The following is a 115,343-nucleotide window of genomic DNA, read 5'->3' as shown; positions in this document are numbered from 1 at the left end:
TTGGGGTGGTTACTTTGTTGTAGGTTACAACTTCTAAATTGAGGTTGATTGTCGCCGGATGGCGCTATGCTTATCCGGCCCAGGTATACAAGAGCCAGCTTAATTGCTGGTTTTTTTTGTCTAAAGAAAGCCCATAGACAATTTGTAGGCTTTCTTCAGGCAAAAAAAATCCCGACCTTGCGATCGGGATTCTAATGTAACGCCCTGCGTCGGTTAAGGCAGAATAGACGGCTGATCCGCCCCTTCTTTCTCAACTTTCTGCTGCAGCATGTGCTCACGCTTCATACCCAGCTTCAGCGCCAGCGCCGATGCCACGTAGATAGACGACGCGGTACCGATGGACACACCGATAAGCATAGTCAGCGAGAAGCCTTCCAGTACCGGACCACCAAAGAGGTACAGCATCAGAATAACCACTAACGTTGTACCGGAGGTAATCAACGTACGGTGCAGCGTTTGGGTCAACGACACGTTAAAGATTTCATAAGGCGTCCCGCGACGGATTTTGCGGAAGTTCTCACGAATACGGTCAGAAACCACGATGCTGTCGTTCAGCGAGTAACCGATAACCGACATCAACGATGCGACGATAGTCAGGTCAATCTCGATATGGAACAACGACAGGATCCCAAGCGTGATGATCACGTCGTGCGCCAGCGAGATAACCACGCCCGCCGCCAGTCGCCACTCAAAGCGGAAACCGACGTACACGAGGATGGAGATCAGCGCCACGATCAGCGCCATCGCACCGTTTTGTGCCAGATCGGCACCGACGCTAGGCCCGACGAATTCGATACGCTTCACCGCTGCATGCTGGTTGGTGGCTTCGTTAATGACGCTCAGCACCTTGCTACCCAGCACTTGCCCACCGTTTTCACCTTCGGTTGGCGGCATACGTACCATAATGTCGTGGCTGCTACCGAAGTTCTGCAGCAGCGGCTCGACGAAGCCCGCTTTCTCCAGCGCATCGCGCATCACGTCCATTTCCGCCGGTTTTTCCAGCGTGATTTCAATTACCGTACCACCGGTGAAATCGAGCCCCCAGTTAAAGCCACGTACGCCCATCACCACGATGGCCGCAATCAGCAGGAAACCAGAGATGCCGAAAGCCCAGTAGTCCCAGCGCATAAAGTCGATGACTTTACGGCCGTGGTTCAATTGTTCAACAGTATATTCCTGTGCCACTTCGCACTCCTCAGATTGACAGCTTTTTGACGCGCTTGCCGCCATACAACAGGTTTACGATGGCACGTGTCCCGACGATCGCGGTAAACATCGACGTCGCCACACCAATACCGGTAGTAATCGCGAACCCTTTAATTGCCCCGGTACCGACTGCATACAGGATCAGAACTTTAATCAGCGTCGTGATGTTCGCATCGAAGATGGAACTGAATGCGCCAGCATAACCTTCGTTGATCGCCTGCTGAATCGAACGTCCGTTACTCAACTCTTCTTTGATACGTTCGTTGATCAGTACGTTCGCATCGACCGCTACGGCAAGGGTTAAGACGATCCCCGCGATACCCGGCATACTTAGCGTAGCGCCCGGCAGCAGCGACATGATACCGACAATCAGTACCAGGTTCGCAATCAGCGCGCTGGTCGCAATCAAACCAAACTTCTTGTAGAAGAAGATCATAAACAGAATAGAAACAGCCAGACCAGCCAGACACGCTTCCAGACCCTGCTTGATGTTCTGCATACCCAGAGTCGGGCCGATGGTGCGTTCTTCAACAATCTGAATCGGCGCAATCAACGCACCGGCACGTAGCAGCAGTGAAAGCTGACGCGCTTCATTCGGGTTGTTGATACCGGTGATACGGAAGCTGTTGCCCAAGCGAGACTGGATGTTGGCGATGTTAATCACCTCTTCCTGTTTCACCAGCACTGAACGGCCATTCGCATCTTTTTTACCGCTGTCTTTGTACTCCACGAACAGGGTCGCCATCGGCTTACCGATGTTATCCTTGGTGAAGTTAGACATGATGTTACCACCCGCGCTATCCAGCGAGATGTTAACCTGCGGCTGATTGTATTCGTCCTGGCTGGAAGTGGAATCGGTGATATGGTCACCGGTCAGGATCACGCGTTTATACAGCACAACCGGCTGTCCTTCACGAGACTGTTTCACTTCCGAGTCACCCGGTACGCGCCCGGATGCCGCCGCAGACTGGTCCACGTTGGTGTTTACCAGACGGAACTCCAGCGTCGCCGTTGCGCCCAGAATCTCTTTCGCACGCGCGGTGTCCTGAATACCCGGCAGTTCGACCACGATGCGGTCGGCGCCCTGGCGTTGAACAACCGGCTCAGCGACACCCAGTTGGTTAACACGATTACGCAGAATATTGATGTTCTGCTGTACCGCGTACTCACGGGCTTCACTCAGACGTGCATCGGTCATCACTGCACGCAGCGCATTGCTGCCCTGGCTGGAAATAACCAGATCCTGATGACGCTTGCTCAGATAAGAGATCGCGTCGTCACGCGCCTTGCCATCACGGAAGGTGATGCTCAGACCGTAGTTATCTTCTTTACGAACGGTAGTATAAGGAATGCCTTTTTCACGCAGATCGCTGCGCAGGCTATCGATATTTTGTTCCTGCAGTTTACCCAGCGCGGTGTCCATATCCACTTCCATCAGGAAGTGAACGCCACCACGCAGATCAAGACCGAGTTTCATCGGTTCCGCGTGAATAGCAGCCAGCCAGCGAGGGGTTGCCGGAGCAAGGTTAAGCGCCACGACGTATTGATCACCCAGCACGCCCAGCAGCACTTCACGTGCGCGCAATTGGGTATCGGTGGAGTCGAAGCGCGCAAGAATAGCGCCCTCTTCCAGAGCCACAGACTTAGGTGTGATTTTTTCTTCTTGTAACGTTTTCTGGACCTGGATCAGCGTTTGCTCACTGGCGGCGGCACCGCGCACGCCAGTGATTTGAACAGCCGGATCCTCACCATACAGGTTGGGAAGTGCGTAAAGCAGGCCGACGATAATCACGACGACCAGCATGATGTACTTCCACAAAGGATAACGGTTTAACACGGCAGTTCCCTTTGGGAAAACGGAATATTACAGCGCCTTCATGGTGCCTTTCGGCAGAACGGCAGCTACGAAGTCACGTTTGATAACCACTTCAGTGGTGTCGTTCAGTGCGATAGAGATGTAGCCAGTTTCCGCTACTTTGGTCACACGACCGACCAGGCCACCGTTCGTCAGGACTTCATCACCTTTGGCAATGGAGCTCATCAGATTTTTATGCTCTTTGGTACGCTTTTGCTGTGGACGCAGGATCATGAAGTAGAAAATCAGACCAAACACCACCAGCATCAGAATCAGAGACATCGGGCTGCCCTGCGCCGGAGCACCTGTTGCCGCTACCGCATCAGAAATAAAAAAGCTCATTCAAATTCCCTCATTATTAAAATTAATCAACGTTCACAGGTGGAACAGGTCGACCCTGACGTTGGTAAAAATCGGTTACGAAGCTCTCTAATTTACCCTCTTCAATAGCCTTGCGTAAACCCGCCATCAAGCGCTGGTAGTAGCGAAGGTTATGAATGGTATTGAGTCGCGCGCCCAATATTTCGTTGCAACGGTCAAGATGATGCAAGTAAGCGCGTGAATAATTGCGACAGGTGTAACAATCGCACTCAGCGTCGAGTGGACTGGTGTCGCTTTTATGTTTCGCGTTACGAATTTTTACCACGCCGTCAGTCACAAACAAATGGCCATTACGGGCATTTCGCGTTGGCATCACACAGTCAAACATATCGATACCACGACGCACGCCTTCAACCAGATCTTCTGGTTTGCCGACGCCCATCAGGTAACGAGGTTTATCTGCCGGAATTTGTGGGCAAACATGTTCCAGAATAAGGTGCATGTCTTCTTTCGGTTCACCCACAGCCAAACCGCCGACAGCGTAGCCATCAAAGCCTATATCTACCAGACCTTTAACAGAGATATCACGTAAATCTTCGTAAACGCTGCCCTGAATGATGCCAAAAAGCGCATTTTTGTTGCCGAGGCTATCAAAACGGTCACGGCTGCGCTGCGCCCAACGCAATGACATCTCCATCGAGCGTTTAGCATAGTCCCAGTCAGCCGGGTACGGTGTACATTCGTCGAAAATCATCACGATATCGGAACCGAGATCGTATTGAATCTCCATCGATTTCTCAGGATCGAGGAAAATCGGATCGCCGTTGATCGGGTTGCGGAAATGTACACCCTGCTCGGTAATCTTACGGATATCGCCCAGGCTGAATACCTGGAAACCGCCGGAATCGGTAAGGATCGGTCCTTTCCACTGCATGAAGTCATGCAAATCGCCATGCAGCTTCATGATTTCCTGTCCTGGGCGCAGCCACAGGTGGAACGTGTTGCCGAGAATAATTTGTGCGCCGGTCGCTTCAACTTCTTCCGGCGTCATACCTTTCACCGTACCGTAGGTACCGACAGGCATAAAAGCAGGCGTTTCCACTACGCCACGATCAAAAACAAGGCGTCCGCGGCGAGCGCGACCGTCTGTGGTATCCAGTTCAAATTTCATCTTAACTCCTGCGTCAGAAAAACAGTCCGACGTAAAATACTCATGCCGGGAACTTACTCCCCGACACGCTCAGAAATAGCCTGCGGATTGTACGTGATAAACATCGCATCACCGTAACTAAAAAAGCGATATTCCGCTTTAACCGCTTCATGATAGGCGTTCATGGTGTTTTTATAACCTGCAAACGCCGAAACCAACATAATCAATGTCGATTCAGGGAGATGGAAGTTGGTTACCAGCGCATCGATGACGTTGTACTGATAGCCCGGGTAGATAAAGATTTGCGTATCCCCGAAGAACGGTTCAATCAGATCATTTTTCGCCGCCTGAGCCGCGCTTTCCAGCGAACGAACTGAGGTCGTCCCTACCGCGATCACGCGATTACCGCGCGCTTTCGCCGCCAGTACCGCGTCGACCACGTCCTGCGGAACTTCCGCATATTCGGAATGCATGATGTGATCTTCAATGGTGTCTACGCGCACCGGCTGGAACGTCCCCGCCCCAACGTGCAGCGTCACAAACGCCATCTCAATGCCCTTTTCACGCAGTTTTGCCAGTAACGGATCGTCAAAGTGCAGACCCGCTGTCGGTGCCGCCACGGCGCCAGGTTTTTCGCTGTATACGGTCTGGTACAGTTCACGGTCGGCGTCTTCATCCGGGCGGTCGATATACGGCGGCAGCGGCATATGGCCGATGGCGTTGAGGATATCCAGTACGCTGCGTTCGTCGTCAAACGCCACTTCAAACAGCGCATCATGGCGCGCAACCATCGTCGCTTTAATGCTTTCATCATCGCCCAGCAACAGCTCAGCACCCGGCTTCGGCGCTTTGGATGCGCGAATATGAGCCAGAATACGTTTGTCATCGAGCATGCGCTCAACCAGCACTTCAATCTTGCCGCCGCTGGCTTTACGCCCAAACAGGCGGGCCGGGATCACGCGGGTATTGTTAAAGACCAGAAGATCTCCGGGGTTGAGCTTGTCGAGCAAATCGGTGAAAGTACCGTGCGTCAGCGCGCCCGTTGGCCCATCCAGCGACAGCAAACGGCAGCTACTGCGCTCTGCTTGCGGATAGTGGGCAATCAGGGATTCAGGAAGTTCAAAGGTGAAATCGGTAACGCGCATGACACTGACTCAGACTAAAATAAGAGGCGGGTAGTCTAGTGCCGGGGCGCTTTCCCTGCAACCTTTACCCCGCTTTTGGACAGATAATCGATAATGAATTTTCTTGCACATTTACATCTGGCGCATTTAGCCGACAGTTCACTCTCCGGCAACCTGCTGGCGGATTTTGTTCGCGGAAACCCGGCATCCAGTTTTGCGCCTGAGGTGGTGGACGGCATTTTCATGCATCGTCGAATCGACGTCATGACCGACAACCTGCCGGAAGTCCGTGAAGCTAAAGAGTGGTTTCGCAGCGAAACGCGCCGCGTCGCGCCGATTACGCTCGACGTGATGTGGGATCACTTTTTATCGCGCCACTGGGCAGAAATCTCGCCCGACTTCCCATTAGCAGCCTTTGTCCGCTACGCCCATACTCAGGTTGCCACAATCTTGCCTGAATCGCCGCCGCGCTTTGTCAATCTGAACAATTACATGTGGTCAGAGAAATGGCTGGAGCGCTATCAGGATATGGATTTTATCCAGGATGTGCTCAATGGCATGGCCAGCCGCCGCCCGCGTCTCGATGCCCTGCGCGACTCGTGGTATGACCTGGACAGACATTACGACGCGCTGGAAGAACGCTTCTGGCGTTTTTATCCGCAGATGATGGAACAGGCCCGCCGTAAAGCACTTTGATCACCCGACAGCACTGGGCCGAATAAGGTGACGCCACCATCCGGCAAAACATTGATAGCCAAAACCTGTCTCATTGATTGTCAGCGCCTCTTTGTCTTATTCCCGAACACTCTCTATACTGGCCCGCGTTGCGTTCCAAAAAACCCTTAACTTTGCAGGAGAATTATATGGTACTGGTAACTCGTCAGGCTCCGGATTTCACAGCAGCTGCGGTACTGGGTAGCGGTGAGATTGTTGATAACTTCAACTTCAAACAGCATACCAACGGTAAAACCACCGTTCTGTTCTTCTGGCCGATGGACTTCACCTTCGTTTGCCCGTCTGAACTGATCGCGTTCGACAAACGTTACGAAGAATTCCAGAAGCGCGGCGTTGAAGTGGTTGGCGTTTCTTTTGACTCTGAATTTGTCCATAACGCATGGCGTAACACCCCTGTCGACAAAGGCGGCATCGGTGCAGTGAAATACGCAATGGTTGCTGACATCAAGCGCGAAATCCAGAAAGCTTACGGCATCGAGCACCCGGAAGCGGGCGTTGCTCTGCGCGGTTCTTTCCTGATCGACGCGAACGGCGTTGTTCGCCACCAGGTGGTTAACGATCTGCCGCTGGGTCGTAACATCGACGAAATGCTGCGTATGGTTGACGCGCTGCAGTTCCACGAAGAGCACGGTGACGTTTGCCCTGCACAGTGGGAAAAAGGTAAAGAAGGTATGAACGCGTCTCCGGACGGCGTGGCAAAATACCTGACCGAAAACGTCTCCAGCCTGTAATTGGCATGAATTGAACAAGGCCCGCAAATGCGGGCCTTTTTTTATCTCAATGACCCGACCACACCGACGCTGAGATTGCAGGCAACGTCAGTACATCACCCATGACCTGGCCTTTGCCCTCTTCATGTCGCCACTGCGCGACATTGAGCAACGGCGACGACGGCAGCACCACTTCACAGGCGTGTCCCCGGTTAATCGCCACCAGTACGCGCTGCTGGTTAAGTACCCGGACAAATACCACCACGTTATCTTCGGCGTAAATTACCTGACAGCCGCCGTGGCGTAGCGCCTTGCTACGATGACGTAATTTCGCCAACCGCTGGTACAGCGCCAACAGTTCGCCGTCCTGTTGATCCTTCTGCCACGGGAACGGTTTACGACAGAACGGATCGTTATTTCCATCCAGCCCCACTTCATCACCGTAGTAAATACACGGCACGCCAGGCCACGTAAACAGCCACACCACCGCCAGTGGCAGGCGCGCAACATCTTTACCCAGTAAAGATTTAAAACGAGCGGTATCGTGGCTGTCGAGCTGGTTGAACATACGCAACTGCTGCTCATGCGACAATCCCGCACGGTAGTTATCCATCCACGCCATGCACGTTTGAGCATCAATAGATTGCGGATCGTAAGAGATGTCGGTGTTGGCGAGAAATCCCCAGAGCGGGAAGGTAAAACCACGGTAGTTCATGGCGGCATCTTCGGCATCGGCCTGTAACCACTGGCGCGCATCGCCAAAGTGTTCACCGACCACATAGGCTTCTGGCTGCGTTTCTTTCGCCGCCTGGGTGATCCCGGCCACATGCTGCAGATTGTTGCGCGATCCACCGGCTTCTCCCAACATGTGCACAACATCAAGCCGCCAGCCGTCCATGCTCCACGGCGCTTTTAACCAGTGACGGACAATGCTGTCCTCGCCGCGATAAATTTCGTTCACCAGGCTTTCCGAGGCAAAATCCAGCTTCGGCAGGCTGGCGTAACCCAGCCAGTCCAATGCGACGCCGTCGTCAGAGAAATGGTACCAGTCGCGCCAGGGCGAGTCCGGGTTATGGCACGCCCCGTCTGTTCCCTGATGATGCCTGTCGAACCAGGCGTGCGAATCGCCACTGTGATTGAATACGCCGTCCAACACCAGGCGCATTCCCTGTTGCTGCGTGTTATGCCGCAGGCGTAATAGCGCCCTGTCGCCACCAAAGCGGGGGTCAACATGGCGATAATCTTCGGTATCGTATTTATGCACGCTCGGTGCGGTAAACACCGGGTTCAGATACAGTGCTGTTACCCCTAAGCTTTTCAGGTACGGCAGCTTCTCGCTGATCCCGTCCAAATCACCACCATAGAACGTCGAGCCTCCGGCCTGTGCGTTCAGCGGTTCATCCCAGTCGCGCTGCACAATATCGTGCCCGGCCGCGTGGTGGTAATAGACGTTATCCTGTTCTGTATCGCGCGACTGACTGCGGGCAAAGCGGTCCGGGAAAATCTGATAGAAAACCTGGTCGGCCACCCATTGCGGACCATTGTCTGGCACATCCACAGCAAACTGTTCCAGCCGCGCGGGCGGAAATCGGCTGAACCCTTGCGGGGTAAACCACAGCTGGCGATCGAGCCACAGCAGCTTAAAGCTATAGCGTCGACGAGGCTGGCCGCAGGAGAGATCGATTGCCGCGCGCCACGCGGTCACGCCAGGCTGCGGCTGGCTGCGCTGCTTATGCATGCCGAGCGAGATCTCTTCGTTATCATTTTCTGCGCGTAACGTGACCCGCTGGGGTTGATTGTCCCCTGCCAGCCAGAGCGTAATCGTCAGTTTATCGTTTTTTTGCTTAACAAATGGGGCAACCGGAAGGTGCCAGGCGTTCAACATCACGTATCCCCTTTGATGAAAATGAAGTCACCTTGCCATAGGAAAGTTAAGGATCACTCATCATCTTAACGTTTATTGGGGGAGGAGTTCGGGGGAGGAGAAAATGCCGGGAGGCGCAAGCCTTACCCGGCAAAAAAATTACTGTGCTTCAGCCGGTTGACGCTCGCGGAGGCGTTTGAACACCCACCCCACCAGCAGCAGGGCAATCCACGCAAAACCAACGTACAGTGAAATACGGGTATCCGGATGGTAGCCAATAAGCCCGATGATAAAGACCAGGAAAATCAGGCCAATCACCGTCGTGACCACACCTCCCGGTACTTTAAACGTCAGTGCTTTGACCTCTTCCGGCGGCAGACGACGGCGGAAGGCAATCTGCGACAGCAGGATCATGATCCATACCCACACCGTGGCAAACGTCGCCAACGAGGCGATCACCAGGAAGATGTTCTCCGGCATGATGTAGTTGAGATACACCGCAAACAGCAGGGCAATGGTCATCACCATCACCGTCACCCACGGCACGCCGCGACGCGAGGTTTTGGCGAACATTTTCGGTGCACTTCCCTGCTCCGCCATACCGTGCAGCATACGGCCCACGCCAAAGACATCAGAGTTGATCGCCGACAGCGAGGCGGTCAGCACCACAAAGTTAAGGATACCTGCCGCAAAGGTAATGCCCATATGCTGGAACGTCAGAACAAAAGGACTCCCGTCGGTGCCCACCTGATTCCATGGGTAAATAGACATAATGACGAACAGCGTGCCCACGTAAAACACGAGGATTCGCATCGGCACGGAGTTAATTGCACGCGGGATCGACTCCTGCGGGTTCTTCGCTTCACCGGCAGTAATGCCGATGATTTCAATGCCACCATAGGCAAACATCACCATTTGCAGCGACATAATCATGCCCAGCCAGCCGTTACTGAAGAACCCACCGTTGCTCCACAGGTTATGGATGCCGGTTGGTTGCCCACCGTTGCCGATCCCCCAAATGATGATGCCAAAACCGGCGACAATCATAATGATGATGGTGGCGACCTTAAAGAATGAGAACCAGAACTCCAGTTCGCCAAACACCTTCACACTCATCAGGTTGATGGCGCAGATAATCAGCACTACGCTCAGAACCCAAATCCAGTGCGGCACCGCCGGGAACCAGACGCCCATATAAATACCGAAGGCGGTCACGTCGGCAATAGCGACAATCAGGATTTCAAAACAGTAGGTCCAGCCGGTAATGTAGCCTGCCAACGGTCCGAGGTTTTCCTGCGCATAGCGCGAAAACGAGCTGGCTGCCGGGTTATGAACGGACATTTCGCCCAGCGCGCGCATGATAATGTACGCCGCCGCGCCGCCGATAATATAGGCCAACAACACGCTCGGCCCTGCCATTTTGATGGCATCGGCTGAGCCATAGAACAGCCCGGTACCAATTGCCGAACCTAATGCCATAAAGCGGATGTGCCGGGTGCTCAGCCCACGCTTTAGCTTGTTATTACTTTCCATCGATTCCTAACCTGTTAACACAATAAAAAAACCACGGGGCCATATTAATAGCCCCGTGGTTAAAACTTATTGTCAGTGATATTAGTGTGCGCTGGAGGTCACTTGTCGACCTGCTGCGCGGTCCCAAATTACGGCCAGGACCACCATCACGACTGTTGGCATCAACCACGCCAGACCTTGCTCTGCCAGCGGTAAACGCTGGGTCCAGGCCGGTAACACGTCGCCAATTGCAGAAGCTTTAATGCCATCAAGGATACCAAAAATCAGGCTGATAAACATCGCAGGTGCAATGACGCGGGAAGAATTATGCCACCATGAGCGGGTAAAGCTTAATACAACCAGTGCGATACAGGGCGGATAGATAGCCGTCAGGACCGGAATCGAGATCTGAATCAGGTGGCTCAGGCCGAGGTTTGACACCACCATCGAGAAGCCGCCAAGGATAAACACCAGCGTACGGTAAGACAGTGGAATGTACTGCGCAAAGAACTCAGCACACGCACAGGTCAGGCCAACCGCCGTCACCAGGCAAGCGATGAAAATCAACGCGGCCAGCAGCAGGCTACCTGCACCGCCGAAGGTGTGCTGAACATACGCATGCAGAATTGCCGCGCCGTTAGCAGACTGATCGACCAGAATCGCGCTGTCTGAACCCAGACGGAACAAGGCGAGGTACAGCAGCGTTAAGCCGACACCGGCCATCAAACCTGCCCAGACGGTATAACGTGTCAGTAGACGTGCTTCAGTAACGCCACGCGAACGCGCGGCGTTCACGATAACAATACCAAAGACCATCGCCCCCAGCGTATCCATCGTCAGATAGCCGTTCACGAAGCCATTGGAAAACGCCGCAGTTTGATAGGCTTCTATGGCATTGCTGATCGGACCGGCAGGCCAGATAATCGCAGCAACAGACAGCACAACCAGCGCCAGAATTTTCAGCGGCGCGAGGAAATTCCCCACGGTATCCAGCAGTTTGCCCGGATAGAGCGACACCAGGATGACAATCGCGAAATAGACCACGCTGTAGATAAATAGCGGCAGCGCGGAGTCACCGGTCAGCGGGGCAATCCCCACTTCAAAGGAGACCGTTGCGGTACGCGGCGTTGCAAATAACGGCCCAACGGCCAGATAACAGACGGTAGCCAGTACTAAACCGGCCACTTTGCCGATCGGAGTGCTGAGGCTGTCTACACCACCGCCGACTTTCGCCAGCGCCACAACGGTGAGCACCGGCAGGCCAACAGCGGTAATCAGAAAGCCAAAAGCCGCAGTCCAGACGTGTTCGCCGGCCTGCAAACCAACCATTGGGGGGAAAATAATGTTACCTGCACCTACAAACAGTGCAAATGTCATAAATCCCAGTGCGATGATATCGCGCGATTTTAACTGATGGGTCATAAAGTCTTACAGCCTGTGGATGTGAATGTGGTGTTGTAAAGGTTAAATTTTTGCCCTTCCCTTTTGGGACGATACAGCGGCATTTTTAATCAATTCCAGCGGGAAATTCTCCCAGCCTGGCGCGGCGAAGAATAGTTTTTCGATTTACCGCGTAAATGCAGTCGGTATGACAGCACATGGTGCGCAATTTAAACGCTTATAACGTTTTAAAGCAAGGTGGGATCTAAAAACCAGAACAATATAGCGATATGAAAAATCCAGTTAGAACAAAACACCATTTCCGGGAAAAAGGTATGGGTAATAATGCGAACAAAAAACAATCAGACGTCGTAAAATTCAGGATGACTGTATTGACCCGCGTAAAAAAGCCAGCTTTCGCTGGCTTTTGGAAAGATAATCTTACGGATACGCCTCAATCGTTGCTTTTGGCAAGTAAACGTTCCGCCAGCACAAAGCTAAACCGCGTCCCTTTGCCCGGCGTACTCTCGATATTCAATCGGCTGTCGTGATGATTTAAAGCATGCTTCACAATAGCCAGCCCCAGCCCGCTACCGCCCGTTTGCCGCGATCGCGCTTTATCCACGCGGTAGAAACGCTCGGTCAAACGAGGAATGTGCTCAGGCGCAATCCCAGGCCCATTATCTTCGACGCTGAACTCGGCTCCCGCCGTCGCCCGCTGCCAGCGCACGGTGATGTGTGTTCCCGCCGGCGTGTGGTTCACCGCGTTATAGATAAGATTCGAGATTGCGCTACGCAGTTGCTCCTCGTTACCCATCACGCTCAGGCGATTATCCACGTCGAAGGTAAACGTGTGTTTATTCTGGCTCAGCGTTTGTGCTTCGTGCTCAGCCACGCGCAGTATCATCGGCACATCCACTTTTTCATTCTGCGGCAGTGTCGGTGCGGCTTCTATTTTCGATAGCGTCAGCAGCTGCTTCACCAGCCCTTCCATACGCTGCGTTTGCTCACGCATGGTATCCAGCGCTTTCTCTCGCGTTGCCCCTTCCAGGGGATGCTCCTGCATCATCTCCAGATAACCTTGCAGCACCGTCAGCGGTGTACGCAACTCGTGGCTGGCGTTGGCAAAGAAATTACGCCGCGCACCTTCCAGTTGGTGCATCTGCGTGACATCGCGCGCCACCATCAGCAACTGCTTGTCGGTATACGGCATCACCCTAATTTCCAGATGCCGCCCGGTATTAAGTACCAAATTAATTGGCCGACTAAAGTCGCGCGTTTTCAGGTATGAGGTAAATTCCGGGTAGCGAAGCAGGTTAAGAATATTTTGCCCACTATCGTCCGGCCAACGTAGTCCCAGAACCTGCTGTGCCAGGCCGTTACACCAGAAAATCCCACCCTCTTCGGTGGTCAGTACCACCGCATCAGGCAGCGATTCAGCCCCGCTACGAAAACGTTTAATCAGATTACCCAGTTCGCGGCGGCGTTTTTTGTTACGCAGTTGCATTTGATGCAGGCCGTAAAGCAGCGGTTCCCAACTGCCCCGCCCCGGCGGAGGCGTCATACTCCTGTCGACCCACAGCCACCAGGACAAACGCAGTAAATTCCAGAAATGCCAGATAAGCAGACCCGTTACCGATGCCAGTAAAAACCACGGCAGATAACCGAAAAAAGCACTAAGGATAAAAGCCGGAATGCAGCAAAGTATCAGCTCCAGTACCAGCCTTTTCCATGACAATCGTTCCAGCAAACGTCGCACTCCCTATACAACTTGATCTAATGGGCTATTTTCCGTGCCGGTCAGAAGCGGGTGGAAAAACGGTATCCCGTTCCGCGTACCGTCTGCACCATGCGATCGTGGCCGCTGTGCTCCAGCGCCTTACGCAAGCGGCGGATATGCACGTCAACCGTCCGGTCTTCTACGTACACGTTGGTGCCCCAGACATGATTAAGTAGTTGTTCGCGGCTGTAGACGCGCTCAGGATGAGTCATAAAGAAATGCAGCAGTTTGAACTCAGTTGGCCCCATATCCAGCGGTTCTTCGCCGGTCATTACACGATGCGAGGTGGGATCAAGGCTCAGCCCCTGCATCTCAATAACTTCTTCAACCGCCATTGGTGAAATACGACGCAGTACGGCTTTAATGCGCGCCACCAGCTCCTTCGGCGAAAACGGCTTGGTGATATAGTCATCCGCACCGGTTTCCAGCCCACGTACGCGATCTTCTTCATCACCTCTTGCTGTCAGCATCATCACCGGGATGTCCCGCGTCATCGCTTCACGTTTGAGGTGTTTAATGAACTGTAACCCCGAGCCACCGGGAAGCATCCAGTCAAGCAGGATAAGATCCGGCCAGGGTTCATTGAGTTGATTCACCGCACTGTCATAGTCTTCGGCTTCTACAGGTTGGAACCCGTTTTGCTCGAGCACGAAGCAGACCATTTCACGAATTGGAGCTTCATCTTCTACGACCAGAATACGTCTCGCCATGATTTGCCCTGTTTTAATTTAATCGTTCATACCCTCTATACGCCGCCATTATGCGTCAGATTTATGACAGATTTATGAAAAAGATAGTCCAGGCTTAACCAATGTTGTTGAATTATGACAGCCCGGAAACAAGATATTCACGCCGTTGCAAGGGTATAATCCCCCTCATTGCTTTTTCGTCATGGAACTCGTATGCGCATCCTTCATACCTCAGACTGGCATCTGGGCCAAAACTTCTACAGCAAGAGCCGCGCCGCCGAGCATCAGGCCTTTCTTGACTGGCTGCTGGAGACCGCACAATCCCATCAGGTGGATGCCATTATTGTGGCAGGCGATATTTTTGATACCGGCTCACCGCCGAGCTATGCCCGCGAGATTTACAACCGCTTTGTCGTCAATTTGCAGCAAACAGGCTGCCACCTGGTGGTGCTGGCAGGCAACCATGACTCGATCGCCACGCTTAATGAATCACGCGATATTTTGGCGTTTCTGAACACCACGGTGGTCGCCAGCGCAGGCCATGGACCGCAAATACTGAAACGCCGCGACGGCACGCCAGGCGCCGTGCTGTGCCCGATTCCCTTTTTACGCCCACGCGACATCATCACCAGCCAGGCGGGACTCACCGGCAGCGAAAAACAACAGCATTTGCTGGGGGCAATTACCGACTATTACCAGCAGCAGTACCAGGACGCCTGTGAACTGCGCGGTGAACGCAACCTGCCGATCATTGCAACCGGGCACCTGACGACCGTCGGTGCCAGCAAAAGTGACGCGGTACGTGACATTTATATTGGCACACTGGATGCCTTTCCGGCGCAGAATTTCCCGCCAGCAGATTACATCGCGTTGGGACATATTCACCGGGCGCAGGTCATCGGCGGAACAGAACATATTCGCTACTGCGGCTCGCCGATTGCCCTCAGTTTTGACGAATGTGGCAAAAACAAAGGCGTGCATCTGGTGAGCTTCAAAGACGGCAAGCTACATACCGTCGACAATCTCACCGTACCGGTCACGCAGCCGCTGGCAGTATTGAAAGGCGATTTAGCCGCCATTACCGCCCAGCTTGAGCAATGGCGCGACGTAGAACTGCAAACACCCGTCTGGTTAGATATTGAAATCACCACCGACGATTACCTGCACGACATGCAGCGCAAAATTCAGGCGTTGACGGAAGACCTGCCGGTAGAGGTTCTGCTGGTGCGCCGCAGTCGGGAGCAGCGCGAGCGTATTATGGCCAATGAGCGGCGTGAAACGCTGAGCGAACTGAGCGTGACGGAAGTCTTTGACCGCCGTCTGGCGCTGGAGGAACTGGAAGCGCCGAGGCGGGAACGTCTTAATCAGCTGTTTAATGACACGTTACAGACACTTGCCGGGGAGGCTGACGCATGAAAATTCTTAGCCTGCGCCTGAAAAACCTCAACTCCCTGAAAGGGGAATGGAAAGTCGACTTCACGGCAGAGCCTTTTGCCAGCAACGGTCTGTTTGCCATCACCGGGCCTACAGGGGCCGGAAAAACCACCCTGCTTGATGCGATTTGTCTCGCGCTGTACCACGAGACACCGCGCCTGAATACCGTATCACAGTCGCAAAACGACCTGATGACCCGCGACACCGCCGAGTGTCTGGCAGAGGTCGAGTTCGAAGTTAAAGGCGAAGCCTACCGCGCGTTCTGGAGCCAGAATCGGGCGCGCAATCAGCCTGACGGCAATCTGCAGGTCCCGCGCGTGGAACTTGCCCGCTGCGCCGACGGAAAAATCCTCGCCGATAAAATCAAAGATAAACTGGACATGACCGCCACGCTCACCGGGCTGGATTACGGACGGTTTACGCGTTCGATGCTGCTGTCGCAGGGGCAATTTGCCGCCTTCCTTAACGCCAAACCCAAGGAGCGCGCCGAGTTGCTGGAAGAGCTGACCGGCACCGAAATCTACGGACAAATTTCGGCAATGGTGTTTGAAAAACACAAAGCGGCACGCAATACGCTCGAAATATGCGAAGCGCAGGCGGCGGGTGTCGTACTGTTAAGCGAAGAGCAGCAACAGCAGTTGCAGCAAAGTTTGCAGGTACTTACTGACGAAGAAAAAATTTTGCTGGCGCAGCAGCAACATCAGCAGAAAGATTTTCAATGGGTTACGCGCAGCGACGAACTGGTTAGTGAACAGCAGCGCGTGGCTAGCTTAGCGCAGCAGGCCCAACAGGCGCTTGCGGACGCCGCGCCTGAGCTGGCAAGACTCCAGCTCGCTCAGCCTGCCAACCAGCTTCGTCCACTGTGGGATCGCCAGCAGGAGCAGACTGCTCGCCTGGCGCAAACAAAGCAGCGGATCATTGAAGTAAATACTCGCTTACACACTAAAACCTCGCTGCGCGCGCGCATCCGCAACGGTGCACTGCGCAGCCACGAGCAACTTCAGACCGAACTTACCGCACTGGCGCAGTGGTTGGCGGAGCATGATCGATTCCGCTTATGGGGCCAGGAGATTGCGGGCTGGCGCGCACTTTTTTCTCAGCGTAGTCGCGATAAGCATCAGCTTACGGCACTCGCTGCCCGTATCGCTGAGTTACGCCAGAAACTGGCGGCGTTGCCGGAAAATGCCCTGACGCTCACCGCGGATGAGGTTGCGGTCGCGATGGAACAGCAAGCGCAATCACGGGCTTTCCGTCAGCGTCTGACCTCACTTCATGCTCGCTATCAGCCGTTGCAAAAACGTCTGCGTCAGAACGGTGAAAGCGTGCAAAAAGCGCAGGCGCAGCAGGCCGCGCTCAATGAAACGCTCGCGCTACGCCGACAGCAATATAAAGAAAAAAATCAGCACTACCTGGACGTTGAAACGCTCTGCAAACAGGAAGAAAAAATCAAAAGTCTGGAGGCAGAGCGCGCGCTTTTGCAGGCCGGACAGCCCTGCCCGTTATGCGGCTCTACTGCACATCCTGCGGTCTCGGAGTATCAGGCGCTGGAACTGAGTGCAAACCAGCAACGTCGCGACCAGTTAGCCAAAGAAGTCGCAGCACTGAAAGAGGAAGGTCTGCTGGTTCTGGGGCAGGTCAATGCCCTGACACAGCAAATCCAGCGTGAGACAGAAGAGATACAGACGCTCTCTCAGGAAGAGCAAGCACTCACTAAAGAGTGGCAGGACGTTTGCACCGCTCTGAATATTACGCTGAATATTCAGGAGGATATTACCGGCTGGATGGGCGAACAGGAGCACTACGAGCGCCAGCTTTATCTGCTCAGCCAGCGCCTGACGCTGGAAAACCAGTTACACGATCAGCAACAACAGGAACGCCAGTATCAACAACAGCTGGCGACGACGCATCAGGGGCTGGAAAGCGCCTTGTCCGCGCTGTCACTGACTGCACCGGAAGACGGCACAGAGGCAGCCTGGTTAAGCGCCCGCGAAACCGAATTCGCGCAGTGGCAGGAGAAACAGACGCAGCATGGCGTGATTCAGGAACGCATTCACGCCCTGAAGCCGCTGCTCGACACGCTTCCGGCAACGGACACCGCAGAAGCCGAAACGGTTATCCCTGAAAACTGGCGCGAAATTCACGACGACTGCGTGTCGCTGCAAAGCCAGCTTGCCGCACAGCAACAGCAGGAAACGCTGGAAAGCGAACGCTTGCAACAGTCGCAGGCGCAATTTACCGCCGCCCTGGCGGCCAGTTGCTTTGCCGATCAAGAGGCGTTCCTTGCCGCGCTGCTGGACGACGACACCGTCCGCCGCCTTGAGCAGTTAAAACAGACGCTGGAAAATCAATCGCAGCAGGCAACGGCGCTGTCCGGGCAAGCCAGCCAACAACTGCAGACGCATCAGGCGCTGCGCCCGGAGGGGCTGGACGCCGACGCACAAACCCTGCAAGCCCGGCTGCAACAACTGGCGCAACAACTGCGAGAGAACACCACCCAACAGGGGGAGTTACGCCAGCAGCTTAAGCAGGACAGCGATAACCGCCAGCGTCAGCAGGCATTAATGCAGCAGATTAAAGAGGCGGCCAGCCAGGTCGAAGACTGGGGCTATCTGAATGCGCTAATTGGCTCGAAAGAAGGGGATAAATTCCGCAAGTTTGCCCAAGGCCTGACGCTGGATAACCTGGTGTGGTTGGCTAACAATCAACTGACCCGCCTGCACGGTCGCTATCTGCTACAGCGAAAAGCCAGCGAAGCGCTGGAGCTGGAAGTGGTTGATACCTGGCAAGCCGACGCCGTTCGCGATACCCGCACGCTGTCCGGCGGTGAAAGCTTCCTGGTAAGTCTGGCCCTGGCCCTGGCACTGTCCGATCTGGTCAGCCACAAAACGCGCATTGACTCCCTGTTCCTTGATGAAGGTTTTGGCACGCTGGACAGCGAAACGCTGGATACCGCGTTGGACGCGCTGGATGCGCTAAATGCCACCGGCAAAACCATTGGCGTTATAAGCCACGTCGAGGCCATGAAAGAACGCATTCCGGTGCAAATCAAGGTGAAGAAAATCAACGGGCTGGGTTATAGCAAACTCGACAAGATGTTTGCGGTGGAGTAGTCGACAGACGGGTGCAGCTTCACAGGCCGGATAAGCGTTAGCGCCATCCGGCACAATATGTAGCATAATATTGCATACTCAGAGACGGATATGAAATGGCATTTCATTTCACTTATCCGCAAGCTATGCTCTTATTGGCGGCGAACGTTCGCCGCTGTGGCGCACATCTGCGCTGATATTGCTGGCAGGTCGTATGAAAAAAGTGATTTTCTCTTTAGCCCTCGGGACGTTTGGGCTGGGCATGGCCGAGTTTGGCATCATGGGTGTGTTAACCGAGCTGGCGCGAGATGTAGGAATATCCATTCCTGCGGCGGGCCACATGATTTCGTTTTACGCCTTCGGCGTGGTGCTGGGTGCGCCGATTATTGCGATCTTTTCCAACCGCTTTTCGCTGAAACATATTCTGCTGTTTCTGGTCACGTTGTGTGTAATAGGTAACGCCATCTTCACCCTCTCCTCATCCTATTTTATGCTGGCGGTCGGCAGGCTGGTTTCCGGTTTTCCGCACGGTGCATTCTTTGGCGTCGGGGCCATTATTCTGACTAAACTCGCACGCCCGGGGAAAGTCACCGCCGCCGTCGCTGGCATGGTCAGTGGGATGACCGTCGCCAACCTGATTGGCATTCCCGTCGGTACCTGGCTGAGTCAGGCATTTAGCTGGCGCTACACCTTTTTGCTGATCGCCGTGTTTAACATTGCAGTCATTGCGTCGATTGCCTTCTGGGTGCCCAACATCAGTGACGAAGCAAAAGGCAAACTGCGAGAGCAATTTCACTTTCTGAAAAGCCCGGCACCGTGGCTTATTTTCTCCGCTACGATGTTTGGCAACGCCGGCGTGTTCGCCTGGTTTAGCTATGTGAAGCCATACATGATGTATATCTCCGGTTTTTCTGAAGCGCTGATGACCTTCATCATGATGCTGGCTGGATTAGGCATGGTGCTGGGCAATCTGCTGAGTGGGCGGATTTCGGGCCGCTATACGCCGCTGCGCATTGCGGTGGTGACCGACTTTGTGATTGTGCTGGCCCTGGTGATGCTGTTTTTCGTCGGCGATATGAAAGCCGCGTCGCTGACCTTCGCCTTTATTTGCTGCGCGGGTCTGTTTGCGCTGTCGGCCCCGCTACAAATTTTGCTGCTGCAAAATGCGAAAGGCGGCGAACTGCTGGGTGCCGCCGGTGGGCAAATGGCCTTTAACCTTGGTAGCGCGGTTGGCGCATACTGCGGCGGCATGATGCTGACGCTGGGTTTTTCCTACAACTACGTAACCCTCCCAGCGGCCCTGCTGTCGTTTTCCGCCATGTCATCGCTTCTGCTGTATGGGCGTCTGAACCGCCCTACGGGCATTAATTGTATGCCGGATAAGCGCCATCCGGCATAGCAAAATTACCCCTGCGGCCACAGCCAGGCCGCACCGCGAACCCCACTGGAATCACCGTGCAACGCCTTGCGTAAAGGCGTTGCACACTCACCGCCAAAGACGAACTGTTTAATCAATGACGGAACGGTCTGATACAACCTGTCGACATTACTCATCCCGCCCCCCAGCACGATGACGTCCGGGTCAAGGATGTTCACCACATGAGCCAACGATTTTGCCAGGCGCAATTCATAGCGGCGTAACGCCTGCTCCGCCAGCGCATCACCTTCACTCACCAGCCGAATAATATCGCTACCTTTCAGTTTATTACCGCTCAAGCGATGATAATCCGTGGCGAACCCGGTCCCGGAGATGAAGGTTTCAATACAACCTTGCTTCCCGCAGTAACACTGTACTTCCTGCCGATAGCGCAGTTCATCTTCGTCCATCCACGGCAGCGGATTATGCCCCCACTCACCCGCAGTACCGTTGCCGCCGATATGCGCCCGACCATTGAACGCCACCCCGGAGCCGCAGCCGGTACCGATAATCACCGCGAACACCGTTTGCGCGCCCGCCGCAGCGCCGTCTACCGCTTCAGAGACCGCCAGGCAGTTAGCATCGTTAGCCAGACGGACCTCCCGGTTCAGACGCACACTTAAGTCTTTGTCAAAAGGCTGCCCATTGAGCCAGGTTGAGTTGGCATTCTTCACCACCCCCGTGTAAGGGGAAATCGATCCGGGGATCCCCATACCAACGGTTCCGGTCTGTCCGGTGGCTTTTTCCGCCATATCCACCAGTGCGGCAATAGTTTCTATGGTTTGCCGGTAGTCATCACGCGGCGTGGGCAGGCGATGGCGGAAAAGTTGCTCCCCCGCATCACTCAGCGCGATAACTTCTGTTTTGGTACCACCTAAATCGATTCCTATACGCACACGCTGGTCCTCATTTTTTGGGAATATCAACAGAGTAGAGGCGAGCATGGTGTTAGGCAATGCACGCCCGCCGACAATTCGTTATTATGCCCGCTGAATTTAACGACAAGGCCGTGGAAATTATCATGCTGTGGTTCAAAAATTTAATGGTTTACCGTCTTAGCCGCGATGTTTCTTTGCGCGCCGAAGAGATGGAAAAACAGCTTACCTCAATGACGTTTACCCCTTGTGGTAGCCAGGATATGGCAAAAATGGGCTGGGTTCCGCCGATGGGATCGCACAGCGACGCATTGACGCATTCCAACAATGGCCAAATTATTATCTGCGCCCGCAAAGAAGAAAAAATTCTGCCGTCGCCGGTGATCAAGCAGGCGCTGGAAGCCAAAATCTTCAAGCTGGAAGCTGAGCAGGGTCGCAAACTCAAGAAGACCGAGAAAGACTCGCTGAAAGATGAAGTGTTGCACTCCTTGCTGCCGCGTGCCTTTAGCCGCTTTAGCCAGACCATGATGTGGATAGACACCGTTAATGATTTGATCATCGTCGACTGTGCGAGCGCCAAGAAAGCGGAAGATACGCTGGCACTGCTGCGTAAAAGCCTGGGCTCATTGCCGGTAGTCCCGCTGACCCTGGAAAACCCGATAGAGCTCACGCTCACTGAATGGGTCCGTTCCGGGACGACTGCGCAGGGATTCCAGTTGCTTGATGAAGCCGAACTGAAAGCCATGCTGGAAGACGGTGGTGTGATCCGGGCGAAGAAACAGGACCTGGTGAGTGATGAGATCGCCGTGCACATTGAAGCCGGAAAAGTCGTCACCAAGCTGGCTCTCGACTGGCAGCAGCGCATTCAGTTTTTGATGTGTGACGATGGCTCGATTAAGCGTCTGAAGTTCTGCGATGAGCTGCGCGACCAGAACGAAGATATCGACAGAGAAGATTACGGTCAGCGTTTTGATGCCGATTTCATCCTGATGACCGGTGAACTGGCAGCGTTGATTAAAAGCCTGGTGGAAGGATTAGGCGGCGAAGCGCAGCGCTAAGCGCACCCGTCTTGCCGGATAACGCCACAAGCGGCTTATCCGGCATATTACGCTTACAGGTAACGGCAAAGATAGGACGTCGGCTCTGCGACCTGCAGATGAAATTCACTGTGCCCAGGCACGTTAAACGTCTCCCCGGCAGCATACACTTTCCACTCAGTTTCGCCCGGCAGCAATACATTCAATGCCCCGCTCACCACCGTCATCTCTTCAGGTGCCGCCGTGCCAAAGGTGTACTCGCCTTCCACCATCACACCCACGCTCGCGCGGCCAGTACTGCTGCTGGTAAAACCAATCGATTTTACTTTGCCGGAAAAGTATTCATTACTTTGAAGCATACCACTGGCCCTATCTCGTTATTAAGTTAACAACCAATATAGGGGCCTGACGTTCCCTCTGTCACGCAAAATTACGCCAGAAGTTCCGAAGCCAGACGGGCTATCAGCACATTCGACAACAGTACCGGAACGTCGAGTGATTTTTGCAGTACATCACGATGACGCTGATTAAACCCCAGGCAGTCGAGCATAATCACGTCGGCACCTTGTTCAAGAAGTTGCTTTCCAGCATCAATCAGTTGTTGTTCAGTGCCATCAATGGGATTGGCCACGGCATAGACTGGCGGCGTTTGTAGCACCTGCCATTTCTGCGTCTGGGCGGCGAGTAATTCAGTGACGGGTACAATCACACCAACCTGATGCCCGTCGACAATCGACGCCACCAGAGGGGGAATAATACGTAAGGGCTCCAGCAGGATGCCGTTTCGGATCGTCAGACGAGTAATGACCGCAGTGCTCATCAATAAAATGACGTCAAAGCCCTGATTATCCAGCACCTCAACGATACCTTGCAGCGCGCGTTCCACTTTCTGGCGCGAAACGTGCGCCAACTGTTGGTCACTGAGCAGCGTTAATAACACATCGTCGCCCGGCGAGATGGCGTACTCGGCCATCACCTCTTCCCGCCGCATCTGCCCTAGCAAACTATGGTGGGTAATGTGTTGCTCATCGATATATTCCGTCAGGAGCGGTAATACCTCACACATCGGCACAACGCCAATCGTGAGGATAGCCAACGACGTACTCATGTGTTGCTCCACCGTCTTCTTACTTTGCTGTGAATTCCCGGATAAATACCGGGCACTGACCTGCGCTACAAATGTTCAAAAGCGTAGCAGCGGATAAGCAATACATTGTGTAAAGATTCCAAATCATTCTAATAATTTATTGTTATCGTTTACTTTTCATTTTTCGCACTCTCCAGAGACGTGCGAAAAATGTGACACAGACAGCGTCCGACCTCAGGTTTTCTGCGGATCCTCATAGCGTTTTTTGCCATCCATTGCTTCCTGCGCGGACGGATGTTCGCTAATCAACGAATTCGGCTTCGGGTGGTCAGCGCGGAGTTGATACCAGGTGACTGTCTGGCCTGGCGTACCTTTTTCAACAGTAACAATCGTCGCTTTACGTGGATAAGGGGGGTTTGTCGGCATAGCGCTTCCTTTTGAATGGATAAGCGTTAAGTATAGACCCCACCCTGCAACCGCGGCGCAGCCTGGGGCATCATCGCCAGGATATCAGCCACAACCTGAGAGGGTTCGTGCGTTGCATCAACAATAAAGTGCGCCGCTTGACGATACAGCTCGTCGCGTTGCTCAAGCACTTCCTGCACCTCTTCGGTCAGCGGTTTACCGGTTAAGGTTGGGCGCAATCCTTCTTCAGGCGCGGCTTCCAGGCGACTCACCAGTACCGAGACCGGCGCGCTTAAATAAATGACCATGCCGTTATTTCGCATGTAGTGACGGTTATATTCGGTAAGAATAATGCCGCCACCGGTCGCAATAACCGTTGAGGGGCCGGTCACGGCCTGCAAAGCGGTCGTCTCCTGAGCGCGAAATCCTTCCCACCCCTCTCTTTCAACGATTTCGGCAACGGTCATTTGCACATGTGATTGCAACCAGCGATCGGTATCAACAAACTGGAAGTCGATAGCTTTCGCCAGCGCCATACCGGTTGTCGTCTTACCACAGCCCCGCGGGCCAACAAGAAAAAGAGGTTGCGTCATCGAAGAAATTCCCCAGAGAGCCGCCCACAAGCGGGATCTGATGCTGTTAAAGTTATAATCATACCATCAAACTAGTACATCACCAAAACGTAAAGAATAAGTTCCACCACAGACTAAAAAGCCCATTAATTCTCACTATAACAAGATTTCACAATGATGAAAGTGTAAAAAATAAATTACAGTCGTTATTTTCTACGCTGAACTTCCAGCCACCACTTATCCAGTTCAGCAGCAAAATGCTGTCGGTCGCGCGGTGAAAGCGTGTCCGGGCCTCCGGTCTGGATCCCACTGGCACGGAGTGTATCCATAAAATCACGCATCATCAGACGTTCGCGGATGGTGGCTTCGGTATAGCGTTCGCCACGAGGATTCAGCGCCGCGGCCCCTTTTTCAATCACTTCAGAAGCCAGCGGTATATCCGCCGTTACCACCAAATCGCCTGCGCTACACTGACGCACAATCTCGTTATCGGCAACATCAAACCCGGCAGGAACACGTAATGTACGGATAAAACGCGAAGGCGGCACGCGCAAACTCTGGTTGGCGACCAAAATCAGCGGCATCTGCATACGCTCTGAAGCTCGGTACAAAATATCTTTAATCACATTCGGACACGCATCCGCATCCACCCATATTGTCATAACACCTCCTGGTTCCTGTGTAATCGCACATTGTCTCGTGCTTTTACTTTCCGGCAAAGTGCTGTTTCTCCTTCAGAACATATCCATTCCGCGCTAAGCTTAACTTTCCCAGGTATACCCTAAGTAATTCAAAAGTATGACGGGTATAAAACAATGAATATCACGCATAGGGAGTGACAAGATGGACAAGAAAATTGGTTTTATCGGCTGCGGCAATATGGGCAAAGCCATTCTTGGAGGCATGATCGCCAGTGGTCAGGTTCTCCCCGGACAAATCTGGGTCTATACCCCCTCTCCTGATAAAGTCGCCGCATTACACGACCAGTACGGCATCAACGCCGCGCAGTCGGCGCAGGAAGTCGCCCAAATTGCCGATATTGTCTTTGGTGCTGTGAAACCCGGCATCATGGTTAAAGTGCTGAGCGAAATCACCTCCAGCCTGAACAAAGATTCACTGGTCGTCTCTATTGCCGCTGGCGTCACGCTCGATCAGCTTGCCCGCGCGCTGGGTCATGACCGTAAAATTATCCGCGCGATGCCCAACACACCGTCGCTGGTTAATGCGGGCATGACCTCCGTAACGCCAAACGCGCTGGTGACGCCGGAAGATACGGCTGACGTATTAAATATTTTCCGCTGCTTTGGCGAAGCTGAAGTGATTGCGGAATCGATGATTCACCCGGTCGTCGGCGTCAGCGGTTCTGCGCCGGCCTACGTGTTTATGTTTATTGAAGCGATGGCTGATGCGGCCGTCCAGGGCGGCATGCCCCGTGCGCAGGCGTATAAATTCGCCGCACAGGCGGTGATGGGGTCAGCAAAAATGGTTCTCGAAACAGGAAAACATCCTGGAGAACTGAAGGATATGGTGTGCTCACCAGGTGGAACAACCATTGAGGCCGTGCGCGTTCTGGAGGCCCGTGGTTTCCGTTCTTCAGTCATTGAAGCGATGGTTAAGTGCATGGAACAGTCGGAAAAACTAAGCAAATCCTGAGTGGGCAACCGGACGTCAGGCCGCCGCTTCAGTGCGGTTACGTCCGGAATTCTTTGCTTTATAAAGCGCCATATCCGCCGATTTCAGCCATTCTCGATAGTGTTCCGTTTCTGAAGTCAGCGGTGCGACGCCGACGCTGATACGCAGAGCAACCTGCGGAGCACAGGACAATCGCAATAGGCTGAGTCGTTCGTGGACACGAGACATGGCGGCGATGGCGCTGCTCGCCGGGGTACCGCACATAATCACAGCAAATTCATCGCCACCAAAACGCCCTATGACATCGCTGCCGCGCAGCGTCATCTGCAACTGACGCGTTAGCGCGACAATAGCCTCATCGCCAACGTCATGGCCCCAGGTATCGTTAATACTTTTGAAGTGGTCGATATCGATAATCAGTAACGTGGCGTCGCGCTGATAACGGCGGCAGTTATCAAATTCATTGCGCAGCAAAAGCTCCCAATGACGTCGGTTATACACACCGGTCATACCATCTCGCGTGCTCATCACCTGCAACCGACGCTTGTGCTCAGCCAGTTTGATGACCGTCTTATAGCTCACCCACGCAAACAGCAGCGGATACAACACCAACACCGGCAGCGACAACATCACACTCAGTTGCGTACTGCTAAACACCACGGGGATGTCCGTCAGTTGCAGGGTGACCAGACATGAGACAATCGTCAACACCAGACCGGCGATGAATAACCGTATTCCCCCTGCGCCCATCAGGTTAATACAGATAATCATCAGTAGGGCCGTCGACGGTAGCAGGTTTACCCCCATCAGCCCTATCCACATTCCGGTCAGAATCGCATCGGCTTTTAAGTTGGTGAATTCGCTATGCATCGGGTCATCTGCTTTGCCCGCCAACTGCCATGCCAGATGCGGCCAGACAAAAGCCCATCCTACCAATAAAAGCCACCAGCCTCCGGTGATCGGCTGAGACACCAGGACCGACGCGATAGGGAAAAACATCCCGCCCAATCCCACCGCGCGCGGCAGCCTGATCCGTCGGGCAAATCGCAGTCCGGAGCGCTGATGGTCATTTTGATGAAGCGATAAAACCGCTTCATTTGGGACGACCTTTTTTTGATAGAAACTTTCATCATTCATCGTATTTAGGAACATTCTGAAACAAATTTCCCAAATTATAGAAAGGAGGACGTGCGCGGGAGTATGATATTTCGGGTGAGCGAATTTCGCTGCTCACCCTTATGTACTACGCAATTACGCTGCTTTTTTCAGGCAGGCACTCATAAATTTATTGCGATCATCACTTTTCAGCGACTGTTCCGTTGCCTGAACATTACATTCACGCATCTTCTGTTGCTGTGGCGTCAGGCTTTTTTCCTCGGGGGCCGATTTACTGTTTTTCAGGCAATCACTCATATAGCTCTTACGCGCATCCCCTTTTAAGGTCTGCGCAGTGGCCTGCTGGTTACAGGTGGTCATTCGTTGTTGTTGCGGGGTTAGCGTTTTCTCGGCGGCGCCAACAGTCGCTAAAAAAAGCAGACCAAAAAGCAACGTCATAACTAATGATATTTTCATAGCACCTTCCTTTTCTGAACGACGAGACACAGATAAGTCTGGCTGCTAACGATAAAAAAACCACCCGACAGCAAAAGTAATGCCGCCGGGCGTGTACTTATTTCAGCCCTAAGGCCGATTTCATGGTGTAGAACAAATCGGTCTGGTCGGTCAGGCCAACCACATTCGCCGCATGCGGCCCATAGGCAGCAATACGCAGTTGGCTGCCCGTATGCTCCTGAGATTCTTCTTCAGAGTTGCCGTAGCTGATGACCATCACCGCGCCATCTTTGGTGTTCAGCGCCTGAGTCAGACCCGGCGCTTTGGTATCTGGCGCCACTATCTGGCTGGCATGCGCGTGATCGGCGGTTACCACCACCAGCGTATTACCGTCTTTCTTCGCAAAGGCCAGCGCGCGCTGTACGGCTTCGTCCAGATCGACCGTTTCGCCAATCTGCCCGCACGGGTTAGCAGCATGATCCTGTTTATCGATTGACGCGCCTTCCACCTGCAGGAAGAAGCCTTTTTCATTTTTGCTTAACAGCTCAATCGCTTTATCCGTCATCTGTGCCAGCGTCGGCACCGTGTCGTTGCGTTTGGCATTTGGCGTACAGGTCACAGCCGGCTTATCAATGTTGCCATGATACGAGGCTTTCGGTCCTTCCCAACGCACCGGCATATTACCTTCAGAGAACAACCCCAGCAGCGGTTTATCCTGACTGGCGTCAGTGATTGCCGCAAGCGATGCGGCGTCGCTCACCAACTGATAGCCGCGCATCTGCGCCTGCTCACGCAGCGTCTTGCCCTGCCATTCACCCGCAGCAGCGGTTTCAGCAAACGTTTTTGCCCCGCCCCCCAGCGTGACGTCGGCACGAGCATTCAACAATTGTTCAGTGATTGACCCTTTACCGCCGTTTTCCAGCGCATTAGTCGGGCATTTTTCACGGGTCACGCTCGGACCGTAGCATTTACGTGACGTCACATGCGCAACCAGCGCAGCCGGAGTGGCATCCTGTAATTCAGCTGTAGAAACGTTGCCGGTAGCCAGACCTGCGGCTTTTGCCATTTCCAGAATCGTGGCGTGATCTTTTTCATGGATATCAACGCCCAGCGCACCATTATAGGATTTCACCCCGGTGGTCCACGCCGTTGCCGAAGCCGCTGAATCTGTCACGTAATCGGGTTTACCCGTTTTCTTATCCAGCGAATAGTGGGTGTATTGTCCAGTCAGGGGTAGCGCATCAATCCCTTTAAAAAAGCCGCCCGCGCCTTCGGCATAATTTCGCGCTGCAGTAATTTCTGAGTCACCCATACCATCGCCGATCAGCAAAATAATATTTTTAGCCGGTTTATTAATCAGTGAATCACGCAGAGCGGCCGTTTGATCGCCGGCTAATCGGCGAGCGCCACCCGGCATGGTGATATCCCCCTGAGCGGCGCGATTATCCATAACCGGCACAGCAGATGATTCTGCATAAATAACCGGGGTAAACAGCAAAGGTAACAGGGCAATAGCGAGTGCGCTTTGTTTCACTTTATTTTCTCCATGTATAAATACGGTAAAATTAAAACAAAGCGACTATAAGTATTTGATGTGACACTTTTATGATGATTCAACGTCGTGAGGCGCTACGCAAACCTCAATACGCTTTGGGTACCCTCTCGCCGACGTCATGCAAGGTTGTTAAACAGGCTGGCATGCGGCTTACGCCTGCCAGTGTACCCTCAATATGACGAATCAGTGTTTGCTGCTCATGCGTCGCCATCGTATGCAGCATTTCCATGATAACGCGCTCTAAGGTTTCTACCTGAGCGGCGAGGTCCTGTGACTCTTCTTCTTTTTGGGCGAGCTTAAGTAACAACTCAGTGACGAGATTTTTCATTTGTGTATTCCCTTAACAAAATATGGGTCACGGTAGCATTATGGCTCCCAACTGCCTAGGGGATGAAAGTTGTATTTTTAGCAGAAATAAAACGTTTTGCGAAAACAATCACACCGCAAAATAAGATGAATTGGGAATTACGACAGAATTATTCAATATAAAAGGGTGAGAAGCTTAATAATCACCCAATAATATAATACAAACTTATGGATAAACCCCGCTGACAGCCAACGGGGTTTATTCGCCATTCAGCGCGTGCGACGCCGACGTCGTAACGCGACAGCCAGTTGCCAAATGTTGATCAGCACAATGCTCGCGGTCGCGATAAACACCCAGCGAAAACCCGCCATGGCCGACACGGTGGCTCCCATTAACGGTCCGGCGACGTTGCCCAGATACATAAACGACTGGTTATAGCCAAAAATACGCCCAGTTACCTGGTCGCTGGAGTATTTCACCAGTAGCGTTTGCACGGCAGGAAGCATTGCGCCATCGGCAAAGCCTAGCAGGAAACGCAATACCCCCAACTGCAACGGCGTTGTGACCCAGGACATGGCGAAAAACAGCACCACGGCAAAGATAAGCGTCGCCATGAGGATCCGTTCAGTTCCCACCCGATCGCCTAATTTGCCCAGCCGGGGGGCTGAAATCAGCGCCGATATACCAGGCACCGAGGCAATCAGCCCGCTGAGAAAGGCAATATTGCCGCTGTCTGGCACCATCGATTTAATAAACAGTGCCAGAATGGGACCGATTGATCCGTTGCACAACTGGATAACCAGGGTAGTAAAAAACAGGCTGATCACCAGCGCCGGATAAGGCAACGAGGCGAACACAGCCTTGCCGCTTAAGCGTTCACTTTTTTTAATCGTTGGGCGCACACCCTCTTTAATGAAGAATAACGTGACCATGAAACTGACCACCAGCAGCCCGGCGGTAATACAAAATACCGCGCGCAAGCCCACGTGGTCGGCAATAAAACCGCCCATCAGCGGCCCACCAATCACCCCGCTAATCTGTGCCGTAGAGAGCGTACTTAGCGCCCAACCGCTGCGTTCACGCGGAACCTGCGACGCCACTAACGCCATCGCATTAGGGATGTATCCCGACGTTAATCCCATCACACCACGCAGCAGGAAAAGCTGCCAGACATTAGTGGCAAAGGCCTGCAATAAAATCGCAATCGCCATCCCCAACGAGGCGCGCAGCAGCATCAGCTTACGCCCTTTACGATCGGCTAAACTGCCCCACATCGGCGAAACAATGGCGGAAATCAGAAAGGTGACGCTAAACGTTAACCCGGACCACATCGATAGCGCTTCATGCGAGGTCACCCCGAGCTGGGAAACATAGAGCGGTAAAAAAGGCAGGATTTGGCTGATCGCCAGTCCGGTAAAAAAGCACCCGAACCAAACGGAAATAAGGTTAACTCTCCAGGATTCCATAGGGACTCATAACGATAAGTAGCTGAAAACTGCGAGCAGCTTAACAAATTACGTGTCCGGACAAGGGCCCAGAGGTGCGATACCTCACAGTTTAGTATTTTATCTCCCCGCTCATCATATTTGTGATATTCATCACACATAACCCCTATTTATTGCAGGGGAATATGCTTTGAGGCTCCAGCGCAGATTTGTGAGTTTCCTTTCCCTGGCGACGCACGAAAACATTCTGCCAGAAGCCGAGGAATCCTGCGTTTTGTCGTGGTAATGTATGTGCTTTGCATTCATGGAATGGGTTTTTAAGATGGCAAAGTTGCGGGTAGGAATCGTATTTGGTGGTAAATCAGCAGAACATGAAGTGTCATTGCAATCGGCAAAAAATATTGTCGATGCCATCGACAAGACTCGCTTTGATGTTGTGCTGTTAGGTATTGATAAAGAAGGGCAATGGCACGTCAGCGATGCCAGCAACTATCTACTTAATGCCAACGACCCGGCGCGTATTGCGCTGCGTCCTTCGGCAACCAGCCTGGCGCAGGTACCGGGAAAGCAAGAACACCAGTTGATTGATGCGCACAACGGTCAGCCGCTGCAAACCGTCGATGTTATTTTCCCGATTGTGCACGGTACGTTGGGCGAAGATGGTTCCCTGCAAGGTATGCTGCGCGTGGCAAATCTCCCGTTCGTCGGTTCCGACGTGCTGGGCTCAGCGGCATGCATGGATAAAGACGTGACTAAACGTCTGCTGCGCGACGCCGGATTAAACATTGCCCCCTTTATTACGCTCACCCGCGCTAATCGTAATAGCATCAGCTTCGCAGAGGTTGAATCGCGCCTGGGCCTGCCGCTGTTCGTCAAGCCGGCTAATCAGGGCTCGTCCGTTGGGGTCAGTAAAGTCACCAACGAAGCTCAATATAACCAGGCCGTGGCGCTGGCATTTGAGTTCGACCATAAAGTGGTGGTGGAACAAGGGGTCGTTGGTCGTGAGATCGAATGCGCGGTGCTGGGGAACGATCATCCGCAGGCCAGCACCTGTGGCGAGATCGTTCTGAACAGCGATTTTTACGCCTATGACACCAAGTACATTGACGATAACGGTGCCAAAGTCGTGGTCCCGGCGGCCATTGCGCCGGAGATTAACGACAAGATCCGCGAGATAGCGATCCAGGCTTACCAGACGCTGGGTTGCGCTGGCATGGCACGCGTAGATGTGTTCTTAACCGCGGAAAATGACGTGGTGATCAACGAGATCAACACGCTACCGGGCTTCACCAATATCAGTATGTATCCAAAACTGTGGCAGGCGAGCGGCTTAGGTTATACCGATTTGATCACCCGTCTGATCGAACTGGCGCTGGAGCGTCATGCGGCAAACAGCGCGCTGAAAACCAGTATGTAAACCCCCGCCAGGGTGCCCGATAGCTATTGGGCATCCTGCGTTTCGTCATCTTCCGCGCGGCGGCGGATAATCAATCCGGCAAGCCAAAAGCTAATCACCCAGGTAACCAGCCCCACCGCATAGGTTTGCCACCCCTTCGCTTCAAATCCCAGTAATCCCACCACCCCGTTGAGAATAAAGATAAGCCCAATAGCAAACGCGTAGTAGTGCCAGTCGCGGCGAAGTTTTACAGGCAGGTTCATAACAGCTCCGGGGATCACAACGTTATAAAGACGCATCCTCGCACATTTCTCTCTGGCGGTCTGTGGCGTAGGCAGAATTTCTTAGATGTAATCTAATTTCACTTAAGGTTACATATTTGTGACGACAGGCAAAAAAACGAAATCCAGGAATAATCCCTGGCTGAAATTACCATCATTCTGATATTGACAATCCCGATCACCTGTCAGACTCACTGTCAGTTACTGGCATTACGTCAAGAAAAGCAGGTTGTTGCTGGAGGTCTTTATGGCTGATTTTACGCTCTCAAAATTCCCGTTTAAGGGCAAGCATCGGGATCCCTCCTCGCTGACCGGCAACATTGTCTATGCCGTCTTTGTGCTGTTTTGCTTTTGGGTCGGGGCGCAGGTATTAACCCTACTGGCTCACGCACCCGGTATTTATGAACAGCTAATGCAACTGCAAATGCAGGAGAGCGGACGCCCGCACATCGAGATCGGGTTGGGCGTAGGAACAATTTTTGGTTTGATTCCCTTCCTGGTCGGCGGTCTGATTCTTGGCACCATCGCAGCCGTGTTGCACTGGCGCCAACGCCATCACAAAGATGACTGACCCATACATTTTGCCCGTCGCTCATCCACCCGTTTCGCAAACCACGCGGTGGTCAGATTACGGGTAATCTTTGGACTTTCGAGCTGAATACCCGGCAGCATTTCGCGGGGTAAGGTTTTGCCCGTTTTCGCTTCCGCTAGCTTATACACGTTCTTGTACAACGCGGTCTCTTCAAACGCGAGGCTGTCACCTTTTTGCAACTGCCGATGGATATCACTCTCGCTCATGTCCAGCTTCCCGGCCAGCTTACGTACCGCCAGCTCTGTTTTGCCCGGATCGTTGCTGTCGTAGCGAATCAAATCACCGTCCAACGCCAGTTTCACGCCGCTGGCCTTAGTCACCGCGTTCTGGAAAGCCGCATTACGACTGGCGTACCAGCCCGCATTAAAATCAGCGAAACGGAAGATAGGCGCGCTATAGTTCGCCGGGTAATTCAGCAAATGATAGGTCCCGAACCACAGCCCACCACGACGGGTGAAGACTTCCTGACGTACCGTCCCCGCCATTTTCCACGGATAGCCTGAAGCGTGTTGTTCAGCAAACGCGATGCTGACCTGCATCGGACCGCCTGTATGCACCGGATTAAGCGAACCGAATAGCGTCTGCCCCATCGGCACCATATTGATAAAATCATCAAAAATAGCGCTAAGCTGCTTTTCCGTTTTTACCGAATCCAGACGCTCGCTGTAGGTTTTGCCGGTCGGCGAGTTAATCTTCAGCGCGGTGTGCACCACAAACAGCGGAATATGCATGCGCTCAGCGCGGCGGTCGATCTCTTTCCAGGCTATTTTATTTAAGCCCGGTACCGCCGGGTCCGCCTGATAGTTAGACTCCTGCTGCGCTACCGCCAGCACCGAACAGACATTCTCAACCGTCGGTGCCAGCTTCTGGCTTTCAAACGTCCTGGCCAGATCCTGCGCCCAGGCGTCTCTGTCCTTCACGCTGGCCGGCATCTTCTGACGGACCACGCTCGCCACATCGACGGCTTTCTCCCCTTTTTTTAACGGCTGCGAAGACTGGCTACTGCATCCCACCAGCACCAACGCCGCCAGACAAGACCAGGGGTAAAGACGGGAAACCGTCGACATAACATCTCCTTTTGTTAGCTAAGCGTATGGGTTACGGCCTGAATATCCTGGCCATCCAGCTCACGTTCGAAGCTGCGCAGACGCTTATAGATAGACATTAATTCCACTAACGTCGTCCAGGAGTTAATCAGATACTGGAACGATCCGCGCACCTGACCAAACACGTTGGTGATTTGCGTCATCAGACCGAGCGTAATCGTACCGGCAACAATTGACGGAAACAGCAGGAACAAACCGAAAACGTTATCCACCTGCAGGTAAAGAATACGGGCGATATTAAAGTACATATAGTGAAAATAGAGGCGGAAATAGTTCTGACGCACCGCGTGAAACAGCTCGCGCACGGTCGGCGGCGTTGCGCGATTAGCATCATCTTCGCCGTAGACCAGTTCTTTACGGTAAGCAGCTTCCACGCGCTGGTTTTTAAACTCCAGACCCGGGAGTTTGATCCCCACCACCGCCAGCAAGCCGGTGCCCATCAACGACCAGACAATGGCAGCAATCACCAGACCATAGGGAACATGGCCAACAATCGGCAGATCAGGGACATGCGCAGACAGCGTGACCAGCACCGGTAAGAAGGCAATCAGCGTCATAATCGCATTGATAAAACTGACGCCCATATCTTCCAGCGTAGAGGCGAAGCGCATGGTGTCTTCCTGCACACGCTGCGCGGCGCCTTCGATATGACGCAGATGCTGCCAGTGCGCCATATAATGTTCGTTCATCGCGGTACGCCAGCGGAACACGTAATGGCTGACGAAGAAATTGTTCATCACCCCAATTACCACGGCAATCAGCGCGATGCCAAGGAAGATCCCCACTTCATGATAGAACTGTTCAATCTTCACCTTATGAGGAGCGCTCAGTGCGGTTTGAATCAGGTCATAGAACGGCGCATACCAGGCGTTGACGGCAACCCCGACTTCAACCAGAAACCAGGTCACAAAGATAATCAGCGACGTGCCCAATATGGACCAATACTGCCAACGGTGTGGACAGTAGATAAACCAGAACGCGGCGAACAGGCCGACGCAGAGAAGGTAATATGCATAAAAAATCAGATAATCCAGCGACCAGAACCGGGCGGCGCTTATAGGCACATCACCCGATGCGCCGGTGATATGTGCAACCCAGGCTCCCCCACCTGCCTGCCAGAATACAACGGCGACCAGTGCCCAAATAAATGCCGAAATAAAGAACGGTCCCGGCTTTGGGAAAAAAGACGTAAACATAGTGCTCTCCTGCTAACTTCTTATCGTTATGACGACTGCTGTGCATTTGCCAGCGTGCAAACGATGGCAAGACGGCTAACGCCCAATAAACACATGCTGAAACCGACAATTGTGACCAGAACCGACGCGCTTAGTTCGCTACCGGCCCTGAAGAATTGTTTCTATGGTTTTCATACCTGACAGCGTTCCGGCATATTCAGATTATCGCAGCGTGAGATCACAAAAGCGAACATCCACTCCGGGGGAAAACGTAACGTTTACTCATCGTTACGTTTTTCACACTATGATTGGCGTAATAGCACTTTGCAATATGCCGATGAGTAGTATAAATACGCATACGCACGTCATCCTTTTTTACTACCCCTAACCCATGGACACCACCGTTGAAACGTAGTCTGCTTTTTTCTGCCGCGCTGTGTGCGGCGTCATTGACATCTGTCCAGGCGGCACAGCCTATCACCGATCCGGTCTTCGCCTCTGATATCGTCGATCGTTACGCCGATCATATCTTCTACGGCAGCGGGGCGACGGGAATGGCGCTCGTGGTCATTGACGGTAATCAGCGCGTATTTCGCAGTTTTGGCGAAACACGCCCTGGCAATAATGTTCATCCGCAGCTGGATTCGGTGATCCGCATCGCCTCAATTACCAAATTGATGACCAGTGAAATGCTGGTCAAATTACTCGATCAGGGCACGGTAAAACTGAACGATCCATTGAGTAAATATGCACCGCCCGGTGCACGAGTCCCGACCTGGCAGGGAACGCCGATCACGCTGGTGAATCTGGCGACTCATACCAGCGCCCTACCCCGCGAGCAGCCAGGCGGTGCGGCAAAACGCCCGGTATTTGTCTGGCCAACGCGCGAACAGCGCTGGAGTTACCTCTCTACCGCCACGCTGAAAGCTGCTCCCGGATCGCAGGCCTCCTACTCGAATCTGGCGTTCGATCTACTGGCCGATGCGCTGGCAGCCGCGTCCGGTAAGCCTTATCAACAGCTGTTTGAAGAGAAAATCACCCGACCGCTCGGGATGAAAGACACCACGTTTACGCCTTCACCCGATCAGTGCAAGCGCCTGATGGTCGCCGAAAAAGGGGCCAGCCCGTGTAACAATACGCTGGCGGCTATGGGCAGCGGCGGCGTCTATTCGACGCCTGGCGATATGATGCGCTGGATGCAGCAGTATCTCTCTTCAGACTTTTATCAGCGAAGCCAGCAGGCTGACCGGATGCAGACGCTGATTTATCAGCGTACACAGTTAACCAAAGTAATTGGCATGGACGTGCCAGGCAAAGCCGATGCGCTGGGCCTGGGCTGGGTGTATATGGCACCGAAAAATGGCCGCCCGGGGATTATTCAAAAAACCGGTGGGGGTGGTGGATTCATTACCTATATGGCGATGATCCCGCAGAAAAACGTAGGGGCCTTTATTGTGGTCACCCGTTCTCCGCTGACCCGATTTACCAATATGAGCGATGGTATCAACGATCTGGTGAGTGAGTTGAGCGGAAACAAACCCCAGGTTATCCCCGCATCCTGATTTAGTACTCAAAAGGCAAACGGTTAATATTCACCAGTTTGCCTTTATTCATTTCAATGTAGCCGCCTTTACGCAGTGCTGCGAGAACCTCTGTGACGACAGAGCGTGAAATACGTGTACGTTGGTGGATATAGTTCATAACGCCAATACGAGAACGCAGTAACTCATCCCATTTCATCATGGATATCAGCGTGGCGCGGATTTGCTCATAGGAGTTATTGCCAATTAATTGCAGGTCGCGTAATTCAAGCATGCAGTGCTGCCATGCTAACCAGCTAAAGGCCTCGCGCCATAGCTGACACTGTTCAATAATATTAATGGTTTGGGACGCGGGTAGATAATAACCCGTACAGTAACCTTCTGTTATTAATCTATATTGAATATCTGTTTTCATCACACCATCAGCAAGTCCCATAATAAACGGTGCCTGTGTAATGCCAACCAGTATGGTTTCTCCTCGCCTCAGCGAGACAACCCCCTTTAAAATAACAAAAGTGTCGTTTTTATTTACATCACTGGAATATATTATTTGTTTTTCATTTTCATATTCAAAACGCTCGCCATATTTCGACAAACATTTATCCAGCTTACCAAATTCCAGAAAAGGCTTATCTACAGATAACATTTACGCATTCCTTGCATAAAAGCCCGTCAAATCCTTGACGGGCTTATTGGGATTAAAATACCGAATCCTCTAAGAGGAATTCTTACCAGGTATATTTAACGCCTGCATTCGCAGACCAGTCTTGATCTACATCACCACCGCCGAGGTAGCTGGCATCGGTATATGCGCTGAAGTTTTTGGTAAAGCTGAACTGAGTACCCAGTCCAACACGTACCGCAGAACCTTCAGTACCATTGTCGATGGAATCACCGTTGACGTTAGCATCGTTACCCGCATCGTCATAAACGTACGCCAGTTTGAAGTACGGAGTCAGTGCCTGGTCATCGCTGTAAGCGAAGGTATAACCGGCATCAACACCCAGTTCATAACGCATGCTGTCATAAGACTGACCGTCAACTTTCATGTCGTTGCTCAGCTTATAGTCATCACCAGACTGGAACAGACCGGATACGCTACCGTAAGGCGTCACGTAACCTGCATCACCCAGTTTCAGGTCATAACCCAGCTTCAGACCGAAGCCCCACGCATCAGAAGCACTGCTACCGTCAACGTACTGACCGTTGCTCATGTTAGCAGACAGATCGTTGTTGAAATGAGAGTAGTTCAAAGAACCATCAATAAAGAGGTTGTTTGCAAAGCGAGCAGAAGAGTAGATATAGGCAGTCTGGCTATCCTGATCCACCTGTCCGGTGTTATCGCTTACGTCACCTTTCGCAAAGCCCGCTGCAGCACCGACAATCCACTGTGCGTTGTTACCATCAACTTTGGTATCAAGGCCGACCATGATGCCGTTAACGTCCTGATCGTAGTTAATGGTGCCATTGTCGCCATTGAAGCTGCCGCCGAAGTAGCTCACCCACGCGCCACCGTTATCCGCCAGACCGTGACGTGCATTGGTCAGACGTGTACCGACAGTATCCTGCTGCAGGTTCCAGATATTGGTGTTAGCAGACGGGATGCTCAACGCCATGTTCGCGTAGTCTGTCAGTTCCATCTGCTGCAGAACAACGGTGTTACCCTGCTGCTGCGCCTGATAAGTGTAAGCACCCAGGTCAGCTTTGTTAGCCGCAGAGAAGGTCGCGTTGCTGTTGGTGTCGTTAACGTAGATCAGCTCGTTACCTTTGTAATCAGCAACAGAGCCTGCACCAGTGGCGTTATCGATGCGAACTTTATAGTTACCGGTTGCCGCTGCGACGTGGTCACCGTCGTTATCAACTTCAGACTGATCGCCTGAAGTGTCAGAATCGCCATTACCGTTGATAGTCAGATGACCATCAGAGTTCATCGCGATCACGCCGTAACCGTAGTTAGACTGGGTCGTATCGTTGGTGCGATCGTTGGTCAGATCAGCATTCAGCACATAGTTGGTGCTGTTGATATCGAAAACACCGGCATTGACATTGTTGTAAGCGTCGGTGTAACTGGTCAGGTTCAGTGTATCAACTTGCAGTGCATCGCCCGTGCTGTTGCCGACATCCAGAACACCGTTGTTGGTAACGTTAATGGTATTGGCATACAGCGCAGCACTACCTACACTCCAGCCAGCAGCAACATCATCAGCAATCGTTACAGTACTGTTGTCGATAGACAACGTATCCGTCGCAACATGACCATCTTCATTGATGTTCAGTGCAGAAGCACCGGTCAGGGAGATGGTGTCGGAAATCAGAGTTGAATCGCCAACATTAACCACGGAACCGCTGTTGATACTTAAGGTATCAATCAGAGACGTTTTAGTGGTATCCCACTGTGAGGCACCGTTCAGCGTCACATTGAACAGACCGCTCTGATAAACAGAATTGCCCACCACATGACCATCTTCACCATAAGCACTGTTATCACTGTCAATACCATAGGTCGAATCAGGCCACAGGCTATTAGCAGCGATGTCGATCAGCGTTGCAGTGGCTTCAGTGCCAGCAGCATAGCTGTCGTAAACGCCGTCCGGAGATGTTGCATCCAGAATGCCGTCACCGTTTGTATCTACAGTATTTTCGAAAACACCATCGTTATTAGCATCTGTACCAATATCAACCTGATGTACAGACATTGCCGCACCAACCCACTTACTGCCGTTGTTCAGGGTCAGATCCAGACGATCTGTACCATCCCAACCATTGGTATCCAGGTCGGCATCAGTATCGCGGTAGGTATCAGCACCGTTCGGGAAGAAGTTCTCATCGAAGTTGCTGGAGAAAAGCACATCCCCCATGAGCGTGGAATTATTAAACGTTGCGGTGGTCTGCATCGCGTTATCTGCATCTGGATGGGCAATAACGGCCAGTGCAATATCATCAGCAGTATAAGAACCGCTGTAATCGCTGGCATTGCTAGTATTACCAAACCAGCCAGTGGTACCTTCATCAGACCATGAACCTGAGGTTACAGTAGAATCAGTCACAGTGATCGTATTGTTAAACACTTCGCTGCTGTTTACGCCAGTGCTGACGGTGTTATCGTCAGTATCTTCCCACTCATAACCCTGAGTCAGAGTAATACCTGCGACATGAGAGTTATTGGAGATAGACAGATCAACTTCTTGATCCAGGGTGATAGCCGTACCCAGGTTGTAAACATCTACAACGTGTGAATCAACTGCGTCATTATAGCTACCGTTGTAGGTATAATGTTCGTAATTGTCATCGATAGTTGTGTTGATAACGCTCATCGCCAGACGATCGTAGTAATAGTCGGTACCACTACGGTTAGTACAATCCGTCGTCTTTATACATTCGGACGTTACCATACCGTGAATAGTGCTGTTTTTAATCGTCAGACTATTGGTATTACTGTTAGTCGAAAGACCATCATCCAGATAGTAAGTCGAAATGACACCATTAACGGTGGAGTTATTAATTACTGGGTAAATATCACCGTTATAAATACTATCCGTGTCGTAGTTATTCCAGCCAACATATCCATCATAGTAAACACCATCGCTGTAGGAGGCATCATTGTAATGATTGAACGTGGTATAGGTAGTTCCAGAGATATCAGTTGAAGCATTCGCCTGAGAAGTGATTGCCAATGTGCAGGCTAATGCTAATTGTGAGACTACGAGTTTCTTTTTCCAAGTGTGCATTTGTCATCCCTCCTCAGGGACGTAATATAGTTGATCCATCAATTATTAATGCATAGTAAACATATTATGTTTCGCGGAAACGATTATGCGGCGTCACAGATGAAAGGTTCAATTATTCTTTACCTTAAGTCCGAAAGCAGACCACAAATAAGACAATTAAGAAAACTCTATAAGAAAATGAAAAACATATTTAGATTCAGCGCATTAAAATCATAAAAACATCAAACCTATACACTTACTCTATCATTTGAAAAGAAAACAAAAATGCAGATAATAAATACCATTAAAACCTTCACAGCTTAATTAACCATTAAACAAAACTGAACCAGGATTAAAACCAATCGATATCTAAAATAATAAACATCACAAAAATATAAATTACATATATTTAAGAGGGATAAATCAGCGCAGAACCTCACTCGCATAAGGCCAACTTTCGTAAAACACCCACACACAGGTTGAGGTATACTACGGCCTTCGATTCCACAAACATCAGGCATACCATGACAGACCTAATCCAACGCCCTCGCCGCCTGCGCAAATCCCCTGCGCTGCGCGCCATGTTTGAAGAGACAACACTCAGCTTAAATGACCTGGTGTTGCCGATCTTTGTTGAAGAAGAACTCGACGATTACAAAGCCATCGAGGCCATGCCCGGCGTGATGCGCATTCCAGAGAAACATCTGGCACGCGAAATCGAACGCATTGCCAACGCCGGTATCCGCTCGGTGATGACCTTTGGTATTTCCCACCATACCGATGACACCGGCAGCGATGCCTGGAAAGAAGACGGACTGGTGGCGCGCATGTCACGCATTTGCAAGCAAACCGTGCCGGAGATGATCGTCATGTCCGACACCTGCTTCTGCGAATATACTTCGCACGGTCACTGCGGCGTATTGTGTGACCACGGCGTAGATAACGATTTAACCCTCGCGAACCTCGGTAAACAGGCAGTGGTTGCCGCCGCGGCGGGTGCCGACTTTATCGCACCGTCCGCCGCCATGGACGGTCAGGTGCAGGCTATTCGCCAGGCGCTGGACGCCGCGGGCTTCACTGATACCGCGATCATGTCCTACTCCACCAAGTTCGCCTCCTCCTTCTACGGCCCATTCCGCGAAGCCGCGGGCACCGCGCTGAAAGGCGATCGTAAAACCTACCAGATGAACCCGATGAACCGTCGTGAAGCCATTCGCGAATCACTTTTGGACGAAGCCCAGGGTGCAGACTGCCTGATGGTGAAACCGGCCGGTGCATACCTGGATATTCTGCGTGATATTCGCGAACGCACCGAACTGCCGATTGGCGCCTACCAGGTCAGCGGCGAATACGCGATGATCAAATTCGCGGCCCTGGCAGGGGCAATAGATGAAGAGAAAGTCGTGCTGGAAAGTTTAGGCTCGATCAAACGCGCAGGCGCGGATCTGATCTTCAGTTACTTTGCCCTGGATCTGGCTGAGAAAAAAATTCTGCGTTAATGACGCAGTGTTGCCGGATGGCGGCTTCGCCCTGTCCGGCCTGCACGCCGGGGCCCGGTGGGCAAAGCGCCATCGGGCACGTTAGCTCGCACGATAGTAAGGCTTGTCTCCGAGAATCGTCGCCCGGTGCATAATGCGCCGCTGCGGCAGGTAGTCTGCATTGGCATAATGCTGCGTCACGCGGTTATCCCAAATCGCCACATCGTCAGGCTGCCAGCGCCAGCGTACCTGAAACTCCGGTTTGGTGATGTGGGCAAACAGAAATCCGAGCAGCGCCTCACTCTCTTTTTTCGTCACATCGACAATTCGTGTCGTGAACCCTTCATTCACAAACAGCGCCTGTTTGCCGCTCACCGGATGCGTTCGCACTACCGGATGCAGCAACGGTGGGTGCTTTGCCACCGCCTCCAGCCAACGCTGATGCTCTTCTTCGGTATTACGGTATTTGAACTCCTGAAACGATTTACGGAAATCATGTTCGGCCCGCAGGCCGCTCAGCAATTGGCGAAAAGGTTCTGAAAGCGCTTCAAAAGCGGCAATGCCGCTGGTCCACAGCGTATCGCCACCTGTTGATGGCAGCTCTTTTGCCGCCAGAATCGCCCCGGCAGGTGGCGTCTCAATAAAGGTTACATCGGTGTGCCAGTTGTCGTTATCCGGCGGATTGTCGTTGTGAGTATCAAGGACGATGATCTCCTCAACGCCCTGCGCATGCGGGTAAACCGGATGGATATGCAAGTCGCCAAAACGCAACGCCAGCGCCCGCTGCTGCTGTGGTGTGATCGCCTGCTCGCGCAGGAACACCACCTGATGACGAAGTACCGCGTGGTACAACTGTTCAAACTGGTTATCGCTCAGCGGTCGCGTCAAATCTGCCCCGGTGACCTGCGCACCTATATAGGGCCCCAGCGGGATAATGCTCAGACGTTCACTCATTGTACTTCTCCATGCCAGGGCGTCAGACGGCGCTGAAGCGCACGCAAACCCAATTCTAAAATAAAGGCGATCACGGCAATCACCATAATTCCCGCCAGCACCACATCCGTTGCCAAAAACTCACCCGCTGACTGCACCATAAACCCCAGACCTCGCGTCGCGGCAATCAGCTCCGCCGCCACTAATGTCGACCACCCCACGCCCAGTCCAATCCGCAGCCCGGTAAGAATTTCCGGCAAAGCACCCGGTAAAATTACAAACCACAATACCTGCGCGCGGCTGGCCCCCAGCGACTGGGCGGCCCGCACCCGCACCTGCTGCACACTTTTGACGCCCGCCAGCGCAGACATCGCCACAGGGGCAAAAATCGCCAGATAGATCAGCAGGATCTTCGAGGTTTCGCCGATGCCAAACCAAATAACCATCAGTGGCAAATAGGCCAGCGGCGGTACCGGACGATACAGTTCGATGATCGGATCGACGATCCCGCGCACCGTCGGACTCAGCCCCATCGCGATCCCCACCGGCACGCCGAGCAGAACCGCGGCCAGCAGAGCAATGACGATACGCGTCAGGCTGGCGGCCAGATGCTGCCACAGCGTGGCATCCATAAAGCCCTGAGGTCCGGCAATGACGATAAGTTTTTGCAGTACCTGCCCCGGCGGCGGTAAAAACAGCGGGCTGATGAATTGCAGTGCCGCCACTGCCCACCACACCACCAGAAGCACGCCCAATGTGCCAACACTTAACGTCATCTGACGTGAAAGCGGCCAGCGCCAGCGCAACGCACGCGGACGGGGTTTGTCGTTAATCACCACGCTCATGAGAACGCCTCCCGTTGCGCGAAAACGCGGCCTAGCACGTATTCACGCATGGCAATAAACTGCGGATCGGATTTAATGCTGCGACTCGGCTCCCCGGCCACAAAGCGGCGGGCGAAATTTAGCGGTAAGCGTTCCAGCACCCGGCCCGGTCCCGGAGACAACAGCACCAGTTCGGTCGCCATAAACACCGCCTCTTCGATATCGTGGGTAATCAGCAGCACCTGTTTGCCGGTCTCCTGCCACAGCGTCAACAGCAGGGTTTGCATCTGCTCGCGGGTAAAAGCATCCAGCGCGCCAAAAGGTTCATCCAACAGCAACAGTTGCGGATTTGCCGCCAGCGCCCGGGCAATGCCGACGCGCTGACGCTGACCACCGGAAAGCTGCCAGATAAAGCGCTTTTCCGCGCCTTCCAGCCCAACCTTCTTCAGCATGTCCTGCGCAATGCGTTGACGCTGTAACTTCTCTACACCGGCCAGTTGCAGGCCTAATCCGACGTTATCCTGCACGTTACGCCACGGCAGCAAGCCTTCGTTCTGGAACACCACGCCGCGCTCGGCCCCCGGGCCTGTCACTTTTTTACCCGCCAGCACGATGCTGCCGTGCTGATACGGCACAAACCCGGCAATCAGATTCAGCAGCGTGGTTTTGCCGCAGCCGGAAGGCCCGAGCACCACCAGCAGTTCACCGCCGTCGAGCGTCAGGTTGATGTCGTCCAGCACCGGCTTTCCGTCATAGCGGGCGGCAAGATGAGAGATTTGCAGCATCAGCGCCCCCTTATTGCACGAAGCGATCGGTAACGTACTGACTGTAATCCGTCGCCACAGCGGGCACTTTGCCCTGCTCTTTGAGGAACTGCGCGGTGTCGATAATCGCTTTATTCACCGGTCCGGTCAGCTCGGCGGTTTGCTGCTGCGGTGTCAGGTAGGTGTTACCTTTTACCAGTCCCGGAATATCCGCTTCCGGCACGCCGCTTAAGCGCGACAGCTTGCTGATGTTGTCCGGCTGCTTTAGCCATTCATCGGGATCAGTAATATAGGGCTGTTGGGCATCAATCGCGCTTTTGGCAAAGGCCTTCACCACCTCAGGATGCTGCTCGGCAAAATCTTTGCGCACGACCCACACGTCCAGCGTCGGCGCGCCCCACTCACCTACTTTTTCCGAGTCGGTTAACACCTTGCCGTCTTTTTCCAGCGCGTTCACCGCCGGTGCCCAGACGTAGGCGCCGTCAATATCCCCGCGCTGCCAGGCGGCAATAATCGCTGGCGGCTGCAGGTTCACAATCTCCACCTGACCGGGCTTGATGCCCCAGTGTTTTAACGCGGCCAGCAGGCTGTAATGGGTGGTGGAGATAAACGGCACGGCAATACGTTTACCGATCAAATCCTCAGGTTTGTTGATGCTTTTCTTCACCACCAGCGCCTCGGAGTTACCGAGTTTGGACGCCAGCAGTAACACCTCAATCGGTACCTGTTGGCTGGCCGCAACTGCCAACGGGCTGGAGCCAAGATTGCCAATTTGTACGTCGCCAGACGCCAGCGCCCGGACGATGCTCGCCCCGCTGTCGAACTTACGCCAGTCAACGGTGGCCCCGCTCTCTTTAGCAAATGTGTTGTCCGCCTGCGCCACTTTGGCCGGTTCAGCGGAGGTCTGATACGCGACGGTGACGTTCACCGCCTGCGCCTGAAATGCAACCACTGCCAGTACGGCAAGGAGTGTATTACGCGATGATATAGCCATGATTGTCTGCTCCCCTGTCTTGTTATGTGGGGCAGTATTTCGTTACGGCACACTTTGATAAAGGAATTAAAAATTCTGGCTAAGAACAAAGCGTTTTTAGAAAAAAAGCGGCAATAGTTAGCTATTTCGCTCATGACAGATGGAATTCGTAGGCCTGATAAGCGCAGCGCCATCAGGCACTGTTGCCGGATGGCGGCGCAAGCGCCTTATCCGGCCTACAACACCTGCAAATTATTGCGATTTTGTTACATTCGTTACATAACAGCATCCCGGTGATTGCCAGCGTAATGCGGGCAGGCATCATAGACGCTATTGTCAGACAAGAGAGCAAGAAAATGATCCATGTTGTGCTGGTGGATGACCATGTGGTGGTGCGTTCCGGCTTTGCGCAATTACTCAGTCTTGAAGATGACCTTAACGTCATCGGCCAATACAGCAGCGCGGCAGATGCCTGGCCTGCGTTACTGCGCGATGACGTCAGCGTGGCGGTGATGGACATCGCTATGCCGGATGAAAATGGTCTGAGCCTGTTAAAACGGCTGCGGGCGCAGAAACCCAACTTTCGCGCCATAATTCTCAGCATTTATGACGCGCCGACGTTTGTGCAAAGCGCGCTGGATGCCGGTGCCAGCGGCTATCTGACCAAACGCTGCGGGCCTGAGGAACTGGTACAGGCGGTACGTTCAGTGGGCATGGGTGGGCATTACCTGTGCGCTGACGCATTGCGGGCGCTACGCGGCGGCGAACAACCCGCCCAGGTGCTGGAAGTCCTCACCCCACGCAAGCGCGAAGTGTTTGATCTGCTGGTCAAAGGCGACAGCGTGAAAGAGATCGCCTTCAAGCTCGACCTCAGCCACAAAACGGTCCACGTCCACCGCGCCAACGTGCTGGGTAAACTGCAATGCCACAGCACTATTGACCTGGTGCATTTTGCGCTCGACCATCAGCTACTGACGGGGCACTGATGTCGCGCTCGGCTCGCCATTGGGTGATCTCCCTGTTTATCCTGCTGGCCTGGGGTTCGGGCTGGCTGATGCTGTGGACGCTGGGATTTTACCTGACCCAAAACGGTCAGCAGGCAGCGCTATTTCTGCCACACGGCGTCTATCTCGCACTCTTGATCCTGCTGTCACGCCGCTACTGGCCCGCGCTGGTACTACCACCGGTGCTAATGCTGTTCTGGCTACACAGCGAACAATTATTAAATGGTTATATTCTGCTGGCCGCACCGTTAATTAGCCTGATCCCGGCCAGTATCGGCCAGTCTTACTGGCACCGCTTCCCACTCTACTGGCAGCGCTTAACGCTGCTACTGGCCGCCGTCACCGTCATCGCATTGCTCAATACCGCCCTCCTGTCGCCCTTTATCGAAAGCCCGGCGATGTTAATTGGCCTGGCGTCGTTTACCGGCGGCGTGCTGTTGACGCCATTTGTTTATTTGATTTACGAATTTCTGCGCCAGCAGCACCGCTATCATTTGCTCGGCCTGGACACCAGTAATCCGCCGCTGCGCACCTCGCTTATCATTTGGTGCAGTCTGTTTTTTATTATCGGCATCGGCACTCAGATGGTGCTGTCACCAGACATTGAGCGCCTGCTGCTGATCGTAGTGTTTCTGCCCAACGTGGTGATGGCATGGAAGTTTGGCTGGCAGGGCGGCGTATTATCCGGGTTGCTTGGCAGCATGATGATCACCATCGCCCGGCAAATCGGTGTGGGGTTCAGCAATTTACTGGAACTGGAAATTTTTCTCGCTACCCAGGCGTTGTTGGGTATTGGCCTGGGTATCGCTATCAGCCGCCAGCAGCATCTGGCGCAGAACCTGCACCACTATCGCCAGCGTCTGGAAGCCGAGCTGACGGCACGACGGGCGTTAACTGAGCAACTGATCCGCAGCGAAGAAAATACGCGTAAGAGTCTGGCGAGGGAGCTGCACGACGAAATTGGGCAAAACATTACCGCCATTCAAATCCACTCTCAGCTGGTCAAGCGAGCACAGGATCCACAGCAAACGCTGGACGCAGCGAATCAGATCAATGACCTTGCCCGGCGCATTCATCACTCCACCCGCCAGTTGCTGCGCCAGCTGCGTCCTCCCGCGCTCGATGAACTGTCCTTTCAAGACGCGCTCCATCATCTGGTGAATGAGTTTGCCTTTGCCGAACGGGGCATCCGCTGCCGGTTTGACTATCGGCTGGAAAATACGCCAGACAATGAAACGGTCCGCTTTACGCTGTACCGCCTGTTGCAGGAGTTACTCAATAACGTTTGTAAACATGCCGACGCCAGCGAAGTGTCGATTGCGCTCCGCAAGCAGGAGCACAGCCTGGTTCTGAACGTTGAGGACAACGGCGTGGGCATTCTGCCAGAAAAAATCCCCGGTTTCGGTATTCAGGGAATGCGTGAACGGGTAAGCGCACTGGGTGGCGAGCTAACGCTTGAGTCGCACAACGGTACGCGGGTAATTGTTAACCTGCCCACAAATTTGCAACAAACCCATCATTAACCAGGAAAAAGTCTTAGTCACTCTGGACTTTCTCTCATCCCCTTTTGCTTTCACTTTCCTATAGTCAGCACAAATGGAGACCGCCATGCACGCACGCGCATCACGCGAAACAGATCAACGCTACCGGGCGCTACGTCCCCGGCTACTGATGTGCATGGTCATTGGCTACGCCGCGTTCTACCTGACGCGCAAAAGCGTCAACTACGTGCTCCCGGCGCTGCAAACGGATCTGGGGCTGGATAAAAGTGATATTGGCCTGCTGGGTTCGCTGTTTTATCTGACCTACGGCCTGTCAAAGTTCACCGCCGGATTATGGCATGACAGCCACGGGCAGCGGGCGTTTATGGGCATCGGCCTGTTTGCCACCGGCGTCTTAAACGTGGTGTTCGCCTTTGGCGAATCACTGACGCTGCTGCTGGTGGTGTGGACGCTCAACGGGTTTTTCCAGGGCTGGGGCTGGCCCCCCTGTGCCCGCCTGCTGACTCACTGGTATTCGCGTAACGAACGCGGTTTCTGGTGGGGCTGCTGGAATATGTCTATCAACATCGGCGGAGCCATCATTCCGCTGATTAGCGCCTTCGCCGCCCACTGGTGGGGCTGGCAGGCAGCGATGCTGACACCGGGGATAATCAGCATGGCATTAGGGATCTGGCTCACCCTGCAACTGAAAGGCACGCCCCAGGAAGAGGGATTACCGACGGTTGGAGAATGGCGGCAGGACCCGCTGGAACTGCGCCAGCAGCAGCAAAGCCCGCCGATGGGGCTGTGGCAAATGTTACGCACCACCATGCTGAAGAATCCGATGATCTGGCTGCTGGGCGTGTCATATGTGCTGGTCTATGTGATCCGCATCGCGCTTAACGACTGGGGCAACATCTGGCTGACCGAAAGCCACGGCGTGAATCTGCTCAGCGCCAACGCCACGGTGATGCTGTTTGAAGTCGGTGGCTTGCTCGGCGCGCTATTTGCCGGATGGGGATCAGATGTGCTGTTCAGCGGTCAGCGCGCGCCGATGATCTTGCTGTTCACGCTCGGGCTGATGGTCTCTGTCGCCGCCCTATGGCTGGCACCGGTTCACCACTATGCGCTGCTGGCGGCCTGTTTCTTTAGCGTGGGCTTCTTTGTTTTTGGCCCACAGATGTTGATTGGCCTGGCCGCCGTCGAATGCGGACACAAAGCAGCCGCAGGTTCGATCACCGGTTTTCTCGGGCTGTTTGCCTATCTCGGGGCCGCGCTGGCGGGTTGGCCGCTGTCGCTGGTCATTGAACGTTATGGCTGGTCGGGAATGTTCAGTTTGCTCTCGGTTGCCGCTGTCGTTATGGGTTTATTGCTGATGCCGCTGCTTATTGCAGGCATTACCCCTTCTCTCAGTCAAAGGATAAAACAATGAAATTGACGCTTACCTCTACCCTGATTGCTTCCACCCTCGCGCTGGCGGCGTTAAGCAGCGTTGCCCAGGCTGAAGGTCGTCTGGTGGTCTACTGCAGCGCCACCAACGAAATGTGCGAAACCGAAACCAAAGCCTTCGGTGAAAAATATGATGTGAAGACCTCATTTATTCGCAACGGCTCCGGCAGTACGCTGGCGAAAGTGGATGCCGAGAAGAAAAACCCACAGGCGGATGTCTGGTACGGTGGAACGCTGGATCCGCAGTCTCAGGCCGGAGAGATGGGTTTGCTGCAGCCGTATAAATCACCGAAACTCGATGAAATCATGGAGAAATTCCGCGATCCGGCGAAAGTGAAAGGCAACCTCTCCTCCGCCGTTTACGTCGGTATTCTGGGCTTTGGCGTCAATACCCAGCGCCTGAAAGAGAAAAACCTACCAGTGCCAAAATGCTGGAAAGATCTGACTAAACCGGAATACAAAGGCGAAATCCAGATTGCCGACCCACAAAGCTCCGGCACAGCCTACACCGCGCTGGCAACCTTCGCCCAACTGTGGGGGGAAGATCAGGCCTTTGATTACCTGAAGCAACTCAATGCCAACGTTTCTCAGTACACCAAGTCTGGTATTGCCCCGGCACGTAACGCTGCCCGTGGCGAAACGGCGATCGGCATTGGCTTCCTGCACGACTACTCACTGGAAAAAGAACAAGGCGCCCCGCTGGAGCTGATTTCGCCGTGCGAAGGCACCGGCTATGAAATTGGCGGCGTCAGCATCCTGAAAGGCGCGCGTAACCTCGACAACGCCAAACTGTTCGTTGACTGGGTACTGTCAAAAGATGCCCAGGAACTGGCATGGAAGAAAGGCAAATCCTATCAGATCCTGACCAACACCACCGCCGAGACGTCACCGAACTCCCTGAAGCTCGACGACCTGAAGCTTATCAATTACGACATGGATAAATATGGTTCTACCGATGTTCGTAAAGCGTTGATCAATAAGTGGGTTAGCGAAGTGAAGATGGGTAAATAAAACATGATGACCTTCTTCGGATAAGGTTACGTAGGCCGGATAAGGCAACGCCGCATCCGGCAATGATCGTCACCCTGAATGCCGGATGGCGCACAAGCTTATCCGGCCTACATCAGGATTGAACACCGGAACCGCTATGTCACAGACACTTGCACTCCATCCCGTGAAAAAACGGGATGCGATATTCCTTTGGGTTTTACTCGGCTGGCTGGCGTTTGCCCTGCTGCCAAGCTGGAGCCTGGACTATGGACTGCTGGAGTCCACGCGCGAGGAAATACTCGCCGCCTACAGCTGGTCACATTTCAATATTAGCTGGTTGTGGTATCTGCTACCGAGCCTGCTGCTGGTACGTCCGTTCCAGGAAGCCAAACGCGAGCAGCGCAGCCGCCACACTCTCGACGCGAGCTGGTCGCTATTCTGTATGGCCTTTATTGTCGCCAGCGCCACCCTTGAAGGACGCGGCCTAGGCTATGCCACCATCGTGCTGTTTGTCGCGCTGGGCGCGATTATGACGCTGGCGCTCACCCGCCTCGAATGGCTGGGTGGCGACCGTTTCGTTATCGGATCACTCACCGCCATTGTCGCGCTGATCGGGATTTTTATCGTCTGGCCGAGCATCGCGATTTTCATTCCCATGTTCACCAACGACGCCGGAGAGTTTGCCCCGCTGGCGTTTATGAATGTGCTGTCGCAGGCGCATATCATTCAGGTGATCCTCAACTCCATTATGCTGTCGATCGCCGTCGGCGTCGGCTGTACCTTCTTCGGTCTGGTGCTGGCGATTTACACCACTCGTATTGCCAGACGTAGCGCCATTATTGGCCGCATTTTCTCGATCCTGCCGATCGTGACGCCGCCGTTTGTCGTCGGCCTTGGCGTCACCTTAATGATGGGCCGTTCCGGTTACATTACCGAATTAATGGTGGACTGGTTTGGCTTAACCAACACCAACTGGCTGTACGGGTTTACCGGCATCTGGCTGGCGCAGGTGCTGGCCTTCACCCCGATGGCGTTTATGATCCTCGACGGGGCGATCAAAACCATTCATCCGTCGCTGGAAGAAGCGTCGTACACCCTGCGCGCCAGCCGCTGGCAGACCTTTAACGGCGTGTTTGTCCCGCTGCTAAAACCGGCGCTGGCAAACGCCTTTTTGATTGTCATTGTGCAGTCGCTGGCTGACTTCAGTAACCCGCTGGTGCTCGGCGGTAACTTTGACGTGCTGGCGACACAAATCTACTTCTACATCACCGGTTCACAGCTCGATTACCAGGCCGCCAGCACGCTCGGCGCGTTCCTGCTGCTGTTCTCCCTGCTGGTGTTCTGCGTGCAGTACATGTGGATCGGCAAACGCTCGTACGTCACCGTTTCCGGTAAATCATACCGTGGCGACGTGCAACCGCTGCCAGTAACGCTGGTGTGGAGCGTGGTCGCGCTACTGGCGGTATGGATCGCCTTTAACGCCCTGCTGTATGGCAGCATTTTCTACGGCAGCTTCACCGTTAACTGGGGCGTGGACTACACCCTGACGCTGGCGAACTTTACCAAGCTGTTTGGTCAGGGGATGAGCGACGGCGCGTGGCCTTCGCTACTCGACACCCTACTGTACGCCGGGATCGCCGCGCCGATCACCGCCATCTTCGGGCTACTGATCGCCTGGATTGTGGTGCGCCAGCAGTTTAAAGGCAAAAAAACTATCGAGTTCACCACCATGCTGTGCTTTGCCGTTCCCGGCACCGTGGCGGGTGTCTCGTATATTCTGGCCTTTAACAGCGCCCCGGTGTACCTCACCGGGACGGCGGCCATCGTCATTATCTCAATGGTGATGCGTAACGTGCCGGTCGGCATTCGTGCAGGCATTGCGGGCTTAGGGCAAATCGATAAATCGCTGGATGAAGCCTCGCTCAGCCTGCGTGCCGGTTCGCTACGGACCATCACGCACATCCTGCTGCCGCTGCTACGCCCGGCTATCCTCTCCGCGCTGATCTACAGCTTTGTGCGCGCCATTACTACCGTCAGCGCCATTGTGTTCCTCGTCACGCCAGATACCCGCGTCGCAACGGCCTACATTCTGAACCGCGTGGAAGACGGTGAATACGGCGTGGCCATTGCCTACGGTTCGATCCTGATCGTGGTGATGCTGGCGATTATTTTCATCTTTGACTGGCTGATCGGTGAATCACGTACCTCCCGTTCAAAAGCCAAAAACCCGGCGTAATGGAGCGCACTATGACTCAGAAAAATTTCGTTGAACTGCGCAACGTCACCAAACGTTTTGGCAGCAACACGGTTATCGACAACATCAATCTCACCATCCCACAAGGGCAAATGGTGACGCTGCTTGGCCCTTCCGGCTGCGGCAAAACCACCATTTTGCGCCTGGTTGCCGGACTGGAAAAACCGAGCGAAGGACAGATTTATATTGATGGCGAAGACGTTACCCATCGTTCCATCCAGCAGCGCGATATCTGCATGGTGTTTCAGTCTTACGCCCTGTTCCCACATATGTCGCTGGGTGAAAACGTCGGCTACGGCCTGAAGATGCTCGGTGTATCGCGAAGCGAACTGAAAGCGCGGGTGAAAGAGGCGCTGGCGATGGTGGATCTGGAAGGATTCGAAGACCGCTATGTCGATCAGATCTCCGGCGGGCAGCAGCAGCGCGTGGCGCTGGCCCGGGCGCTGATCCTCAAACCGAAGGTGCTGTTATTTGATGAACCGCTGAGTAACCTCGACGCCAACCTGCGACGCAGCATGCGTGACAAGATCCGCGAACTGCAAAAGCAGTTTGATATTACCTCGCTGTACGTGACCCACGATCAGAGCGAAGCCTTCGCGGTGTCCGACACCGTACTGGTGATGAACAAGGGACATATCATGCAGATCGGCTCACCGCAGGATCTGTACCGCCAGCCCGCCTCGCGCTTTATGGCGAGCTTTATGGGCGATGCCAACCTGTTCCCGGCCGCGTTCAGCGAGGCGTTTGTCGATATTTACGGTTATCGCCTGCCAAGGCCGTTGCATTTCGCCACCCAGGGAGAAGGTACGGTTGGCGTGCGTCCGGAGGCAATTACGCTCAGCGATCGCGGCGAGGAGAGCCAGCGCTGTGTGATCCAGCACGTCGCCTATATGGGGCCGCAGTATGAGGTCACGGTAGAGTGGCACGGGCAGGAGATTCTATTGCAGGTCAACGCCACGCGCTTACAGCCAAACGCTGGCGAGCAGTATTACCTCGAAATCCACCCGTACGGCATGTTTGTGTTAGCAGATACCGTGTGATTGATGCCGGGTGGCACACGTTGTAGGCCGGGTAAGGCATCAGCCGCCACCCGGCACAAATTCAGCGCTGGACGTTCAATTCAGCAATATCCGCAGGCGTGGTGCGACAGCACCCTCCAATCAACCGGGCGCCCGCCGCACGCCACTGGGGTAAATAATCCGCCAGCGTTTTACACGCTTCACCGTGAGTGTGCCAGGTTTTGCTCTGCACATCGTAATGCTCGCCGGAGTTGGGATAGACCACCAGCGGCAGCGCCGTTAAGCCGTGTAAATGCTGCAACGCCTCGGTAGTGTTTTCCAGCGCAATGCAGTTGATACCAATAGCCAGCACCTGCGGGTAGTTTGCCAGTAACGCCACCACTTCGCGCAGCGGCGTGCCGTCGCTCAGGTGTTCGCTGTCACGCAGGGTAAACGAGAACCACGCCCGCGCACGCGGGTATTCCGCCAGCAGTTCAGCCAGCGCCTTAATCTCAGTAAAATTCGGCAGCGTTTCGCAGGCTAACAGGTCAGCTCCGGCGTCCAGCAGCGCTTCAACGCGCGGTCGGTGAAACCCCTGAAACTCGTCTTTGCTGCGCACGTAATCGCCACGGTATTCCGAGCCATCCGCCAGATACGCGCCATACGGTCCCACAGACCCGGCCACCAGCAATGTACCCGCCTGCGGGTTTTCCGCCAGATACGCCTCGCGCGCTTTACGCGCCAGCTCCACACTTTTGCCAATCAGTGCCTTCGACTGCGCCTCATCCAGACCTCGGGCGGCAAAACCTGCCGGCGTGGCCTGATAGCTGGCGGTGATCGCACATTGAGCACCCGCCCGGTAGTAATCTAGATGGACTTCGCGGATAAGCTGCGGGTTTTCTACCAGCACTTTCGCTGACCACAGGCTATCGGCCAGGTTACAGCCGCGCGCCTCCAGTTCCGTCGCCATCGCACCATCCAGCAACAGGAAATCCTGTTTCTCAAGAAGGGTACGTAACGGATTATTCTGCGACATGGTGTGGCTCCTGTTTTACTTTACGGGGTTGAGTAAGGAAATAAGCACCATAGCACAACGCCACAAACGGTAACCCGCACCACAACGCAATTCTCTGCGCGGGATCGAAGGCCAGGCCGACACAGGCCACCAGGCACAGCACAAACCCCAATACGGGAACCAGCGGATACCACGGCGCACGATAATGCAATTCACTCACAGCCTTTCCTTGCTGTAAGTGACGGCGGCGAAAAACAAAATGCGAAGCGCAGATGCTCAGCCACACCGCCACCACCGCAAACCCGGAGATCGCCGACAGCGCCACAAATACCGTATCCGGGGCGATCACGCTGGAAAACAGCGCCAACACGCCGCCGAGCATGCTGACCGATATGGCTGTCAGCGGCACGCCGTTTTTGGTTACCCGCGCAAAACAGGCGGGCAGCGTACGTTCATTCGACAGCGACCACAGCATGCGCCCGGAAGCATACAATCCTGAATTCGCAGCTGAAAGAATGGCCGTCAGGATCACGACGTTAAAAATATCCGCCGCATATGGAATCCCCACCTTCTCAAACACCAGCACAAACGGGCTTTTCTCCACTCCCGCCTGCTGCATCGGGATCAATGCCGCCAGCACAAACACGGTGCCAATAAAGAAAATAATCAGTCGTGCGATAGTGGTACGAATCGCCACCGGAATCACCTTTCGTGGGTTTTCCGTTTCGCCTGCCGCGATGCCGATAAGCTCGGTTCCCGAGAAAGCAAAGTTCACCGCCACCATGGTCATCAGGATCGGCAGGCCGCCATGTGGAAACCAGCCTTCTGCGGTGATATTGCTCAACCCCGGCGCGGGTGAACCATCCTGCATCGGGATAAAGCCAAAAATGGCCGCCCCGCCGAGGATAATAAAGGCGATGATGGTGATGACTTTTACCAGCGAGAACCAGAATTCCCCTTCGGCAAAAAAGCGCGTAGAAATGACGTTCAGGCCAAAGATAACAACGCAGAAAACCACGCACCAGATCCACACCGGCACCTGTGGGAACCAATACTGCATGCAGAAACCGGCGGCGGTAAAGCTGGAGCCAAGCGCCACGGTCCAGGTCAGCCAGTAGAGCCAGGCTACGGTGTAACCCGTCGCCGGGCCGAGGTAGCGCGCGGCATAAACGTGAAACGCGCCGGTTTCCGGCATCGCCACCGACAGTTCACCCAGACATTGCATCACCAGCCAGACCACCAGCGCGCCAATCAAATAGGCCAGCAGCGTCCCCGCCGCCCCGGTGGTGGAGATGATGTACCCGGTATTAAAGAATAACCCTGTGCCAATCACGCCACCTAAAGAGAGCATAATCAGGTGACGCGTTTTCATTGTGCGCTTCAGTGGCGCATTTTGTTGTGTTGTTTGCATATGACCTTCTAAACGTATGGACATCTAAACATCCAAAGAAGGTTTGTTATACCGCGTTTGTAAACACAATGCAAAGTTAGCCCTGCACCAGACGCAGATGCCCGCGCCGGGCGCTCAACACAGGACGAGGATTAACAATAAGATACAAAAAAGGTCGCCAGGCCATAACGCCTCCGCTATCAGGGTTTATTCAACTCTGGCAACGGAGACGTCCAATGACGTTCCCCCGAAAGTAGGAACCGCGCGTCACACCTCATACGTCCGGATGAGCGCACGGTCAGGAGCCGCTGGCTTGAACCTGTATCTGTGATTTACGGCTCATCAGCACAAACACCGCCAGCCCGGCCAGCAAAATACCCGGTGCGGAGGCCGCCATCACGCCTACCGTTCCAGTGCCCAGCGCCAGCATTTTCCCCGCCAACAGTGGACCACTCATCGCCCCTAGGCGCCCAACGGCCACCGCGGTGCCTACGCCGGTGGCGCGGATGGGGGTGCTGTAAAACAGCGGAGCCAGCGCATACAGCACGCTTTGGCCGCCGGTGGCAAACATCCCTGCGACAAATCCGGCCACCAGCATACCGCTCAATGACGACACCGTACCGAGCGCCAGCAGTGAAGCCAGCATCCCGGTGTAAATCAGTAGCGACATCACCACCGGGCGCAGTTTATCCATCAATGCACCGAGGATTAACGTCCCGCTGGCCGCGCCGATTTGCAGGGCAAACATCACGCCCGCCGCCTGTGAGGGACGAAAGCCCTGTTCAACCAGTAGCATCGGCAGCCAGTTGATCAGCATATACACCACCAACAGGGTGAAGAAATAACACAGCCACAGCAGCAACGTGGCGGTCACGGTGGCAGGGGCAAACAGCGCACGCAACGGTGCGGCGGCGGCCTGCGTTTGCTGGGCATACACGTGTGATTCCGGTAGCCAACGCATCAGCAACGGCACCAGCAGCAGCGGGATCACCCCACCAACCCAGAACACAGTTTGCCAGGCGGAGGCCACACCGCTAAAACCCAGCGCCGCCGCCAGCGCTGCGCCAATCGGCACCCCGCAGTACATCAGGCTCACCGCGGTGCCGCGAAAGCGCGGGCCTGCGGCTTCGGAGGTCAGCGCGATCAGGTTCGGCAACGCCGCCCCCAACCCGACACCGGTCATCAGGCGGGCAAACACCAGCGACGAGAAATCCCAGGATATCGCCGTCGCCAGCGAAAACAGGCCAAACAGCGCCACGGAGCCAATAAGGATCCGCTTGCGCCCATAGCGGTCAGCCAGCATACCGCCCACCAGCGCGCCGGGCAGTAATCCCAGAATACCGGCGCTGAAGATCCAGCCCATCTGCATTTTATCTAACGCAAAAGCCTGGGCGATGCCGACGGCAGCGATACCGGCGGCCTGTAAATCCAGCCCTTCCATCAGGGCGACTAAAAAACACAGCCCGACGGTCAGCGTCAGACGGGAGGAGGATGCGGGGGTACGGGTTGTCATGAGGTGTACCTCTGAGGTCACGATGCAGGTGAAGCGCGGCTGATACGTTGCCAGCCGCGTCATTATTTTTATTTGCTGTTGCGCAGATCCAGCGCCACGTCGACGATCATATCTTCCTGGCCGCCCACCATTCGGCGTTTGCCCAGTTCAACCAGAATATCCACCGCGCTCAGACCATAGCGCGCCGCCGCCACTTCGCAATGACGCAGGAAGCTGGAATAGACCCCGGCATAACCCAGCGCCAGCGTTTCGCGATCCACCCGCACCGGGCGGTCCTGCAGCGGACGGACTAAATCGTCGGCGGCATCCATCAGCGCGTAAAGGTCGGTGCCGTGCTGCCAGCCGAGTTTATCTACAGCGGCGATAAACACCTCCAGCGGCGCGTTGCCCGCCCCTGCGCCCATGCCCGCCAGGCTGGCATCAATACGGTCACAACCCTCTTCTACTGCCGCCAGGGAGTTCGCCACACCGAGGCTCAGGTTGTGGTGAGCATGCATCCCGGTTTCCGTTTCCGGCTTCAGTACCGCTTTCAGGGCGCGGAAGCGATCGCGAATGTCCGTCATGTTCATTGCCCCGCCGGAATCGACCACATAAATACAGGTCGCACCGTAGTTTTCCATCAGCTTCGCCTGCTGCGCCAGTTTCTCCGGCGTGGTCATGTGGCTCATCATCAGAAAACCGACGGTGTCCATGCCCAGCTCGCGCGCATACTGAATATGCTGGGCCGACACGTCCGCTTCGGTGCAGTGGGTCGCCACGCGCACCACCCGCGCACCGGCCTGGTACGCGTTTTTCAGGTCATGAATCGTGCCGATACCCGGCAGCAACAGCGTGGCGATTTTGGCGTGCTCCACCACGTCCGCCGCCGCTTCAATCCATTCCAGATCGCTGTGCGCGCCAAAGCCGTAGTTAAAGCTGGAGCCCTGTAACCCGTCGCCGTGCGCCACCTCAATGGAATCGACACGCGCATCGTCCAGTGCTTTAGCGATTTGGCGGACGTTTTCCAGCGAATATTGATGACGAATAGCATGCATGCCGTCACGCAAGGTCACGTCAGAGATATAGAGTTTTTTACCATTCATGCTGCTTCTCCTGCCTGACGCGCGAGTGACTGTGCCATCTTTTCAGCGGTCGCCAGCGCGCTGGAGGTCATAATATCGAGATTGCCCGCGTAGGCTGGCAGGTAGTGCGCCGCACCTTCCACTTCCAGATACACCGCAGTTTTCAGGCCGGAGAACTGGCCAATACCCGGCAGATTCACCGGTTTATCCTGTGGGATGACCTCAAACTGCACGCGCTGTTTCAGGCGGTAGCCCGGCACGTACGCGTGTACCGCCGCTGCCATTTGGTTAATCGACGCCTCAATTTCTGCCTGAGAAGCCTCTTCGCTCAGCACATACACCGTGTCGCGCATCATCAGCGGCGGCTCCGCTGGGTTGAGCACAATAATCGCTTTGCCTTTCTCGGCACCGCCCACCACTTCAATCGCCTTCGAGGTGGTTTCGGTAAATTCATCAATATTGGCGCGCGTGCCCGGCCCCGCGGACTTGCTGGCAATAGAGGCGATAATCTCGGCGTAATACACCCGCGCCACGCGGGACACCGCCGCCACCATCGGGATGGTCGCCTGGCCGCCGCAGGTCACCATATTGACGTTCAGCCGATCCACATTGGCCTCGAGATTCACTACTGGCACGCAGTACGGGCCAATCGCCGCCGGCGTCAGGTCGATCAGGCGGATCCCCGGCTTAACCGCGCGTAAGGCGGCGTCATTTTTCACGTGCGCACCCGCGCTGGTGGCGTCAAACACGATGTCGATATCGGCAAATTCCGGCATTGCAATCAGCCCCGTTACCCCTTCATGGGTGGTGGCGACGCCGATGCGTCTGGCGCGCGCCAGACCGTCGGATCCCGGGTCGATACCGACCATCACCGCCATCTCAAGCTGCTTGCCGTGACGCAGAATTTTAATCATCAAATCGGTGCCGATATTACCGGAGCCGATAATGGCAACTTTACGCTTACTCATGACTGACTTCCTTTTGTAACCGCCGCAGAGAACGTGGCGGCGACTGAACCAATACCCTCGATATGGGCCTCAAAACGATCGCCCGCATTTACCGCGACCATCGGGCCTAACGCCCCAGTGAGAATGATGTCTCCGGCACGTAGCGGCTCGCCGAGGCTGGCCATTTTGCGCGCCAGCCAAACGGCGGCGTTGATCGGATGCCCCAGACATTCGCTACCGCGCCCGCTGGAAACCTCCTCGTTATTACGCGTCATTTTCATCGTACAGTTTTTCAGATCTAACCCCGCCGGGCGCTGCGCCGGGCCGCCAACCACGTACACGCCGCAGGAGGCGTTATCCGCCACGGTATCAACAAATTGAATCGACCAGTCGCGAATACGGCTGCCGACCACTTCCATTGCGGGCAGCACCCACTCGATGGCGTTAACCAGCTCATCAAACGTGGTGTCGGTCGCAGGCAGGTCGCGGTTCAGCACCAGCGCAATCTCCGCTTCAATCCGCGGTTGCAGCACGCGCTCAAACGGGATGGTGTCGTTATCGCCGTAACACATGTCGGCAAACAGCGTGCCGAAGTCGGGCTGACTGACCCCCAGTTGCTGCTGGACTTTCGGGTGCGTCAGCCCCACCTTACGCCCAACCACGCGACGCCCCTGCGCCACGTCGTGCTGCACGTTGATGTGCTGAATGGCGTAGGCCGCCTCGGCGTTGTCCACACCAATCAATTCGCGCAGCGGGGCAATCGCGACACCCTGCTCCTGTGCCTGGCGTAAATCAGCGGCTAACTGTTCAAGATTACGATTCGTCATTTCCGTTCCTTAAGGTCGTGCGAGGAAGTTCAGCACCAGCTGATTAAAGGCGTCCGCATGTTCCCACTGCGCCCAGTGCCCGCAGTCGCGGTAAATGTGCAGCTCTGAACCCGCAATTCCGGCGAGCAGGCGCAGCCCGGCGTCCATCGGCACGAAGCGATCGTTGCGTCCCCAGACAATCAGAGTCTGGGCTTTGATCTCCACCAGACGCGGACTAAAGTCCGGGAACTGTTTTGGATTGGCTTCCAGGCTCTGGACAAAGTTTTCCAGGTGATCGCGACGCGACAGCATGTTATTGAGTCGTGCCTCAAACAGCGCGTCGGTCAGGTCGCTGGTGTCGAACACAAAGATGTCCATCATCAACTTCAGATTCTCGATGGTCGGCTCGCGATACAGCTGGTTCAGGCGCTTGATGCCTTCAGTTGGCATCGGCGTAAACAGGCTCATACCGCCCGTCCCACCGCCCATCAGTACCAGCTTGCCCACGCGCTCCGGCCAGCTCAGGGTGAACGCCACGGCGCTGTGGCCGCCCATCGAGTTGCCCAGTAAGTGGACTTGCTGAAGATCCAGCTGATCGACCACACTTTTCAGGATGCGGGCGTTCAGATCTGATCGCGACCCGCGGTTAACGATCCCATCGCTTTTCCCCCAGCCCGGGCAATCCAACAGGATCACCCGGTAACCGGCCTCAACCAGCGGATCGATATTGCGGCTGAAGTTGGCCCAGCCCGTGGCGCCCGGGCCGGATCCGTGCAGCAGCACAACGGTCTCTTCGCCCTGCCCACAGTCATTGACATGTACGCGTAGGGTTTCGCCAGCTTCCTGCACCTCAAGAAAACGGCTGCTGGCGGCTTCGGTTTGCGGTTGGTAAGTCATGATGTTCTCCTGCATGTTCAGTTCTGTTTCAGTTCTGTGTGGCGGCGCTCAACGAGCCAAATCCGGCGATCCACTCCGGGATCGGACGGTAGTAACGGCCTTCGCTGCGCCAGTGACCAAAAGCAGAAATAGCGGCGAAGGCGGCAACCCAGGTTTTCACTTCGTGCGTCGATTTGCCCGCCATCGCGGACAGCTCTTCGTTGCTGACGCCGTCCAGTTCCGCCAGACGCCCCTGCTCAAGCAGAGTCATAAAGCGGTTATCCCAGACGGGGTTGAGCGGGTGCAGCGTGTTCTGATCTTCAACAAACTTTTCGGCGGCGCTGATCACCCGCTGCTGGCGTAGCTGGCGTTCGTTTTCTGGCAACTGCTTACCGCTGCCAAGCAGACGGTCGCGCATGTGGGCGTCTGCCTTCGCCAGCTCGGGCACCGGCGGCTGGTGCGACAGCCCACCGGAGCCTATAAACAGCACGCGTTTATTCAGTGAGCTGGTGAACCGACCAATCGCCTCGCCGAGCAGGCGAGTGCGCTGGAAGCCCGGCAGCGGCGTAGCGACGCCGTTAATAAACACCGGCAATACCGGGACCTTATCCAGCCCGCCGAGCAAAAACTCCAGCGGCTGAGCAAAGCCGTGATCGACCTGCATGTTGTACGACACGGCAAGATCGATGCCGCTTTTCATCACCGCGTGGGCGCAGGCTTCCGCGAGATCCGCCGGCACCGGCAGTTCTCCCGCCGCGCTGCCAAAATCACCGATCGCCGTGGCGCCAATGCCTAAGCAAAACGGCGGCATCACATCGTAGAAAAAACCGTTATAGTGATCGGGGGCAAACAGCACCACCAGTTCGGGATCGAACGCCGCAATGCGCGCACGGGCGCTGGCGATCACCCCGTTGACCTCGTCGAGCACGGCCTGTGCCGGGTCGACATAGCCCACCAGCGGCGAGTGGGAAAGACAGTGAAGATAAGCGTGCATATCAGGCGACCTTTTCGACAGGAACCGCGACATGAGTGCGGGTGAGCGTCATCACCGACGCCAGTTTATTCAGGGTGCTGCCCAAGGTTTGCGGAATGGCAACCGCAGCAACGAAGCGATCCGGACGCATCACCACCAGCGCGGCGTTATGTTGGGCAAACCACGCGCGCAGGCGATTTTGCGTATCACCAATACGGATAACCCCGTCGTGGTTATCCTGTGAGGTATTGATCTGCGTGTCCGGCACCACCTGGATAAACCGCGTGCCGAGCGCGCGCCACAGCTGGATTTGCTCGTCACTCATACCCCACAGCGGATTACAGCCCCAGCCAATAACCGCAAAATTCGGCCCGATGACGTTGTCGAGCAGCGTCACGTCACCCGTTTCCAGCGTCACCTTTGGCTGAATAAACATCTTGCCGACCGGGGAGGCTTTCGCGTCGCCTTCACGCACCAGCGCCCCGACGTGATATTGCGGCATCGGCTTGAAGCGCATTTCGAGGAAGTAGCGTTTGACCGGCGGAATGTAGTTCAGCAGCCAGGAAATGCCGTCACGCACCGCGCCATGCCAGCGTTTCGGCGGTGCCAGCACGTTGCCCGCAGTCACCGACAAATCAATCATGGCTTTGGCGTGATCGCGGCGTTCCTGCTGGTAGGTGTCCAGCAGCGCATCACCGGCTTTGCCCTCAATGACCAGCGCCAGTTTCCACGCCAGGTTGAAGGCATCGCGCATGCCGCTGTTGTACCCCTGCCCCTGCCAGACCGGCATAATGTGCGCGGCATCGCCCGCCAGCAGCACGCGGTCAATACGAAAACGTTCGGCCAGACGGGCGTTATGGGTATACACGCGCTGGCGGATCAGCTCAACGTTGTCCGGGTTCGGCAACACTTTGCTCAGCAACTGGCGCATATTCTGCGGCTCGCTAAGCTGCGCTTCGGTTTCCCCCGGCATCACCATAAATTCAAAGCGGCGCACCGCGTGTGGCAGTGCGGCGGAGACATACGGACGCACCGGATCGCAGCACAGATACACGTGTGGGGTGCTGAGCGGATCGTTGGCGATATCCACCACAATCCACTGATTTGGCGCGGTTTTACCTTCGAATGGCACATTCAGCGAGCGCCTGACGACGCTGCCGCCGCCGTCGCAGGCCACCAGCCACTGGGCCTGCACCGTTTCACGCTGACCGTCCGGTGCCTTCAGGTTCAGCGTCACTTCGCCATCCTTCTGACTGAACGCCTCCAGCTCGCGAGAGAACAGGCAACGCACGTTGGGAAACCGCGACAGCCCTTCCAGCATCACCGCGTCTACCTGCGGCTGAATAAACGCATTACGGCGCGACCAGCCAAACTCGTCGGTCATCGGCTGGATATCAGCAAAGCAGCGGCCCTTGGGGGTAAGAAAGCGCATCGCATGCCATGGCGTGGTGTGCGGCAGCACGTTATCGACCAGACCGACGGACTGCAGGGTGCGCAGCGCTTCATCGTCAATGCCGATGGCGCGCGGATAGTCGATCAGCGCATCGAGCTTCTCCACCACCAGCACCTCAATGCCCATCTGGCCGAGATAGTTCGCCATCATCAGCCCCACCGGACCGGCTCCGGCAATCGCCACCTGCACGGTGTGTTGCACAGCGGGTTGGATATCCGGGTTTATCGTTGTCATTTCAGAACCTCACTACGCGGACAAAACGTCATGGCAGCCTCTGGAGAGACGCACCTGGCTTTGTTAAAAATATGTGAATAATTTTTTATTGTGCGGTCAGTATAGGAGGGTGTTTTTGCGCTACAATCAAAACATACCTGGATGTGCACTTAGTGCACTACGTTGTTTTATCTGTAGATTTGTCAACGAATATGAAAAGTGACGAGAGTACCGAATACAAAACCGTGCGCGGATTAACCCGCGGGTTAATGTTATTAAATATGTTAAACCGGCTCGACGGTGGGGCCAGCGTTGGTCTGCTGGCAGAGCTGAGCGGCCTGCACCGCACCACGGTCAGACGACTGCTGGAAACGTTGCAGGATGAGGGTTACGTCCGGCGCAGCCTATCCGATGACAGCTTTCGCTTAACCATCAAAGTTCGTCAGCTCAGCGAGGGATTTCGTGACGAGCAGTGGATTTCCGCGCTGGCCGCGCCGCTGCTGGGGGATTTACTGCGCGAGGTCATCTGGCCGACCGACGTTTCCACGCTCGACGTCGATGCCATGGTGGTGCGTGAAACCACCCACCGCTTCAGCCGCCTGTCATTTCACCGGGCGATGGTCGGGCGTCGTCTACCGTTGCTGAAAACCGCCTCCGGCCTGACCTGGCTGGCGTTTTGTCCGGAGAATGAACGTCAGGAGCTGATCGAAATACTGGCATCGCGACCGGGAGAAGAATTCCAGCTGGCGCGCGAACCGCTGAAGCTGGACGCCATCCTGACTCGCGCGCGCAAAGACGGTTTTGGACAGAACTATCGCGGCTGGGATCAGGAGGAGAAAATCGCCTCTATCGCCGTGCCAATCCGCAGCGAACAGCGGGTGATCGGCTGCCTGAACCTGGTGTATATGGCCAGTGCGATGACCATCGAACAGGCCGCGGAAAAACACCTTCCGGCCTTACAAAAAGTGGCGAAGCAGATCGAAGACGGCGTGGCGTCACAGGAGATTTTGGTTGCCGGGAGGTGAGATGGATCACATTTCCCCTCCCCCTCTGATTAAGAGCCACGTTCACTGCGCAATGTGTCGTCGTTATCTGTCAGCAGAGACGTTCGCGATTTACCGTTTCTGATTTTTCCATCAATACCAGGTTGAGGTTTACCAAACAGATAGCCTTGTGCGAAATCGCAGCCCAGAGCCTGAAGACTTTCCAGTTGCTCCTGCGTTTCAACCCCTTCTGCAACCGCCTTCATATTGAGAGATTTCGCCATACCGGTGATAAGTTTGATGATGTTAAGGGCGTCTTCCTGTGTAGATATCGAATGCACAAAGGACTTGTCTATTTTGATTTTGTCGAAAGCAAGCCTGCTCAGCCGCGAAAGCGAAGAGTATCCCGTACCAAAATCATCAATGGAGATTTTCACGCCCAGGGCTCTGAGCCTGTTAAGCGTATTCATCGGCGTACTGCTGTCAGTAAAAAGAGAGGATTCCGTCACTTCCAGTTCAAGACGATCAGCCGGAAGTCCTGTTTCTTTCAGAATAGACAACACTATTCCGGCAAAGGCTTTGCTGCTTAGCTGGACAGGCGAGACATTGACTGAAATTTTAGCCGGAACCGCCCAGTAAGCCGCTTCCCTGCAGGCCATTTCAAGCACCGATTTCCCCATTTCATTAATCATTCCTGTCTTTTCAGCAACAGGAATAAAACTATCCGGCGACAGCAGGCCTTTAAGAGGATGTATCCAGCGGATAAGGGCTTCATAGCTGTAAATTTCCCTGCTGAAAGAATCTACAATCGGCTGGTAATAAACCACGAATTCTTTATTCGCTATTGCCATCGCCATATCATGCTCAAGGGTTCTGCTTTCTTGCAACTTATCTAACATGCGTTGCCGGAAGACTTTTATCTTACCAGAACCTTCTTTTTTGGCTTCATATAGGGCCAGATCGGCAAATTTATATAGATAGTCGGAGCGGCGTTCAGTTTCGGAAATAACAATGCCAACGCAGGTGGTAATGTTGATAATCGTGTTATAAATCGTGTAGGGCTGGTTGATAAATTCACATATTTTTTGCGCGCGAGAAACAGCATGACTCTCAGTCAGACCCGTCGAGAGAAACGCAAACTCATCCCCACCTAAGCGATAAAGCGTATCTGAAGTCAGGCTCATCGAAACCAGGCGATGGGATATCTGACGTAACAATGAATCACCGACATCATGACCATACGTATCATTGACCTCTTTGAATCGGTCTAAATCAAACAACATCACTGTCACAGAACTATTATTCTTTTCTGCCGTCTCGATGGTTTTATTTAAATCTTCCCAAAAAAGCTGGCGGTTATTCATCTCGGTAAGAGAATCATGGTAGACGTCATGTTCCAGTTTTGTATTCTGGATTTGCAGTTTTTCTTTAGATTTCTGCAATTCTTCAGCAAGACGCTTAACCTGAAGATGCGCCTGCAGAATATTTCTGTTCTGATAGAATATCAGCACGCCCAGTATCGCACTCAGTATGATCAGCAGTACTGAGATCGCTGAATAAATATAGTACAGCGCTTGAATTTTGAGGTTTGTACTATTAATCGAGTTAACATCTTTATTTAGCGCACCGGATGAAAGACGGCCTAGCGGCGCATCCAGCGCATGCATTTTTTTCAAGTATGTCTGGAGCTCTGGACGATTCATTTTCTCAAGATGAACATCCAGATAGTTAAGTGTGTTTTCCAGTTGTAAAGCCAGTTCACCATGCGCTTCATTATTTTGTATATAATGCCCCAACTCACCTTCTTTCATTAAATCATTCTGGCTGAGCATGATGTCGAGGCGCAGACGTACATCATCGAGGTTCATAGAATCATCGATAGTGTAAAGACCAAGCCATGACTCAAAACGGTAGTATTCTGATACCAGTTGTGCAGCGGACCATGAATCGGTGTAGTGAGTCAGTTTCTGTAACTCTTGTTGCCGTTCATGCACGAGGTAAGAGATATACCCGGTAGATATAAAAAGAGAAAATATGATGCCCGCCAGTATTCTGTTCATGATGTTCTTCTGAACTCCTACTCAATATTCATTCTGCTGACCTGCCATGCTGAGCGTGCATAAAAAACCTGATTATTCAGTTCAGGCATGCTGTCATAGGGGTACACAATGAATAAGGGACCTTTATCACGGACGCGAATGTATTTTTCGTTGATTTTTACAGCAAGGATAACATTATATTTTTTGAAATCACTGAGTGGGATAATCGTGGTGTAGTCATTGAGCGCGGTGACCTTAACCACAGAACCTTTCGCGCCAACATAATCCATGAGCTTTTGCAGTGGAATACCCGTAAAGGTAGTGCGCCCATTATACCAGGGCGAGGTGGTCTGGAAACTGACCATGCCCAGCTTCTCAAGGCTGGCAATATCAAAAACGGCTTTCCCGTCTTCATTTGTATTTTCTATATTACCGGACAGCGTTAAAAGGGCTTTACCGGCAGGTTTAGAAAGTTCACCCGCCCAGAGCTGTGTGGAGACGACAAAGCTTAACAACATAACCATTAATCGCATTTTAACCTCGCCTGCCGACCGGATGTAAATGAATTATAATTTAGTTATAATGCTATTTACATATGCTGCCTGGATATTATTGGTGCAATAAACCCATTCATATTTTAAATCATCAAAATCAACAGGTTAGCCATCACTCCATTTTTATACTAATTAATAGCTCAGACAATGTCCGCCTGCCACCATGCAGGCCAAAAAAAACCGAAACCCCGCTCATAAAATGAGCAGAATTTCGGCACACGTTCAGCCTGGAGCGCTTTAGACTTTAAGCAGCTTTACCGTTTCTTCGATGTCTATCTCATCTTCCGAGAAGATCAGCGTCGTACCCTGGAAAGTAGTGATGGCCAGCTTTTTCAGCGAACGCATTTCGCCAGGCTTGACGTCTGACTTCGGCTTAATGCTGTTCATCAGCGCGCCCACGGACAGCACCGCATTTTCTTTATCAATGCGGGTTTCAACCGGCACTTCTTCGCTATACACCACCCAGGACTTGATCGCCGTGAGTTTCAGGCGCTCACCCGCGATATAGATGTATTTGCTGTCGGGCACCACTTTCACCGCATAGGCTGACAGGCCTTTGTTGTTAGTGGTCGGCTCGAAGGTCACCGCCGCGTCTTTCTTGATCAGCTCAGGATTAGCAACCTTAATCACATGAAAATAGCGGTTATCGCCGTTTTCATCTTTGATAAATCCAAAGCCTTTATCTTTAAACCACGTTGTGATTGTTCCGTTCATTGCTGTTTCCGCCTGATTAAAACGTCATACTCGTAAAATTTGCGCGCAGTGTAAAACATCGGCCACGTCTTTGGCTACTCGTTGCCCCAGCGGTTGAGGAACTCGGCGATATCATCGATACGCTGTGCGTCAATCCCGGCCACGGTTGCCATCTCCTGCTGCGCGTCTTCGCCGATCTCTTCGTTGTTCATCAAACGGACGATCAGCTGTTGGAAGTAGTGCGCCAGCGCGTCGCGTTCTGCGTCGCTAACCGGCTTTGCGGCCTCGGTCGCGTACTCGTCGGCGATATCATAATATTTTAGCGGAATGTCGTTGTTCATCAGGTGCTCCGGGGTGAATGCGTGTGCCAGCAGTTGTCTGCCGCGTCTGAGGTGAATGATAGCATTCTTATTTCACCGTTAGCGATCTGTTTTATTGACTGCAATATGTTTCATATATCCGCAATATTTTCTGGAACCACTTCGCATTTAATAAATCTCATTACGTTTAAATGACCCCATTTTTATACTCAGAAAAAATAATTAATAACGGATACATTAATAACTCCTGTTTCAAAATAGGAAACAACAGGCTTAATAAAAAGTGCAAAAAATGAAATTGAACTCATAGCCATCATCAGAGTAATGAAAACAACGAACCATCGAAAGAAGTTATTTTTCATTCCCAGTTCCTCACTGTAAATTATTAGTAGTTTTAGAACCGCCTTGCCCTGTTGTTTCTGTTATGATTGATGATATAGCGTTACCAGATGTTCCAGGTATTGGTGATAAAGGTAATGGTTTACTTACTCCCATCCCCATATTAACCCACTCGTAATTTTTCCATGTATGAACCCATTTATCTAATGAAATTGTGGCAGCCTTACCTAATCCATATCCGATACCCGAAGCGGCACCACTTATTACACCACCTTTAAATGGATCATCTCCGTTCAGATAACTTGACGTTGCACCACCCGCCGCATTCCAGCCTACTGTTCCCCAGACTCCCGTACTTGCAGTAAATGCTCCAACATAACTGGCAATCAGGACTCTGTTGGATTGACTGTGCCATTGGCAAGATACTGAATACCCGCATTGGCTGTCCCACCAATTCCTGCAGTTAGCTGCATCCCTCCCGGCAGATAAGTCAGCCCTGCTGAGGCCATTGCAAATGCCACTGAATCACGTTTATTTATCGCTTCCTGACAGGCGGCTCCACCAGGATTATCCGAACAACTCGCCATATCTATCCCATGCTGACGTATCCATGCTGCCTGAGCATCCTCACTCCCGCCCATCAGGTTATTCTCAACAACTAAATTTAATTGTTACGCCAATGTAAAAACCAACTTACTGCATTACATAAGAATGAGCAATATCCACCAATTTTCAAAGCATTTAATACATCACTATAAGAGAATAAAAAACGACCTCCAATCAAATAATAGGAAATCACTCTCAAGAGAAAAAATATTGATATTGTTGTAATAAACACACAAATAAACCATAACAGAAAAGACATAAGAAATCGCAATAGAGGATGAAATGATTTCATTTTTTCTGCTCCTGTTGATTTTTAATTTGCTCCTGAAGAATAACACCTGCGCCTTCAGAACCAACAGAAGAACCAATATTCCCAGAAATTTCTGGAGCTGGGTTTAGTGGTAAAGGTTTGCTAATACCTTTACCTATATCGACCCATTCCCAGTTTTTCCAACCCGGGTTAATTATATTCTCTAATGGTCGTTGGATAATTTTTCCTACGCCATACCCTATTGCGGATCCCCCGCCATTAATAATCGCCCCAGACAGTGGATCTTTGTTGTCAATCCAGTTACCAAATGCACCACCCGCCGCATTCCAGCCTACCGTTCCCACCACACGATTCCCCATACTGAACACATTCACCCAGCCAGCCACTACCGCGCTGGAAGGGTCAACCGAACCATCCGCCAGGTAGCCAATTCCTGCATTTGCCCCCGCGCCAAGTCCCCACATCGCCTGAGCACTGCCAGGAAGCAGAGCCACTGTACCTGTTGCCAGCGCCAGCCCTACCGCATCACGCTCATTTTTCGCTTTCTGACAGGCGGCTCCGCCAGGATTATCCGAACAACTCGCCATATCTATCCCATGCTGACGTATCCATGCTGCCTGCGCATCCTCACTCCCACCCATCAGGTTATTCTCCGCCGCATTCTTCCCGGCCTGCGCGCCCGCTGCCGCAGACGACGTACTGTCTCCCGCCAGAGCGCCCGCCATTCCCGCGGACAGACTCGCCAGCATGCTGATGGTCTGCTTTTCCGCTTCGCTCAGCTCACTGACCTGCTTATCCGGGTACATCGCCTCCATTATCGCTTTCGCCGCCAGTTCGCCCGTGACGGCCCCTGCAGCTCCCGCCGCCGCGCTGTTTCCCTGCATCGCCGCTGCCGCGCCACCCAGTATCGCATGCGCTATCAGCGCCGCATCATCGCTTAATCCCGAATCATGACCAATAATATTCGCCAGGTACGGGGCCGATGCCCCCGCCAGCGCCGCGCCGGCATCTCCGCCCGCCAGCCCCTGAAGCGCTGCCGTCGCCGCCTGAATACCACGCTGAAAATCACTCCCTGTACCATATTCTGCCTGTGCATCACGCCAGGTCTGCGTTTCTTTCAGCTCTTCCGCCGTTTTATCCGGGTAAACCTTCCGCGCTTCCTCCAGCGCATTCAGCTCCCCCTGCGTCCGCGCGATATCTGCCGCCTGGCTGCCCATCTCCCCGATGAGGCTCACTTCCTGCAGCCGCTTCTGCTCTTTCTCTTTGTCAAAAATCGGGCTGATGCTGTCGTTCGCATGCTCCGTATCACGGCTCAGACCCGCCACATCCTGCTGCTGATTCGCCGTGTCGCGAACCGTCACCGTTCCTGCCGATACTGCCGCCTGCGTCGTCCCGTCCGCATGACCGCTGTTGCCCCCGACCGTGACCATCCCGACCGGCATGTTGCCTTTGAACCCGCCGCCCGTGTCTCCACCGCCAGCGCTCACGCTGGCTCCCGCATGGCTGACCGTAAAGTCCGCTTCGTTATGAATATCCCTGAAACCCAGCGTCCCGGTGTCCAGACTGTTTTTATCCGCCGTCGCCGTCGAAGCGATTACCGCGCCGTCCAGCTGCGTGTGCCCGCCCACCGTCACGTCAAATCCGCCGTCACCGGCAAACAGCCCCGTCTGCTCCTGCACCGAGGCATAGTCGCTCTTCATCTGGTCCTGGCTGGCGCTGATATAGCCTGAGCCGGACATGCTGCCGTAGGTAAAGCTGCCCCCGGCCGCCGCGCTGCTCTGCTTCGACCGGTAGTCATTGCTGTCCTGGGCGCTGCTCATCCACAGGTCGCCACCGATGTCAGCCACCACGCTGTCACCGCTGACCTGCGCCCCGTTCAGGATGGCGTCACGCCCGCTGACCAGCGAAACCGTACCGCCGCTGTCCAGCGTGGTCTCCGTCCACGCCGTGCCGTTGCCCTTTTCACTGCCTTTTGCGCCGTTGACGTTGGCGAAGACGCTGATGCCGTAACTGTCTGCGTTGACGCCGATACCGACGCCCACCCCGCCCCCGCTGCTGCTGTTTGTGCCCGTCGTCTGCTGGGTGTTTGCCGCACCGCTCAGCACAATATCGTTCGCCGCCACCAGCGTGGTGTCCCCGCCCGCCTTTATCTGGCTGCCGCCGATCAGGATGTCGCCGCTGTTGCCGCTTTGGCCGCTGCCCGTCGCGGCGATAATCAGGTTATTCCCGGCATTCAGGGTGCTGCCCGTCACGGTATCCGTCTGAGTATGCTGTTCAGATTTGGCGCTCTGCGACGTCAGCGAGACGCTGATACCCAGCCCGCTGTCCGCTTTGTCGCTGGCCCGGGCAACCGCTGCCGCCTGCACCGCCTGCGCGCCAGAAAGCACCGCTTTGGTGGCCTGCAGCGCCGCCAGACGGTCATCGCTCTCCCCCTTAGCATCCTGTGAGGTTTGCACCGCGCTGTTTACTGCGCTGCCTGCTGCACCTGACAGCGCCACCGTCAAGCCGCTGCTCTTCTGCTCAAACGTCTCATCGCGGGTACGTTTGTCATGGCCGGGCTCAATCACCACGCTGTCGCCGAGCACGGCAATATCTTTCTGTGCGATGATATCCGCACCGCCGATGTGTACCTGCTGACCGGCGGTAATGCTGACGTTGCCGCCGGTTGACCCGACCGTGCTGAAGCTCTCGCTCTGGGTGGTGCCCTGCTCGCGCAAATCATGCGTGGTTTTACTGCTGCCGATGGAAAAACCGATGCCGCCTGTTCCCATCACGCCGCTTTTTTTCGTTTCTTTAAATCGCCATGCGGTGTCGGTATTGGTTGCGGCAATAATATCGACGTTGTTTCCGGCACCGAGCGCCACATCGCCATCACCGACGACGGCTGAGCCCTGTACCAGAATGTTGTTCCCGGCAGCTACAGTCACATTGTCACCGCTCAGCAACGTGCCTTTTTCACGCGTGGCGCTGTCCTCCTCAATCGTGTGGGTGGTCTTTTTATTGAGGAATCCTTTTTTGGTTTTGGTGGTTTCTTCGTAGTGGTAGTCACTTTCCGTCGCCGTAATGAGATTCACATCCCGGCCCGCCGCTACGCCGATATCCCCCTGAGCAATCACATCGGTTGCCTGCGCATTCACATCGCGCCCGGCGATAATGACCGTGTCGCCACCGCTGGCAACTTCCGTTCCCTGCTGGCGCACGGACTCATTGATGATGGTTTTTTTCTTCGCGCGGTAACTGTCGCCTTCGGCCGTGGCCTCGGCCAGCAAATTGACATCGCGTCCGGCCTGCAGACCCACATCATTTTCCGCCGCCAGGCCCGCCGCGTGGGCGTTAATATCCTGACCCGCGATCAGGACCAGGTTATCGCCCGCAGAAATAGTGGTGCGATCCAGCCCGGAACGGTGCGATTCACTGCCCCCGTCGCGGCTGTTCTCAAGCGTGGTGGCCGCATTCAGGTTGAGATCGTTACCCGCAGTCAGCACCGCACTACCGCCAGCGTTCACGTCGCTTGCCGTCAGGTTGAGATTATTCCCGGCATTGATGCCAAGGTCCCCTCCTGCGCTGATGCTACTTCCCTGCCAGCCCTGTGATGAACGGCTGGTCTCGTCAGTCCAGCGTCCGGCATGGCTCTGCGCATCGTTAATGTGATTCGCATTCACCGCAATATCTCCCGCGGCATTCATCTGCAGTGAATCGCCCGCCGAAAGCGTTGCGCCCGTGACGGTGATATTCTTGCCTGCCGAGAGCGACAGCCCATCCTGTGCGGTAATCGACGCCGTCGTGCCCAGCAGCGTGTCTTTAAAACTCACATTGCCGTATTTATCCCACGCATTGATGTCTATCTGCTCCACCTGCGTCAGGTTATTAATGCTGCCGTCGAGACTTGCCAGCTGAACCGTTTTTCCGCTAATAGCGGCGCTGATGTTATTGATATCACCAATAGCGCTCAGGTCGAGGTTGCCCCCGGCCTGCATCAGGCCATTGTTGAGATTGTTAATGCTATTCTGGCTATCGAGGGTCAGGGTGTTATTCGCCAGCAGCGTACTGCCGGTGTTAGTGATAGTGCCGCCTGCCAGTTGGACGTTATTTCCAGAGATGACGCTCCCGTTATTGACGGTGATATCCTTCGGCGACAGATAGAGCTTCGGTATCATCACCGTTTCACCGTTGACGGTCGCCGCTTCCCACCACAGCATGCTCTGCTCAAGAGAGGCAATTTGCTCCGCCGTCAGGGCCACGCCAAATTTCAGCCCCAGCGACTGCTGTGCGCTGGCGGCGCTATCCATCAGATAACGCATCTGATCGAGATCGGAACCTATACCGTTGATATAACGGCTTCCTGTCTGATTCAGCATCGCATTACTGACGTAACGGGTATCGAACGCCGCGTCACCGAGAAAACGGTAATCGTATTCCGGATTCAGGTTGAGACGGTCCAGCATATACGCCGATCCGAGGAACTGATTTTGATCGGTATAGGCGCGGTTGGTTTCACGTGGGGCATCGCCAGGCGTAATCCCCAGCAGTACGTTCAACTCGGCAAACAGAGCCGGATCCAACTGACCCAGGCCGTTAAGCTTAGGATTAATGTTGATCAGGTACGGGCTTTGAGGATCGTCAGAGACAACAAAGTAGCCGTTTTGACCAAAAGGCAATGGATACGCGCTGGTATCCACCGCTTCCCCCTGATTAATCTGGCTGTTCTTATCGGTAGAGACGGTGTCCAGCGTTGCATCCGCGACATTCCCGGCATCCAGCGTGCCACCGTTAATCTGCTGCAGGGCATCTTGCAGTTGATCGTTCCACTGCGGCGAATTAACGCTAACCGCTTCACTATCTGCCAGTGTCTGCTTTTGCACCCCGGCGTCGATGGTCTGGTTACTGAGAGTATTCAGGGCTGGGGTAACGAGGGTATTTATCGCCCCACCCGCACTCGGGGTGGTTGTGGTATTGCTGATATCCTGCGAAAAATTAGCCAGAATTGTTCCGCCAGACTGAATAACAGCGCGGTATGCCGTTCCTCCAGAGGTTTCCTCCCGGTCATTACCCTGAGCGATATAGTGAATCGGGCCGCTATTATATCTATCCGCGTCTACCGAAGCGGCAGGGGTCTCCCAGGTAAAACCTGATTGCTCAGCAACATACGTCCGATAACGGGTGATTGTACCGTCAGTCCAGGACTGATTTTGCAGGATTGAACCGGAAAGGGACATATCCCCACCCGCAAGCAGCGTGCTGGCATTATTTTCCAGATGATCTGCCTGGATTACCATCCCGCGCGCGGCGCTGATGCGCCCGGCACCGCCGTTTGCGGAGACTGAAAGGGTAGAACGTGAAATAGCGATCTCTTTCGCAGGGCTGTTTTTCATCGCCAGGGGTATTGCGACATCGCTACAGTTTGGGCCTGCGCCGTGCCCTGGGCTACCGCCTCCGCTGCAGGATCGACTAACAACATAGCCGTAGTCAGTTCCCAGAATAAGTTCTGACAGAGGAATGTCGGCATATCCCTCATTCAGCCATGCATACTGTTGTGTCAGATCTTCAGTGTTACCATTACTTACCACCAGCCCGTCCCTCTGGTTCAGAAGATGTCCGGTTTTAATCGTGATATCGCCGCTCTGCGTCTCGATGGTGCCGGAGGTGTTGATGACCTCGCGGTTGGCATTTCCCGCCGCATCTTTCTGCATCCACAGGCTGTTGCCCGCAAGAATATCGCCGCGCTGATTGGTGATAGAGTCGGCATACAGCGCCATGTTATTTGCCGCATACAGCAGCGCCGTGTTGATGATCGCCCCCGGTGTATTGAGCGTGAGCGTTCCGCGCGTGCCGGTAAAACCGTCTACGGTAATAGTGTCGCGACTGGTGACCATGATGTCACCCCCACCCTGTACCGTTCCGGCGGCATTAAGCGCCACGTTGCTGCCGCTGAGGCTGCTCGTACCGCTGCCGGTGGTAATTTGCCCATTGTTGCTCAACTGCCCGCCCGCGGTCAGGTTTACCACCTGCCCCTGCATGACATTGCGGTTGTCGATGGCACCCTCGCTGTTAACAGTGAGCGTGTTGCCCGCAGCAAGCGTACTGTTGGCGGTGAACGCATTCACCAGTTTCAGCGTCAGATTACCCAGCGCAACCACCTGCCCGAAGGCGTCCAGAGATTGGCTATTGAGAGTCAAATCGCCACCGCTGAACAGTTTGCCAGCCGTATTCTGGCTCACCCGATCGGCATTAACGGTCAGTTGGGACGTTCCTAACACCGTACCGTTATTGGTCAACTGCTGGTAATTGAGCGTCAGTTGTCCCGCCTGCGTCGTCCCCTGGTTAGTGAACTGACTGCCCGTCAGCGTTGCGCTGTCGGCAAGCCAGTTCCCGTTGTTGGTGGCCGTTGCCGCATTCAGAATGAGATTTGTCGCCTGTAGCCAGCCCGCGCCGGAATACTGCGGCGTGGTGAGTCTCAACTCGGCGCCGGAAAGCAGCTGCCCCTCATTCAGCGCTCGGGTTGTGGCGTTAAGACGCGTGTTGCCGCCGCCCTGAATCACGCCGTAGTTAAACAGTATGGGCGTGGCAATCGTCAGTCCCTGACGGCTGACAATTTCACCACCCGCCAGGTTCGTCAGGTCACCGCTCAGCGCCAGCGTGGCGTCATTATCCCCCTGCAGGCGTCCGCCATTGGTTAACGCGCCGGACGTTATATTTAGCGTCGTCCCCTGAATGCTGCCCGCGTTAGCCACCGATGCCGCATTGAGATCCAATGCACCGCCGGTGAGCATGCTGCCCGACGCCTGTTGGCTGACCGCGCCATTCATGGCTAACGTCAGGCCATTGACCCCGCTGATTGCCCCGGCGTTATCCAGCGTTGTTCCGTTTAACGTCAAATAACTCGCCGCCCATTGCCCGTTATTCGTCAGGGATAGCGCCTGTAGCGTGGCATTGCCGAGGGCGGTGACTTTGCTGCCCTCGGCAGAAGTGAGATTTTTGACGAGCATAAGCTGTAGCGCGTCTGCGCTTTGGATTGCTCCGCTATTAATCAGCGACTGCGCATTGAGCAGAATCGACTGCCCCTGCCACGTTCCTGCGTTGGTCACATCACCGGACGTCACTTTCAGCATTCCCTGGGTTAGCAGCGACCCGCCCGCCGCATTCATCAGTTCCTGCTGCGGGGCTGCCACCGTCAGGCTTTGCAGACCAATCAATACGCCCTGGTTATGAATACGATCCTGGCTTAGCGTCAGGGTATTTCCCTGTACCACCCCAGTGTTTGTAAGCTGCTGACCATCAAGCGTAATGTCACTTTCACTGAGGATGTTTCCGGCATTATTCAACTGCTGTGCAGCTAACGACATGGCTCCCTGACTCATCAATTCGCCCGGCAGGGCAAATCTGTTACTGATGTCAGCCGTCAGCGCACCAAGGCTGACCAACGAACCCGCGTGCTGCCAGTCATCAGACGTCACCGCGACCTGTTGTCCCTGTAACGTACCTTGCGTAATCATCGTACCGACATCAACGGTCAGCGCGCCGCCGCTCAGCGTCAGAGACGTCGTGCCTGTGCTAAGCGTATCGCCGCGTAAAGCCAGTCCGTTCGCCCCCTGCCACAAGCCATTGTTGCGCAGCGTCGTTGCCGCAAGCATGAGCGAATCCCCCACGATACGCCCGGCGCTGATCAGGTCGTTTGCGGTGAGCGAGAGTCCGCCGCCGCTTTGAATTTGTCCGACGTTGGTCAGTTGCCCGGTCAGTGTCCCTTCCAGGCCACCTAACCCGTTGAGCACACCGCTGTTATTCAGCGCATCGGCTGCCAATGTAAGGGTATTCCCCTGCATCACCCCGGCGTGCTCTACCGTACCCGCGTTCACCGTCAGCGCATTACCGGTTAGCCATTGCCCCGTCGTCTCCGTCGTCAGAGCACCCGCAGAAATCAATGCGCTATCATTCCCCTGAACCAGACCACCGTTCTGAACAGTGTTTCCGTCGAGAGTGATAGTATTCGCCACCAGCATGCCGCTATTTTCCAGCGTTTGCGCCGTGAGTTGCGCACTCTGGTGCGCGAGCAGACGCCCAGAATTATTTATCGCATCGCGCAGTTGCAGCTCAAGCGTGTCGGCCTGAATGTCGCCAGCGTTAATCAACTGAAGACCACCAAGGCGCAGATCGCCATCGGTAGCAATAATCCCGTCGTTAGTCAGGTACGGAATGTCCAGCGCCAGAGCAGTAAGGCTGTAGATCGTACCGCCACTCAGGTTTTGCAGATTATCGGTACGCAGATTCAACGCCGCGTTACCCTGCAGCAGGCCGCTGTTAGCAATATGCTGGCTGTCGAGACTGAGGTTGTCTGCCAACAGCGTGCCGTTTTGAGTGATTGTTTGCGCCACGTTCAGGTTCATCTGCGTGGCACTCGATTTTCCGTCATGGGTGAGGGTGTTTGCCGTCACGGTCAGGTCATTTTTCGCCGCGTGGGTGCCGTTCAGATGTACCATCTCGGCTTGCAGGGCGATATTCTTCCCACTTTGCACCTGAGCATCCGTGGCTGTAGAGATACGCTGGCCTTTAATCGTCAGCGTATCTGCCGCATTGAGCTGACCACTAAGATTAACATCACGCGTGGCGGCAATATCCAGCGATTTCCCCTGCATCACACCGCTGTTGGTCACGCTGCCACCCTGAATACGGGAGGCATCCCCCGCACTCCATTGGCCGCTGTTACTCAGCGAATCCGCCTTCACACTCAGCTGTTTTCCGGCAGTGACCGTTCCCTGCGTGGCAACATGATTGCGCCCGGTCAGCGAAACATTTCCGCCGGCATCCATTTGCGCCGCGCGCTGCTGGGCTATATCGCCGGCCGTCAGCACAATATCCTGACCCGCAGTAAGCGCACCGCCATTCTGCACCAGCGTTCCTTGCGCAGTAAGCTGCAGGTTTTTATCACTGACCAGGGCGCTATCAGTCAGGGCGATAGCACCCTGACTGGTGATGGATAAATTATCCCCCGCTTTATGATCGCCAGAAAGCGCAACCTCTTGCCCTTTCATGGAAACAGCCCCACTGGCCAGGCTGGACTTAACGGTTAATTTTCCATTTGCATCAAGCGTGATATCACCCTGACGGGCGTTCAGATTCCCGAGGTTGACCCCCAAACCTTTCTCGCTGGAAACCAGACGGATCCGGTTGGCATACATTCCGCCTAGCGCACCGGTATCTACCGCGATTTTCGGTACATCCCCTTCGCCTTGCAGTTGACTCACCTGCCCCTTCGCCGTTATGCGGTTAGCTCCGGCTATCACACTGAGATTTTTTGCATGCAGTGCCGCGTTGATTTCCGTGGCGCGGGCAATAATCGACACCGCATCGCTCTGGCTACCATCCAGCCCTTTGCCTTCGATGGTAATGCTGCCTTTGCTTACATCCAGCGACTGCAGATTACCGTTAGCATCTAACACCGGTTTACCGGTAGTCAGGGTGGCGTTAGGCGTGTTGATAAATCCGCACCCGTTACAGGTAATGCCATAGGGGTTGGCGACCATGACGTTGGCAGCTTTCCCCGCGACTTCGGTATAGCCCTGGAGCTGTGAACGGCTATTCCCGGTAACTTCGTTGATGATCCCTGTCGCTTCTTTTCCTGAACGCAGGTTCGGGTTGTTCTGGATAATGCCGCCAAGCAGGGTCTGATTTAATTGCCCGGTGGCGTTGTTAAGAATCAGCCCCTCTTTTCCCACGTTGTAGTCGTTATATTTGTTGTGTGAAATCCCGGACGCGTTCGGCGTAGCGATGTTCACTACCGGAACACCGTTGGCCGCCTTATCCATTTGCGTATTGCCGACAGGAGTGATGGTGGCGGCAATGGCCGGAAACAGCGGCTGCGTGGCCAACAGGGCGCTCAATACCCCACTAAGTACACGCTGAGAGAAACGAATCTGATCCTTTGTCATTATCCTGCTTCCTTAAAATGCCACGGCCACGCGGTAATAAATATTGAGATGATCCGGTGCCAGCCAGTCCGGGTACTTCACCGGCGTTCCAACGGTAAACTGACTGGAGAACCAGCGCCCTGAACTGGTTAATCCCAGCGCAGCGCCCCACAACGTGCCGGAGGCTGAACTATCAAAGCCATCCTGTTTCAGCCAGCCTCCGTCGAATGCCGCCATCGCGCCAATCTGCCCAAATACCGGCAACGTAAAGAGCGAATAATTCACTTCGTTGCGCCAGTAGCCGCCGTTATCCCCGGAAATGTATTGTTCTTTAAAGCCACGAACTGACGTTTCACCGCCCAGCGTCAGGCGTTCGCTGCCGTAAAGGCGGTCCGGTGACCACTGAAAATAGACGCTGCTCAGCCACCACAGATTCTCTGTCAATGGGCGTTGAAAGCTGCCGCTAGCGCTCCATTTGCGAAATTCTGCCTTCGGGACATCACCCTGTTTATTATTGTCATTCTCTGCGCCAAACCACGGCACACCCTGGGTAAACGTGGGGTTAAGCGTGGCAACGCCGGAGGCGATTTTTTGCGTATGGTTGATACCCAGCGAAATACTGGAAAGCTTGCGGCTACTGGTTTCCAGTAGGACATCATTCAATTTGTTACGGTTAATTCGATGCGTCAGGCCCAGCGCTGCCGCGGTTTTGATATCACCATTGCGAAACAGCCCCCAGGTGCCGGTCAGACGATGGGTTTCGCTGTCGCCAGTTGAACGCCAGGCATAGCCATTGTTATCAATGGTGCTGAGGTAATTACTCCAGCTGTAGTTGTAATCAAATAGCCCGTAGCCGTAAGGAATGCTCACGCCCGCAGCAACGTTCTGCGCATCTTTACTGCTGGAAAAATCGCTGCTGCGCCCACCGCTGATAAACCATTTATCCGCCAGGCCGAACGGGTTATTGGCAAATAACGCCCCGCTCAGTTGCCCCGTTCCGGTACTCTTTTGCCCGCTGTTATCAAAACTGACTGAGCCAGTAAGCGGCGATTCAGGCGCAGCCGTCAGGTTTACTATCGAGAAGCCTTGTTGGCTGCCAGGTAAAATTTCTATTTCAACCGGCGTCTGGCGAACCCGGTTCAATTGCTCCATACCCTGTTCAATATCGCGCAGATTGAGAATCTTTCCTTCCAGCCCAGGAAAGGTCATTTTCAGCGTGCGTGACGGGACACCTTCGAGACGAATCTCCTGCAATTTTCCCTCAAGTACCGTAATGCGCAGCACACCGGAGGAGAGATCCTGCTCGGTTAAAAAAGCACGGCTGGTGATAAAACCGCGGCTGATGTACCAGTCAGAAATCGCGTTCGTCAGCGCCGTCAGGCGAGCGATGTCCAGACACTGATTTACCCACGGTGCGGTTAGTTTTCTGGCGGCTTTGGGTGATAACTGGCTTGCGCCCTCAATATCGATACGAGAGGTCGTAAAACAGGCCCCAGAGGGCGTGGCAGGAAGCGTTGCTTTTTCCGATTGAGGGAGGACAACGCTACGGCCTAACTCTTCGCGCTGACGCTGGTTCTCATCAAGTAATTGCTGCTGCTGTTGCTGAACTGAACTGCGATCGGCAGGTGATAAAGGCGCAGCGTGCCCCGTCATGGTCAATGACAGAGCCCACCCTGACAGTAAAAAAGTAATCCCGACGTCCCTGATCTTCACCCGCAGCCCCACTTTCCATAACCCATCATGGCTGTTAAAAAATGAGCAAACTAGGTTAAAAGGCACAAAATGTAAATAAATGACACAGTGATATTCAGTTTGTAACCGTTTTCCTATTGCTTTTTAGGAAAAGTGCCCGGCTTAAATATCAAGTTTTCACCTGGAGGGCTTTATTTTCCCAGCGATTGGCCCAATCCCATCGCTAGTCGCCCATTTGCCCACATTCATCTTCTGGACAACACTCCAGGATGACACCACTGACCCAACACGTGGAGCAAACACCATGAACATCACGCAAATCCGTAATGCCACACTGCACATCACCTTTGGCGGCAAGACCTTCCTCGTTGATCCAATGCTGGCCCCGAAAGGTGCGTATCCGGGTTTTGCCGGAACGGCGCGCGCAGAGATCCGCAATCCGACCGTGGAGCTGCCCGTTGACATCGACACCCTGCTTAACGTCGATGCGCTGATCGTCACCCATCTGCATGAAGATCACTGGGACGAGGTTGCCGCGCGCGTTGTGCCGAAAGACAAGCCGATCTACGTACAAAATGATCAGGATGCGCAGGTGCTGCGAGGACAGGGGTTCACCCAACTGAGCGTATTGACAGAAAATACCGCGCTGGGGGACATCACCCTGCGTAAAACCGGCGGCCAGCACGGGTCGGATCGCGCCTACGCCGTGCCGCAAATGGCAGAACGCCTGGGTGACGCCTGCGGAGTTATCTTCCAGCATACAGCAGAAAAAACGCTGTATCTGGTTGGCGATACTATCTGGCGCGATGAGGTAGAGGCCAATATGCAGACCTTCCAGCCTGATGTCGTGGTACTGAACGCCGGTTTTGCCCACGTCATCGGCTTTGGGCCGATCATTATGGGCGCGGAAGATGTGCTAAAAACCCACTTTGTGCTGCCTGAAGCGCAGATTGTGGCGACCCATATGGAAGCCATTAACCACTGCCTGCTGACGCGCGCGGCGCTGAAAGAATATGCGTTCGACAACCAGATTGCGCAATTCGTCAACGTGCCGGAAGATGGGGAAACCCTGACCTTTTAATGCCAACAGAGGAATCGTATGCGCTCGCTTACCGTCGCCATTGTCGCCGTGGAAGATTTCAGCCCGTTTCATTTTTCGGTGCCGTGCATAATTTTCAGTGACAAAATGGCGGCGAAAAAGCGCTTTGAGGTGCAGATATGCGCCGAAAAGCCCGGTATCGTATCTTCGCAGGATGGCTTCTCCGTCACCGCCTCTCACGGTTATGAGGCGGTGACGGCAGCCGATATTGTAGTGGTCCCCTACTGGGGCACTACCGGGCATCGCCCGCCGCAGGGTCTGCTCAATGCCCTCAATTGCGCGCGGCAAAACGGCGCACAGATTGTCGGGCTGTGTCTGGGCGCGTTTGTCCTCGGCTACGCGGGCCTGTTAGACGGAAAGCGGGCCGCGACGCACTGGGAATTTGAGCAAGATTTTCAGACGCGCTTCCCGGCGGCGCGTCTGGATATCAACGCCCTGTACGTTGATGACGACGGTATTATTACCTCGGCAGGTACCGCCGCCGCACTGGATTGCTGCTTGTACGTCATCCGCCAGCACTTTGGCAGCACGGTAGCGAACCAGATTGCCCGACGGATGATTGTGCCACCGCACCGCGAAGGGGGACAGGCGCAGTTTATTGATCAGCCGGTGGCGAAAAATACCCAGGATCAGCGCATTAACACCCTGCTCGATTATTTACGCCAGCACCTCCACGAGCAGCATAACCTCGACACGCTGGCGCAGCGGGTGATGATGAGCCGTCGCACCCTAACCCGCCATTTTATGAAGGCCACCGGGTCAAGCGTGGCCGAATGGCTTATTACCGAGCGCCTGCGACGCAGCCAGGAGCTGCTGGAGTCCAGTTCGTTACCCGTCGAACGTATTGCTGAACAGGTCGGTTTTCTCTCTCCGGTCACCTGGCGCCAGCATTTTAAAGCCCACTTCGGCGTCAGCCCGGCTGAATGGCGCAAGACCTTCCGCGGCGCAGCGTAAACAGGCTCAGCCTCTTTTTTGCGCCAGCCACACCGTATGCCCGGTGCACTGTGGGTCTTCCATGATCACGTCAATGACCTCAAAGCCGTGCGCGGACAACAATGCACGGTACTCATCGGGCGCCAGGCTTGCATGAAACAGCGGCTCACCTTCAAATTGCCCCATTGCGATGCCGTTTCCGGTACCGCTGGTGAACATCAGCGCGCTGCCGGGATGACTGAGCTGGTCAAAGATCGGAAACATCCTGTGTTGGTCCTGCTGGGGTAAATGGAAAAAGCTGTCCCACGCAATCAGGCCATCAAAGGTGCCATCAAGCGCGAGCTCACGCATATCCTGCTCCAGCCAGCACTGGTCGGGAAAAGATTGCCGGGCGCGCGCCAGCATCGCCGCGGAACCATCCACTCCTGTTAGGTGAAAACCTTGCCGGATAAAATACCCGGCAATCGGCTGACCATTCCCACAGCCGATATCCACAATACTGCCCTTCCCGCCCAGTACCGCGATGAACTTATCCAGCCACGGTTTCTCAAACAGCGTGCGTGAACGCTGGCTGGCAAAGGCATCAGCATGGCGTCGGTAGATAGACAGAATGTTCTGGGCCGCAGAGTCGCTCACGATTTCCTCACTGTTTTACTCGTTCTGCCATCATGTTAAGCATAAAGACGCCATGCCCGCTATCACGCGTCACTGGCCCTGGAATGCGCCTCGCAGAACCCAACCACAAATACGCCAAAACCCTACGTGCTGTGGCATGATAGCGCGTAGATAACGTAATGAAGGGTGAAGAATGTGAAACCGGTAACGCTATACGATGTGGCAGACCATGCAGGTGTCTCTTACCAGACCGTCTCGCGCGTCGTGAATCAGGCCAGCCACGTTTCCGCCAAAACCCGTCAGAAAGTTGAGGCCGCGATGGCGGAGCTCAATTACATCCCCAACCGCGTTGCCCAGCAGTTGGCCGGTAAACAAACGCCATTGATTGGTGTGGCGACGGCGAACCTTGCCCTGCACGCGCCCTCGCAAATCGTTGCGGCTATAAAATCCCGCGCCGACCAGTCCGGGGCCAGCGTGGTGATCGCCATGGTCGAGCGAAGCGGCGTAGACGCCTGCAAAGCAGCGGTGCATAACCTGCTCTCCCAGCGGGTGACCGGGCTTATCATCAACTATCCGCTGGATGAAGACGACGCAATTGCCGTCGCCGCCGCCTGCGGTACGGTGCCGGTGCTATTTCTGGACGTCTCTGACCAGTCGCCGGTTAACAGCGTGATTTTCTCCCATGATGACGGCGCACGCCTCGGCGTTGAGCACCTGGTCCAGCACGGGCATCAGCGTATCGCCCTGCTGGCCGGACCGCACAGCTCAGTCTCGGCGCGGTTACGGCATGCGGGCTGGCATAAGTATCTGGCGCACTATCAGCAGCAACCCGTCGCGGAACTGGAAGGCGACTGGAGCGCAATGTCCGGCTTTACACAAACCATGCAGATGCTGAACGACGGCGTCATCCCGACCGCCATGCTGGTTGCCAACGATCAAATGGCGCTGGGCGCGATGCGGGCCATCAGCGAGTCCGGCCTGCGGGTGGCGACCGATATCTCGGTGATTGGCTACGACGATACCGAAGACAGCTCCTGTTATATCCCGCCACTCACGACCATCAAGCAGGATTTTCCGACGCTCGGGCAAACCAGCGTCGATAAACTGCTGCAGCTTTCACAGGAGGGTGAGAGCCTCGGCAATCAACTCCTGCCGGTGACGCTGGTCGAGCGTAAAACGGTGCTGCCCCCGAACAGACAACAGGCAACGCCGCAGGCACTGGCGGAGTCGCTGATGCAGCTGGCACGTCAGGTTTCTCGGCTGTAACGTCTCCACAGCGAGCGCTCACATCTGCTGTTACTGAGCTGAATTACTGTGAGTCAGCTCACTGATTACCCACCCCATCCTTTACAGGATAATCTCAATCCTCGTATGTTCAGTTAAATTGTGAGCGGATAACAAATTTACACAGGATACTGCCATGACCCTGAACACGGATTCACTCGCCGCCGTACTGGCACGTCGCGACTGGGAAAACCCCGGCGTCACTCAGCTTAATCGTCTTGACGCGCACCCGCCGTTTTGCAGCTGGCGCTCTGCGCAGGACGCCCGTAACAACCACCATTCGGCACAGTTACAGTCGCTGAACGGTGAGTGGAAGTTTGCCTGGTTTGCCTCACCTGAAGCGGTGCCGGAAAGCTGGCTTGCGGGCGATTTGCCGCAGGCCGATAGCGTAACCGTACCGTCTAACTGGCAAATGGACGGTTACGACGCGCCGATCTACTCCAACATTACCTACCCGTTCCCGGTCAATCCGCCGCACGTTCCAACGGAGAATCCGACAGGATGTTACTCGCTCACATTCAAAGTGGATGCCGCGTGGCGACAGACGGGACAGACGCGCATTATTTTTGACGGCGTGAACTCAGCGTTTCATCTGTGGTGCAATGGCCGCTGGGTCGGCTACGGGCAGGACAGCCGCCTGCCGTCCGAGTTTGATCTCAGTGATTTCCTGAGCGACGGCGAAAACCGTCTGACGGTGATGGTGCTGCGCTGGAGCGACGGCAGCTATCTGGAAGATCAGGACATGTGGCGCATGAGCGGTATCTTCCGCGACGTCTCGCTGCTGCATAAGCCGGACACGCAGATCCGCGACCTGCGTATCCACACCCGTTTTAACGATGATTTCAGCCGCGCGGTGCTGGAAGCCGACGTCAGAATGGCGGGCGAGCCGCGCGATGATTTACGTGTGACGCTGCAACTGTGGCAAGGCGATACGCTGACCGGTGAAGCCACTTCGCCTTTTGGTAGGGAGATTATTGATGAGCGCGGCGCGTATGCCGATCGCACCACTCTGCGCCTGAACGTTGAACGTCCGGCGCTGTGGAGCGCTGAAACCCCGAATCTGTACCGCGCGGTAGTGCTGCTACATACCGCCGACGGCACGTTGATTGAAGCCGAAGCCTGCGACGTTGGCTTCCGCCAGGTCAGCATTGAAAACGGTCTGCTGTTGCTCAATGGGCAGCCGCTGCTGATCCGCGGCGCCAACCGTCATGAACATCACCCACAAAACGGTCAGGTGATGGATGAAGAAACGATGGTGCAGGACATCGTCCTGATGAAGCAAAACAACTTTAACGCCGTGCGCTGCTCGCATTATCCAAATCATCCGTTGTGGTACACCCTGTGCGACCGCTACGGCCTGTACGTGGTGGATGAAGCCAATATCGAAACCCACGGCATGGTGCCGATGAACCGCCTGAGCGATGACCCCACCTGGCTTCCGGCGATGAGCCAGCGCGTGACGCGCATGGTGCAGCGCGACCGCAACCATCCGAGCATTATTATCTGGTCACTGGGCAACGAATCCGGGCACGGCGCAAATCACGACGCTCTCTACCGTTGGCTGAAATCCGAAGACCCGTCCCGCCCGGTGCAGTATGAAGGCGGCGGGGCGGATACCGCTGCGACCGACATTATTTGCCCAATGTATGCCCGCGTTGACCAGGACCAACCCTTCCCGGCGGTACCGAAATGGTCTATCAAAAAATGGCTGTCGATGCCCGGCGAGCAGCGCCCGCTGATCCTCTGCGAATACGCCCACGCGATGGGGAACAGTCTCGGGGGTTACGCCAAATACTGGCAGGCATTCCGCCAGTATCCGCGTCTGCAGGGTGGATTTGTCTGGGATTGGGTCGATCAGTCGCTGACAAAATATGACGACAACGGCAACCCGTGGTCAGCCTACGGCGGCGATTTTGGCGACACGCCGAATGACCGCCAGTTCTGCATGGACGGGCTGGTATTTGCCGATCGCACGCCGCATCCGTCGCTGTATGAAGCCAAACACGCGCAGCAGTTTTTCCAGTTTACGCTGTTGCCGGGCGACGAACGCCAGATTGAAGTGCGTAGCGAATACCTGTTCCGCCGCAGCGATAACGAAATCCTGCACTGGTCTCTCGCCCAGGACGGCAATCTGCTGGCCACCGGCGAGGTCACGCTGGATATCGCCCCGCAGGGTTGTCAGCGGGTTACCCTGCCGGACCTCCCCATGCCGGACACCGCCGGTCAGCTGTGGCTGACCGTGCGCGTGGAACAACCTCAGGCCACCGCGTGGTCAAACGCCGGGCATATCAGCGCCTGGCAGCAATGGAAGCTGGAAGAGAAACTCAGCCTAACGCTCCCCCCACGCGCCAGCGCCGTGCCACAGCTCACCGTCAGTGACGATACATTCGCGGTGACCGTCAGCGATAAACGTTGGGAATTCTGCCGTCAATCAGGATTGCTGACGCAATACTGGCTGGGCGGCGACGCGCAACTGTTAAGCCCGCTCATTGACCAGTTCACCCGCGCGCCGCTGGATAACGACATTGGCGTCAGCGAAGTGACGCGCATCGACCCTAACGCCTGGGTCGAACGCTGGAAAGCCGCCGGCCATTATCGCGCAGAACCTCAGCGGGTGTTGTGCGAAGCCGAATCCCTGTCGGAAAGCGTGCTGATTACCACCGCGCACGCCTGGCTGTATCAGGGCGAAACGCTGTTTATCAGCCGCAAGTCCTACCGTATCGACGGCCATGGCAAGATGCATATCACGGTGGATGTCGATGTCGCCAACGGAACGCCGCACCCGGCACGTATCGGCCTCAGCTGCCAACTGGCGCAGGTTGCCGAACGCGTAAACTGGTTAGGTCTCGGCCCGCATGAGAACTACCCGGATCGCCTGAGCGCGGCCTGTTTTGACCGTTGGGATCTGTCGCTGGATGAGATGTACACCCCTTACGTCTTCCCGAGCGAAAACGGCCTGCGCTGCGGTACGCGCGAGCTGCGCTACGGGGCGCATCAGTGGTGTGGTGACTTCCAGTTCAACATCAGCCGCTACAGCCAAAAACAGTTAATGGAAACCAGCCATCGCCATCTGCTGTCGCCGGAGGCGGGAACCTGGCTCAATATTGACGGTTTCCATATGGGCGTCGGCGGGGATGATTCGTGGAGCCCTTCCGTTTCCCCGGAGTTTCTGCTGAGCGCAGGGCGTTATCACTACCAGGTTATCTGGGGCTAAACATATTGCCGGATGGCGCGACACGTATCCGGCCTACAGAGCATATATTTCCAGCCTTTGGACGGGTACTACTGGTTTAAGTTATGCGGGAAAAAACCGCTTTTATACTGCTATGGTAAAACAGGATGGTAAGCCAGGTCGTAATATGAGCAGAAAGACAAAGATGGTAATGGCGCTATTTATCAGCGTATTACTTTCAGGATGTGGCAGCATTAATGCACGCTCGGAAGATGGGGATTCTAATACCTATTACGTCGGTACTCAGAGCGACATTGCGAAAATAAAAAATCCGGGCGGTTATGATTTTAACTATTTCGATTTAGCGCTGTTATTTGTCGATGTGCCGTTATCTTTTGTTGCCGATACGCTATATACGCCGTTTGATTATTATCACGGACCGTATAAGAAAACGCATTAAATCGTAGGCCCGGTAAGCATCGCGCTACCGGGCCGTTTAACGGGGATTATTCTTCGATTGCCTGGCGAATTTGCTGCAACGACGCGGGATCGTCGATGGTGGTCAGATCGCCGGGATCTCGGCCTTCACAGATCGCCTGGATCGTACGCCTTAGCATCTTGCCCGATCGCGTCTTCGGCAGCTGTGACACAAACCAGACATGTGCCGGACGGCCAAAGTTACCAATCTGGCTGTCCACCAGCGCCATAATCGCCTTCTCTTCTGAATGCGCAATGTCGCGGTCTTCCAGACTGTCACTCTGTTTAGGGATAACAAACGCCACCGCCACCTGCCCTTTCAGCGCATCTTTCACGCCGACCACCGCCACTTCCGCGACGTTCGGATAGCTGGAAATACTCTCCTCTATCTCACGGGTGCCCAGCCGGTGTCCGGCCACGTTTATCACATCATCGGTGCGGCCTAAGATGAAGTAATAGCCGTCTGCGTCGCGGATCCCCCAGTCGAAGGTGGCGTAAACCTGGCGGGAGAACAGCGACCAGTAGGTGTTCACAAACCGTTCGTCATCGCCCCAGATGGTCTGAATACAGCCCGGTGGCAGCGGCCCTTCAATCACCAGCATACCCTTTTCGTTCGCTTCGCAGGGTTCACCGGTCACTTCGTTGAGCAACTGCACGTTGTAGCCATACATCGGCACACCGGGGCTGCCCAGACGCGACGGCCTGTCGTCCACGCCACGGGCAATTGCCATAATCGGCCAACCAGATTCGGTCTGCCAGTAGTTGTCGATCACCGGCACGCCCAGCGTTTGGGTTACCCAACTCGCAGTGGGTTCATCCAGCGGCTCGCCCGCCAGATACAGCACCTCCAGCGAGGAGAGATCGTGATTGCGGATCTGCGCGGTCGGGAACTTCTTCAGCACGCGAATGGCGGTCGGCGCAGAGAACATTCTGCTGACCTGATATTTTTCGACAATCTTCCACCACACGCCGCAGTCCGGGTACGTCGGCAGCCCTTCGTACACCACCGTCGCCATCCCCGCCAGCAGCGGGGCATAAACGATGTAGGAGTGTCCGACCACCCAGCCAATATCCGAGGCACAGAAGAACACGCCGCCCGCTTTGCCGCCAAAGATGGTCTCCATCGACGTCGCCAGCGCCACCGCATAGCCGCCAACGTCACGCTGCACGCCCTTCGGCTTGCCGGTCGTGCCGGAAGTGTAAAGTATGCAGGAGGTTTCGTTCGACTCCAGCCACACCACCGGCACGCGCGCCCCGAGATGCTGCTGACGCAGCGCGGCAAAATCGAGATCGCGCCCCTCGACCCGCGCCATTTTCGCCAGCCCACGATCGACCAGTACCACGTGGTGCGGCTGATGCTGCGCCTGGTCAATAGCCTCATCGAGCAGCTTTTTATACGGCAGGATCTTGCCCCCGCGCGCCCCGGCATCCGCCGACACGATGACCTTCGGTCGGGCATCGTCGATTCGCGCCGCCACGCTGTGCGAGGCGAAGCCGCCGAACACCACCGAGTGGATCGCGCCAATGCGTGCACAGGCCAGCAGCGTAATGTGTGCCTCGGCGATCATCGGCATGTACACCAATACCCGATCGCCGCGCTGCACGCCTAGCGACAGCAGAATAGCGGCCGTCACGTTGACTTCGTCATACAGCTGACGAAAGGTAAACGTGCGCTCTTCTTCGGTTTCCGAGGAAACAGCAATCAGCGCCAGCGCATCGGGCTGCTTCTCCAGCCAACGGTCAATGGCGTTATGGCACAGATTGGTCGTCCCACCGCAAAACCAGCGCGCAAACGGCGGATGGCTATGGTCCAGCACCTGAGTAAACGGCTGCTGCCAGTCAATACGCTGGGCCTGCTCGGCCCAGAATGACTCAGGTTGAGTGATAGATCGTTGATAAAACTCGCTAAAAGACATAATGCTCTCCTGTTGAACTTACGCCTAATGAGTCAGGTTTTAGATAATGAACAAATCCATGTACTCATTAACCGGCATCTGTTCCAGGCGAGTTCTGTCCAGGGAAACATCCAGAATGCGCTGTTGTTGGCGGGTCGGGAACTGGCGCGCCAAGTTGATTTTGAATTTCTCGACCAGCTTCGGCATGCCGTCAGTCCGACGACGCGCGTGGCCGATCGGATATTCCACCACCTCTTCGTCAAAACGGGAGCCGTCGGTAAACTCCAGGGTGATAGCGTTGGCGATGGCGCGTTTTTCCGGGTTGTGATAATCGGCGGTAAAGGCCGGATCTTCGAAGCAGTTAATCTTCTCTCGCAGCGCGTCGATGCGTTTATCCTGCGCCACACCGTCTTCATAATCAGCCGCCGTCAGGCGTCCGAACAGCAGCGGGACCGCCACCATGTACTGGATGCAGTGGTCGCGATCCGCCGGGTTATCCAGCGGGCCTTTTTTGTCGATGATGCGAATGCAGGCTTCGTGTGTACGAATCGTCACTTTTTCGATATCGGCGGCCGTCTTACCAGCAGCCAGCAGTTTTTCATGCAGCGTCATGGCGGCTTCTACCGCGGTCTGGGAGTGGAACTCAGCCGGGAAGGAGATTTTAAACAGCACGTTTTCCATCACGTAAGAGCCGTACGGACGCTGGAAGCGGAACGCTTCTCCTTTGAAGGAGACATCATAGAAGCCCCAGGTTTTCGCCGTCAGCGCAGACGGATACCCCATCTCGCCGGTCTTGGCCATCAGCGCCAGACGCACCGCCCGGGATGTGGCATCCCCCGCCGCCCAGGATTTACGCGTACCGGTATTCGGCGCATGACGATAGGTTCGTAGCGACTGTCCGTCGACCCACGCCAGCGAAACCGCGTTGAGGATCTCATCGCGGGTCAGTCCCAGCATCTCGGCGACTACGGCGGTCGAGGCCACTTTCACCAGCAGAACGTGGTCCAGGCCGACGCGGTTAAAGGAGTTTTCCAGCGCGATACAGCCCTGAATTTCATGGGCCTTGATCATACCGGTCAGCACGGTTTTCATAGTCAGCGGCGCTTTACCCGCTGCTACCGCATTGCGCGACAGCCAGTCAGCGGTGGCCAGAATCCCGCCAAGGTTATCGGAAGGATGGCCCCATTCCGCGGCAAGCCAGGTGTCGTTGAAGTCCAGCCAACGGATCATCGCGCCAATGTTAAACGCTGCCTGCACCGGATCGAGCTGAAACTGGGTGCCCGGCACGCGAACACCGTTCGGCACCACCGTCCCCGGGACAATCGGCCCCAGCAGTTTTTTACAGGCCGGATATTCCAGCGCTTCCAGCCCGCAGCCGAGGGTGTCGAGCAGACAATAATGCGCGGTGTCATACGCCACCGTCGAGGTGATGGCGTAATTCATCACGTAATCAACGATATCAACGATTTCACGGTCAAATTCAGGGCGAACATTCGAAATATGAGCGGACATAGGGTACGTTTCCTGTTTTTTATCTTTAGAGGTTTTGCATTAGCAACGCTTTTCAATAGCGACAAATACGCGATCTTCCGGGCCGGTGTAGTTGGCGGAAGGCCGGATGATTTTATTATCCTGGCGCTGTTCAATGATGTGCGCCGCCCAGCCGGTGACGCGGGCGATGACAAACAGCGGGGTGAACATTTCGGTCGGGACGCCCATCATGTTGTAGGAAACCGCCGAGAACCAGTCGAGGTTCGGGAACATCTTTTTGGTATCCCACATTACCTCTTCCAGACGGTCGGCGATGTTGTACATTTTCAGCGAGCCGCCTTCCTGGGAAAGCTGCTTCGCCACGCGCTTGATCACCTGATGCCGCGGGTCAGCAAGGGTGTAGACCGGGTGACCAAAGCCAATCACCACCTCTTTGTTTTCTACACGTTTACGGATATCAGCTTCGGCTTCATCCGGGGTTTCGTAGCGCTGCTGAATTTCCAGCGACACTTCGTTGGCCCCGCCGTGTTTCGGACCTCGCAGCGCGCCAATGGCGCCGATAATCGCGGAATACATATCCGATCCGGTTCCCGCAATCACCCGTCCGGTAAAGGTCGAGGCATTGAATTCGTGTTCGGCATACAGCACCAGCGAGATGTGCATCGCTTTTTCCCAACTGGCCGACGGTTTTTCGCCGTGCAGCAGGTGCAGGAAATGACCGCCAATGGAATCGTCATCGGTTTCCGGTTGGATACGCTCACCGTTGTGGCTGTAGTGATACCAGTACAGCAGGATCGAGCTGAGCGAGGCCAACAGCTTATCGGCAATGTCGCGCGCGCCGGAGACGGTATGCCCCTCTTTTTCCGGCAGCGTGCAGCCCAGCGCAGAAACGCCGGTACGCATCACGTCCATCGGATGCGAAGCGGCAGGCAACGCTTCCAGAACGGTACGCACGTTTGCCGGGAGGCCACGCAGCGCTTTTAATTTAACCTTGTAGGCGTTGAGTTCATCGCGGGTGGGTAATTTTCCGTGGATCAGCAGGTGCGCCACTTCTTCAAATTCGCACTGTTGCGCGAGGTCGAGAATATCGTAGCCACGATAGTGTAAATCGTTACCGCTTTTACCAACGGTGCACAGGGCGGTATTGCCGGCGGTCACGCCGGACAGCGCGACCGATTTTTTTGGCTTAATAACATTCGTACTATTTTGCAGGATCGTTGTGTCGCTCATGTTGTCCTCGTTATTTTTATATATAGGGTATTGAGGGTATGCATCGCGTCATACGTTGTAGGCCGGATAAACGTAGTGCCATCCGGCATTGCCTGATGGCGGCTGCGCCTTATCAGGCCTACGGCTTAGTGGCGTACAACGCGTCGAGTTTCTCTTCGAACTGGTAGTAGTTGATGCTTTCGTACAGCTCGTTGCGCGTCTGCATGATGTCGATAACGTTCTTCTGCGTGCCTTCCTGGCGCAGCACGTTGTACACCTGCTCGGCGGCGCGGTTCATGGCGCGAAATGCCGACAGCGGATACAGCGCCATTGCCACGTTCGCACTGCGCAACTCATCGGTGGTGAACAGCGGCGTTGCGCCAAATTCAGTAATGTTGGCAAGGATCGGTACCTGCACGGCATCGGCAAATTGGCGGTACATTGCCAGCTCCGTAATGGCTTCCGGGAACAGCATGTCAGCGCCCGCTTCGACATACGCCTGCGCACGATCGATAGCGGCGTCTAACCCTTCCACCGCCAGCGCATCGGTACGCGCCATGACAACAAAGTTCGGATCGGTACGCGCATCCACCGCCGCACGGATCCTGTCGACCATCTCTTCTTTCGATACGATCGCCTTGTTCGGACGATGCCCACAGCGCTTGGCGCCGATCTGATCTTCAATGTGCAGCGCAGCGGCCCCGGCTTTGATCATCGATTTCACAGTGCGTGCCACGTTAAACGCGGATGATCCGAACCCAATATCGGCATCCACCAGCAGCGGCAGCGGGCAGACATCGGTGATACGGCGGATATCGGTCAGTACATCATCGAGGGTAGAGATACCGAGATCCGGTAACCCTAACGACCCGGCAGCCACGCCGCCGCCAGAGAGATAAATCGCCTGATACCCAGCGCGCTGGGCCAGCAGAGCGTGGTTCGCATTGATGGTGCCAACAATTTGTAATGGATTTTCTTTAGTGAGCGCGGCGCGAAACGCCAGCCCCGGAGAGTGCAGAGACATATCCCATCCTCTTGTTATCAAGTTGTTATCGTTCGTTGATTAACCTAAAGCAAGGGGTATGCCAACGCCTTTATTGAGTGCGTTATTTTTACTTACTTCTTTTAAAACAATTAATTAAAATTTAACTCTGCATTTTTGTCGCACAAAAGCGTGTCAGCACGCGTTTCATGAAACCGGCCTGAACGTTTCATTGCAACATTTATGAAACACAACTAAACCCAATATTCGGTTCTTTAATTTTGGGGTTAGCGATGGCTGAGACACATCTTCCACCACGCATGAATGACGACAAACCGGTTATCTGGACGGTCTCCGTCACGCGCCTGTTCGACCTGTTTCGCGACATCAGCCTGGAGTTTGATCACCTCGCAACCATTACCCCAATTCAGTTGGGTTTTGAAAAAGCGGTGGCCTATATCCGCAAGAAGCTCGCCAGCGAACGTTGCGATGCCATCATCGCCGCGGGTTCCAACGGCGCGTATCTGAAAAGCCGCCTGTCGATTCCGGTGATCCTGATAAAACCCAGCGGATTCGACGTGCTACAGGCGCTGGCGAAAGCCGGTAAGCTAACCTCGTCGATTGGCGTCGTCACCTATCAGGAAACACTGCCCGCATTAACCGCCTTTCAAAAGACGTTCAATTTGCGCCTAGAGCAGCGCAGCTATATCACCGAAGAGGATGCGCGCGGGCAGATCAACGAGCTGAAAGCCGGCGGAACGCAAGCGGTGGTTGGCGCGGGCTTGATTACCGATCTGGCGGAAGAAGCGGGGATGACCGGGATCTTTATCTATTCGGCGGCCACCGTACGTCAGGCCTTTAGCGATGCGCTGGATATGACCCGCCTGACGCTCCGACGCAACGGGCAATACGCCAGCGGCGATACGCTACGCACCCGCTATACGCTGGGTGATATGCGCGGTCATTCGCCGCAGATGGAGCAGGTTCGCCACACCATCATGCTGTACGCCCGCTCGCGCGCACCGGTGCTGATTCAGGGTGAAACCGGGACGGGGAAAGAGCTGGCGGCGCAGGCGATTCATCGAGAATATTTCACCCGTCAGGACTCTCGACGTGGCAAGCCCTCAGCGCCGTTTGTCGCCGTTAACTGCGGGGCTATTACCGAATCATTGTTGGAAGCGGAGCTGTTTGGCTATGAAGATGGCGCGTTTACCGGCTCTCGTCGGGGCGGTCGCGCGGGCCTGTTTGAAATTGCCCACGGCGGGACGCTGTTTCTCGACGAGATCGGTGAAATGCCGCTGCCGTTACAAACCCGACTGCTGCGCGTGCTGGAAGAAAAAGAGGTCACTCGGGTGGGCGGGCATCAGCCGATCCCGGTCGATGTGCGGGTGATCAGCGCCACCCACTGTCATCTCGAGCAGGAGATGAAACAGGGCCAGTTTCGAACCGATCTGTTTTATCGCCTGAGCATTCTGCGCCTCACACTGCCGCCACTGCGCGAGCGCCTGCCCGATATCCTGCCGCTGGCAGAGGGATTTTTAAAACAGTCGCTGGCGGAACTCGACGCGCCGTTTTCTGATACGGTGCGTAAGGGACTCGGGCTGAGCCAGCAGACGCTGCTCAATTATGGCTGGCCGGGGAATATTCGCGAGCTGCGTAATATGATGGAGCGTCTGGCGCTGTTTTTGAGCGTGGAACCGCAACCTGAACTGAACATCCATTTTTTGCAGCAGTTGTTACCGGAGTTAGCCGTTACCTCCGAAGCTCCTCAGGTGGCATCATCACTGACACCGCAGCAGGTGCTGGCGCAATGTAATGGCGATAAAACCGCAGCCGCGCGGTATTTAGGTATCAGTAGAACCACATTCTGGCGGCGATTAAAACAATAACCCGCCGGTACGATGACCAGCGGGTTGTTTGTCTTTCAGTTCAGCGCGTTATTTTTTCTTGTAAATATTAGCCGTGCCATGGATTTTATTGTCCGTTTGACCGGAGGTTAATACCAGGACGTCTGCGCCTTTCTCATCGGCTTTCTTAATCAGGTCTGCTTTAGCATCTGCGGCAGACATTTCATTGCTGGTAGAAATCGTGCCAATCTTGGTGTACTGAGACTCAACCTTATCAAAATCGACCTTCATCATCAGTTCCGCGGCATAGGCGTTGGAAACGACAAAAGCTAACGCACCAATTAATACCTTATATCCAGTTTTCATATAAAAGCTCCAATTTTTATGTTTTTACGCCATCATCGACCCCTGAACATCGATAGTGCGAGTCAAGGATGATTAATAAGTAGTTCAGCTTGTTCAAAAAATCCAGAGCTAACGGAAATATAAAGAGATTTTGCGAAACGGAGATAACCGACGATCCTACGCCGTTGCGTTCCCCGCCGCACCTGGCCGCGAATAATCGCCTGACATACCCGCTTGCAGCAGCGCTATTGTTTCATAATACAGTGTGAGTAAATCCTCAGAAAAATGTACGCTGAAAACGTAGAGTAGCTGACGACGCAGAATAGTCTTAATCCAGACTGCGCATCACATACCCCTCTATTCTCACTGATGGAATCGTTGTTTATGGAACCTCTACACGCCGTCGTACTGACCGTCAGTTTGTTCGTGTTAACCTTTTTTAATCCCGGTGCAAATTTGTTCGTGGTGGTGCAAACCAGTCTGGCATCGGGACGCCGGGCGGGCGTGATGACCGGTCTGGGGGTGGCGCTAGGCGATGCGTTCTATTCTGGCCTCGGGTTGTTTGGCATGGCGACACTTATCACCCTGTGTGAAGGCGTATTCTCACTGATTAAAATTGTCGGCGGCGCGTATTTACTGTGGTTCGCGTGGAACAGCATTCGACATCAGGCGACACCACAAATGCCAACGTTACAGCAGCCGATTTCCGCGCCCTGGTACGTCTTCTTCCGGCGCGGGCTGTTAACGGATTTATCCAATCCACAAACCGTGCTGTTTTTTATTAGTATTTTCTCGGTCACGCTGAGTGCAGACACGCCGACATGGGCAAGGATGATGGCGTGGGCGGGGATTGTATTGTCTTCCGTTATCTGGCGTATTTTTCTCAGTCAGGCGTTTTCTTTACCTGCAGTTCGCCGCGCATATGGGCGGATCCACCGGATTGCCAGTCGGGTGATTGGTGCCATTATCGGAGCCTTCGCCCTGAGGCTGATTTACGAAGGCATCACCCATCGTTAACGCACCTGAAACACAGTTTCGCTTGACCATCGTGACGTAATTGTCCGTAATACCGCCTGGATTTTTAAACGTATTTTTGAGTGGCTGTGAGATGGAACAGGTTGCCCCCGCAAACGACACATTACTACTGACTGAATGGCAGGCGCTGCTGCGCCAGACGTCTCCTGACGTCCATACGATCCTGACTTCGTTAAGCGATGAGGAGATCCGCCATTTAGTGACCGTGTTTTATGACTACATGCTCTCCCATGCCGAGAGCGCATTGTTCCTGAATACCGAACAAGTCAGTACGCGGCTTAGCGGCAGCATGTTTGACTGGTTGCGCAGCGTACTCGGCAGCGCCCATGAAGATCTCGCACTATTGCTGGCCAAACAGCGCAAGATTGGCGTGGTGCATGCGCGTATCGGCCTGCCCATCGATCTGGTCAATCGCGGCGCGCGCAAGCTTAAAGATGAGTTGTATCGGGTGCTGAAAAAGAAAGCAGACTACCCGCCTCACCTGTTGAGTGACGCTATCTGCTTTAGCAGCCTGGCAATGGATACCGCACTGGAGGCGATGACCGTCTCCTATTCGCCAAGCTATCAAAACTCCCTGAACACGCAAGAACAGTATCGCCTGCAAACTATTTATGACGACGTCAACGTCGAGCGCGAGCGGCAAATCCGCTCGTTTACCGACTGGGAAAATCAGTTTATCTACAACATTGCCACCGGATTACCCGTTGGGGAACTGGTCTTTCTGGCGAACTCCGATTTTGGTATGTGGTTCTCCCATAAGGGAAAACATATATTCGGTAACAGCAATCTGCTTGCCGAAATGGAATCTGTGATTGCAGAAATTGATAACCGTCTGACCCAGACACTGTTGAATCTACAGCAACCTGCAGAAGCCGTACGGATGAGTTTATTACAGGATGTCCGCCAGCTGTCGGCAAAAATCCATTACCTTCTGGCCTCGATGTTTGAAGCGCTGGTCAAACAGGAAAACGGTAAAGACTCGCTGACCCAACTGCTTAACCGCCGCTTTATTCCAACCATTATGCGGCGCGAAATTTCGCTGGCATTACATGCGCGCAAGCCGTTCACCCTGGCCATGTTAGATATTGATTACTTCAAACAAATCAACGACAGCTATGGACATAACACCGGCGACATGGCGCTGAAAAGCGTGGCGGCGGTGATTTATGAGCATATCCGCAGCAGCGACTACGTTTTCCGCTACGGCGGTGAAGAGTTTATGATCCTGCTGGTCGAGTCAGAGGTTTCACAGGCCAGTATTATTCTGGAAACCCTGCGTAAAAAGATTGCCGACCTGCGCATGGCGGCCTCGGCGACGGAATCCTTCTCGATTACCGTCAGTATCGGTATCGCCGAATATGACTACCATCCGGACTACAAACAGTTGGTGGATAAAGCCGACCGCGCACTGTATCTGGCAAAAAGCCGTGGCCGTAACCGCGTCGAAACCTATCAGGAATAACTTTTCCCTTTCCGCAGAAAATAAATACCCCCTTCAGGGTATTTATCTGACCCGTGTTAATACTCGTGCTGTTATTTTTAATAGGGCTTTTGCCTGGCACAAAAATAACAGCCGCTGAATAAGATGTAAATCAAATACATGATATCTTTATCGCGTTAGCATATCCCGGTGATGCGTCCTCCTGAATGCAGGAAGGAAACGATGAGGGATAATAAAATCATGAACGGGAATAAGAGAACACGCTGGCAGCGCCGTCCAGGCACCACCGGAGGAAAACTGCCATGGAATGACTGGCGGAATGCCAGCACCTGGCGAAGAGCCACCCAGTTTCTTCTGCTGGCGATTAATATCTATATTGGCGTGACCTTTTATTACTGGGTCCGCTATTTTGAGACCGGCGGCACCAGCGTGTATATTCCCAGACCGGGAGGGATTGAAGGGTGGCTGCCTATCGCCGGGCTGATGAACATCAGGTATACGCTGGAAACCGGATACCTTCCGCCGATCCACGCCGCCTCCATGCTGCTGCTCGTCGCGTTTATACTGATAAGTCTGCTGTTAAAAAAATCATTCTGCTCGTGGCTCTGTCCGGTGGGGACGCTGTCAGAGTTGATTGGCAATCTGGGTAAAAAACTCGTTGGCCGCCATTTCACACTGCCACGCTGGCTGGATTTGCCGCTGCTGAGCCTGAAATATCTGCTGCTGAGCTTCTTTCTGTATATTGCCCTGTCGATGCCCGCGCAGGGGATCCAGTACTTTTTGATGTCTGCCTACGGCATGATTATCGACGTCAAGATGCTCGATTTCTTCCGCCACATTGGCACGGCGACGCTGGTTTTCGTGGCGATTATCAGCATCATGAGCCTGTTTATTCGTAACGCCTGGTGTCGCTATTTATGCCCGTATGGTGCCCTGCTCGGCCTCTTCTCCCTGCTCTCTCCATTTAAAATCCGGCGTAATGCAGACAGCTGCATCGACTGCGGAAAATGCGCGAAGAACTGCCCGTCAAACATTCCGGTGGACAAGCTTATTCAGGTTCGCACCGTTGAATGTACCGGCTGCATGACCTGCGTTGAATCATGCCCGGTCGCCTCAACGCTGACGTTTTCACTGCAGAGACCGACCGGCAACGCCGCACCTAAACCGTGGTGGCAACGCGTCGCTTTACCTGGATGGGGAATGACGCTACTGCTGCTCGGTATTCTATTTGCCGTCATTGGCTATGCGATGTATGCCAACGTCTGGCAGACGCCGGTACCGGAGCATATGTATTTTCAGTTGATACCGAAAGCCAGAATGATCGGGCATTAACGTTTACCGCCTTGCAGACCATCAAACACCCTGCCAATTCTGGCAGGGTTTCCGCCTTTTTCGACCATTTTAAGATTAATGAACTTGTGCCATCGGCGTCCCGTTTATACAACCTTAAATAGCCTCTGGAATAATTCTATTTTTATTTCATGTTCGGCAATAAGGGACCTCAATAATGCGCGGGAATAAAACCATGACTAAAATGAAACTGGCACTGTTATTACCTCTTTTTCTGGCTGGCTGTTCAATGAGCGACGGGGAGTTAAGAAACGCCTACGCTCAGCATTATCAGCAGCCGACGGCTTATGTTGAGGTCTATAAGCAAAAAATAGCCAGCATGGACATTAATGCACTGGCGCAATATGCCGCCACAGAAGACAAGAAGAAAATGCGCGGACAGCCGCGGCTGAAAATAGACAACTTCATTACCATTGAGAACGTGCAGGCGAAGGGAAATCGGGTGGTCTACGATTACTCGTTGTCAGAAAGCTGGCAGGCGTTACCCGCCGATAAGCAGCGCGAGAAGCAGACTAATATGAACAGGGATTTGATTTATCGTACCTGCTCGCTGGAAACAGTGCGTCTGGCACAGGCGAAAGGGCTGGAAGAGGAGCATAACTACTACAGCCAGTACCCGGACAAGCTCGCCTTTACCCTGAGAACCAGCGCCCAGATTTGTATCCAGAACGGCTTTACGCAATAACCGGTCTGGTCATCAACGGGCCATCAATGCCTGATGGCGCTTCGCTTATCAGGCCTACATGAGTGTGCGCCCCGTAGGCCGGATAAGGCGCCAGCGCCGCCATCCGGCTAAAAACCGATGGTTAACATCAGAATTTCCACGACACACTGCCAACGATACTGCGCTCCGCACCGAAGTAGCAATACGAGAGCGAGTTACAAGCCGCCACGTAGCGTTTATCGGTCAGGTTGTTGACGTTCAGTTGCGCACTCAAACCCTTAATCCCAATATTCGTTAAGTCGTAGCCTACCGCCATATCCACCAACGTGTACGACGGCAGAGTATGGGTATTCAGGCGATCGCTGGTGATCCCGTTGACGTAGCGCACGCCAGATCCCAGCGTCAGGCCGTCCAGCGGACCACTTTTCACATCGTAGCTCAACCAGGTGCTGGCCTGATTACGCGGGGCGTACACCGCACGCTTACCCTGCTCCTCCGGACTGCTCTTCTTGTAGCGAATGTCGGTATAGGTGTATGCCGCCTGCAGGCGGAAGCTCTCCGTCAGTTGGCTAATCGCCTCCAGCTCGACCCCTTCCGATTCAATTTCGCCAATTGAGCGGTACGGGTCGGTCGGTTCTTCTTTGGTGGCGATATTGGTCTGATTGATACGGAATACCGATGCGCTAAACTGGCTGTTCAGCCCCTCCGGTTCATACTTCAACCCGGCTTCCCACTGCTTGCCTTTCATTGGCTCCAACAGGTTGCCGTTTTCGTCGGCAAAGCTGGTCGGTGTGAACGCGGTGGAGTAACTGATGTACGGCGCGAAACCGTTATCGAACAGATAGAGCAGCGCGGCACGAGTGCTGAAGTTGTTTTTATCCAGATCGCTGCGGGTATCGTTTATCTTATCAATGTTCGACACGCTGACCTGATCGTAACGGCCACCGAGCGTAATGCGCCAGCGATCCCATGACATCTGATCCTGCAAATAGTAGCCCGTCTGGCGCAGCTTGTGTTTTTCACGCGCGTACATGTTGATGTAATCCGGCTTCGCGCCGTACACCGGGTTAAAGGCGTCAATCGGCGGGAAAGCACCGTAATAGCCGGTGGTGTTGTTGCTGCGACTCTGATAGTCAATGCCCACCAGCAGGCGGTGGTTCACCTGCCAGGTATCCACGCTGCCGTCGAGTTGGTTATCCAGCGTAATGGCCGACATATTCTCATCGGAGCCGGAATAGCCGCGGTTGAGTTCAGTGTCATTCAGCCAGCCCGCCGCATACACCTGATTAAGTTCAACATCGGTATGCAGATAGCGCAGCTTTTGTCGTACCGACCAACCGTTGTCGAACATGTGCTCGATGTTGTAGCCCACCATGTTCTCGCGACGATCGTATTTGTCGTAGTCATCCTCACCTTCAAAGAAGGTATTGGAAATCTTTTGCCCGTCGTGCGGCACCACGGTGCCATCATATGGCAGACCCGAGTGGCTGCCACCTTCCGGATCGCGGTGCAGGTAGGCCATCAGGTCGAGACGCGTCTGGTCGGTGATACGCCAGGTCAGGCTGGGCATCAGCGCGTAGCGTTCTTCCTTCAACGGACCAAACTGCGAGTCCGCATAGCGTGTCATCCCACTCAGACGCGCCGCCACGCGATCGTTATCATCCAGTGCGCCGGTGACGTCAAAGGCGGCGCCACGCTGGTTGTTATTGCCGGCAAACAGCTTCACTTCACCACCCGCATCAAACGACGGTTTACGTGAGGTCAGCGCCACAATGCCCCCCGGTGAAGAACGGCCATACAGCACCGAAGCCGGACCGCGCACCACTTCAATATTGTCGAGGAACCACGGATCGACCACCAGTGAGCTGTGCGAGTTGGTATCACCCATCATCTTCAGGCCATCGAGATAGACGTTATCGAGGCTGCCGTCGGAGAAACCTCGCAGCACAATATAGTCAAAGCGGTTAGAGGCACCAATCTGATTGCTGTACACCCCTGGCGTGTAGCTGACGGCCTGGCGCACGCTGGTGGCTCCCTGCTCTTCAAACTGTTCACGAGTAATGATCGACACCGACTGCGGGGTTTCAATATCCGGCGTGGCAAGCTTGGTGGCGCCGCTCTGCATTTGCGAGGTGACCACCACCGTATCGTTTTTTGTTGTTTCCTGCGCCAGCAGAGGAAAAGCCACGCTGCCGGTCACCCATCCCACCAGCAGCGCCAACCGAGTCTTCGCGAACATGAACATCTCCCAAGGCATTTCTAATTGTAAATGAGAATTATTGCGCTTTTTATGCCAGAGATAGCTATGCCGGATGCCAGGTTACGTATGCGCAGCGCCAAAATGCGATTCAGACGCGCGCATAAAACGGAGAAATGGATTAGCAAGGTTTGAGGATATCGCCAGGCGAGAAACCGTAGCGGCGACGAAAGGCGGTCGAAAAGTTGGTGGCGTGCTGGTAGCCCGACATCCATGCCGCCTGCTGTACGCTGTACCCTTCTAATAAATACCCCCGCGCCCGTTCCAGACGGCAGTCGCGCAGGTAGTCAAATACGGAGCAACCATACGCCGCACGAAACTTGCTGCGCAGGCTGCTGGGGCTCATCGCCGCACGCTGGGCCAGTTCGCTGAGGGTGTAGTCATTTTCCGGCGTCTGTTCCAGCAAACGACGCACAATCTCGAGGCGTTGCTGTTCGCCGCTGGCAGCCTGGCGTCTGCTGCTCTCCACCTGACAGACGCTGAGACCGTGGCCGAACAGTTGCAAAATAAGCCCTTCCAGCATCAACTGGCGGGATACATTACTGAGCGTGGTCTGCTGGGCGTACTGTAATCCACTGAGCAAAAAGCCCGGCACTTGCCAGATAAGTGTTGGCGTCTGGCATCTTTCCCATTCAACCATTAACGACTCCAGCAAGCCCGTGCGCCACGCACCGTCCGGATACAGTCCCAACGATAACGTTCGCAGCTTGCAGTCCGCAGGGTGACGGGCGCTCATGGTCTGATGTTCGCTGAGGCGAGAACTAAACGCCATGCCGGAACGCACCACATGCTGCTGCCCGTTGAGAGTCAATGTCACACAACCTTCCAGCACCACCAGCATATACAGGGGAGTGCTGTGGCGGGAGGTAGTTTCGTAGGGTTGCAGCACCTGCACATCGGAGTGGGTAACACACATCCCGCAGGGCAGCGTCATCTCTTCGACTTTGCCCCGTAGCACGTGGCTGGCATGGGGGAAATCCAGCTGTTGCGAAAGCTGCGGAAAGCGGTAATCAATGCCGTAACGCTCACCAAAATCCATAAACTCACTGACGGAGAAGGTTCGTGCCAGCCGTGCGGCTGTATTTTGGCCGGTGGTGTTGTTCATGCTCTCTTCTGCACAGGAAATGGGTTTCACTCTGTGTGTAACATTATCATTACCTGCAGAACGCAACAATAATAATGAGAACTATTATCAACATCACCGAGCTATGAGCTACTTTGCCACGCAAGACGGTGCTGCTTTACGAATACTCATTGTGACTAAGCACAATGATTTTTAATGTTTGCATCAGGAGCAGAGAATATAAACAGTAACCGTTTCCCGACTATCTACCGGGACTCTTACCCACGACAGTGAATCCACGCTAATAGCCACCATTTCATTCTCCAGCCTCAGCACAGGGGTAAGACTGTCCGGAACCGAAACGCTTTCACCTATCTCTATCATGCCCCGAAAAACGATGGACACGTAGTCAGGAGCATCAGACAATCTTATCCATTCAGTCGTTACCGCTAACTTACGCATAAACATCCTCTGTCCTTCTCCATTATGTCTCTCCAACATCTTTTCTTTCAGTTCAGATAAAACATCATGATCTAGCCTACTCATATTCATTATTCATCTGAAAGAAAATAGAAGTAATAAAATTCATTTGAAGGATGCTTCACAAACTCAACCGGAAGGTTATTTTTGATAAAAAGTGATTTTGCGAATTCAACATCACCATAAACTCGCAAACAGAAAGGTTTTAAAATCTGGCCCTGAATACCAAAACACTCCTGCAATCTGGCATCATCCATAAAGATAAAATTACCTTTCCTGATCTTAATATTCTCACTCAGATCGCGCCACTTCCCTGGTGTGAGCAAGAAATGCTCCCAGCCATTATTCCTCAACACTTCAATAACATGAGTAAACTTAAAATAGTAACTCTGCATTGTCACATCACCACTAGAGGTGGCATATAAATATTCTATTTTAAATTTAAGTTGTGCGTTGATACTTTTCTTTTTTCCCTCATCAATTAACCACTGAATTTCGTTCGCAACGATTTTAGAAAATATCTTCCTCTTTTTTGCTGTCGCTAACCAGTTCATAATAAAAAGATGCTCTGACATTTTAGAGTAAATTTTATGATCATGTATGGCGATACCAACGGCAACTAATGCGCTCCAGGTAAACGTTTCAAGTTCATCCTGATAATTGTGCCTCAACTTGCTAACTGTCGCTAAATTCCTTACCACTTAAAACCTACCCAGATATATCGTAATTGCATTTAGATTTTGTATAGCGCCATTCAGGAAATGGCGACTATCAAATCAGCAAACCTCCTAGTATAGCGACCGGAGGTTTGCTGGAGGCTGGCATTGCTAATAGAAAATACCGATGATAAGAGTATGGGTAATAAAACCAACTATTAACGGTACGGCAGTACGTTTTACCACATCAAAAGGCGTAATCTTCGCACCACTTGAAACGGCAATCACAACACCAGAGACTGGTGAAATAGCCCGCCCCATATGGGATGCTTGTTGCATAGGCAGGATCATCGCAACGGCGTTAGCGCCCATACTTGCGGCAATTTGCGGGATAAGCTCAACAAATGCCAGGAATGGTGCATTGCCCGATCCCATGATAATAGCAGCGGCAAGCGTCACCAATGCAAACACCACCGCCATGGCAAATGGCGGTAATCCCACGTGTTCTGCCATCAGAATTAATTGATCGATTGCACCTATAACTTTAATACCATGCGCAAAAACCCCGGCGGCAACCAGCAATCCAACCACACCGGTAAACGCGGTGCCCATTCCTTTAAGAAAATGGCTGAATCCTTCACACACTGACTTTAAATCACGCGCCCGTAACCACTCAATCAGCATACATATGGCCATTGAAATGAGGACAATGGTGATAATATTCAGGTTAATGCCGCTGACAAACATTGCGGATGACCCTACCGCCATCAGTATTGGAAGCATGGGGAGTAACGCATAGAAAGCAGGTGCTTTTCCTGAATCAGTGACCTCCGTGACACCGATTTCCCGAGGGAGAGTCCCCGCTTTGCGATCGCAATGCCGCTGCCAGAAAAAATGGCTGATTCCCACAACAAGTACGGTTACCAGAGCCGCAGGTCCCTGATGGTAAACAACATATTCCACCACATCCATATTAACCGCTTTAGATCCCCGGATAGCATCAATTGCCGTCGGGGTGTACGCCACCCCAAGCGAAGTGGCGATAACGCCAGCGGCAGAGGCTGCAGAGAGCCCTAACCCCAGCATAATCGGGAACATTGTCCCCATCAGTAACACGGCGAGCCCGGTCGCGGAAGGAATGGCCAACTGCAGGAGGCTAGCGAGCAGGTAGGAGAAAAAAAGCAAAATATAGGGCGATCGCAGAGCCCGTAATGGTTTCGTCACAACGCGCACTACGGCCTCATTTGCTCCGATATGATCCATATAATGCGCGAATCCCATTAACGCCATAATCATCAAACCGAGATCGGCGGCACGCGTACTAAAGAGATCGCGCATAACTTCGAATGGATCGAGAAATGAAATTCCCGTACCGGCAACCCCTTTCGGCAATACGGAACCCCAGCCTGTTAAGCCGGTACAAATCATCAATACCAAACCGGCAATGAATAACACCGGTTCAGCACGATAACCTTTGAGGATCAGTCGGGCGACCACCACGATAACCAGGAGGGCAATAAAGACCTGGATCATGACTGAGATCTCCCTTTGGCAAACTCAGTAAAAGTCTCCTCAATCACGGCCACCACGACATCGCTGGCTGCCCGTAATGAACTCACCGGCAGGTATTCATAAATTGAATGAAAATTATGGGCTCCGGTAAATATATTCGGGCAAGGCAATCCTTTTTGCGACAGCACCGCACCATCATACCCACCACGCATAGCGACAGGTTGCGGGGTAATTCCACATTTCTGATAGGCGCGTAATGCAATATCGATAGGATAGTGAGCATTGCCCTGCAGACTGTTGAACACATTTGCATAACGATCGACTAAGTGGCAGACCACACTATTTTCGCCCCACAGAGCATTGGTACTTTGCGCAAGCTGCTGAATGAATGCCATACGTGCCTTATAGCCTTCTTCAGTGAAATCTCGAATATCCAGCTTAAGCACTGTACGGGCGCTGTTACCCTGCAACTGTTTTACCCAGTAATAGCCTTCACGGCCTTCCGTATATTCAGGTGCTTCCCCGCCAGGCAGCATAGCAATGAACTTATGGGCCATCAGCAAAGAGTTCTTAAGCTTACCTTTGGCTGACATAGGGTGTGCAGACTGCCCGGTAAAGATAATTTCGGCATCACCTGCATTCCAGTTCTCATAGACAAACTCACCGATACCGCAGCAATCCAGGGTATAGCCAAAGTCAGCACCAAAGCTGGCAACGTCAAAGGCTTTGGCACCACGTAATCCTTGCTCCTCATCAGGAACAAAACCAACCTTCACAGGCCCGTGTTTAATCTCTGGATGCGCCACGAGATACTGTAAGGCATTCATAATCGCAGCGATGGCAGCTTTATCATCAGCTCCTAACAGGCTGGTTCCGTCAGTCACGAGCAGGTCATCACCGATATAATTTTTCAGTTCCGGGAATTCACTTTCACGCAGATAAATATTCAGCTCTTTATTCAGGCACAAATCCCCACCGCGATAATGAAGACGTTGCGCATGCGTGTCCGCGGTCTGTTCCGCGCTGGTATCCAGATGACCAAAGAAGGAAACAACAGGAATATTATCGTCTGTATTTCCAGGTAATGTTGCCGTCACGATGGCGGTATCCCGGACCTCAATGTTTTCCATTCCTAATGCTTCAAGTTCTGTTGCCAACCGTTTTGCCAGCACCATCTGGCCTGGGGAAGAAGGCATTATGCCATTAGCGCCATTTTCCCTTGAAGTCGTGGTATTGATTTTGGTGTAATTAATAAAGCGTTCAACAATATCCATTGTAGGAGATCCTTTAATATTTTATTTACGAGGTACTGCGGGAGGATACTTGCGTGTAGCGCGAGTTGAATAAATCATAGAATTAAATAAAACCGACGTTCATCCCAGAACGTCGATTCTATGAGCATTACAACAACGATTTATATAGAGGGAAAATAATAATTTCACCCGTGATTAATAATCATCCTTTGGATTGATAAAATCATGTTCCCGGTCCGTTTCTACCGCTATTTTCCATGGTGTTAAGCTAACAGAAGGTATGAACGACGTCCGTAGTCTGAGAGGTAATAGAAATCATTTAGATTCTTGAACCCTGTACAGTTCTAAGACACACCATCGCTATATTTTTTTAATGAACAAATACCGTAACAGCAACGAGCAACCGTTTGCACCACTCTACAAATAGCCACTTAGCGCGCTAAAATCCGTGAGCAGAATCACAATTAATTCAATACAACAAAAAACCTAACACACTAAAAAAAAAGATAATTATAAAGATATCTTTACTGTAAGCCAGCAAATATAAAAGTTACTGAATCATTCACTTCAAAATAACACCGTGACGGTACTATTATGAAGCAATCGTAATTTCAATTAAATATAATACGTAACATCATCCACCTTCTCCCTATCTCATTAATAATGCTTAGGCATGATAAAATTTGCTCATATCTACTATTTCCAGTAGAACTGGATAAAGTACCATGTATAAAAAAACCTCTGCCCACGGAAGAGACACAGGGCAGAGGTAACACGGGTGTTAAGGATGATTTTATAGTTTTAGTAATAACAAAAGAGCTTCTTGCAGGATCGAGTATACACAATTATTAACAGATAGAAAATTCTTTAAAAAACCGCCATACTACATTCAGCAGAGTAAGACATTATTATTATAAACAGAAACTTATCAAAAACCAGGTGTTATCCGCAGTAATATTAAAGAATACTTATCTATTATGTGGCACATCCAAGGATTGCGCATCTACATTGCTAATGGCAATGCTATAATCCTTCATGAAAGATAAAATTTATTTAATACTTCAACACTCTGATAACATCAAAATAGTTTAAAGTAGAACGATGAAATAAATGCGACACCATCATTTTCCAGCGACAGATCACACTTTCTCTACTGGATGATTCCCTTCCAGCGTCCGGTTGTTATCATTTGACCCGTAAATATTTTTCAACTCAACCCGAGGCTTTGATGCTGGAGAATGTAATCATCCGATAATCAGCTTACCGACCTTTTCAGGCCGGACTGGTTATCAATGCGCCGAAATCGAATGCGGACACCGCGGTGTGTTTGCACGTTTTGCACATGATGATTAAACAGGTTTTCCAGTATGAATTTATCCCGTCAGGAACAACGTACCTTACACGTTCTCGCTAAAGGTGGCCGTATTGCGCACGTCCGCGATGCCTCAGGCCGCATCACTGCCGTTGAATGCTACAGCCGCGAAGGGCTTTTGCTCAGCGACTGCACGCTCGCCGTCTTCAAAAAACTCAAAACTAAAAAGCTGATCAAGTCCACCAACGGTCAGCCCTACCGTATCAACACCACCGGGCTGAACAACGTTCGCGCCCAGTTAGATAATCGCTAAGGAGAGTGTGATGGATATTCCACGTATTTTTACGATCAGCGAAAGTGCACATCGCATCCATAACCCGTTCACCGCGCAGAAATATGCCACATTAGGTCAGGCACTGCGCATGACTCCGAGAACCAACATTCTGGATCTCGGTAGCGGATCGGGTGAAATGCTATGTACCTGGGCGCGCGTTCACGGCATTTGCGGTGTGGGGATCGATATGAGCCAGCTGTTCAGCGAGCAGGCAACACAGCACGCTGCACAGTTGGGCGTCGGCGAGCAGGTCAGTTTTATCCATGACGACGCGGCCGGTTATATTGCCGACGAAAAAGTCGATATCGCCGCCTGCATTGGTGCAACCTGGATTGCGGGTGGCGTCGTCGGAATGGTCGATCTGCTAGCAAAGAGCCTTAAGCCCGGAGGAATAATTCTCATCGGTGAACCGTACTGGCGTCAGGTCCCCGCGACGGCAGAGATAGCCCTGGCCTGCGGCACCTCATCCGTGGCCGACTTTCTTACCTTGCCAGACCTTATCGACTCTTTCGGCAAACGGGGCTATGACATGGTGGAAATGGTGCTGGCAGATAAGGAAGGCTGGGACCGATACGAAGCCGCGAAGTGGATGACGATGCGTCGCTGGTTGGAGGAAAACCCTGATGATGATTTTGCGCAGGTGGTGCGGACGGAGCTGACGATAGCCCCCAAACGCCACGCCATGTACACGCGGGAATACTTCGGCTGGGGCGTGTTTGCACTTATGCAGCGGTAAAACAATACCGTCGGTATAGCCAGATGGGTTATACCGACGTACAGATTTACCGGTCTGTTACTTCATTAATACATCAACAAATTTGGCCAGCCATTCAGGATGTGCTGGCCATGCCGGTGCGGTGACCAGATTGCCGTCAACGTGAGCCTGGTCAATGCCGATATCCGCGTAATGCCCGCCACTCAGGCGAATTTCAGGCGCGCAGGCTGGATAGGCGCTACAGGTGCGGTTTTCTAACACGCCGGCTGCGGCTAACAGCTGTGGGCCATGACAGACGGCGGCGATCGGTTTGCCCGCCGAGTTGAAGTCCTGAACCAGTTGAATAACATCCGGGTTCAGCCGGAGATACTCCGGAGCGCGTCCACCGGGGATCAGCAGCGCGTCATAATCAGCCGCCCGCGCGTCAGCAAAATTCGCATTCAGGGTAAAACGATGTCCGGGTTTTTCGCTGTAGGTCTGCGCCCCGTCAAAATCATGAATGGCAGTCTGAACATAGTCCCCTTCACGTTTATCCGGGCAGACGGCGTCCACGCGGTGACCTAACATTTTCAGCGCCTGAAAAGGCACCATCGTTTCATAATCTTCGACATAATCTCCGACCAGCATCAGTATTTTTTTCATCAATGTCCCCGCCCATAGCGATTAAGTGCAGAAATAACGGCCCTTTTTACTATAGTTCACGCGCTATACGTCATTAATAAATACCGTAGAATAATCGGCCGGATCACAGTCTGCACAGGGGTACGTCAGAAGGTCGCATTCATCTTAAGCACAAGGGAAAGCGCTACTAATAAATATAAATTATCTATAAATATATAATTGAGAAATTTTAATACCAGCCTGTTACGCCCATTAATTAAGAGTGAATGAATTGCATGTAAGAATCCCTGTGTTATATTTCGACTGAACTTTCACGACATATAATTATTTATTATTTAATAAATAAATGCTGTCTATTATTTATCATCTATTATTATTCTGTTCAGCGTAAATCGGCGAATAGACAAAAAAGGTTTTCCCATGATCACAAGACGTTCGTTCGTCAGACAGAGTCTGGTGACGTCAACGAGTATGTTACTCGCCAGTATAACGGGTATCGGCTTCAGTAAATTGGCCAGCGCAGCAGAAACCCACCGCTGGCTAATGCCAGATGAAGGTGCGCCCCATGCGGCAACCTGGATGGCATTTGGCGCCAGTGCAGAGATCTGGGAGCCTCACCTGCTGCCGGTAGTCCAGGGAAACCTGGCCCTGATCGCCAAAACCATCGCCGCATTTGAACCGGTAAATATGCTGGTTCGCGAAGAAGACAGCGACCTCGCGGCAAAGCTGTGTGGGCCATCGGTCCATGTGTTGGTGCAGTCAATTGACGATCTGTGGATCCGCGATACGGGACCGGTGTTTGTGAAAAACACTGCCGGCACACTCGGCGGAGTCGGGTTTAATTTCAACGGTTGGGGCGATAAACAGGAACATGAGCGCGACGCAAAAATCGCTGAGTTCGTCACCAATGACGCTAAGGCTGAATTTATTCTTTCGTCACTAACGCTTGAAGGTGGCGGTATCGAAGTGGACGGCGAAGGCACGGCGATTATTACCGAAAGCTGCGTTATTAACCCAAACCGCAACCCCGGCGTAAGCAAAACAGAGTGTGAGGCCGAACTAAAGCGCCTGCTGGGGCTGGAAAAAATCATCTGGTTACCGGGTATCGCCGGGAAAGATATTACCGATGGGCATACAGACTTTTATGCCCGGTTTACGCATCCGGGTACGGTCGTCGCGGGTCTCGAGCTGGATGCGTCATCGTTCGATTACGCCGTAACCCGCCGTCATCTGGCGATATTACGTGCCGCGACGGACGCCAAAGGACGTCGCCTGAACGTCGTAGAGCTGGAAGGCCCCACCACAATCCGCCAAACCTATGCAAACGACGACTTTGCCGCCGGCTATATCAATTTTTACGTCTGCAATGGCGCCGTTATTGCGCCAGAGTTTGGTGATAAACGAACCGACCGCAATACCCGCGCTATTTTGCAGGAGCTGTTTGCTGATCGTGAAATTATTCAACTGAATATCGACGGTATCGCAGCAGGCGGCGGTGGTATTCACTGCGCCACGCAGCAGCAACCTCATTAAAGCGCAGCGTATTACAGCTTACGCGATCGCCTTGGGGTTTAAGTTCTTGTGCTGTAAACCCGACGCACAGGGCGATCCCCCTGTGCGTTTTTTTATTTCTGGAACACGGTGATGGGCAACGTTCGTGAAGTACTACAAAAATAAACGGCAGGTCATTTTTTGACATCAATAATCAATAAAAGCATGCCCTGTACTGTTCCGGCATGCCGGAATCTCCCTTCACACACGCACAGGACGGGATCATGAAAATGCAATTCACTACAAAATATCTGCCGCTGATTTGTCTGGTCTCAAGCGGGCTGCTCTATTCAGCTTCGGTAAACGCCATGGGAAATGACGATACCACGACGCCAACCTGCCCGAAGGGCCAGGTTTACGACAACAAAACCAAAAACTGTTTACCAGAAAAAAGCAGTATGATCGACGATCAGGATAAAACACAGTATGCGTATCACCTGGCGAAAACCGGTCACTATCAGGACGCTATCAATTTACTCGATACCTTACAGCAACCCAATACGCGTGAGGCCTGGAACTATCGGGGTTATGCCACCCGCAAACTGGGTCGTACGGATGAAGGGATTGGCTATTATCAACGCTCGATTGCCCTTGATCCGCATTATGCCAAAGTACGCGAATACCTCGGTGAGGCATGGATGGTTAAGGGTCGCCCCGATCTGGCAAAAGCGGAACTGGCCACCATTAAAACCCTCTGCGGCACTCAATGCGAAGAATATCGCGACCTTAAAGCCGCGATCGACGGGCACCCTGAGTCATAGGCCAGAGAGGAACGAGAAATAGCGGCAATGGCGTGCGTTTATCTTCATTGGGGGCATCTTTCTGAACCGAACACAGAATGCCCCCATTAATGCCACCAACAGGAACGTGATGTCTGTTGAGGTCGATTAACGCTGGAGATTTAGAAACATGTCAGAAGCTAAAAAATACGGGCTTTAAGTTGATTTCGGTAGACCTGGGAAGAGTTTGAAATGGTGCCGATAATAGGAGTCGAACCTACGACCTTCGCATTACGAATGCGAAGTTTTTATATTTTAACTGCTTGAACAACCATCAGAAATCACAAATTTATCATTTTAAATCATAATATTAAAACAAAAAACCTGTTGATGTAAATTGATGAGTGTTGATGTTTATCCTTTCAATTTACTTACACCAGCCGTTACATTACTGTAAACCGTAATCCCCAACAGGAACCCTAAAAATGGCGCTTTCAAGACAAAAACTAACCTTCGAACGAATTCGAAGATTTACTTTACCTGAAGGGAAAAACCAAGTTTTCCTTTGGGATACGGACGTAACAAGCTTGGCATGTCGAGCAACTCGTGGAGCAAAAGCCTTTGTATTCCAAAGCCTGTATGCGGGAAAAACCCTTCGCATGACCATTGGCAACATTAACGATTGGAGGATTGATGATGCGAGGGCCGAAGCCAGGCGACTGCAAACATTAATCGATACTGGGATAGATCCGCGTATAGCTAAGGCGGAAAAAATTGCTGAAGCGGAATCACAGCAGGCTGAATCTCGTAAAACGAAGGCAACCTTTTCAAGCGCTTGGGAAGATTATCTTGATGAATTGAGAACCGGAATCAGCGCAAAAACTAAACGCCCCTACTCTGCACGCTACATTGCCGATCACGTTAACTTGTCCAGTCGTGGAGGCGAAAGTAAAAAAAGAGGCCGGGGCCCAACCTCACCTGGGCCACTGGCTAGCCTGCTCGACCGACCATTATCAGAACTAACACCAGAGAACATTGCCGAATGGCTAAGTACAGAGAGACAAAATCGGCCTACCGTCACTGCTCATGCCTACCGTCTGTTGCGTGCATTCATCAAATGGGCTAATTACCAGAAAAAATATCAGGGAATAATCCATGGCGATCTTGCACAAGATCATAACGTGAGAAAAATGGTTCCAATATCAGCGAGCAAAGCGGGAGATTGCTTACAAAAAGAACAGCTCAAAAGCTGGTTCAGTGCCGTGCGTAGCCTCAATAATCCCATTGCATCAGCCTATCTCCAAGTGCTTTTGCTCACCGGTGCACGGCGTGAAGAAATTTCCTCACTTCGCTGGTCTGACATAGATTTCAAATGGTCAAGCATGCGAATTAAAGACAAGATCGAAGGCGAGCGAATTATCCCCCTCACTCCCTATGTTTCTGACTTGTTACGCTCACTGATGGAGATCCCCAATCGTGGTACAAACGAGGAGAATTGGGTTTTCAGAAGTAACAGCAAAAGTGGCAAAATTATTGAACCGCGTTCAGCACATAATAGAGCATTAACTCGCGCGGAGTTACCACATATCAGCTTGCACGGATTGCGCCGTAGTTTTGGGACCCTCGCTGAATGGGTCGAAGTACCAACAGGTATTGTTGCGCAGATTATGGGCCATAAGCCTAGGGAAGGTGCGAATAAGCAGGTCA

At 53.7% G+C, this 115,343-nt stretch carries 90 protein-coding genes and 2 pseudogenes (1 of these 92 running past the window's edge); 34 read left to right on the top strand and 58 right to left on the bottom strand.

What is annotated here, in order from left to right:
• Positions 1-37 carry the 3' end of a nucleoside-specific channel-forming protein Tsx gene (locus FDW88_RS13270; RefSeq protein ID WP_096758090.1) on the top strand. 827 nt of this gene lie to the left of the window's left edge, so 37 of the gene's 864 nt are visible here — the last part of the coding sequence; its start codon lies off the left edge, out of view; the stop codon is at positions 35-37.
• Between the two features lie 176 nt (positions 38-213).
• Here the strand turns inward: FDW88_RS13270 and secF are convergent, their stop codons facing one another.
• The 5 genes from secF to queA are packed head-to-tail and all read right to left on the bottom strand — an operon-like array spanning position 214 to position 5,677.
• Positions 214-1,185, bottom strand: a complete 972-nt coding sequence (gene secF / locus FDW88_RS13265) for a protein translocase subunit SecF (protein WP_096758091.1) — start codon at positions 1,183-1,185, stop codon at positions 214-216.
• Positions 1,186-1,195: 10 nt separating this feature from the next.
• A complete protein-coding gene (gene secD, locus FDW88_RS13260; protein WP_096758092.1) occupies positions 1,196-3,043 on the bottom strand; it encodes a protein translocase subunit SecD in 1,848 nt (615 codons plus the stop codon).
• Between the two features lie 27 nt (positions 3,044-3,070).
• On the bottom strand, positions 3,071-3,403 hold the full coding sequence (gene yajC, locus FDW88_RS13255) for a preprotein translocase subunit YajC (RefSeq protein WP_052283894.1): 333 nt from the start codon (positions 3,401-3,403) through the stop codon (positions 3,071-3,073).
• A gap of 22 nt (positions 3,404-3,425) precedes the next feature.
• Positions 3,426-4,553, bottom strand: a complete 1,128-nt coding sequence (gene tgt / locus FDW88_RS13250; RefSeq protein WP_137362729.1) for a tRNA guanosine(34) transglycosylase Tgt — start codon at positions 4,551-4,553, stop codon at positions 3,426-3,428.
• A 53-nt stretch (positions 4,554-4,606) separates the two neighbouring features.
• Positions 4,607-5,677, bottom strand: coding sequence for a tRNA preQ1(34) S-adenosylmethionine ribosyltransferase-isomerase QueA (gene queA, locus FDW88_RS13245; RefSeq protein ID WP_096758094.1), 1,071 nt, complete (start codon positions 5,675-5,677; stop codon positions 4,607-4,609).
• A 93-nt stretch (positions 5,678-5,770) separates the two neighbouring features.
• Here queA and acpH point away from each other — a divergent pair, with 93 nt between their 5' ends.
• Positions 5,771-6,352 (top strand): ACP phosphodiesterase, encoded by a 582-nt coding sequence (acpH, locus tag FDW88_RS13240; RefSeq protein WP_096758095.1) that lies wholly within the window; start codon positions 5,771-5,773, stop codon positions 6,350-6,352.
• A gap of 167 nt (positions 6,353-6,519) precedes the next feature.
• Positions 6,520-7,122, top strand: a complete 603-nt coding sequence (locus FDW88_RS13235) for a peroxiredoxin (RefSeq protein WP_048212444.1) — start codon at positions 6,520-6,522, stop codon at positions 7,120-7,122.
• Positions 7,123-7,168: 46 nt separating this feature from the next.
• Here FDW88_RS13235 and malZ read toward each other — a convergent pair whose 3' ends face one another.
• The 5 genes from malZ to phoB form a co-directional block, all read right to left on the bottom strand.
• Positions 7,169-8,986: a maltodextrin glucosidase gene (malZ, locus tag FDW88_RS13230; protein ID WP_137362728.1), complete on the bottom strand. Its 1,818-nt coding sequence runs from the start codon at positions 8,984-8,986 to the stop codon at positions 7,169-7,171.
• A 138-nt stretch (positions 8,987-9,124) separates the two neighbouring features.
• Entirely contained in the window at positions 9,125-10,498 is a 1,374-nt protein-coding gene (gene proY / locus FDW88_RS13225; RefSeq protein ID WP_135912470.1) for a proline-specific permease ProY, read from the bottom strand.
• Positions 10,499-10,579: 81 nt separating this feature from the next.
• A complete protein-coding gene (brnQ, locus tag FDW88_RS13220; RefSeq protein WP_135912471.1) occupies positions 10,580-11,899 on the bottom strand; it encodes a branched-chain amino acid transporter carrier protein BrnQ in 1,320 nt (439 codons plus the stop codon).
• 412 nt (positions 11,900-12,311) lie between these two features.
• The gene (gene phoR / locus FDW88_RS13215; RefSeq protein WP_096759459.1) at positions 12,312-13,607 is read right to left on the bottom strand and encodes a phosphate regulon sensor histidine kinase PhoR; all 1,296 of its coding nucleotides are present in this window, start codon (positions 13,605-13,607) and stop codon (positions 12,312-12,314) included.
• Positions 13,608-13,657: 50 nt separating this feature from the next.
• Positions 13,658-14,347: a phosphate response regulator transcription factor PhoB gene (phoB, locus tag FDW88_RS13210; protein WP_096758099.1), complete on the bottom strand. Its 690-nt coding sequence runs from the start codon at positions 14,345-14,347 to the stop codon at positions 13,658-13,660.
• 192 nt (positions 14,348-14,539) lie between these two features.
• Between phoB and sbcD the strand changes: the two genes are divergently transcribed.
• The 3 genes from sbcD to araJ all read left to right on the top strand — a co-directional run bounded on the left by sbcD (position 14,540) and on the right by araJ (position 20,248).
• Positions 14,540-15,742 carry an exonuclease subunit SbcD gene (gene sbcD / locus FDW88_RS13205; RefSeq protein WP_137362727.1) on the top strand — a complete coding sequence of 401 codons (1,203 nt, stop codon included), beginning with the start codon at positions 14,540-14,542 and terminating at the stop codon, positions 15,740-15,742.
• Positions 15,739-18,870, top strand: coding sequence for an exonuclease subunit SbcC (sbcC, locus tag FDW88_RS13200; protein WP_137362726.1), 3,132 nt, complete (start codon positions 15,739-15,741; stop codon positions 18,868-18,870). The genes sbcD and sbcC overlap by 4 nt, the downstream gene beginning before the upstream one ends.
• A gap of 193 nt (positions 18,871-19,063) precedes the next feature.
• Positions 19,064-20,248, top strand: coding sequence for an MFS transporter AraJ (gene araJ / locus FDW88_RS13195; RefSeq protein ID WP_137362725.1), 1,185 nt, complete (start codon positions 19,064-19,066; stop codon positions 20,246-20,248).
• Positions 20,249-20,253: 5 nt separating this feature from the next.
• On the opposite strand, the gene mak is transcribed toward araJ, so the two are convergent.
• A complete protein-coding gene (gene mak, locus FDW88_RS13190; protein ID WP_137362724.1) occupies positions 20,254-21,162 on the bottom strand; it encodes a fructokinase in 909 nt (302 codons plus the stop codon).
• Positions 21,163-21,287: 125 nt separating this feature from the next.
• Here mak and rdgC point away from each other — a divergent pair, with 125 nt between their 5' ends.
• Positions 21,288-22,199 carry a recombination-associated protein RdgC gene (rdgC, locus tag FDW88_RS13185; RefSeq protein WP_137362723.1) on the top strand — a complete coding sequence of 304 codons (912 nt, stop codon included), beginning with the start codon at positions 21,288-21,290 and terminating at the stop codon, positions 22,197-22,199.
• Positions 22,200-22,252: 53 nt separating this feature from the next.
• On the opposite strand, the gene ppnP is transcribed toward rdgC, so the two are convergent.
• From ppnP to FDW88_RS13160, 5 genes are all read right to left on the bottom strand, one after another.
• Entirely contained in the window at positions 22,253-22,537 is a 285-nt protein-coding gene (ppnP, locus tag FDW88_RS13180; protein ID WP_115259253.1) for a pyrimidine/purine nucleoside phosphorylase, read from the bottom strand.
• Positions 22,538-22,608: 71 nt separating this feature from the next.
• A complete protein-coding gene (locus tag FDW88_RS13175; protein WP_115259254.1) occupies positions 22,609-23,286 on the bottom strand; it encodes an AroM family protein in 678 nt (225 codons plus the stop codon).
• A gap of 213 nt (positions 23,287-23,499) precedes the next feature.
• Positions 23,500-23,691 carry a protein YaiA gene (gene yaiA / locus FDW88_RS13170; protein WP_137362722.1) on the bottom strand — a complete coding sequence of 64 codons (192 nt, stop codon included), beginning with the start codon at positions 23,689-23,691 and terminating at the stop codon, positions 23,500-23,502.
• A 26-nt stretch (positions 23,692-23,717) separates the two neighbouring features.
• Entirely contained in the window at positions 23,718-24,263 is a 546-nt protein-coding gene (gene aroL / locus FDW88_RS13165) for a shikimate kinase AroL (RefSeq protein ID WP_135912477.1), read from the bottom strand.
• 185 nt (positions 24,264-24,448) lie between these two features.
• On the bottom strand, positions 24,449-24,904 hold the full coding sequence (locus tag FDW88_RS13160) for a YaiI/YqxD family protein (protein ID WP_096758108.1): 456 nt from the start codon (positions 24,902-24,904) through the stop codon (positions 24,449-24,451).
• 181 nt (positions 24,905-25,085) lie between these two features.
• On the opposite strand from FDW88_RS13160, the gene proC reads away from it, so the two are divergent.
• Positions 25,086-25,895 (top strand): pyrroline-5-carboxylate reductase, encoded by an 810-nt coding sequence (gene proC, locus FDW88_RS13155; protein ID WP_096758109.1) that lies wholly within the window; start codon positions 25,086-25,088, stop codon positions 25,893-25,895.
• 15 nt (positions 25,896-25,910) lie between these two features.
• On the opposite strand, the gene adrA is transcribed toward proC, so the two are convergent.
• The 5 genes from adrA to FDW88_RS13130 all read right to left on the bottom strand — a co-directional run bounded on the left by adrA (position 25,911) and on the right by FDW88_RS13130 (position 30,753).
• Positions 25,911-27,026 (bottom strand): diguanylate cyclase AdrA, encoded by a 1,116-nt coding sequence (adrA, locus tag FDW88_RS13150; protein ID WP_115259256.1) that lies wholly within the window; start codon positions 27,024-27,026, stop codon positions 25,911-25,913.
• 99 nt (positions 27,027-27,125) lie between these two features.
• On the bottom strand, positions 27,126-27,446 hold the full coding sequence (psiF, locus tag FDW88_RS13145) for a phosphate starvation-inducible protein PsiF (RefSeq protein ID WP_137362721.1): 321 nt from the start codon (positions 27,444-27,446) through the stop codon (positions 27,126-27,128).
• Between the two features lie 97 nt (positions 27,447-27,543).
• On the bottom strand, positions 27,544-28,959 hold the full coding sequence (phoA, locus tag FDW88_RS13140) for an alkaline phosphatase (RefSeq protein ID WP_137362720.1): 1,416 nt from the start codon (positions 28,957-28,959) through the stop codon (positions 27,544-27,546).
• 106 nt (positions 28,960-29,065) lie between these two features.
• Entirely contained in the window at positions 29,066-29,308 is a 243-nt protein-coding gene (locus FDW88_RS13135; protein WP_137362719.1) for a sigma-S stabilization anti-adapter protein IraP, read from the bottom strand.
• Positions 29,309-29,556: 248 nt separating this feature from the next.
• Complete coding sequence (locus tag FDW88_RS13130) at positions 29,557-30,753, bottom strand: multidrug efflux MFS transporter (RefSeq protein ID WP_096758114.1); 1,197 nt, start codon at positions 30,751-30,753, stop codon at positions 29,557-29,559.
• Positions 30,754-31,054: 301 nt separating this feature from the next.
• Here FDW88_RS13130 and ddlA point away from each other — a divergent pair, with 301 nt between their 5' ends.
• Positions 31,055-32,149, top strand: a complete 1,095-nt coding sequence (gene ddlA, locus FDW88_RS13125; protein WP_096759461.1) for a D-alanine--D-alanine ligase — start codon at positions 31,055-31,057, stop codon at positions 32,147-32,149.
• A gap of 23 nt (positions 32,150-32,172) precedes the next feature.
• On the opposite strand, the gene FDW88_RS13120 is transcribed toward ddlA, so the two are convergent.
• Positions 32,173-32,391: a DUF2754 domain-containing protein gene (locus FDW88_RS13120; RefSeq protein ID WP_115259258.1), complete on the bottom strand. Its 219-nt coding sequence runs from the start codon at positions 32,389-32,391 to the stop codon at positions 32,173-32,175.
• Between the two features lie 265 nt (positions 32,392-32,656).
• Here FDW88_RS13120 and FDW88_RS13115 point away from each other — a divergent pair, with 265 nt between their 5' ends.
• The gene (locus tag FDW88_RS13115; RefSeq protein ID WP_115259259.1) at positions 32,657-32,980 is read left to right on the top strand and encodes a DUF2755 family protein; all 324 of its coding nucleotides are present in this window, start codon (positions 32,657-32,659) and stop codon (positions 32,978-32,980) included.
• Here the strand turns inward: FDW88_RS13115 and FDW88_RS13110 are convergent.
• Complete coding sequence (locus tag FDW88_RS13110; protein ID WP_096758117.1) at positions 32,965-34,068, bottom strand: DUF1615 domain-containing protein; 1,104 nt, start codon at positions 34,066-34,068, stop codon at positions 32,965-32,967. The two genes, FDW88_RS13115 and FDW88_RS13110, sit on opposite strands and share 16 nt — an antisense overlap.
• 14 nt (positions 34,069-34,082) lie before the next feature.
• Complete coding sequence (gene sbmA, locus FDW88_RS13105) at positions 34,083-35,303, bottom strand: peptide antibiotic transporter SbmA (RefSeq protein ID WP_096758118.1); 1,221 nt, start codon at positions 35,301-35,303, stop codon at positions 34,083-34,085.
• Between the two features lie 383 nt (positions 35,304-35,686).
• Here sbmA and ampH point away from each other — a divergent pair, with 383 nt between their 5' ends.
• Complete coding sequence (ampH, locus tag FDW88_RS13100; protein ID WP_096758119.1) at positions 35,687-36,844, top strand: D-alanyl-D-alanine-carboxypeptidase/endopeptidase AmpH; 1,158 nt, start codon at positions 35,687-35,689, stop codon at positions 36,842-36,844.
• 1 nt (position 36,845) lies between these two features.
• Here the strand turns inward: ampH and iprA are convergent, their stop codons facing one another.
• Together iprA and ehaB are read right to left on the bottom strand one after the other, a co-directional pair.
• Positions 36,846-37,469, bottom strand: a complete 624-nt coding sequence (gene iprA / locus FDW88_RS13095; protein ID WP_137362718.1) for a hydrogen peroxide resistance inhibitor IprA — start codon at positions 37,467-37,469, stop codon at positions 36,846-36,848.
• Between the two features lie 82 nt (positions 37,470-37,551).
• On the bottom strand, positions 37,552-40,551 hold the full coding sequence (gene ehaB / locus FDW88_RS13090) for an autotransporter adhesin EhaB (protein ID WP_137362717.1): 3,000 nt from the start codon (positions 40,549-40,551) through the stop codon (positions 37,552-37,554).
• 503 nt (positions 40,552-41,054) lie between these two features.
• Between ehaB and hemB the strand changes: the two genes are divergently transcribed.
• Positions 41,055-42,029 carry a porphobilinogen synthase gene (gene hemB, locus FDW88_RS13080; RefSeq protein WP_117342100.1) on the top strand — a complete coding sequence of 325 codons (975 nt, stop codon included), beginning with the start codon at positions 41,055-41,057 and terminating at the stop codon, positions 42,027-42,029.
• An 81-nt stretch (positions 42,030-42,110) separates the two neighbouring features.
• Here hemB and tauD read toward each other — a convergent pair whose 3' ends face one another.
• The 4 genes from tauD to tauA are packed head-to-tail and all read right to left on the bottom strand — an operon-like array spanning position 42,111 to position 45,523.
• On the bottom strand, positions 42,111-42,962 hold the full coding sequence (gene tauD / locus FDW88_RS13075) for a taurine dioxygenase (protein ID WP_137362715.1): 852 nt from the start codon (positions 42,960-42,962) through the stop codon (positions 42,111-42,113).
• Positions 42,959-43,786: a taurine ABC transporter permease TauC gene (tauC, locus tag FDW88_RS13070; protein WP_137362714.1), complete on the bottom strand. Its 828-nt coding sequence runs from the start codon at positions 43,784-43,786 to the stop codon at positions 42,959-42,961. The genes tauD and tauC overlap by 4 nt, the downstream gene beginning before the upstream one ends.
• On the bottom strand, positions 43,783-44,550 hold the full coding sequence (gene tauB, locus FDW88_RS13065; protein ID WP_137362713.1) for a taurine ABC transporter ATP-binding subunit: 768 nt from the start codon (positions 44,548-44,550) through the stop codon (positions 43,783-43,785). Before tauB ends, tauC begins: the two co-directional genes overlap by 4 nt.
• 10 nt (positions 44,551-44,560) lie before the next feature.
• A complete protein-coding gene (gene tauA / locus FDW88_RS13060) occupies positions 44,561-45,523 on the bottom strand; it encodes a taurine ABC transporter substrate-binding protein (protein WP_137362712.1) in 963 nt (320 codons plus the stop codon).
• A gap of 335 nt (positions 45,524-45,858) precedes the next feature.
• Between tauA and FDW88_RS13055 the strand changes: the two genes are divergently transcribed.
• The 6 genes from FDW88_RS13055 to fbpC all read left to right on the top strand — a co-directional run bounded on the left by FDW88_RS13055 (position 45,859) and on the right by fbpC (position 53,720).
• On the top strand, positions 45,859-46,488 hold the full coding sequence (locus tag FDW88_RS13055; protein ID WP_137362711.1) for a response regulator transcription factor: 630 nt from the start codon (positions 45,859-45,861) through the stop codon (positions 46,486-46,488).
• Entirely contained in the window at positions 46,488-48,029 is a 1,542-nt protein-coding gene (locus tag FDW88_RS13050) for an MASE1 domain-containing protein (protein WP_137362710.1), read from the top strand. Before FDW88_RS13055 ends, FDW88_RS13050 begins: the two co-directional genes overlap by 1 nt.
• Before the next feature lie 85 nt (positions 48,030-48,114).
• Positions 48,115-49,419, top strand: a complete 1,305-nt coding sequence (uhpC, locus tag FDW88_RS13045) for an MFS transporter family glucose-6-phosphate receptor UhpC (RefSeq protein WP_115259276.1) — start codon at positions 48,115-48,117, stop codon at positions 49,417-49,419.
• Positions 49,416-50,447, top strand: a complete 1,032-nt coding sequence (locus FDW88_RS13040; protein ID WP_115259278.1) for an ABC transporter substrate-binding protein — start codon at positions 49,416-49,418, stop codon at positions 50,445-50,447. Before uhpC ends, FDW88_RS13040 begins: the two co-directional genes overlap by 4 nt.
• Positions 50,448-50,583: 136 nt before the next feature.
• Complete coding sequence (locus tag FDW88_RS13035; RefSeq protein ID WP_117342095.1) at positions 50,584-52,662, top strand: iron ABC transporter permease; 2,079 nt, start codon at positions 50,584-50,586, stop codon at positions 52,660-52,662.
• 11 nt (positions 52,663-52,673) lie between these two features.
• Positions 52,674-53,720 (top strand): ferric ABC transporter ATP-binding protein, encoded by a 1,047-nt coding sequence (gene fbpC / locus FDW88_RS13030; protein ID WP_117342094.1) that lies wholly within the window; start codon positions 52,674-52,676, stop codon positions 53,718-53,720.
• 61 nt (positions 53,721-53,781) lie between these two features.
• On the opposite strand, the gene mmuM is transcribed toward fbpC, so the two are convergent.
• The 9 genes from mmuM to FDW88_RS12985 all read right to left on the bottom strand — a co-directional run bounded on the left by mmuM (position 53,782) and on the right by FDW88_RS12985 (position 63,946).
• Complete coding sequence (gene mmuM / locus FDW88_RS13025; protein WP_137362709.1) at positions 53,782-54,714, bottom strand: homocysteine S-methyltransferase; 933 nt, start codon at positions 54,712-54,714, stop codon at positions 53,782-53,784.
• On the bottom strand, positions 54,701-56,104 hold the full coding sequence (gene mmuP, locus FDW88_RS13020; protein WP_115259288.1) for an S-methylmethionine permease: 1,404 nt from the start codon (positions 56,102-56,104) through the stop codon (positions 54,701-54,703). Before mmuP ends, mmuM begins: the two co-directional genes overlap by 14 nt.
• Before the next feature lie 277 nt (positions 56,105-56,381).
• On the bottom strand, positions 56,382-57,596 hold the full coding sequence (gene mhpT, locus FDW88_RS13015) for a 3-(3-hydroxy-phenyl)propionate transporter MhpT (protein WP_137362708.1): 1,215 nt from the start codon (positions 57,594-57,596) through the stop codon (positions 56,382-56,384).
• Between the two features lie 68 nt (positions 57,597-57,664).
• Positions 57,665-58,678 (bottom strand): 4-hydroxy-2-oxovalerate aldolase, encoded by a 1,014-nt coding sequence (gene mhpE, locus FDW88_RS13010; protein ID WP_117342091.1) that lies wholly within the window; start codon positions 58,676-58,678, stop codon positions 57,665-57,667.
• Positions 58,675-59,625: an acetaldehyde dehydrogenase gene (gene mhpF / locus FDW88_RS13005; protein WP_137362707.1), complete on the bottom strand. Its 951-nt coding sequence runs from the start codon at positions 59,623-59,625 to the stop codon at positions 58,675-58,677. The genes mhpE and mhpF overlap by 4 nt, the downstream gene beginning before the upstream one ends.
• Positions 59,622-60,431, bottom strand: a complete 810-nt coding sequence (mhpD, locus tag FDW88_RS13000) for a 2-keto-4-pentenoate hydratase (protein ID WP_115259290.1) — start codon at positions 60,429-60,431, stop codon at positions 59,622-59,624. Before mhpD ends, mhpF begins: the two co-directional genes overlap by 4 nt.
• Positions 60,432-60,440: 9 nt before the next feature.
• On the bottom strand, positions 60,441-61,307 hold the full coding sequence (mhpC, locus tag FDW88_RS12995) for a 2-hydroxy-6-oxonona-2,4-dienedioate hydrolase (protein ID WP_137362706.1): 867 nt from the start codon (positions 61,305-61,307) through the stop codon (positions 60,441-60,443).
• 28 nt (positions 61,308-61,335) lie between these two features.
• On the bottom strand, positions 61,336-62,280 hold the full coding sequence (gene mhpB, locus FDW88_RS12990; protein ID WP_096758138.1) for a 2,3-dihydroxyphenylpropionate/2,3-dihydroxicinnamic acid 1,2-dioxygenase: 945 nt from the start codon (positions 62,278-62,280) through the stop codon (positions 61,336-61,338).
• 1 nt (position 62,281) lies between these two features.
• The gene (locus FDW88_RS12985; protein ID WP_096758139.1) at positions 62,282-63,946 is read right to left on the bottom strand and encodes a bifunctional 3-(3-hydroxy-phenyl)propionate/3-hydroxycinnamic acid hydroxylase; all 1,665 of its coding nucleotides are present in this window, start codon (positions 63,944-63,946) and stop codon (positions 62,282-62,284) included.
• 191 nt (positions 63,947-64,137) lie between these two features.
• On the opposite strand from FDW88_RS12985, the gene FDW88_RS12980 reads away from it, so the two are divergent.
• Positions 64,138-64,950 carry a DNA-binding transcriptional regulator gene (locus FDW88_RS12980; protein WP_135912487.1) on the top strand — a complete coding sequence of 271 codons (813 nt, stop codon included), beginning with the start codon at positions 64,138-64,140 and terminating at the stop codon, positions 64,948-64,950.
• A 29-nt stretch (positions 64,951-64,979) separates the two neighbouring features.
• On the opposite strand, the gene FDW88_RS12975 is transcribed toward FDW88_RS12980, so the two are convergent.
• From FDW88_RS12975 to FDW88_RS12935, 7 genes are all read right to left on the bottom strand, one after another.
• Positions 64,980-66,968: a bifunctional diguanylate cyclase/phosphodiesterase gene (locus FDW88_RS12975; RefSeq protein ID WP_137362705.1), complete on the bottom strand. Its 1,989-nt coding sequence runs from the start codon at positions 66,966-66,968 to the stop codon at positions 64,980-64,982.
• 17 nt (positions 66,969-66,985) lie between these two features.
• Positions 66,986-67,480 (bottom strand): molybdopterin-dependent oxidoreductase, encoded by a 495-nt coding sequence (locus FDW88_RS12970; RefSeq protein WP_137362704.1) that lies wholly within the window; start codon positions 67,478-67,480, stop codon positions 66,986-66,988.
• Positions 67,481-67,738: 258 nt separating this feature from the next.
• Positions 67,739-68,215 carry a cold-shock protein gene (locus FDW88_RS12965; RefSeq protein ID WP_096758143.1) on the bottom strand — a complete coding sequence of 159 codons (477 nt, stop codon included), beginning with the start codon at positions 68,213-68,215 and terminating at the stop codon, positions 67,739-67,741.
• A gap of 74 nt (positions 68,216-68,289) precedes the next feature.
• Positions 68,290-68,535: a YmjA family protein gene (locus tag FDW88_RS12960; RefSeq protein WP_115259298.1), complete on the bottom strand. Its 246-nt coding sequence runs from the start codon at positions 68,533-68,535 to the stop codon at positions 68,290-68,292.
• Between the two features lie 704 nt (positions 68,536-69,239).
• Complete coding sequence (locus tag FDW88_RS22690) at positions 69,240-69,494, bottom strand: hypothetical protein (RefSeq protein ID WP_249354885.1); 255 nt, start codon at positions 69,492-69,494, stop codon at positions 69,240-69,242.
• A gap of 253 nt (positions 69,495-69,747) precedes the next feature.
• On the bottom strand, positions 69,748-79,653 hold the full coding sequence (locus FDW88_RS12940) for a hemagglutinin repeat-containing protein (protein WP_137362702.1): 9,906 nt from the start codon (positions 79,651-79,653) through the stop codon (positions 69,748-69,750).
• A 12-nt stretch (positions 79,654-79,665) separates the two neighbouring features.
• Positions 79,666-81,285, bottom strand: coding sequence for a ShlB/FhaC/HecB family hemolysin secretion/activation protein (locus FDW88_RS12935; RefSeq protein ID WP_137362779.1), 1,620 nt, complete (start codon positions 81,283-81,285; stop codon positions 79,666-79,668).
• Between the two features lie 343 nt (positions 81,286-81,628).
• Here FDW88_RS12935 and FDW88_RS12930 point away from each other — a divergent pair, with 343 nt between their 5' ends.
• Both FDW88_RS12930 and FDW88_RS12925 read left to right on the top strand, forming a co-directional pair.
• Positions 81,629-82,405, top strand: coding sequence for an MBL fold metallo-hydrolase (locus FDW88_RS12930; RefSeq protein WP_115259307.1), 777 nt, complete (start codon positions 81,629-81,631; stop codon positions 82,403-82,405).
• A gap of 18 nt (positions 82,406-82,423) precedes the next feature.
• Entirely contained in the window at positions 82,424-83,377 is a 954-nt protein-coding gene (locus FDW88_RS12925; protein ID WP_137362701.1) for a GlxA family transcriptional regulator, read from the top strand.
• Between the two features lie 6 nt (positions 83,378-83,383).
• On the opposite strand, the gene FDW88_RS12920 is transcribed toward FDW88_RS12925, so the two are convergent.
• Positions 83,384-83,992, bottom strand: coding sequence for a class I SAM-dependent methyltransferase (locus FDW88_RS12920; RefSeq protein ID WP_137362700.1), 609 nt, complete (start codon positions 83,990-83,992; stop codon positions 83,384-83,386).
• 174 nt (positions 83,993-84,166) lie between these two features.
• Here FDW88_RS12920 and FDW88_RS12915 point away from each other — a divergent pair, with 174 nt between their 5' ends.
• From FDW88_RS12915 to FDW88_RS12905, 3 genes are all read left to right on the top strand, one after another.
• On the top strand, positions 84,167-85,237 hold the full coding sequence (locus FDW88_RS12915) for a LacI family DNA-binding transcriptional regulator (protein ID WP_137362699.1): 1,071 nt from the start codon (positions 84,167-84,169) through the stop codon (positions 85,235-85,237).
• Positions 85,238-85,391: 154 nt separating this feature from the next.
• On the top strand, positions 85,392-88,469 hold the full coding sequence (locus FDW88_RS12910; protein ID WP_137362698.1) for a beta-galactosidase: 3,078 nt from the start codon (positions 85,392-85,394) through the stop codon (positions 88,467-88,469).
• Positions 88,470-88,632: 163 nt separating this feature from the next.
• Positions 88,633-88,887, top strand: a complete 255-nt coding sequence (locus tag FDW88_RS12905) for a YceK/YidQ family lipoprotein (RefSeq protein ID WP_249354884.1) — start codon at positions 88,633-88,635, stop codon at positions 88,885-88,887.
• A gap of 46 nt (positions 88,888-88,933) precedes the next feature.
• Here FDW88_RS12905 and prpE read toward each other — a convergent pair whose 3' ends face one another.
• The 4 genes from prpE to prpB form a co-directional block, all read right to left on the bottom strand.
• Positions 88,934-90,820 carry a propionate--CoA ligase gene (gene prpE, locus FDW88_RS12900; protein WP_135912494.1) on the bottom strand — a complete coding sequence of 629 codons (1,887 nt, stop codon included), beginning with the start codon at positions 90,818-90,820 and terminating at the stop codon, positions 88,934-88,936.
• Between the two features lie 39 nt (positions 90,821-90,859).
• Positions 90,860-92,311 carry a bifunctional 2-methylcitrate dehydratase/aconitate hydratase gene (locus FDW88_RS12895; RefSeq protein WP_115259319.1) on the bottom strand — a complete coding sequence of 484 codons (1,452 nt, stop codon included), beginning with the start codon at positions 92,309-92,311 and terminating at the stop codon, positions 90,860-90,862.
• Positions 92,312-92,350: 39 nt separating this feature from the next.
• Positions 92,351-93,520 carry a 2-methylcitrate synthase gene (gene prpC / locus FDW88_RS12890; RefSeq protein ID WP_115259321.1) on the bottom strand — a complete coding sequence of 390 codons (1,170 nt, stop codon included), beginning with the start codon at positions 93,518-93,520 and terminating at the stop codon, positions 92,351-92,353.
• Positions 93,521-93,638: 118 nt separating this feature from the next.
• Complete coding sequence (gene prpB, locus FDW88_RS12885; protein WP_115259323.1) at positions 93,639-94,523, bottom strand: methylisocitrate lyase; 885 nt, start codon at positions 94,521-94,523, stop codon at positions 93,639-93,641.
• 251 nt (positions 94,524-94,774) lie between these two features.
• On the opposite strand from prpB, the gene prpR reads away from it, so the two are divergent.
• Positions 94,775-96,370: a propionate catabolism operon regulatory protein PrpR gene (prpR, locus tag FDW88_RS12880; RefSeq protein ID WP_137362696.1), complete on the top strand. Its 1,596-nt coding sequence runs from the start codon at positions 94,775-94,777 to the stop codon at positions 96,368-96,370.
• A 48-nt stretch (positions 96,371-96,418) separates the two neighbouring features.
• On the opposite strand, the gene yahO is transcribed toward prpR, so the two are convergent.
• On the bottom strand, positions 96,419-96,694 hold the full coding sequence (gene yahO, locus FDW88_RS12875; RefSeq protein ID WP_115259327.1) for a DUF1471 family periplasmic protein YahO: 276 nt from the start codon (positions 96,692-96,694) through the stop codon (positions 96,419-96,421).
• A 363-nt stretch (positions 96,695-97,057) separates the two neighbouring features.
• Here yahO and FDW88_RS12870 point away from each other — a divergent pair, with 363 nt between their 5' ends.
• The 4 genes from FDW88_RS12870 to FDW88_RS12855 all read left to right on the top strand — a co-directional run bounded on the left by FDW88_RS12870 (position 97,058) and on the right by FDW88_RS12855 (position 101,184).
• On the top strand, positions 97,058-97,690 hold the full coding sequence (locus FDW88_RS12870) for a LysE family transporter (protein WP_137362695.1): 633 nt from the start codon (positions 97,058-97,060) through the stop codon (positions 97,688-97,690).
• 91 nt (positions 97,691-97,781) lie between these two features.
• The gene (locus FDW88_RS12865) at positions 97,782-99,170 is read left to right on the top strand and encodes a diguanylate cyclase (protein ID WP_137362694.1); all 1,389 of its coding nucleotides are present in this window, start codon (positions 97,782-97,784) and stop codon (positions 99,168-99,170) included.
• Positions 99,171-99,389: 219 nt separating this feature from the next.
• Positions 99,390-100,481 (top strand): 4Fe-4S binding protein, encoded by a 1,092-nt coding sequence (locus FDW88_RS12860; RefSeq protein WP_137362778.1) that lies wholly within the window; start codon positions 99,390-99,392, stop codon positions 100,479-100,481.
• Between the two features lie 193 nt (positions 100,482-100,674).
• Positions 100,675-101,184 carry a hypothetical protein gene (locus FDW88_RS12855; protein WP_115259990.1) on the top strand — a complete coding sequence of 170 codons (510 nt, stop codon included), beginning with the start codon at positions 100,675-100,677 and terminating at the stop codon, positions 101,182-101,184.
• Between the two features lie 127 nt (positions 101,185-101,311).
• Here FDW88_RS12855 and foxA read toward each other — a convergent pair whose 3' ends face one another.
• From foxA to pepT, 5 genes are all read right to left on the bottom strand, one after another.
• Positions 101,312-103,420 carry a ferrioxamine B receptor FoxA gene (gene foxA, locus FDW88_RS12850; protein WP_115259333.1) on the bottom strand — a complete coding sequence of 703 codons (2,109 nt, stop codon included), beginning with the start codon at positions 103,418-103,420 and terminating at the stop codon, positions 101,312-101,314.
• Positions 103,421-103,541: 121 nt separating this feature from the next.
• Positions 103,542-104,525, bottom strand: a complete 984-nt coding sequence (locus FDW88_RS12845; RefSeq protein WP_137362693.1) for a helix-turn-helix transcriptional regulator — start codon at positions 104,523-104,525, stop codon at positions 103,542-103,544.
• 509 nt (positions 104,526-105,034) lie between these two features.
• Positions 105,035-105,664 carry a DUF2913 family protein gene (locus tag FDW88_RS12835; protein ID WP_137362692.1) on the bottom strand — a complete coding sequence of 210 codons (630 nt, stop codon included), beginning with the start codon at positions 105,662-105,664 and terminating at the stop codon, positions 105,035-105,037.
• A 126-nt stretch (positions 105,665-105,790) separates the two neighbouring features.
• Positions 105,791-107,152 (bottom strand): C4-dicarboxylate transporter DcuC, encoded by a 1,362-nt coding sequence (dcuC, locus tag FDW88_RS12830; RefSeq protein ID WP_137362691.1) that lies wholly within the window; start codon positions 107,150-107,152, stop codon positions 105,791-105,793.
• Positions 107,149-108,405: a peptidase T gene (gene pepT, locus FDW88_RS12825; protein ID WP_137362690.1), complete on the bottom strand. Its 1,257-nt coding sequence runs from the start codon at positions 108,403-108,405 to the stop codon at positions 107,149-107,151. The genes dcuC and pepT overlap by 4 nt, the downstream gene beginning before the upstream one ends.
• 1,346 nt (positions 108,406-109,751) lie before the next feature.
• On the opposite strand from pepT, the gene FDW88_RS12820 reads away from it, so the two are divergent.
• Both FDW88_RS12820 and FDW88_RS12815 read left to right on the top strand, forming a co-directional pair.
• Entirely contained in the window at positions 109,752-110,009 is a 258-nt protein-coding gene (locus FDW88_RS12820) for a YjhX family toxin (RefSeq protein WP_137362689.1), read from the top strand.
• A pseudogene (locus FDW88_RS12815) lies at positions 110,008-110,766 on the top strand (cyclopropane-fatty-acyl-phospholipid synthase family protein); the annotation flags it as partial. The gene FDW88_RS12820 and the pseudogene FDW88_RS12815, both read left to right, overlap by 2 nt.
• Positions 110,767-110,823: 57 nt before the next feature.
• Here the strand turns inward: FDW88_RS12815 and FDW88_RS12810 are convergent.
• Positions 110,824-111,387 carry a DJ-1/PfpI family protein gene (locus FDW88_RS12810; protein WP_161959007.1) on the bottom strand — a complete coding sequence of 188 codons (564 nt, stop codon included), beginning with the start codon at positions 111,385-111,387 and terminating at the stop codon, positions 110,824-110,826.
• 399 nt (positions 111,388-111,786) lie between these two features.
• On the opposite strand from FDW88_RS12810, the gene FDW88_RS12805 reads away from it, so the two are divergent.
• From FDW88_RS12805 to FDW88_RS12790, 3 genes and pseudogenes are all read left to right on the top strand, one after another.
• Positions 111,787-112,899: an agmatine/peptidylarginine deiminase gene (locus tag FDW88_RS12805; protein WP_137362687.1), complete on the top strand. Its 1,113-nt coding sequence runs from the start codon at positions 111,787-111,789 to the stop codon at positions 112,897-112,899.
• Between the two features lie 242 nt (positions 112,900-113,141).
• Positions 113,142-113,678 carry a M48 family metallopeptidase gene (locus FDW88_RS12800; protein WP_137362686.1) on the top strand — a complete coding sequence of 179 codons (537 nt, stop codon included), beginning with the start codon at positions 113,142-113,144 and terminating at the stop codon, positions 113,676-113,678.
• Between the two features lie 368 nt (positions 113,679-114,046).
• Positions 114,047-115,343: pseudogene (locus tag FDW88_RS12790) on the top strand (tyrosine-type recombinase/integrase); the annotation flags it as partial.

Source organism: Citrobacter sp. wls829 (assembly GCF_005280825.1).
Classification (GTDB): domain Bacteria; phylum Pseudomonadota; class Gammaproteobacteria; order Enterobacterales; family Enterobacteriaceae; genus Citrobacter; species Citrobacter gillenii.
Note: the sequence above shows the minus strand (reverse complement) of the source record. Positions and strands in the feature narration are given on the sequence as shown.

Bases quoted from the DNA above. Each gene is read 5' to 3' on its own strand.
- yajC (WP_052283894.1), bottom strand. From the start codon at position 3,403: ATGAGCTTTTTTATTTCTGATGCGGTAGCGGCAACAGGTGCTCCGGCG.
- tgt (WP_137362729.1), bottom strand. From the start codon at position 4,553: ATGAAATTTGAACTGGATACCACAGACGGTCGCGCTCGCCGCGGACGC.
- queA (WP_096758094.1), bottom strand. From the start codon at position 5,677: ATGCGCGTTACCGATTTCACCTTTGAACTTCCTGAATCCCTGATTGCC.
- acpH (WP_096758095.1), top strand. From the start codon at position 5,771: ATGAATTTTCTTGCACATTTACATCTGGCGCATTTAGCCGACAGTTCA.
- FDW88_RS13235 (WP_048212444.1), top strand. From the start codon at position 6,520: ATGGTACTGGTAACTCGTCAGGCTCCGGATTTCACAGCAGCTGCGGTA.
- malZ (WP_137362728.1), bottom strand. From the start codon at position 8,986: ATGTTGAACGCCTGGCACCTTCCGGTTGCCCCATTTGTTAAGCAAAAA.
- proY (WP_135912470.1), bottom strand. From the start codon at position 10,498: ATGGAAAGTAATAACAAGCTAAAGCGTGGGCTGAGCACCCGGCACATC.
- brnQ (WP_135912471.1), bottom strand. From the start codon at position 11,899: ATGACCCATCAGTTAAAATCGCGCGATATCATCGCACTGGGATTTATG.
- phoB (WP_096758099.1), bottom strand. From the start codon at position 14,347: ATGGCGAGACGTATTCTGGTCGTAGAAGATGAAGCTCCAATTCGTGAA.
- sbcD (WP_137362727.1), top strand. From the start codon at position 14,540: ATGCGCATCCTTCATACCTCAGACTGGCATCTGGGCCAAAACTTCTAC.
- sbcC (WP_137362726.1), top strand. From the start codon at position 15,739: ATGAAAATTCTTAGCCTGCGCCTGAAAAACCTCAACTCCCTGAAAGGG.
- araJ (WP_137362725.1), top strand. From the start codon at position 19,064: ATGAAAAAAGTGATTTTCTCTTTAGCCCTCGGGACGTTTGGGCTGGGC.
- rdgC (WP_137362723.1), top strand. From the start codon at position 21,288: ATGCTGTGGTTCAAAAATTTAATGGTTTACCGTCTTAGCCGCGATGTT.
- ppnP (WP_115259253.1), bottom strand. From the start codon at position 22,537: ATGCTTCAAAGTAATGAATACTTTTCCGGCAAAGTAAAATCGATTGGT.
- FDW88_RS13175 (WP_115259254.1), bottom strand. From the start codon at position 23,286: ATGAGTACGTCGTTGGCTATCCTCACGATTGGCGTTGTGCCGATGTGT.
- yaiA (WP_137362722.1), bottom strand. From the start codon at position 23,691: ATGCCGACAAACCCCCCTTATCCACGTAAAGCGACGATTGTTACTGTT.
- aroL (WP_135912477.1), bottom strand. From the start codon at position 24,263: ATGACGCAACCTCTTTTTCTTGTTGGCCCGCGGGGCTGTGGTAAGACG.
- FDW88_RS13160 (WP_096758108.1), bottom strand. From the start codon at position 24,904: ATGACAATATGGGTGGATGCGGATGCGTGTCCGAATGTGATTAAAGAT.
- proC (WP_096758109.1), top strand. From the start codon at position 25,086: ATGGACAAGAAAATTGGTTTTATCGGCTGCGGCAATATGGGCAAAGCC.
- adrA (WP_115259256.1), bottom strand. From the start codon at position 27,026: ATGTTCCTAAATACGATGAATGATGAAAGTTTCTATCAAAAAAAGGTC.
- psiF (WP_137362721.1), bottom strand. From the start codon at position 27,446: ATGAAAATATCATTAGTTATGACGTTGCTTTTTGGTCTGCTTTTTTTA.
- FDW88_RS13135 (WP_137362719.1), bottom strand. From the start codon at position 29,308: ATGAAAAATCTCGTCACTGAGTTGTTACTTAAGCTCGCCCAAAAAGAA.
- FDW88_RS13130 (WP_096758114.1), bottom strand. From the start codon at position 30,753: ATGGAATCCTGGAGAGTTAACCTTATTTCCGTTTGGTTCGGGTGCTTT.
- ddlA (WP_096759461.1), top strand. From the start codon at position 31,055: ATGGCAAAGTTGCGGGTAGGAATCGTATTTGGTGGTAAATCAGCAGAA.
- FDW88_RS13120 (WP_115259258.1), bottom strand. From the start codon at position 32,391: ATGAACCTGCCTGTAAAACTTCGCCGCGACTGGCACTACTACGCGTTT.
- FDW88_RS13115 (WP_115259259.1), top strand. From the start codon at position 32,657: ATGGCTGATTTTACGCTCTCAAAATTCCCGTTTAAGGGCAAGCATCGG.
- FDW88_RS13110 (WP_096758117.1), bottom strand. From the start codon at position 34,068: ATGTCGACGGTTTCCCGTCTTTACCCCTGGTCTTGTCTGGCGGCGTTG.
- sbmA (WP_096758118.1), bottom strand. From the start codon at position 35,303: ATGTTTACGTCTTTTTTCCCAAAGCCGGGACCGTTCTTTATTTCGGCA.
- iprA (WP_137362718.1), bottom strand. From the start codon at position 37,469: ATGTTATCTGTAGATAAGCCTTTTCTGGAATTTGGTAAGCTGGATAAA.
- ehaB (WP_137362717.1), bottom strand. From the start codon at position 40,551: ATGCACACTTGGAAAAAGAAACTCGTAGTCTCACAATTAGCATTAGCC.
- hemB (WP_117342100.1), top strand. From the start codon at position 41,055: ATGACAGACCTAATCCAACGCCCTCGCCGCCTGCGCAAATCCCCTGCG.
- tauD (WP_137362715.1), bottom strand. From the start codon at position 42,962: ATGAGTGAACGTCTGAGCATTATCCCGCTGGGGCCCTATATAGGTGCG.
- tauC (WP_137362714.1), bottom strand. From the start codon at position 43,786: ATGAGCGTGGTGATTAACGACAAACCCCGTCCGCGTGCGTTGCGCTGG.
- tauB (WP_137362713.1), bottom strand. From the start codon at position 44,550: ATGCTGCAAATCTCTCATCTTGCCGCCCGCTATGACGGAAAGCCGGTG.
- tauA (WP_137362712.1), bottom strand. From the start codon at position 45,523: ATGGCTATATCATCGCGTAATACACTCCTTGCCGTACTGGCAGTGGTT.
- FDW88_RS13055 (WP_137362711.1), top strand. From the start codon at position 45,859: ATGATCCATGTTGTGCTGGTGGATGACCATGTGGTGGTGCGTTCCGGC.
- FDW88_RS13050 (WP_137362710.1), top strand. From the start codon at position 46,488: ATGTCGCGCTCGGCTCGCCATTGGGTGATCTCCCTGTTTATCCTGCTG.
- uhpC (WP_115259276.1), top strand. From the start codon at position 48,115: ATGCACGCACGCGCATCACGCGAAACAGATCAACGCTACCGGGCGCTA.
- FDW88_RS13040 (WP_115259278.1), top strand. From the start codon at position 49,416: ATGAAATTGACGCTTACCTCTACCCTGATTGCTTCCACCCTCGCGCTG.
- FDW88_RS13035 (WP_117342095.1), top strand. From the start codon at position 50,584: ATGTCACAGACACTTGCACTCCATCCCGTGAAAAAACGGGATGCGATA.
- fbpC (WP_117342094.1), top strand. From the start codon at position 52,674: ATGACTCAGAAAAATTTCGTTGAACTGCGCAACGTCACCAAACGTTTT.
- mmuM (WP_137362709.1), bottom strand. From the start codon at position 54,714: ATGTCGCAGAATAATCCGTTACGTACCCTTCTTGAGAAACAGGATTTC.
- mmuP (WP_115259288.1), bottom strand. From the start codon at position 56,104: ATGCAAACAACACAACAAAATGCGCCACTGAAGCGCACAATGAAAACG.
- mhpT (WP_137362708.1), bottom strand. From the start codon at position 57,596: ATGACAACCCGTACCCCCGCATCCTCCTCCCGTCTGACGCTGACCGTC.
- mhpE (WP_117342091.1), bottom strand. From the start codon at position 58,678: ATGAATGGTAAAAAACTCTATATCTCTGACGTGACCTTGCGTGACGGC.
- mhpF (WP_137362707.1), bottom strand. From the start codon at position 59,625: ATGAGTAAGCGTAAAGTTGCCATTATCGGCTCCGGTAATATCGGCACC.
- mhpD (WP_115259290.1), bottom strand. From the start codon at position 60,431: ATGACGAATCGTAATCTTGAACAGTTAGCCGCTGATTTACGCCAGGCA.
- mhpC (WP_137362706.1), bottom strand. From the start codon at position 61,307: ATGACTTACCAACCGCAAACCGAAGCCGCCAGCAGCCGTTTTCTTGAG.
- mhpB (WP_096758138.1), bottom strand. From the start codon at position 62,280: ATGCACGCTTATCTTCACTGTCTTTCCCACTCGCCGCTGGTGGGCTAT.
- FDW88_RS12985 (WP_096758139.1), bottom strand. From the start codon at position 63,946: ATGACAACGATAAACCCGGATATCCAACCCGCTGTGCAACACACCGTG.
- FDW88_RS12980 (WP_135912487.1), top strand. From the start codon at position 64,138: ATGAAAAGTGACGAGAGTACCGAATACAAAACCGTGCGCGGATTAACC.
- FDW88_RS12975 (WP_137362705.1), bottom strand. From the start codon at position 66,968: ATGAACAGAATACTGGCGGGCATCATATTTTCTCTTTTTATATCTACC.
- FDW88_RS12970 (WP_137362704.1), bottom strand. From the start codon at position 67,480: ATGCGATTAATGGTTATGTTGTTAAGCTTTGTCGTCTCCACACAGCTC.
- FDW88_RS12965 (WP_096758143.1), bottom strand. From the start codon at position 68,215: ATGAACGGAACAATCACAACGTGGTTTAAAGATAAAGGCTTTGGATTT.
- FDW88_RS12960 (WP_115259298.1), bottom strand. From the start codon at position 68,535: ATGAACAACGACATTCCGCTAAAATATTATGATATCGCCGACGAGTAC.
- FDW88_RS22690 (WP_249354885.1), bottom strand. From the start codon at position 69,494: ATGGGCGGGAGTGAGGATGCTCAGGCAGCATGGATACGTCAGCATGGG.
- FDW88_RS12940 (WP_137362702.1), bottom strand. From the start codon at position 79,653: ATGACAAAGGATCAGATTCGTTTCTCTCAGCGTGTACTTAGTGGGGTA.
- FDW88_RS12935 (WP_137362779.1), bottom strand. From the start codon at position 81,285: ATGACGGGGCACGCTGCGCCTTTATCACCTGCCGATCGCAGTTCAGTT.
- FDW88_RS12930 (WP_115259307.1), top strand. From the start codon at position 81,629: ATGAACATCACGCAAATCCGTAATGCCACACTGCACATCACCTTTGGC.
- FDW88_RS12925 (WP_137362701.1), top strand. From the start codon at position 82,424: ATGCGCTCGCTTACCGTCGCCATTGTCGCCGTGGAAGATTTCAGCCCG.
- FDW88_RS12910 (WP_137362698.1), top strand. From the start codon at position 85,392: ATGACCCTGAACACGGATTCACTCGCCGCCGTACTGGCACGTCGCGAC.
- FDW88_RS12905 (WP_249354884.1), top strand. From the start codon at position 88,633: ATGGTAATGGCGCTATTTATCAGCGTATTACTTTCAGGATGTGGCAGC.
- prpE (WP_135912494.1), bottom strand. From the start codon at position 90,820: ATGTCTTTTAGCGAGTTTTATCAACGATCTATCACTCAACCTGAGTCA.
- FDW88_RS12895 (WP_115259319.1), bottom strand. From the start codon at position 92,311: ATGTCCGCTCATATTTCGAATGTTCGCCCTGAATTTGACCGTGAAATC.
- prpC (WP_115259321.1), bottom strand. From the start codon at position 93,520: ATGAGCGACACAACGATCCTGCAAAATAGTACGAATGTTATTAAGCCA.
- prpB (WP_115259323.1), bottom strand. From the start codon at position 94,523: ATGTCTCTGCACTCTCCGGGGCTGGCGTTTCGCGCCGCGCTCACTAAA.
- prpR (WP_137362696.1), top strand. From the start codon at position 94,775: ATGGCTGAGACACATCTTCCACCACGCATGAATGACGACAAACCGGTT.
- yahO (WP_115259327.1), bottom strand. From the start codon at position 96,694: ATGAAAACTGGATATAAGGTATTAATTGGTGCGTTAGCTTTTGTCGTT.
- FDW88_RS12870 (WP_137362695.1), top strand. From the start codon at position 97,058: ATGGAACCTCTACACGCCGTCGTACTGACCGTCAGTTTGTTCGTGTTA.
- FDW88_RS12865 (WP_137362694.1), top strand. From the start codon at position 97,782: ATGGAACAGGTTGCCCCCGCAAACGACACATTACTACTGACTGAATGG.
- FDW88_RS12860 (WP_137362778.1), top strand. From the start codon at position 99,390: ATGAACGGGAATAAGAGAACACGCTGGCAGCGCCGTCCAGGCACCACC.
- FDW88_RS12855 (WP_115259990.1), top strand. From the start codon at position 100,675: ATGACTAAAATGAAACTGGCACTGTTATTACCTCTTTTTCTGGCTGGC.
- foxA (WP_115259333.1), bottom strand. From the start codon at position 103,420: ATGCCTTGGGAGATGTTCATGTTCGCGAAGACTCGGTTGGCGCTGCTG.
- FDW88_RS12845 (WP_137362693.1), bottom strand. From the start codon at position 104,525: ATGAACAACACCACCGGCCAAAATACAGCCGCACGGCTGGCACGAACC.
- dcuC (WP_137362691.1), bottom strand. From the start codon at position 107,152: ATGATCCAGGTCTTTATTGCCCTCCTGGTTATCGTGGTGGTCGCCCGA.
- pepT (WP_137362690.1), bottom strand. From the start codon at position 108,405: ATGGATATTGTTGAACGCTTTATTAATTACACCAAAATCAATACCACG.
- FDW88_RS12820 (WP_137362689.1), top strand. From the start codon at position 109,752: ATGAATTTATCCCGTCAGGAACAACGTACCTTACACGTTCTCGCTAAA.
- FDW88_RS12810 (WP_161959007.1), bottom strand. From the start codon at position 111,387: ATGAAAAAAATACTGATGCTGGTCGGAGATTATGTCGAAGATTATGAA.
- FDW88_RS12805 (WP_137362687.1), top strand. From the start codon at position 111,787: ATGATCACAAGACGTTCGTTCGTCAGACAGAGTCTGGTGACGTCAACG.
- FDW88_RS12800 (WP_137362686.1), top strand. From the start codon at position 113,142: ATGAAAATGCAATTCACTACAAAATATCTGCCGCTGATTTGTCTGGTC.